The organism is Microlunatus flavus (genome assembly GCF_900110855.1).
GTDB classification, from domain to species: Bacteria; Actinomycetota; Actinomycetes; order Propionibacteriales; family Propionibacteriaceae; genus Microlunatus; species Microlunatus flavus.
The window spans coordinates 126,192-237,060 of sequence record NZ_FOFA01000008.1 but is presented as its reverse complement, the minus strand read 5'-3'; the positions used below and the strand labels follow the sequence as shown (position 1 = coordinate 237,060).

Annotated in this window: 113 protein-coding genes, 1 tRNA gene, 1 pseudogene and 1 riboswitch (1 of these 116 running past the window's edge); of the genes and pseudogenes, 60 read left to right on the top strand and 55 right to left on the bottom strand. The window is 71.6% G+C overall.

Going from position 1 to position 110,869, the window contains the following annotated elements:
* On the top strand, positions 1-731 hold the 3' portion of the coding sequence (locus BMY04_RS17720; protein ID WP_091184210.1) for a DNA-formamidopyrimidine glycosylase family protein. 91 nt of this gene lie to the left of the window's left edge; the window shows 731 of its 822 coding nt (coding positions 92-822); the start codon falls outside the window, past its left edge; the stop codon is at positions 729-731.
* Between the two features lie 119 nt (positions 732-850).
* On the opposite strand, the gene BMY04_RS17715 is transcribed toward BMY04_RS17720, so the two are convergent.
* Both BMY04_RS17715 and BMY04_RS17710 read right to left on the bottom strand, forming a co-directional pair.
* Entirely contained in the window at positions 851-1,165 is a 315-nt protein-coding gene (locus BMY04_RS17715; protein ID WP_091184207.1) for a DMT family transporter, read from the bottom strand.
* Positions 1,166-1,174: 9 nt separating this feature from the next.
* Positions 1,175-1,239: riboswitch (guanidine-III (ykkC-III) riboswitch) on the bottom strand.
* A gap of 57 nt (positions 1,240-1,296) precedes the next feature.
* Positions 1,297-3,213, bottom strand: coding sequence for a glycogen debranching N-terminal domain-containing protein (locus BMY04_RS17710; protein ID WP_091184203.1), 1,917 nt, complete (start codon positions 3,211-3,213; stop codon positions 1,297-1,299).
* Between the two features lie 309 nt (positions 3,214-3,522).
* On the opposite strand from BMY04_RS17710, the gene argS reads away from it, so the two are divergent.
* The 3 genes from argS to BMY04_RS17695 are packed head-to-tail and all read left to right on the top strand — an operon-like array spanning position 3,523 to position 6,466.
* Positions 3,523-5,163, top strand: coding sequence for an arginine--tRNA ligase (argS, locus tag BMY04_RS17705; protein WP_091184416.1), 1,641 nt, complete (start codon positions 3,523-3,525; stop codon positions 5,161-5,163).
* Between the two features lie 8 nt (positions 5,164-5,171).
* Positions 5,172-5,957, top strand: coding sequence for a YaaA family protein (locus tag BMY04_RS17700; protein ID WP_091184200.1), 786 nt, complete (start codon positions 5,172-5,174; stop codon positions 5,955-5,957).
* A complete protein-coding gene (locus tag BMY04_RS17695; RefSeq protein WP_091184196.1) occupies positions 5,954-6,466 on the top strand; it encodes a DinB family protein in 513 nt (170 codons plus the stop codon). Before BMY04_RS17700 ends, BMY04_RS17695 begins: the two co-directional genes overlap by 4 nt.
* A gap of 76 nt (positions 6,467-6,542) precedes the next feature.
* Here BMY04_RS17695 and ppgK read toward each other — a convergent pair whose 3' ends face one another.
* Entirely contained in the window at positions 6,543-7,367 is an 825-nt protein-coding gene (ppgK, locus tag BMY04_RS17690; RefSeq protein ID WP_091184193.1) for a polyphosphate--glucose phosphotransferase, read from the bottom strand.
* Between the two features lie 44 nt (positions 7,368-7,411).
* On the bottom strand, positions 7,412-8,374 hold the full coding sequence (locus BMY04_RS17685) for an SDR family NAD(P)-dependent oxidoreductase (protein ID WP_091184412.1): 963 nt from the start codon (positions 8,372-8,374) through the stop codon (positions 7,412-7,414).
* A 98-nt stretch (positions 8,375-8,472) separates the two neighbouring features.
* Here BMY04_RS17685 and BMY04_RS17680 point away from each other — a divergent pair, with 98 nt between their 5' ends.
* Positions 8,473-9,048 carry a TetR/AcrR family transcriptional regulator gene (locus BMY04_RS17680; protein ID WP_091184189.1) on the top strand — a complete coding sequence of 192 codons (576 nt, stop codon included), beginning with the start codon at positions 8,473-8,475 and terminating at the stop codon, positions 9,046-9,048.
* A 22-nt stretch (positions 9,049-9,070) separates the two neighbouring features.
* Here BMY04_RS17680 and BMY04_RS17675 read toward each other — a convergent pair whose 3' ends face one another.
* The 4 genes from BMY04_RS17675 to BMY04_RS17660 form a co-directional block, all read right to left on the bottom strand.
* Complete coding sequence (locus BMY04_RS17675) at positions 9,071-9,508, bottom strand: hypothetical protein (RefSeq protein ID WP_091184186.1); 438 nt, start codon at positions 9,506-9,508, stop codon at positions 9,071-9,073.
* Between the two features lie 55 nt (positions 9,509-9,563).
* Positions 9,564-12,011 carry a PH domain-containing protein gene (locus tag BMY04_RS17670; RefSeq protein ID WP_091184184.1) on the bottom strand — a complete coding sequence of 816 codons (2,448 nt, stop codon included), beginning with the start codon at positions 12,009-12,011 and terminating at the stop codon, positions 9,564-9,566.
* Complete coding sequence (locus BMY04_RS17665; RefSeq protein ID WP_091184181.1) at positions 12,008-12,499, bottom strand: PH domain-containing protein; 492 nt, start codon at positions 12,497-12,499, stop codon at positions 12,008-12,010. The genes BMY04_RS17670 and BMY04_RS17665 overlap by 4 nt, the downstream gene beginning before the upstream one ends.
* A gap of 62 nt (positions 12,500-12,561) precedes the next feature.
* The gene (locus BMY04_RS17660) at positions 12,562-13,425 is read right to left on the bottom strand and encodes a DUF1707 SHOCT-like domain-containing protein (protein WP_139209954.1); all 864 of its coding nucleotides are present in this window, start codon (positions 13,423-13,425) and stop codon (positions 12,562-12,564) included.
* Between the two features lie 164 nt (positions 13,426-13,589).
* Between BMY04_RS17660 and BMY04_RS17655 the strand changes: the two genes are divergently transcribed.
* Positions 13,590-13,663, top strand: a tRNA-Gly gene (locus tag BMY04_RS17655).
* Positions 13,664-13,877: 214 nt separating this feature from the next.
* Here the strand turns inward: BMY04_RS17655 and BMY04_RS23720 are convergent.
* The 3 genes and pseudogenes from BMY04_RS23720 to BMY04_RS17640 all read right to left on the bottom strand — a co-directional run.
* Positions 13,878-14,822 (bottom strand): annotated as a pseudogene (locus BMY04_RS23720) (tyrosine-type recombinase/integrase); the annotation flags it as partial.
* An 83-nt stretch (positions 14,823-14,905) separates the two neighbouring features.
* Positions 14,906-15,208 carry a helix-turn-helix domain-containing protein gene (locus tag BMY04_RS23565; protein WP_091184409.1) on the bottom strand — a complete coding sequence of 101 codons (303 nt, stop codon included), beginning with the start codon at positions 15,206-15,208 and terminating at the stop codon, positions 14,906-14,908.
* A 227-nt stretch (positions 15,209-15,435) separates the two neighbouring features.
* Positions 15,436-15,627, bottom strand: a complete 192-nt coding sequence (locus BMY04_RS17640) for a hypothetical protein (protein ID WP_091184175.1) — start codon at positions 15,625-15,627, stop codon at positions 15,436-15,438.
* A 659-nt stretch (positions 15,628-16,286) separates the two neighbouring features.
* Here BMY04_RS17640 and BMY04_RS17635 point away from each other — a divergent pair.
* Positions 16,287-17,327, top strand: a complete 1,041-nt coding sequence (locus BMY04_RS17635) for an IS110 family RNA-guided transposase (protein ID WP_091184172.1) — start codon at positions 16,287-16,289, stop codon at positions 17,325-17,327.
* A 436-nt stretch (positions 17,328-17,763) separates the two neighbouring features.
* On the opposite strand, the gene yczR is transcribed toward BMY04_RS17635, so the two are convergent.
* The 4 genes from yczR to BMY04_RS17610 form a co-directional block, all read right to left on the bottom strand.
* Positions 17,764-19,200 (bottom strand): MocR-like transcription factor YczR, encoded by a 1,437-nt coding sequence (gene yczR / locus BMY04_RS17630; RefSeq protein ID WP_091184168.1) that lies wholly within the window; start codon positions 19,198-19,200, stop codon positions 17,764-17,766.
* A gap of 778 nt (positions 19,201-19,978) precedes the next feature.
* Entirely contained in the window at positions 19,979-20,575 is a 597-nt protein-coding gene (gene yczE / locus BMY04_RS17625) for a membrane protein YczE (RefSeq protein ID WP_198410244.1), read from the bottom strand.
* A gap of 760 nt (positions 20,576-21,335) precedes the next feature.
* Positions 21,336-21,983, bottom strand: a complete 648-nt coding sequence (locus BMY04_RS17615) for a dihydrofolate reductase family protein (protein ID WP_091184163.1) — start codon at positions 21,981-21,983, stop codon at positions 21,336-21,338.
* A 1-nt stretch (position 21,984) separates the two neighbouring features.
* Positions 21,985-22,308, bottom strand: coding sequence for an ArsR/SmtB family transcription factor (locus BMY04_RS17610; protein WP_408630467.1), 324 nt, complete (start codon positions 22,306-22,308; stop codon positions 21,985-21,987).
* 114 nt (positions 22,309-22,422) lie between these two features.
* On the opposite strand from BMY04_RS17610, the gene BMY04_RS17605 reads away from it, so the two are divergent.
* On the top strand, positions 22,423-22,902 hold the full coding sequence (locus tag BMY04_RS17605; RefSeq protein WP_198410242.1) for a GNAT family N-acetyltransferase: 480 nt from the start codon (positions 22,423-22,425) through the stop codon (positions 22,900-22,902).
* Entirely contained in the window at positions 22,872-23,039 is a 168-nt protein-coding gene (locus tag BMY04_RS23140) for a hypothetical protein (RefSeq protein WP_198410241.1), read from the top strand. The genes BMY04_RS17605 and BMY04_RS23140 overlap by 31 nt, the downstream gene beginning before the upstream one ends.
* A gap of 30 nt (positions 23,040-23,069) precedes the next feature.
* Here the strand turns inward: BMY04_RS23140 and BMY04_RS17600 are convergent, their stop codons facing one another.
* Complete coding sequence (locus BMY04_RS17600; protein WP_091184159.1) at positions 23,070-24,047, bottom strand: RNA polymerase subunit sigma-70; 978 nt, start codon at positions 24,045-24,047, stop codon at positions 23,070-23,072.
* A 57-nt stretch (positions 24,048-24,104) separates the two neighbouring features.
* On the opposite strand from BMY04_RS17600, the gene BMY04_RS17595 reads away from it, so the two are divergent.
* A complete protein-coding gene (locus BMY04_RS17595; RefSeq protein WP_091184156.1) occupies positions 24,105-24,686 on the top strand; it encodes a dihydrofolate reductase family protein in 582 nt (193 codons plus the stop codon).
* A 312-nt stretch (positions 24,687-24,998) separates the two neighbouring features.
* On the opposite strand, the gene BMY04_RS17590 is transcribed toward BMY04_RS17595, so the two are convergent.
* Complete coding sequence (locus tag BMY04_RS17590; RefSeq protein WP_232506475.1) at positions 24,999-26,048, bottom strand: LysR family transcriptional regulator; 1,050 nt, start codon at positions 26,046-26,048, stop codon at positions 24,999-25,001.
* Between the two features lie 4 nt (positions 26,049-26,052).
* Here BMY04_RS17590 and BMY04_RS17585 point away from each other — a divergent pair, with 4 nt between their 5' ends.
* Entirely contained in the window at positions 26,053-26,940 is an 888-nt protein-coding gene (locus tag BMY04_RS17585) for a DMT family transporter (protein WP_232506474.1), read from the top strand.
* A gap of 364 nt (positions 26,941-27,304) precedes the next feature.
* Positions 27,305-27,904 carry a dihydrofolate reductase family protein gene (locus BMY04_RS17580; RefSeq protein ID WP_091184153.1) on the top strand — a complete coding sequence of 200 codons (600 nt, stop codon included), beginning with the start codon at positions 27,305-27,307 and terminating at the stop codon, positions 27,902-27,904.
* A gap of 84 nt (positions 27,905-27,988) precedes the next feature.
* Here the strand turns inward: BMY04_RS17580 and BMY04_RS17575 are convergent, their stop codons facing one another.
* The 7 genes from BMY04_RS17575 to BMY04_RS17545 all read right to left on the bottom strand — a co-directional run bounded on the left by BMY04_RS17575 (position 27,989) and on the right by BMY04_RS17545 (position 33,060).
* Positions 27,989-29,233, bottom strand: coding sequence for an RNA polymerase sigma factor (locus BMY04_RS17575; protein WP_091184149.1), 1,245 nt, complete (start codon positions 29,231-29,233; stop codon positions 27,989-27,991).
* Complete coding sequence (locus BMY04_RS17570) at positions 29,233-29,649, bottom strand: YciI family protein (protein WP_091184146.1); 417 nt, start codon at positions 29,647-29,649, stop codon at positions 29,233-29,235. The genes BMY04_RS17575 and BMY04_RS17570 overlap by 1 nt, the downstream gene beginning before the upstream one ends.
* 88 nt (positions 29,650-29,737) lie before the next feature.
* Positions 29,738-30,505 carry a dienelactone hydrolase family protein gene (locus tag BMY04_RS17565; protein ID WP_091184142.1) on the bottom strand — a complete coding sequence of 256 codons (768 nt, stop codon included), beginning with the start codon at positions 30,503-30,505 and terminating at the stop codon, positions 29,738-29,740.
* A 267-nt stretch (positions 30,506-30,772) separates the two neighbouring features.
* Positions 30,773-31,324 (bottom strand): dihydrofolate reductase family protein, encoded by a 552-nt coding sequence (locus tag BMY04_RS17560; protein ID WP_091184139.1) that lies wholly within the window; start codon positions 31,322-31,324, stop codon positions 30,773-30,775.
* Between the two features lie 130 nt (positions 31,325-31,454).
* Positions 31,455-31,949, bottom strand: a complete 495-nt coding sequence (locus BMY04_RS17555; protein ID WP_139209952.1) for an ATP-grasp domain-containing protein — start codon at positions 31,947-31,949, stop codon at positions 31,455-31,457.
* An 11-nt stretch (positions 31,950-31,960) separates the two neighbouring features.
* On the bottom strand, positions 31,961-32,356 hold the full coding sequence (locus BMY04_RS17550; RefSeq protein WP_139209950.1) for an ATP-grasp domain-containing protein: 396 nt from the start codon (positions 32,354-32,356) through the stop codon (positions 31,961-31,963).
* Positions 32,353-33,060: an NIPSNAP family protein gene (locus BMY04_RS17545; protein WP_198410239.1), complete on the bottom strand. Its 708-nt coding sequence runs from the start codon at positions 33,058-33,060 to the stop codon at positions 32,353-32,355. The genes BMY04_RS17550 and BMY04_RS17545 overlap by 4 nt, the downstream gene beginning before the upstream one ends.
* Positions 33,061-33,176: 116 nt before the next feature.
* On the opposite strand from BMY04_RS17545, the gene BMY04_RS22885 reads away from it, so the two are divergent.
* From BMY04_RS22885 to BMY04_RS17505, 8 genes are all read left to right on the top strand, one after another.
* Positions 33,177-33,737 (top strand): TetR/AcrR family transcriptional regulator, encoded by a 561-nt coding sequence (locus BMY04_RS22885; protein ID WP_170854204.1) that lies wholly within the window; start codon positions 33,177-33,179, stop codon positions 33,735-33,737.
* 352 nt (positions 33,738-34,089) lie between these two features.
* Entirely contained in the window at positions 34,090-35,322 is a 1,233-nt protein-coding gene (locus tag BMY04_RS17535; RefSeq protein WP_232506473.1) for an aminotransferase-like domain-containing protein, read from the top strand.
* Between the two features lie 238 nt (positions 35,323-35,560).
* Positions 35,561-35,983 carry a DUF3224 domain-containing protein gene (locus BMY04_RS17530; RefSeq protein WP_091184126.1) on the top strand — a complete coding sequence of 141 codons (423 nt, stop codon included), beginning with the start codon at positions 35,561-35,563 and terminating at the stop codon, positions 35,981-35,983.
* A 1,254-nt stretch (positions 35,984-37,237) separates the two neighbouring features.
* Entirely contained in the window at positions 37,238-38,287 is a 1,050-nt protein-coding gene (locus BMY04_RS17525; protein ID WP_091184124.1) for an aminotransferase class V-fold PLP-dependent enzyme, read from the top strand.
* 75 nt (positions 38,288-38,362) lie between these two features.
* The gene (locus BMY04_RS17520) at positions 38,363-38,728 is read left to right on the top strand and encodes a beta/alpha barrel domain-containing protein (protein ID WP_091184120.1); all 366 of its coding nucleotides are present in this window, start codon (positions 38,363-38,365) and stop codon (positions 38,726-38,728) included.
* Positions 38,725-39,135, top strand: coding sequence for a dihydrodipicolinate synthase family protein (locus tag BMY04_RS17515; protein ID WP_170854203.1), 411 nt, complete (start codon positions 38,725-38,727; stop codon positions 39,133-39,135). Before BMY04_RS17520 ends, BMY04_RS17515 begins: the two co-directional genes overlap by 4 nt.
* Positions 39,136-39,717: 582 nt before the next feature.
* Entirely contained in the window at positions 39,718-40,449 is a 732-nt protein-coding gene (locus BMY04_RS23630; RefSeq protein ID WP_332452337.1) for a GrpB family protein, read from the top strand.
* A 487-nt stretch (positions 40,450-40,936) separates the two neighbouring features.
* Complete coding sequence (locus BMY04_RS17505) at positions 40,937-41,527, top strand: isochorismatase family protein (protein WP_170854201.1); 591 nt, start codon at positions 40,937-40,939, stop codon at positions 41,525-41,527.
* A gap of 946 nt (positions 41,528-42,473) precedes the next feature.
* Here the strand turns inward: BMY04_RS17505 and BMY04_RS22455 are convergent.
* Positions 42,474-43,907: an FG-GAP-like repeat-containing protein gene (locus tag BMY04_RS22455; RefSeq protein ID WP_170854200.1), complete on the bottom strand. Its 1,434-nt coding sequence runs from the start codon at positions 43,905-43,907 to the stop codon at positions 42,474-42,476.
* Between the two features lie 256 nt (positions 43,908-44,163).
* Between BMY04_RS22455 and BMY04_RS17490 the strand changes: the two genes are divergently transcribed.
* Positions 44,164-45,951, top strand: coding sequence for an ABC transporter substrate-binding protein (locus tag BMY04_RS17490; protein WP_091184107.1), 1,788 nt, complete (start codon positions 44,164-44,166; stop codon positions 45,949-45,951).
* A 476-nt stretch (positions 45,952-46,427) separates the two neighbouring features.
* Here BMY04_RS17490 and BMY04_RS17485 read toward each other — a convergent pair whose 3' ends face one another.
* The 5 genes from BMY04_RS17485 to BMY04_RS17465 form a co-directional block, all read right to left on the bottom strand.
* Positions 46,428-47,423, bottom strand: a complete 996-nt coding sequence (locus BMY04_RS17485) for a GlxA family transcriptional regulator (RefSeq protein WP_091184103.1) — start codon at positions 47,421-47,423, stop codon at positions 46,428-46,430.
* 278 nt (positions 47,424-47,701) lie between these two features.
* A complete protein-coding gene (locus BMY04_RS17480) occupies positions 47,702-48,526 on the bottom strand; it encodes an SCO6745 family protein (protein ID WP_091184384.1) in 825 nt (274 codons plus the stop codon).
* 211 nt (positions 48,527-48,737) lie between these two features.
* Positions 48,738-49,991 carry an RNA polymerase sigma factor gene (locus BMY04_RS17475; protein ID WP_091184100.1) on the bottom strand — a complete coding sequence of 418 codons (1,254 nt, stop codon included), beginning with the start codon at positions 49,989-49,991 and terminating at the stop codon, positions 48,738-48,740.
* Positions 49,988-50,317 (bottom strand): YciI family protein, encoded by a 330-nt coding sequence (locus BMY04_RS17470; RefSeq protein ID WP_091184097.1) that lies wholly within the window; start codon positions 50,315-50,317, stop codon positions 49,988-49,990. The genes BMY04_RS17475 and BMY04_RS17470 overlap by 4 nt, the downstream gene beginning before the upstream one ends.
* Positions 50,318-50,366: 49 nt before the next feature.
* Positions 50,367-50,990, bottom strand: coding sequence for a dihydrofolate reductase family protein (locus tag BMY04_RS17465; RefSeq protein ID WP_091184380.1), 624 nt, complete (start codon positions 50,988-50,990; stop codon positions 50,367-50,369).
* Positions 50,991-51,398: 408 nt separating this feature from the next.
* On the opposite strand from BMY04_RS17465, the gene BMY04_RS17460 reads away from it, so the two are divergent.
* Positions 51,399-51,821, top strand: a complete 423-nt coding sequence (locus BMY04_RS17460) for a VOC family protein (RefSeq protein ID WP_139209942.1) — start codon at positions 51,399-51,401, stop codon at positions 51,819-51,821.
* 157 nt (positions 51,822-51,978) lie between these two features.
* Here BMY04_RS17460 and BMY04_RS17455 read toward each other — a convergent pair whose 3' ends face one another.
* Both BMY04_RS17455 and BMY04_RS23405 read right to left on the bottom strand, forming a co-directional pair.
* Positions 51,979-52,758, bottom strand: a complete 780-nt coding sequence (locus BMY04_RS17455) for a tyrosine-protein phosphatase (RefSeq protein WP_139209940.1) — start codon at positions 52,756-52,758, stop codon at positions 51,979-51,981.
* Complete coding sequence (locus tag BMY04_RS23405) at positions 52,758-53,822, bottom strand: GNAT family N-acetyltransferase (protein WP_232506472.1); 1,065 nt, start codon at positions 53,820-53,822, stop codon at positions 52,758-52,760. The genes BMY04_RS17455 and BMY04_RS23405 overlap by 1 nt, the downstream gene beginning before the upstream one ends.
* A gap of 102 nt (positions 53,823-53,924) precedes the next feature.
* Here BMY04_RS23405 and BMY04_RS17445 point away from each other — a divergent pair, with 102 nt between their 5' ends.
* The 4 genes from BMY04_RS17445 to BMY04_RS17430 all read left to right on the top strand — a co-directional run bounded on the left by BMY04_RS17445 (position 53,925) and on the right by BMY04_RS17430 (position 56,170).
* Positions 53,925-54,545, top strand: a complete 621-nt coding sequence (locus BMY04_RS17445) for a TetR family transcriptional regulator (RefSeq protein WP_091184081.1) — start codon at positions 53,925-53,927, stop codon at positions 54,543-54,545.
* 90 nt (positions 54,546-54,635) lie between these two features.
* Positions 54,636-55,076, top strand: a complete 441-nt coding sequence (locus BMY04_RS17440; RefSeq protein WP_139209937.1) for a MarR family winged helix-turn-helix transcriptional regulator — start codon at positions 54,636-54,638, stop codon at positions 55,074-55,076.
* A gap of 129 nt (positions 55,077-55,205) precedes the next feature.
* Complete coding sequence (locus tag BMY04_RS22880; RefSeq protein WP_091184074.1) at positions 55,206-55,685, top strand: hypothetical protein; 480 nt, start codon at positions 55,206-55,208, stop codon at positions 55,683-55,685.
* Entirely contained in the window at positions 55,682-56,170 is a 489-nt protein-coding gene (locus tag BMY04_RS17430) for an NUDIX hydrolase (protein WP_198410237.1), read from the top strand. The genes BMY04_RS22880 and BMY04_RS17430 overlap by 4 nt, the downstream gene beginning before the upstream one ends.
* A gap of 155 nt (positions 56,171-56,325) precedes the next feature.
* On the opposite strand, the gene BMY04_RS17425 is transcribed toward BMY04_RS17430, so the two are convergent.
* Entirely contained in the window at positions 56,326-56,850 is a 525-nt protein-coding gene (locus BMY04_RS17425; RefSeq protein WP_232506471.1) for a CGNR zinc finger domain-containing protein, read from the bottom strand.
* A gap of 60 nt (positions 56,851-56,910) precedes the next feature.
* On the opposite strand from BMY04_RS17425, the gene BMY04_RS17420 reads away from it, so the two are divergent.
* From BMY04_RS17420 to BMY04_RS17415, 3 genes are all read left to right on the top strand, one after another.
* Positions 56,911-57,336, top strand: a complete 426-nt coding sequence (locus BMY04_RS17420; RefSeq protein WP_091184062.1) for a GNAT family N-acetyltransferase — start codon at positions 56,911-56,913, stop codon at positions 57,334-57,336.
* A 996-nt stretch (positions 57,337-58,332) separates the two neighbouring features.
* Complete coding sequence (locus BMY04_RS22450; RefSeq protein ID WP_139209934.1) at positions 58,333-58,662, top strand: hypothetical protein; 330 nt, start codon at positions 58,333-58,335, stop codon at positions 58,660-58,662.
* 1,840 nt (positions 58,663-60,502) lie between these two features.
* A complete protein-coding gene (locus tag BMY04_RS17415; RefSeq protein WP_091184058.1) occupies positions 60,503-61,141 on the top strand; it encodes a hypothetical protein in 639 nt (212 codons plus the stop codon).
* A 455-nt stretch (positions 61,142-61,596) separates the two neighbouring features.
* On the opposite strand, the gene BMY04_RS17410 is transcribed toward BMY04_RS17415, so the two are convergent.
* The gene (locus tag BMY04_RS17410; RefSeq protein WP_091184053.1) at positions 61,597-62,361 is read right to left on the bottom strand and encodes an SDR family NAD(P)-dependent oxidoreductase; all 765 of its coding nucleotides are present in this window, start codon (positions 62,359-62,361) and stop codon (positions 61,597-61,599) included.
* Between the two features lie 134 nt (positions 62,362-62,495).
* Here BMY04_RS17410 and BMY04_RS17405 point away from each other — a divergent pair, with 134 nt between their 5' ends.
* On the top strand, positions 62,496-63,095 hold the full coding sequence (locus BMY04_RS17405; protein ID WP_091184051.1) for a TetR/AcrR family transcriptional regulator: 600 nt from the start codon (positions 62,496-62,498) through the stop codon (positions 63,093-63,095).
* A gap of 151 nt (positions 63,096-63,246) precedes the next feature.
* Here the strand turns inward: BMY04_RS17405 and BMY04_RS17400 are convergent, their stop codons facing one another.
* Both BMY04_RS17400 and BMY04_RS17395 read right to left on the bottom strand, forming a co-directional pair.
* Complete coding sequence (locus BMY04_RS17400; protein WP_091184048.1) at positions 63,247-63,984, bottom strand: Stf0 family sulfotransferase; 738 nt, start codon at positions 63,982-63,984, stop codon at positions 63,247-63,249.
* Positions 63,985-64,087: 103 nt separating this feature from the next.
* The gene (locus BMY04_RS17395; RefSeq protein ID WP_091184044.1) at positions 64,088-65,260 is read right to left on the bottom strand and encodes an FAD-dependent oxidoreductase; all 1,173 of its coding nucleotides are present in this window, start codon (positions 65,258-65,260) and stop codon (positions 64,088-64,090) included.
* A gap of 125 nt (positions 65,261-65,385) precedes the next feature.
* On the opposite strand from BMY04_RS17395, the gene BMY04_RS17390 reads away from it, so the two are divergent.
* Positions 65,386-65,961, top strand: coding sequence for a TetR/AcrR family transcriptional regulator (locus BMY04_RS17390; protein WP_198410236.1), 576 nt, complete (start codon positions 65,386-65,388; stop codon positions 65,959-65,961).
* A 118-nt stretch (positions 65,962-66,079) separates the two neighbouring features.
* On the opposite strand, the gene BMY04_RS17385 is transcribed toward BMY04_RS17390, so the two are convergent.
* Entirely contained in the window at positions 66,080-67,087 is a 1,008-nt protein-coding gene (locus BMY04_RS17385) for a helix-turn-helix transcriptional regulator (RefSeq protein WP_170854198.1), read from the bottom strand.
* 166 nt (positions 67,088-67,253) lie between these two features.
* Here BMY04_RS17385 and BMY04_RS17380 point away from each other — a divergent pair, with 166 nt between their 5' ends.
* The 5 genes from BMY04_RS17380 (at position 67,254) to BMY04_RS17360 (ending at position 71,386) form a co-directional block, all read left to right on the top strand.
* Positions 67,254-68,408 (top strand): glutathione-independent formaldehyde dehydrogenase, encoded by a 1,155-nt coding sequence (locus tag BMY04_RS17380; protein WP_091184038.1) that lies wholly within the window; start codon positions 67,254-67,256, stop codon positions 68,406-68,408.
* A gap of 37 nt (positions 68,409-68,445) precedes the next feature.
* The gene (locus BMY04_RS17375) at positions 68,446-69,015 is read left to right on the top strand and encodes a type 1 glutamine amidotransferase domain-containing protein (RefSeq protein WP_091184035.1); all 570 of its coding nucleotides are present in this window, start codon (positions 68,446-68,448) and stop codon (positions 69,013-69,015) included.
* Positions 69,012-69,500: an SRPBCC family protein gene (locus BMY04_RS17370; RefSeq protein WP_091184032.1), complete on the top strand. Its 489-nt coding sequence runs from the start codon at positions 69,012-69,014 to the stop codon at positions 69,498-69,500. The genes BMY04_RS17375 and BMY04_RS17370 overlap by 4 nt, the downstream gene beginning before the upstream one ends.
* Complete coding sequence (locus tag BMY04_RS17365) at positions 69,497-70,672, top strand: zinc-dependent alcohol dehydrogenase (RefSeq protein WP_091184028.1); 1,176 nt, start codon at positions 69,497-69,499, stop codon at positions 70,670-70,672. The genes BMY04_RS17370 and BMY04_RS17365 overlap by 4 nt, the downstream gene beginning before the upstream one ends.
* A 72-nt stretch (positions 70,673-70,744) precedes the next feature.
* Positions 70,745-71,386: a DUF1345 domain-containing protein gene (locus BMY04_RS17360; protein WP_091184026.1), complete on the top strand. Its 642-nt coding sequence runs from the start codon at positions 70,745-70,747 to the stop codon at positions 71,384-71,386.
* A gap of 307 nt (positions 71,387-71,693) precedes the next feature.
* Here BMY04_RS17360 and BMY04_RS17355 read toward each other — a convergent pair whose 3' ends face one another.
* Positions 71,694-72,434 (bottom strand): carbohydrate ABC transporter permease, encoded by a 741-nt coding sequence (locus BMY04_RS17355; RefSeq protein WP_091184023.1) that lies wholly within the window; start codon positions 72,432-72,434, stop codon positions 71,694-71,696.
* Between the two features lie 205 nt (positions 72,435-72,639).
* On the bottom strand, positions 72,640-73,002 hold the full coding sequence (locus BMY04_RS17350; RefSeq protein ID WP_332452336.1) for an ArsR/SmtB family transcription factor: 363 nt from the start codon (positions 73,000-73,002) through the stop codon (positions 72,640-72,642).
* A 90-nt stretch (positions 73,003-73,092) separates the two neighbouring features.
* Between BMY04_RS17350 and arsM the strand changes: the two genes are divergently transcribed.
* The 3 genes from arsM to BMY04_RS17335 are packed head-to-tail and all read left to right on the top strand — an operon-like array spanning position 73,093 to position 75,427.
* Complete coding sequence (gene arsM / locus BMY04_RS17345) at positions 73,093-73,860, top strand: arsenite methyltransferase (protein ID WP_091184020.1); 768 nt, start codon at positions 73,093-73,095, stop codon at positions 73,858-73,860.
* 32 nt (positions 73,861-73,892) lie between these two features.
* Positions 73,893-74,996 (top strand): ACR3 family arsenite efflux transporter, encoded by a 1,104-nt coding sequence (gene arsB, locus BMY04_RS17340; protein WP_091184011.1) that lies wholly within the window; start codon positions 73,893-73,895, stop codon positions 74,994-74,996.
* Entirely contained in the window at positions 74,993-75,427 is a 435-nt protein-coding gene (locus BMY04_RS17335; protein ID WP_091184007.1) for an arsenate-mycothiol transferase ArsC, read from the top strand. Before arsB ends, BMY04_RS17335 begins: the two co-directional genes overlap by 4 nt.
* A gap of 61 nt (positions 75,428-75,488) precedes the next feature.
* On the opposite strand, the gene BMY04_RS17330 is transcribed toward BMY04_RS17335, so the two are convergent.
* On the bottom strand, positions 75,489-76,058 hold the full coding sequence (locus tag BMY04_RS17330) for a DUF308 domain-containing protein (RefSeq protein ID WP_091184003.1): 570 nt from the start codon (positions 76,056-76,058) through the stop codon (positions 75,489-75,491).
* Positions 76,059-76,200: 142 nt separating this feature from the next.
* Here BMY04_RS17330 and BMY04_RS17325 point away from each other — a divergent pair, with 142 nt between their 5' ends.
* Together BMY04_RS17325 and BMY04_RS17320 are read left to right on the top strand one after the other, a co-directional pair.
* Positions 76,201-76,851: a TetR/AcrR family transcriptional regulator gene (locus BMY04_RS17325; RefSeq protein WP_091184001.1), complete on the top strand. Its 651-nt coding sequence runs from the start codon at positions 76,201-76,203 to the stop codon at positions 76,849-76,851.
* Positions 76,852-77,300: 449 nt separating this feature from the next.
* Positions 77,301-77,501, top strand: a complete 201-nt coding sequence (locus tag BMY04_RS17320) for a hypothetical protein (protein ID WP_091183997.1) — start codon at positions 77,301-77,303, stop codon at positions 77,499-77,501.
* A 16-nt stretch (positions 77,502-77,517) separates the two neighbouring features.
* Here the strand turns inward: BMY04_RS17320 and BMY04_RS17315 are convergent, their stop codons facing one another.
* Positions 77,518-77,988, bottom strand: a complete 471-nt coding sequence (locus BMY04_RS17315; RefSeq protein ID WP_139209932.1) for a hypothetical protein — start codon at positions 77,986-77,988, stop codon at positions 77,518-77,520.
* An 83-nt stretch (positions 77,989-78,071) separates the two neighbouring features.
* Between BMY04_RS17315 and BMY04_RS17310 the strand changes: the two genes are divergently transcribed.
* On the top strand, positions 78,072-78,614 hold the full coding sequence (locus BMY04_RS17310) for a hypothetical protein (protein ID WP_091183989.1): 543 nt from the start codon (positions 78,072-78,074) through the stop codon (positions 78,612-78,614).
* Here BMY04_RS17310 and BMY04_RS17305 read toward each other — a convergent pair.
* The gene (locus BMY04_RS17305; RefSeq protein WP_091183985.1) at positions 78,553-78,879 is read right to left on the bottom strand and encodes a putative quinol monooxygenase; all 327 of its coding nucleotides are present in this window, start codon (positions 78,877-78,879) and stop codon (positions 78,553-78,555) included. The two genes, BMY04_RS17310 and BMY04_RS17305, sit on opposite strands and share 62 nt — an antisense overlap.
* A gap of 148 nt (positions 78,880-79,027) precedes the next feature.
* Here BMY04_RS17305 and BMY04_RS17300 point away from each other — a divergent pair, with 148 nt between their 5' ends.
* From BMY04_RS17300 to BMY04_RS17290, 3 genes are read left to right on the top strand one after another with little or no spacing between them, the layout of a single operon-like run.
* Positions 79,028-80,449, top strand: coding sequence for an FAD-binding oxidoreductase (locus BMY04_RS17300; protein ID WP_198410235.1), 1,422 nt, complete (start codon positions 79,028-79,030; stop codon positions 80,447-80,449).
* On the top strand, positions 80,446-81,702 hold the full coding sequence (locus tag BMY04_RS17295; protein WP_091183982.1) for a (Fe-S)-binding protein: 1,257 nt from the start codon (positions 80,446-80,448) through the stop codon (positions 81,700-81,702). Before BMY04_RS17300 ends, BMY04_RS17295 begins: the two co-directional genes overlap by 4 nt.
* Positions 81,703-81,736: 34 nt before the next feature.
* On the top strand, positions 81,737-81,985 hold the full coding sequence (locus tag BMY04_RS17290) for a hypothetical protein (RefSeq protein WP_091183979.1): 249 nt from the start codon (positions 81,737-81,739) through the stop codon (positions 81,983-81,985).
* A 58-nt stretch (positions 81,986-82,043) separates the two neighbouring features.
* On the opposite strand, the gene BMY04_RS17285 is transcribed toward BMY04_RS17290, so the two are convergent.
* The gene (locus BMY04_RS17285) at positions 82,044-83,048 is read right to left on the bottom strand and encodes an NAD-dependent epimerase/dehydratase family protein (protein ID WP_139209929.1); all 1,005 of its coding nucleotides are present in this window, start codon (positions 83,046-83,048) and stop codon (positions 82,044-82,046) included.
* A gap of 98 nt (positions 83,049-83,146) precedes the next feature.
* On the opposite strand from BMY04_RS17285, the gene BMY04_RS17280 reads away from it, so the two are divergent.
* From BMY04_RS17280 to BMY04_RS17260, 5 genes are all read left to right on the top strand, one after another.
* Positions 83,147-83,629: a pyridoxamine 5'-phosphate oxidase family protein gene (locus BMY04_RS17280; RefSeq protein ID WP_091183974.1), complete on the top strand. Its 483-nt coding sequence runs from the start codon at positions 83,147-83,149 to the stop codon at positions 83,627-83,629.
* A gap of 191 nt (positions 83,630-83,820) precedes the next feature.
* Complete coding sequence (locus tag BMY04_RS17275) at positions 83,821-84,843, top strand: 1-aminocyclopropane-1-carboxylate deaminase (RefSeq protein WP_091183970.1); 1,023 nt, start codon at positions 83,821-83,823, stop codon at positions 84,841-84,843.
* Positions 84,844-85,046: 203 nt separating this feature from the next.
* A complete protein-coding gene (locus BMY04_RS17270) occupies positions 85,047-85,661 on the top strand; it encodes a TetR/AcrR family transcriptional regulator (protein ID WP_091183966.1) in 615 nt (204 codons plus the stop codon).
* The gene (locus BMY04_RS17265; RefSeq protein WP_170854197.1) at positions 85,658-86,419 is read left to right on the top strand and encodes an ATP-binding cassette domain-containing protein; all 762 of its coding nucleotides are present in this window, start codon (positions 85,658-85,660) and stop codon (positions 86,417-86,419) included. The genes BMY04_RS17270 and BMY04_RS17265 overlap by 4 nt, the downstream gene beginning before the upstream one ends.
* The gene (locus BMY04_RS17260; protein ID WP_198410234.1) at positions 86,419-88,581 is read left to right on the top strand and encodes a YhgE/Pip domain-containing protein; all 2,163 of its coding nucleotides are present in this window, start codon (positions 86,419-86,421) and stop codon (positions 88,579-88,581) included. Before BMY04_RS17265 ends, BMY04_RS17260 begins: the two co-directional genes overlap by 1 nt.
* A gap of 126 nt (positions 88,582-88,707) precedes the next feature.
* On the opposite strand, the gene BMY04_RS17255 is transcribed toward BMY04_RS17260, so the two are convergent.
* A complete protein-coding gene (locus BMY04_RS17255; protein ID WP_091183960.1) occupies positions 88,708-89,814 on the bottom strand; it encodes a class I SAM-dependent methyltransferase in 1,107 nt (368 codons plus the stop codon).
* 131 nt (positions 89,815-89,945) lie between these two features.
* On the opposite strand from BMY04_RS17255, the gene BMY04_RS17250 reads away from it, so the two are divergent.
* Positions 89,946-90,800 carry a siderophore-interacting protein gene (locus BMY04_RS17250; RefSeq protein ID WP_091183956.1) on the top strand — a complete coding sequence of 285 codons (855 nt, stop codon included), beginning with the start codon at positions 89,946-89,948 and terminating at the stop codon, positions 90,798-90,800.
* A gap of 31 nt (positions 90,801-90,831) precedes the next feature.
* Here the strand turns inward: BMY04_RS17250 and BMY04_RS17245 are convergent, their stop codons facing one another.
* Positions 90,832-91,593 (bottom strand): class I SAM-dependent methyltransferase, encoded by a 762-nt coding sequence (locus BMY04_RS17245; RefSeq protein ID WP_198410233.1) that lies wholly within the window; start codon positions 91,591-91,593, stop codon positions 90,832-90,834.
* Positions 91,594-91,676: 83 nt separating this feature from the next.
* Between BMY04_RS17245 and BMY04_RS17240 the strand changes: the two genes are divergently transcribed.
* The 3 genes from BMY04_RS17240 to dcd all read left to right on the top strand — a co-directional run bounded on the left by BMY04_RS17240 (position 91,677) and on the right by dcd (position 94,689).
* Entirely contained in the window at positions 91,677-92,924 is a 1,248-nt protein-coding gene (locus BMY04_RS17240) for an FHA domain-containing protein (protein ID WP_091183950.1), read from the top strand.
* Between the two features lie 93 nt (positions 92,925-93,017).
* A complete protein-coding gene (locus BMY04_RS17235) occupies positions 93,018-94,061 on the top strand; it encodes an RDD family protein (RefSeq protein WP_091183943.1) in 1,044 nt (347 codons plus the stop codon).
* A gap of 52 nt (positions 94,062-94,113) precedes the next feature.
* Positions 94,114-94,689: a dCTP deaminase gene (gene dcd, locus BMY04_RS17230; protein WP_091183939.1), complete on the top strand. Its 576-nt coding sequence runs from the start codon at positions 94,114-94,116 to the stop codon at positions 94,687-94,689.
* Positions 94,690-94,730: 41 nt separating this feature from the next.
* Here dcd and BMY04_RS17225 read toward each other — a convergent pair whose 3' ends face one another.
* The 6 genes from BMY04_RS17225 to BMY04_RS17195 form a co-directional block, all read right to left on the bottom strand.
* The gene (locus tag BMY04_RS17225; protein WP_091183936.1) at positions 94,731-95,159 is read right to left on the bottom strand and encodes a Fur family transcriptional regulator; all 429 of its coding nucleotides are present in this window, start codon (positions 95,157-95,159) and stop codon (positions 94,731-94,733) included.
* Positions 95,159-96,043 carry a metal ABC transporter permease gene (locus BMY04_RS17220; RefSeq protein ID WP_170854196.1) on the bottom strand — a complete coding sequence of 295 codons (885 nt, stop codon included), beginning with the start codon at positions 96,041-96,043 and terminating at the stop codon, positions 95,159-95,161. Before BMY04_RS17220 ends, BMY04_RS17225 begins: the two co-directional genes overlap by 1 nt.
* Positions 96,043-96,897, bottom strand: coding sequence for a metal ABC transporter ATP-binding protein (locus BMY04_RS17215; protein ID WP_198410232.1), 855 nt, complete (start codon positions 96,895-96,897; stop codon positions 96,043-96,045). The genes BMY04_RS17220 and BMY04_RS17215 overlap by 1 nt, the downstream gene beginning before the upstream one ends.
* A 44-nt stretch (positions 96,898-96,941) precedes the next feature.
* A complete protein-coding gene (locus BMY04_RS17210) occupies positions 96,942-97,859 on the bottom strand; it encodes a metal ABC transporter solute-binding protein, Zn/Mn family (protein WP_091183933.1) in 918 nt (305 codons plus the stop codon).
* A gap of 308 nt (positions 97,860-98,167) precedes the next feature.
* The gene (locus BMY04_RS17200) at positions 98,168-98,338 is read right to left on the bottom strand and encodes a zinc transporter permease (RefSeq protein WP_091183925.1); all 171 of its coding nucleotides are present in this window, start codon (positions 98,336-98,338) and stop codon (positions 98,168-98,170) included.
* A gap of 179 nt (positions 98,339-98,517) precedes the next feature.
* Positions 98,518-100,773 (bottom strand): heterodisulfide reductase-related iron-sulfur binding cluster, encoded by a 2,256-nt coding sequence (locus tag BMY04_RS17195; RefSeq protein WP_091183920.1) that lies wholly within the window; start codon positions 100,771-100,773, stop codon positions 98,518-98,520.
* An 81-nt stretch (positions 100,774-100,854) separates the two neighbouring features.
* On the opposite strand from BMY04_RS17195, the gene BMY04_RS17190 reads away from it, so the two are divergent.
* On the top strand, positions 100,855-101,268 hold the full coding sequence (locus BMY04_RS17190) for an HIT family protein (protein ID WP_091183917.1): 414 nt from the start codon (positions 100,855-100,857) through the stop codon (positions 101,266-101,268).
* A 20-nt stretch (positions 101,269-101,288) separates the two neighbouring features.
* Here BMY04_RS17190 and BMY04_RS22875 read toward each other — a convergent pair whose 3' ends face one another.
* Complete coding sequence (locus BMY04_RS22875) at positions 101,289-102,455, bottom strand: hypothetical protein (RefSeq protein WP_091183913.1); 1,167 nt, start codon at positions 102,453-102,455, stop codon at positions 101,289-101,291.
* 322 nt (positions 102,456-102,777) lie between these two features.
* On the opposite strand from BMY04_RS22875, the gene BMY04_RS17180 reads away from it, so the two are divergent.
* From BMY04_RS17180 to BMY04_RS17165, 4 genes are read left to right on the top strand one after another with little or no spacing between them, the layout of a single operon-like run.
* Positions 102,778-104,334 carry an ABC transporter ATP-binding protein gene (locus tag BMY04_RS17180; RefSeq protein ID WP_198410231.1) on the top strand — a complete coding sequence of 519 codons (1,557 nt, stop codon included), beginning with the start codon at positions 102,778-102,780 and terminating at the stop codon, positions 104,332-104,334.
* A complete protein-coding gene (locus BMY04_RS17175; protein ID WP_091183909.1) occupies positions 104,331-104,987 on the top strand; it encodes an ABC transporter permease in 657 nt (218 codons plus the stop codon). The genes BMY04_RS17180 and BMY04_RS17175 overlap by 4 nt, the downstream gene beginning before the upstream one ends.
* The gene (locus BMY04_RS17170) at positions 104,984-105,682 is read left to right on the top strand and encodes an ABC transporter permease (RefSeq protein ID WP_091183906.1); all 699 of its coding nucleotides are present in this window, start codon (positions 104,984-104,986) and stop codon (positions 105,680-105,682) included. The genes BMY04_RS17175 and BMY04_RS17170 overlap by 4 nt, the downstream gene beginning before the upstream one ends.
* Before the next feature lie 52 nt (positions 105,683-105,734).
* Positions 105,735-106,673: an ABC transporter substrate-binding protein gene (locus BMY04_RS17165; protein WP_091183903.1), complete on the top strand. Its 939-nt coding sequence runs from the start codon at positions 105,735-105,737 to the stop codon at positions 106,671-106,673.
* Between the two features lie 166 nt (positions 106,674-106,839).
* On the opposite strand, the gene BMY04_RS17160 is transcribed toward BMY04_RS17165, so the two are convergent.
* Together BMY04_RS17160 and BMY04_RS17155 are read right to left on the bottom strand one after the other, a co-directional pair.
* Positions 106,840-107,364 carry a 2'-5' RNA ligase family protein gene (locus BMY04_RS17160; protein ID WP_091183900.1) on the bottom strand — a complete coding sequence of 175 codons (525 nt, stop codon included), beginning with the start codon at positions 107,362-107,364 and terminating at the stop codon, positions 106,840-106,842.
* A gap of 14 nt (positions 107,365-107,378) precedes the next feature.
* Positions 107,379-109,049, bottom strand: a complete 1,671-nt coding sequence (locus BMY04_RS17155) for an HAD family acid phosphatase (protein WP_198410230.1) — start codon at positions 109,047-109,049, stop codon at positions 107,379-107,381.
* 119 nt (positions 109,050-109,168) lie between these two features.
* On the opposite strand from BMY04_RS17155, the gene BMY04_RS17150 reads away from it, so the two are divergent.
* Complete coding sequence (locus BMY04_RS17150) at positions 109,169-109,750, top strand: DUF6197 family protein (RefSeq protein ID WP_139209927.1); 582 nt, start codon at positions 109,169-109,171, stop codon at positions 109,748-109,750.
* 170 nt (positions 109,751-109,920) lie between these two features.
* Here BMY04_RS17150 and BMY04_RS17145 read toward each other — a convergent pair whose 3' ends face one another.
* On the bottom strand, positions 109,921-110,862 hold the full coding sequence (locus tag BMY04_RS17145) for a LysR family transcriptional regulator (protein WP_091183890.1): 942 nt from the start codon (positions 110,860-110,862) through the stop codon (positions 109,921-109,923).
* Positions 110,863-110,869 lie beyond the last annotated feature (7 nt).

The window sequence follows — 110,869 nt, the reverse complement described above, 5'->3', positions numbered from 1 at the left end:
CGCAGCTGGCGACGACCGACTTCACCGGCGTCGAGGTGCGGGAGGTGGTCTCCCGCGGCAAGCACCAGCTGACCCGGTTCGCCAACGGCTGGACGCTGCACACGCACCTCCGCATGGACGGCGGCTGGCGCGTCTACCCGACCGGGCGCAAGTGGACGGGTGGGCCGGCCTGGCAGATCCGCGTGCTGATGGTGAACGCCGAGGCCGCGGCCGTCGGCTACCGGCTGCCCGTGACCGAGATGGTCCGCACCGACGCCGAGGACTCGGTCGTCGGGCACATCGGCCCCGACCTCCTCGGCCCCGACTGGGACGCCGACGAGGCGCTGCGGCGGATCCGCGCCGACCCGGAACGCAGCGTGGGCGAGGCCCTGCTCGACCAGCGCAACCTCGCCGGCATCGGCACGCTCTACCGGGCCGAGACGCTCTTCCTGCAGGGCGTGCACCCCCGCACGCCGGTGGGCCAGGTGAAGGACCTGCCGCGCGTCGTCGCGCGCGCCAAGATGCTGCTCGAGGCCAACAAGAACACCCACGACCAGATCACCACGGGCAACCGCCGGCTCGGCTCCCACTGGGTCTTCGAGCGACCCGGCCAGGACTGCCGTCGCTGCGGGACCCGCATCGAGACCGAGGAGTTCGGCCCGGCCGGCGTCGAGCGGCGCAGCTACTGGTGCCCGCACTGCCAGCCTGAGCCTGATGGTCCTCGCTCCGCTCGGACGCGTCCCGCGCTCTGATCCGGCGCTTTCGTCGTCGCCGGTGACGACGAGAAGCGTGTCGCCAACGGCTCCTCCTCAACGCGCCGGCGCGCGGACCGGCTGTGGTTGGCCTGCAGGCCTCGTAGGGTGCCGTTCTGTCAGTGCGCGAGCTTGAGGCCCACCACCCCGGCCACGATCATGAGCAGGAAGACGATCTTGGCGACCGACACCGGCTCCGCGCCGGTGACGATCGCGTAGAGGACGGTCAGGACCGCGCCGATGCCGACCCACACGGCGTACGCGGTCCCGACGGGCAGGTCGCGCATCGCGAACGCGAGCCCGCTCATGCTGGCCAGCAGCGCGACGACGAAGACGACGCTCGGCCCGAGCCGGTGGAACCCCTCCGACTTGCCGAGGGCGGTGGCCCACACGGCCTCGAGGACGCCGGAGAGGACGAGGACGAACCAGGACACGACAGCTCCCACGGGCCGTCTTGTCGTCTGCCGGGTACAGCACCCCTCGTCCGGGAGGCCGCGGTGACCGCGCCTCCCGTCCAGGGTCGCACGCACCACGGGCCCGGCCAAGCCGGCCGGACCAGCCTGGCTCAGGCCGGCTCGGCCCCGAACACCCCGGCCCGCCGCGCGACGACCACCGCGGCCGCGGCGCTCCAGGCCTGGGGCCGGCAGGCGGCGGGGTAGGGGACCGGCGCGCCCTCGCCGCTCCACAGCTCGGGCAGGCGCTGGTCGAAGGCCACGGAGGCCGCGAGCAGCCCCTGCACGAGGGGCTCGGCGGCCTCGCCGAGGCCCGCCCGGACCAGGCCGTCGACGACGATCGCCGTGTCGTGCGGCCACACCGACCCGCAGTGGTAGCTCAGCGGCGCGTACGGGACGTCGGTCGTGGCCATCGTCCGCAGCCCGAGGCCCGAGTCCAGGGCCGGCGAGGTGACCAGACGCGCGACCTGCCACTCCTCCTCGAGGTTGAGCAGGCCGGTGCCGACGAGGTGGCCGACGTTGCTGGTCAGTGAGTCGACGCGGCGTCCCTGCCCGTCGAGGGCGAGGGCGGGGTAGGCCTCCTCCGCCGAGCCGGACGGGTCGCACCAGAACGTCCGCCGGAACCGTTCCGCCAGCTCCTCGGCCCACGCCCGGAGCGCCTCGGCACCGGGGCGGTCGAACCCCTCGAGCAGGGCGGCGCCGGACAGTGCGGCCTCGTACGCGTAGCCCTGCACCTCGCACAGGGCGATCGCGCCCGCCGCGTAGGCGCCGTCGGTGCTCCGGACCGCGTCGCCGCTGTCCTTCCAGCCCTGGTTGGCCAGCCCCTGGCTGCCGGCGCTGACGTAGCGCAGGAACCCCTCGGCACCGGGGGCCTCCGTCTGCGCCGTGAGCCAGCCGAGCGCGGCCTCGAGAGCGGGCAGCAGCTCGGCCACGTCGGCCTCGTCGATCCCGGCGCGCCAGGCGTCGTGGAGGAGGCAGACCCACAGCGGGGTGGCGTCGACCGTGCCGTAGTAGAGCGGCGGCAGGGTCATGCCGCCGAGCTGCAGGTCCTCGCGGCGCAGCTCGTGCGGGATCTTGCCCGGCTGCTCGCCGGTCCGCGGGTCGTCGCGCCGGCCCTGCAGGCGCGCGAGCGTCCGGAGCGTCCCGCGCGCGACGTCCAGCCCGAGCGGCAGGGTCAGCCGCGCCGCCCAGAGGCTGTCGCGGCCGAAGAGCGTGAAGTACCAAGGGGCGCCGGCCGCGTAGAAGACGTCGCCGGGTGCGCTGGGCAGCGCCAGCCGGAGGCTCGCGAGGTCGGCGACCGAGCGGGCCAGCCAGGGGGCGAGCCGCGGGTCCAGGTCGGGACCGGTGAGGGCGACCTCCGCGTACGCCTCCGGCGGTGCGGCGACCACGAACGGTTCCGGCTCGTCGAGGTCGACCGACCAGCCGACGCCCACCGCGCCGCGGGCGGGCAGGTCCAGCTCCCAGCGCAGGACGACGCGGGCGCCGCGCTCGACGATCGTCGCGCCGAGCGCGGCGAGGGCGACCTCGATGCCCTCGGCGCTCCAGGTGACGGTTCCCTCGGCTGTCCCGGCGATCTCCACCGGAGCCACGGGGCCGCTCTGGCGGACTGCACCCATCGCCGTCCCCGACGGCACCAGGGCCACCTCCACGGCCACGCGGAGCCCGACGTCGAGGGTCGAGGACACCACCAGCTCCTCGGCCACGCGTCCCGGCTGCACGTCCCGGGTCCGGTCGAGCCGGACCCGCGGGTCCCCGGTGTCGGCGTGCTCCGCGTCGAGCCGGCGCAGCAGGGCGGTGAACACCTCGCGCCCGTCGGGCAGCGAACGGTGGGCGACCGGGACGCCCGCGTCGCCCTCGACGCTCACCTCGATGCCGCTGAGCAGGACGACGTCCGCGTGCACGAGCCCGCTGACGTCGGCCGCCCCGTCCGGCCGCGGCACCACCTGCCCGTCGGTGCGCGACCACACCTGCGTGGGCGCGGCCACCTGGCCGACGAGGTCGTGCAGGAACGGCTGGAGCGGCTGGGGCACGCGTCCATGCTGCCGGGGCCGTCGCCGGACCTCGGCCCCGGGCATCGCGCCTGTGCTCGCTCGCCGTGCTCGTTCGCTGCTCGCACGCTCGCGCCGACGGTGCTCCCCCCAGATGGTCGCCCGTGCTCGCGCCGACGCTCGCCCAGCCGCCCGGGTACTTGTCCGAGCTTCCTCGTGCTTGTCCTGCCCTGCAGGTGTGCCTGACCACGTGCATCTCACGTTGTCGTGAAATGCACGACCCCGCCGCCACCACCGCCGCGGGGGAAACGTGGTCAGCGCCGTCCCCAGGGGGTGGAAGAATTGCTGATCGTGTCTTCCCTCCCCTCGCAGCTGAGCGCCCGTGTCCGGGCCGCCGCCGGTGTCGACCCGGAGCTGAGGGCGGCGACGCGTCCGGAGTTCGGCCACTTCCAGTCGAACGTGGCGCTCCGGCTCGCCAAGACCGAGGGCAAGCCGCCGCGCCAGGTCGCGGCCGAGGTGCTCGCGCGCCTCGAGGTCGACGACCTCTGCGAGCCGGTCGAGATCGCCGGCCCCGGCTTCCTGAACTTCCGGCTGCGCTCGTCGGTCCTCGCCGCGTACGTGGGCGAGCAGCTCGCCGACCCGCGGCTCGGGGTCGAGCAGGCCGAGCACCCGCAGAAGGTCGTGATCGACTACCCGTCGCCCAACGTGGCCAAGCAGATGCACGTCGGCCACCTGCGGACCTCGATCATCGGCGACTGCTTCAACCGGGTGCTGACCGCGGTCGGGCACGACGTGCTGCCGCAGAACCACCTCGGCGACTGGGGCACGCAGTTCGGCCAGCTGGTCGAGCAGATCCTCGTCGAGCGGGTCGACGCCTCGGCGCTGACGCTGGACGAGGTCGAGGACCTCTACAAGCGGGCGGCCGGGCACTTCAAGACCGATCCCGACTTCGCCGACCGCGCCCGGCTCCGGGTCGTGTCGCTGCAGTCCGGCGACGAGGAGACGCTGCGCATCTGGCGCCAGCTCGTCGAGGTGTCGCTGGCCGGCCACAACGTCACGTACGCCCGGCTGGGCCTCAAGATCAACGACGAGCACCTGGCCGGCGAGTCGATCTACAACGCCGAGCTCGCCACGGTGGCCACGGAGCTCAAGGACCGCGGCGTGGCGATCATGGACGCGGGCGCGCTGTGCGTCTTCGTGCCCGGCTTCAACGCCCCCATGATCATCCGCAAGCGCGACGGCGGGTTCGGCTACGACGCGACCGACCTCGCCGCGCTGCGGCACCGGGTCCGCGACCTGCACGCCGACCGGCTGATCTACGTCGTCGACGTGCGCCAGGGCGACCACTTCGCCCAGGTCTTCGCGGTCAGCCGCATGGCCGGCTGGCTGCCCGACGACGTCGAGGCGCAGCACGTCGGCTACGGCATGGTCCTCGGCTCCGACGGCAAGCCGTACAAGACCCGCGACGGCAAGGCCATGCACCTCTCGACCCTGCTCGACATGGCGGAGGAGGTCGCCGCGCCGCCGATCGCGCTCGCGGCGATCAAGTACGCCGACCTGTCCAACGGGCTCAACAAGGACTACGTCTTCGACGTCGACCGGATGGTGCAGACCACCGGCAACACCGGGCCCTACCTCCAGTACGCGCACGCCCGGATGAGCCAGGTGCTCGCCCGGGCCGCGGCCGAAGGGGTCATGCCGGCGAGCGCCGAGGTCACGGTCCTCGACGCCCCCGAGGAGCAGGCGCTGGCGCTCGCGCTGTCCGGCTACGGCGAGGTGGTCGCCGACGTCGCGGCGACCCTCCAGCCGCACCGCCTCTGCACCTACCTCTACGACCTCGCCGGGACGCTGTCCGTCTTCTACGAGCGCTGCCCGGTGCTGCGGTCCGAGGGCGCGGTGCGCGACTCGCGGCTCGTGCTCTGCCGCGCCGCCCGCAGCGTGCTCGCCGCCGGGCTCGACCTGCTCGGCATCGAGGCGCTCGACCGGATGTGACCTGACCCGTGCTGGTTCTCCTGCCGCCGTCGGAGGGCAAGGCGGCCCCGGCCCGTCGCGGCCGCCCGGTCGACCTGGCCGCGCTGCCGCACCCGTCGCTGACGCCGCTCCGCGAGGAGCTGCTGAACGCTCTGGCCGCGGTCAGCGCCGAGCCGGGGGCGGCCGAGCGGCTCGGGCTGAGCCCCGGGCTGGCCGACGAGGTGGCGCGCAACGTCAGCCTCCGCACGACGCCGGCGCGGCGGGCGGTCGACGTCTACACCGGCGTCCTCTACGCCGCGCTGGACCACGCGAGCCTGGGCACGGGGGCCGCGCGCCGGGCGAACCGGACGATCCGCGTGCAGAGCGCGCTGTGGGGCCCGGTCGCCCCGACCGACCTCGTGGCGCCCTACCGGCTGCCCATGACCGCGAACCTGCCCGCCCTCGGCACCGTCGCCTCCCGCTGGCGCGCGGTGCTGGGGCCCGTCATGACGGAGCTCGCCGGCGACGGGGTGGTCGTGGACGGCCGCTCGTCGTCGTACGCCTCGGTCTGGCGCCCGGCCGGCCGAGCGGCGAGGGCGTACGTCGCCGTCCGCGTCTTCTCCGAGGTGGCCGGGCGGCGCACCGTCGTCTCGCACGCGGCCAAGCACACCCGGGGTCTCGTCGCCCGCTGGCTCTGCGAGGCCGACCGGCTGCCGCGCACGCCGCAGCACGTGGCGGGCGTCGTCGCAGAGCACCGGCCGTGCGCGCTGGTGCCGGACGGCAGGGGCGGGTGGTTCCTGGACGTCGACGCTCCTGCGGCAGCATCGGTCGGATGAGCGTCCCCTTCCCTGCCGCCACCGAACCCGTTGGTTCGCGGACCGAGGTCTTCCTGCGCTACCTGGCCTACTTCCGCGACGGCGTCGGGCGTCGCGTCGAGGCGATGAGCGAGGAGGAGGTCCGCCGCAGCCGCGTCCCGTCCGGCTGGACCCCGCTCGAGCTCGTGCGGCACCTGACGTTCATGGAGCGGCGCTGGTTCGTCTGGGGCTTCGAGGGCGAGCCGGTGGCGGACCCGCACGGCGACGAGGTCGACGGGCGGTGGTTCGTGCCCGAGGACCTCACGGCCGCCGAGGTCCTCGCGGACTGGCGCCGCCAGTCCGCCGTCACCGACGCGGTGCTGCGGCGTCACGACCTCGACGAGGTCGGCCGGCCGGGCCCGCGCTGGGAGGGCGCGCCGCCGGCCACGCTCGAGCGGGTGGTGCTGCACGTCGTGCAGGAGTACGCCCGCCACCTCGGGCACCTCGACATCGTGGCCGAGCTCGGCGGCGGGGTGACCGGCGAGGTCTGAACGCCGCGTGCGGAACGTCCCGGCGGCCGCCGAGGGAGCGAGCCCGGACCAGCGCGCGACGAGCGCGGGCGGGCGCCTACTCGACGCGCTGGTCGCTCGTGGGGTGGCGCGAGAGGCCGGGCTGGGTGTCCTTGTTGGCGGCGAGCCATGCGGCGCCGACGATGCCGGCCGTGTTCCGCAGCTTGGCCGGAACCATCTCGGCGCTGACCTTGATCAGCGGCAGGAACTTGTCGGAGTCCTTGCTGACGCCGCCACCGACGACGATGAGGTCGGGCCACAGCAGCGCCTCGACCACCTCGTAGTAGCGCTGGAGGCGCTTGGCCCACTTCTCGTAGGACAGGCCCTCCTTGTCCTTGACGCTCGACGCGGCGCGCTTCTCGGCGTCGTACCCGTCGATCTCGAGGTGCCCGAGCTCGGAGTTGGGCACCAGCACGCCGCGGTAGAGGATCGCCGAGCCGATGCCGGTCCCGAGGGTGGTCAGCAGGACCAGGCCGGGGTGGCCGGCGGCAGCGCCGTACTTGACCTCCGCGACCCCCGCCGCGTCGGCGTCGTTGACGAGCACGATGTCGCGGCCGAGCCGGTCCTCGAAGACCTTCTCGGCCTCGCAGTCGATCCAGGACTTGTCGATGTTCGCGGCCGACCGGGTGATGCCGTGGGTCACGACCGCCGGGATCGTGACGCCGATCGGACCGTCGGGGGCGATCTGGGAGGAGAAGTGGTCGACGATCTGCGCGACGACGTCGGCCACGTTCTGGGGCGTCGACTTCTCCGGGGTGTCGATCCGCAGGCGCTTGTCCGCGAACTCACCCGTCGTCAGGTCGACGGGCGCGCCCTTGATGCCGCTGCCGCCGATGTCGATGCCCAGGACCGGACGCGCGCTCGCCGTCGAAACCTCGCTCATGCTCCGCACCCTAGCGAGGCCCCGACGGTCGACCGAGAGCGACCTCAGCGGGTGGGCGCCCCGAGCCCGAGCCGTACGGCCTCGGCGTCGACCAGCGCCGTGGAGACGTCCCAGAGCCGGGCCGCCGCCTCGGGGTCCACCGCCCACGGGAGCACCCCGTAGACGACGTCGTAGATCTCGTCGACGACCTGCGCCTCCCGGTTGTCCTCGAAGTAGCGCCCGCCGTAGCCCTCGAGCTCGGGCGCGGTCGCCAGCAGGACCGAGGTCGAGGCACCCTGCTCCGTGGTCTTGACCACGTCGACGGCGTCGCGCTTGAGCGTCGCAAGGACCTCGGGGTCCCAGTGCTTCTGCAGCCCGGTCCAGATGCCGCCCGGCATCAGGGCGTTGGTGGTGATGCCTTCGGCGCCCCAGCGGCGCTGGGCCTCGACCGCGAAGAGCACGTTCGCGGTCTTGGACTGCCCGTAGCCGAGGTTCGGCGTGTAGTCCCGGCGCAGGAAGAACGGGTCCTCGAAGTGGAACGGCGAGCTGCCGTGGCCGCTCGAGGCGACCGACACGACGCGCGCCGACCCCGCCGCCACCAGGGCGTCGTGCAGACCCGTGGCGAGCGCGAAGTGGCCGAGGTGGTTCGTCGCGAGCTGCGACTCCCAGCCCGCCGTCGTGTACGCGAGCGGCGTGTCCATGATCCCGGCGTTGTTCACCAGGATGTGCAGGGGACCCGACCACGCCCCCACGAAGGCGTGCACCGACGCGATGTCGTCGAGCCGCAGCTCCGCGACGTCGACCGACCGACCGGTCGTCGCCTCGATGTCGTCGGCGACCGCCGCGCCCTTGGCCGTGTCCCGCACCGCGAGCGTGACGTCGGCACCGGCCCGCGCGAAGGACCGCGCGGTCTCGACGCCGATCCCGCTGGAGGCGCCGGTGACGACCGCGCGTCGGCCGGTCAGGTCGATGCCCGCCAGCACGTCGTCGGCGGTGGAGGCCTTGGTCAGGCCTCGGATGCTGCTCATCGTCATGTCGAACCTCTTCTGCTAACCAACTGGATGGTTAGGAGAGTAGGCGACACCTGAGGGCGAATCAACCGACTGGTTGGAAGTAACCTCGACCCATGCCAGTCCGCGACGCCGAGGCCACCCGCGCCCGCATCGTCGCCGCGGCCACCGAGGAGTTCGCCGAGCACGGGCTCGCCGGGGGGCGGGTAGACCGGATCGCCGCGGCGGCCCGGACGAACAAGGCGCAGCTGTACCACTACTTCGGCAACAAGGAGACGCTGTTCGACCTGGTCTTCGACCGGTACGTGCAGACCCACCTGGTGGGCGGCTGGTTCGACCCGGAGCGCCTGCCGGAGTACGCGGCGAGCGCCTACGACTACTACCGGAACGACCCGGTGCTCGTCCGGCTCGCGACCTGGGCCCGTCTGGAGCGCACGCCGACCGGGGACCTGTACGCCCGGGCCGGCGGCATCGACGTCCAGGTCGTCGCCCGGATCGAGAAGGCGCAGGTCGAGGGGGTCCTGGTCGACACCGTCGCGCCGCTCGACCTGTTCTGCCTGGTCATCGGCATGGCCAGCGCGTGGGCGCAGTCGTCGCTGACGATCACGGCGACCGGGGACGAGCCCGAGGAGGTCCACGCGGGCCGCCGGGCCGCACTGGCCCACGCGGTCCGCGCGGCCTTCTGCCGCTGAGACGGGCGGCGGCGGGCGGCGGTCAGGCCGCGTCGACCGTGCCCCGCGAGGACGGCGACCAGTCGAGCAGCTGCGCGACCAGGAGCAGCCGCCCGAGGTCCTCGCTGCTGATCGAGCGTCCGTACGGGCCGCGCGCCCGGGCCACGGCGCCACCGACGCGGACCAGGGCCTGCCGGTAGCCCTCGACGCGCTCGTCGGGCCCCAGGACCGTGACGACGTCGCGCAGCCCCGACACCACCGACCGGTCGTCGAGCTCGAGGTCGAGGAGCAGCCCGGCCCGGTCCGTGGTGAGCGTGGCGAGCAGGTCACGGGTGGCGCGCGGGGCCCGCAGCCCCTCGCTCACGACGGCGTCCCAGAACACGGCGAGATCGGGTTCGGCGAAGCGGGTGTGGGTGCCGACCAGGGCGCTCAGCACCCACAGGGGCGCGAGCTGGAGCGTGCGGACGTCCTCGGATCGCACGGGCGCCCCCTCTCGGTGTCGTCCCCAGTGTGCGCCGGTCCGCCCGGTGGCGCGGTCAGACGCGGTCGAGCTGGCGCAGGCACCAGGCGTACGTCCGGGGCTCGACCTCCGCGGTGTCGGAGAAGTAGAAGGCGAAGTAGCGGCGGTAGACCCCGATCCAGCGCGCGACCTCCGGGCCGTGGCGCGAGACCGCGACGCCGAGCAGCCACTCGCTGTCGGCCACCGCCCCCTCGTACGGCTCCAGCTCGAGGAACGCGACGGCCCCGGTGAGGTCCATCAGCGGGTCGGCCTGCAGGGTGTGCGGGCTGAAGTCGCCGACGCCGGTGACCCGCGGCGCCCCACCCTCCGGGTTGTCCTCGGGGCCCGGGGAGACGTACACGTTCGGCGCGCAGAAGTCGCCGTGCACGAGCGCCGGCGCGACCACGCGCTGCCCGAGGTCACGGAACAGGCCGTCCCAGACGCGCCCGACGTCGGGGACGTCGCGCGCCAGGTGGTCGCGGCTGCGGCTGGTCGGACCCTCGAGCATCGCGTGCAGGAGCTCGACGAGCGTGGGGTACGACCGCGGCGCGTCCTCGCCCACCAGCCGGGCGAAGCCGGGGACCGGGAGGGGCAGGCGCGCCACGGCCTCGGCGGCGTCGAGGAGGCTGGTGAGCGCCGCGCGGCGGCCGGCCAGCGGCGCGGTGGCCAGCCAGGACGACAGCGACCCGCCCACGAAGCGGCGGTCGACCGTCCACACGCGGCCGTGCGACGTGCCCGCGTCGAGGACCAGGGGGAGCTCGACCCCGTAGCCGTCCGCCGGCCGGGCCCGCTCCCAGAAGCCGTAGAGCTCCCGGACCTGACCGACCACGGGCGACCCCGGCGCGGCGCCGCCGCGGTAGAGGCGCAGCACCCGCTCGTCGTCGAGGGCGAAGACCTGGCTCTCGCCGCCCTCGCCCAGGAACCGGTCGCGGTCCGTGCCGAGCTCGGCCAGCACCGCGTCGGCCGACGCCCGCTCCTCGGGCGACTCCGGCCGCGTCTCGGCCGCCGGGTCCGCGGTGACCGCAGCGGCGTCGCGGGCCGCTCGGGCCCGGTCCAGCTGGGTGAGGGCGAGCTCCCGCGCGGCGCCGGCGTCGAGCTGGCGGGCCACCGCGTGCACCGGCCCCTTGGGGGTGTCGACGTGCACGTCGGCGAGGCCCAGCCGGCGCTGGAGCGGGCCCTGCTCGATGCGGACGGACTGCGTCTTGGCGTGCGGCACGATGTGGCGCTCGTGGACCAGCAGGCCGTGCTCGGTGACGATGGCGCGGTCGTCCCAGCCGTAGCGCAGCGTCCACCAGTCGAACCACCGGAACCATCGCGCCCGCCGCGGCACCCCCTGCAGGGGGATCTGGTCGACGGTGAAGCCGGGCAGCACCCGGCTGAGCGCCACCCGCACCTGGGCCGGGCTGGCGACGGGGAGCAGCACGCTCGTCGCCTCGCCGCTGTTGTTCTCCCGGTCGCGCGCGCCGTAACCGACGATGTCGACGTCCACGCGCCACCAGCCGAACGGCTTCCACAGCACGGGCTGGCACAGCCGGACGCCCTGGATCCGGTCGACGGGGACGGACTGGCTGGTCAGGTTCGTCAGGCCGCGGGTGACCCGCAGGCCGCGCGAGGACTCGGCCAGCGTGAAGTGGAACATCGCGATGACGCGCCGGCTGACCAGGGAGAACACGCCGAAGACCATCGGCACGATGCCGCCCAGGGCGACCACACCGATGCCGGTCACACCGGCCAGGACGGCGAAGAAGACCGTGACCAGCAACGGGACGAGGAACTCGGTCGAGGTGAGGAAGCTGCCGACCAGGGCCTGCGGCGAGACGGTGACCAGGGTGGTGTCGGCGACACCGGCGTCGAAGAGGACGTCCGGGGCGAGGGCGTCCTCGGAGTCGGCCAGCCGTGCGCTCGACCCGTGGGCCCGGGCCAGGAGGTAGTCGCGCAGCCGGGCCGCCTTGGTCCGCGAGAGGTAGCGCAGCCGCAGGCCGCTGTCCCCGGCGCCGGCCTCGATGCGCAGCTCCCCGAGGCCGAAGAGGCGCGCGGCGAAGGGCTGGATGATGTCGACCGACTGGATCCGCTCGAAGGCGACCTTGCGGGAGGTCTTGAAGAGCACGCCGGTCTCGATGCGCAGCTCCTCGTCGTCGATGACGAAGCGGGTGAAGCGCCACGAGACGTAGCCGGCGGCCGCGGCGGCGAGGCAGAGGACGAGGACGCCGAGCAGGATCCAGCCCAGGCCGAGCCGCGCGAGGCTCGCACGCTCGTCGGGGTTGTCGACGAGCCGGGGCGCGAAGCCCACGACGACGGCGACGAGCACGAGCCAGCCCCGGATGAACGGGGTCAGCGGGTGCGGGCGCTCGGTCTGCTTGACGGGAGGCGCGTCGGCCGGGGCCGGGACGACGGGCGCGTCGGAGGATGCCGGGGTCGCGGGCGCCACGCCGGCGGGGGCCTCGGTCGTCGAGGCCTGGGTCGTGGGTACGGGCGGCTGGCTCACAGCCCGGAGGCCTGGGCCTCGCCCAGCTCGGTCAGCCGGTCGCGCAGCCGCGCCGCCTCCGCGGGGTCGAGCCCCGGGATCGAGGCGTCGGTCTCCGCGCTCGCGGTCTTGAGGGTGACGGTCGCCAGCCCGAACGCCCGCTCGAGCGGGCCGGAGGCGACCTCGACGAGCTGCATGCGCCCGTACGGGACGGCGATCAGGCTGCGGAACAGCACGCCGCTGGTGATGTAGAGGTCGTCCTCGCGCTCGACGTACCCCCAGGACCGGTAGGTGCGCCGGACGAGGAACCAGCGGACGACGACGATGACCGCCGCCAGGCCCCACAGGATCCCGGCCAGCCACCACAGGTCGAAGGCCAGCCCGACGACCAGCGCGGGCACGCTCAGCACCAGCGGCGCCACCAGCAGGGTGGTGAGCCGGCGCAGCGACACCCACCGCGGCGAGAGCCGCTGCCAGGCGTACGTCGGAGGGGCGAACAGGTCGTCCATGGTGCTGCCAGCGTACGCAGCGACCGGTCCCGGGGCGCCGTCGGACGGGCGCCCCGGCCCGGTCAGCGGCCGGACCGCTCGATCCGGTCGTGCAGGCGCTGGTGCAGAGTGTGCGGCCGCGGGTCGAGCGCCGCGAGCCCGGGACGGGCGGTGCCGCGGCCCCAGCGCTTGGGACGCGGGCCCTTGACGTCGACGCCGCCGAAGAAGACCGTCCCCTTGATCACCAGCGTCGGCGCGCCCTCGATCGGCTCGCCGAGGTTCTTGACGTCGGTGCCGCCGAAGATGTTCACCGTCTCGTTGCGGACGTTGATGCCGGCCGGGACCTTGATGTCGACCCCGCCGAAGCAGGTCGAGACGTTCAGCTCCACGACGGGGGCGTCGAAGTCCGCCTCGCGCAGGTCGAGGTCGACCCCGCCGAAGATCGCCATCACCTGGCTCCTGGCCCGCACCCGCCAGCGGCCCTTGCGCTCCACGCCGCCGAACACCGCGACCATCCGGTCGACCTCGGTGTGGCTGCCGTTGCCGACGACGAACGTCGACGCGGTCGAGGAGACGGTGGCCGGGGTCGGGTCGAGGGGCACGAGGTCGGCGGTCAGGGGGATGAGGTCGTCGAACGTGCGCGCGACCAGCACCCGCTCCAGCCGCTCGTCGTGCTCCTCGTGGGTCAGCCGGCCCTCCGCGTACGCGGCGTCGAGCAGGACGGCGACCTGATCGCGGTCGGAGTCGGACGCCCGGAGGGACCCGCCGGCGGCCGGACCGACCCCCGTCGGCTCGGTGCGGTTCGGCTCGGTGCGGTTCGGCTCGGTGCGGCTCGGCTCGGACCCCGGGGCGGCCGACGTGGGGGAGGAGGACGCGCCGGGCGCGTCGTGGTCCTGCGTACGGCCCGGCTCGACGGCCGGGACGTTCATCGGGGTCCAGGTGGTCACACGTGCACGCTAGGACGGCGCCGAGGTGCTTGGCGAGGGGTATGACGCGGCTTCAGGGTCGCGTCGGGGACCACCCCGTACGCCGGCGGGCGGGACCCCGGCCAGGTTCCGCTAGACTTCTGCGCTGCCGCCCCTCGAAGGGCTCACGCTCGAACCGGCGGCCTGCGGACGTAGTTCAATGGCAGAACATCAGCTTCCCAAGCTGAATATGCGGGTTCGATTCCCGTCGTCCGCTCCAGACCGTCTGCCCTAGTCAGGGCAGTCTCGAGGTCCTTTTTAGGGCCCAGATCAGTATCTTCCCGCCTCCGCGGGCCCCCCACGGGCCCCAGCGCAGCATCAGCCTTCGGCGAATCCGACCTCTGAGACCGGTCCTGAACACGGCGCCGGTGGGTCTCGACACGCCGGTCGAGCGCCTCGGCGATGGCTCGATCGGCCACCTGGCTGCTGTGCTGGTAGATCAGGGCGGCCGCGGGGGAGTCGTGACCCATCCGCGCCATCAGGTCGCGCAGGCTCGCCCCCGACTGGGCCGCGAAGGTGTTGCCGGTGTGGCGCAGGTCGTGCAGGTGGAGCTGGGGAACGCCGACCTCCGCGCACGCCTCGCGCCACCGGGCGGCGGTGTTGAAGTTGCTGCGGCGCCACGGCTGCCCGTGCTCGGTGGGGAAGATGAGCCCGTCGGCACCGGGGGAGGAGTAGGCGTCCAGGTGGCGACGGAGCTCGGGGAGGATCGCCGCGGGGAACGACACGGTGCGCAACCCGGCTCGTGACTTCGGCGGACCGACCTGCAAGCCTCCGGGCACCTGGAGGAACTGGCGACGCACCCGGACAGTCCGCTGCTCGAGGTCGAGGTCGGCGCGGGTGAGTGCGGTGATCTCACCCCAGCGCAGCGACGCGAAGGTCTTCAGCAGGACGAACGCCCGCCACCGGTCGGGCACCAGGCCGGCGAGCGCCTCGAGCTGCTCCAGCGACAGGACCGGACGCTCGGGGGAACGTTCCTCCCCCGCCCCGCGGATCCTGCACGGGTTGACGGTGATGAGCTCGTCCTCGGTCATGGCGCTGTTGAGGATCGCGCGCAGCAACCGGTAGGCCTTGGCCACCATCGTCGATGACGTACCCCCCTTGAGCGCGGCGCTGCGCCACTGCCGGACGACGGCGGTGTCCAGCTGACCGAGGGGTACGCCCGCCAGGCGCGGGGCGAGGTGGCGGCGGTAGAGCGACCGGTAGACGTCGGCGGTCCGCGGGCGCAGCCGCGGGTTGTCGAGCAGCCACTCCTCGGCGTACGTCCCGAAGAGGACCTTGCTGCCGTCGAGCCACTTCCCGCCGACCTGGGCCTGCCGCTCGAGCTCGGCCAGGACCCTGGCGGCGTCGGCGCGTCGGGCGTAGGTCTCGGGCCACGCCACCCGCCCCCCGTCCTTCGTGCGGTAACGGATCTGCCAGCGCCCTGACTCGCGCTGCCTCAGCGACCCGAACAACCGACGTGCCGTCACGGCGCCACCGCCCGTCCGCGTCGCCAGACCTCGGACACGACGGCCTCGTCGGGTCCGGGAGCCGGCTCCCGGACCGTGGCGAACGCGTCGAGGTCGTCGGGGTGGAACCGGACGAACTTGCCCACTCTCACGTGCCGCAGCCGGCGCTCCGAAGCCGCGCGGCGGATGAAGCGCACCGACACGTTGAGGTAGGTGGCGGCCTCTTCCGCGGACAGGTACCGCGCTCGCGCGACGCTCTCGCTCGGCTGCGGATTGGCTCCGCAGTCGGCGGGTGACGTTCCCTCTGCTTGTTCCCCCATGGCTTGGTGCTCCTTCATGGCTGGTCTCGACGCAGGTCGCTGACGGACGTGCGGCCAGGCTGATGGCCTGTCGATCACCAGAAGCGCAGAAGAGACGTCACGCGGTCGCGAAACGACCAGAAGTGTGGGAGCGCGCTAGCGGGAGGTGCGTTCTCAAGAGTAGGTCCCGGGGCTGACAGTCCTCCCAGCGACGAGAGGCAGGTGCTAGCGGCTCGACGTTCCCCTGCCTACGGCGTTCCGGTCACGCGAATCTGGGCTGGGGTGTGGCTGTCGACGAGCTCGTCGCGCATCTCCTCGAGAGCGCCGGCAACTACGGTCCGATCAAGTTGCACATGAGCGAGTTCGACCGACAAAGCGCGGAGCAGGTCGAGCCAGCCGGACGTGTCGGTGGGGACGTCGAAGAACGGCCGGCCGGGCATCGGATTCCCGTCGCGGAGCGCTCGGAGTGCCCGGGTGCGTTCCCAGTCGCGGTGGCGGCAGGTCGGCGAGCACCAGCGCGGTAGCGGACCACGTGACCTGAGCGGGATCTCCGCGCCGCACCACTCACAGACCAGCGCCAGCGTCGCTCGACGACTCCGCAAGACGCTCGGCCACGCCGACAGCCCTGGACTCGCTCGGTCGTCGTCGCTAGGGGGAGCGGACGGAACGTCTGCGCTGCCGTCAACCGCGCCTTGCCGCCGCTCGACCCCCCGAGCTCGCTCTGTCAGGAGCCGCCGTCTGATGCGTTCTCGCTCCAGCCCTGATCGGCTCCCGCGCTTGCGCCCCATGACATCACCTCGACTCCACAGGCGGGTCGCTGAGGCCGGACGATCAAACCCGTCACAACAAGTTCACACACCTCTTGCATCTCGGTCGAGGATGGCTGGTGCCCCGGCGTGGTCGGGGTCCGCGCTGCCGTCGGGGTGGCTCGACCTCTTGCTGCCCGGCTGGTCCGTGGCTTTCAACAGTGGGCGCCCTCCGACGGTGGTCGGTCTCGGCGCTGACGCTCGATAGGGGCGTGGGACACGCCCTTTGGGTGTTTCTCGAGATGCCTGCGCTCGCCGGGCTGCGGACAAAGCACGAGGGACGGGGAACGACGGTGTTCGCTGGGGTCGACAGCCACAAGGACACGCTCGCGGCGGCGGTGATCGACTCGACTGGTCGAGTCCTCGACCGGGTCCAGGTAGCCAACCGCGAGGACGGCTTCGCCCGGCTCCTCGACCTGGTGAGTGCTCATCGAGTGGAGCGGGTCGGGATCGAGGGTTCGGGCGGCTACGGCTGGCCGGCTGCGTTGTGGCTGCTCGAGCACGGCGTCGCAGTCGTCGAGGTGCCACCGGCGTTGACGGCGAGGGAACGTTCCTCCCGGCCCGGGCAGGGCAAGACCGACCCGGGTGACGCGGTCGCGATCGCCCGGATCACCGCCCGCGAGGACAGCCTGCCTGCGGTGCGGGCGATGAGCGGGGTCGCAGCGGACCTGCGCATCTTGACCGACTACCGCGACCAGCTCGTCGCCGAACGGACCGCGACCGCGAACCGGGTCCACGTCGACCTGCTCTGGCTGCACCCGGGCTACCAGGACCGCCTGCAGCACCTGACCACCCGCACGGACCTACGCGCCGCCGAGGCGCTGCTGGGCGACGACACCAGCGTCCGCGCCACCATCACCCGCGGCCGGCTGCGGCGGATGGTCGAGCTGAACGACCAGATCGAGGAGCTGAAGACCCAGATCGACGCACTGGTTGCTGCGTCGGGCAGCAGCCTGACCCAGATCTACGGCGTGGGTCCGCTCGTCGCGGCCACCATCTTGGGCCGGGTCGGCGACGCACGCCGCTACCCGACCCGGCACCACTTCGCCACCGCCAACGGCACCGCCCCGATCCCCGCCTCCTCCGGCCGCACCGTAAGGCACCGGCTCAACCGGTGCGGGGACCGCCAGCTGAACCGCGTCCTCTACGTCATGGCGATCACCCAGCTCCGCGGTGACACCGAGGGCCGCGCCTACTACCAGCGCAAACGAGCCGAGGGAAAGACCAGCCGAGAAGCGTTGCGCTGCCTGAAACGACGACTCTCCGACCTGATCTACCGCACCCTGCGCGCCGACCAGGCCCACGCCGACCAGACCGAGGCCGCCGCCGCGTAAGGGTCAGGCGGTGGATGCGGAGACGCAGAGAGGCACGACAAACGGCCCATGGGCAAGCGGCGTGGCAGGGCTTCCAGCCTCGACCCTGCTCTTCGCTGAAGCGATAACCGCACCCACCGCCCACGACGATATCGCCAGCACCAGACCGCTACCCAGACCCAAGGACGCCATTGACATAGGGGCCCACCCCGGCTAGCGATGTATCGGTAGCAGTCGCTCAGACCTCAAGCGCGTCGAGGTTCGCGCGAGCAACTGGCCCGGGTGCGTGGCCCTTGGGGTCGCGCCAGAGATGGCCCACCAACTCCTCCAGCGTGGCGGGACGACGTGCGGTCCGGGCGTCGACCGACGGGTGGGCACCGCAGCCGCGGGGAGGGTCAACCTGCGCGGCGCCGCCGGCGACGGCTGGGCGGTGGCCCTCCATTGATCCGGACCCAGCTCAGACGCTCAGGTCCCACGGTCGCCTAGTGCCCGGCCTCGGGCTGCTGACGCCGACGTCGGCCCAGGCGCGTGCAAGGCGCTCCACGGCCTCCTCCAGGTGCTGCCGGGGGGCTGTGAAGGGCAGACGCAGGTGCCGTTCGCCGCCGCCGTCGGGGAAGAACCGCGGTCCTGCGCTCAGCAGCAGGTCGTGACGTTCAGCGGCGGCCGCGAGTCGGCTGGAAGTCTCACCGGGAAGCCCGACCCAGAGCGTGAAACCTCCGCCCGGCGTCGGGACGCGCCAGTCAGGGAGCCGTCGCGTCAGCAGGCCGACGAGGTGGTCCCGCTGCATCCGCGCCCGGCTGCGCTGCTCCTCCACGTCTACCCCGGATCCTGCGAGGAGGCGGGCGACGACGAGCTGCTCGAGCGCCGGAGAGCCGAGGTCGAGCAAGGCACGTGTCTGGACCAGGGAGCGAATAAGGACGCGAGGCGCACGGATCCAGCCGATGCGCAGCCCGCCCCAGAACGCCTTACTCGCTGACCCGAGCGTCAGCGCGTCGGGCAGCCATGCGGCGAGAGGTCTTCGAGGGTGCTGCCCGTCGAGGCGCAGCTCGACCAGGGTCTCGTCCACGACTGCCGTGGTCCGTGTGCGGCGCAGGGCGGCGGCGAGCTCGGGTCGCGCCTCCTCGTCGAGCCAGTGACCGGTGGGGTTGTGGAACTCGGGGATGAGGTGGGCCAGGCGGGGAGCGGTCTGGCGCACGGTCGTGGCGTAGCCGCTGACCTGCCAGCCGTCCTCCGGCAGCGGGTAGGCCACGAGGCGGGCGCCGCTACGGCGCAGGGCGTCGAGCGCGTTCGGATAGCTGGGTGCCTCGACCAGTACCCGGTCGCCGGTTCTGAGCAAGGTCCCCGCGACGACGTTCAGCGCTGACTGGGCGCCGTTGGTGACCACGATCTGGTCGGGCGCGGTGGGCAGCCCCCGCTCGCCGTACCAGGCGGCAACCTGCTCACGCAGGGACACCAGGCCCTGGGGCCCGTAGCCGTGACCGCCCAGGACGGCGGGAAGCTCGTCCAACGCCGAGCGGTAGACCTCGTCGAGACCTGCTGGCGCGGGCGGGCTCGCGAAGGCGAGGTTCACCAGGTCCGTGAAGTCGGGGTACGGCCCGACCAGGCCGTTGCCTCTGGTGGTTGGGCCCGCCCGCACAAAGTTCCCTGCGCCCCGTCGAGGGACGAGGAAGCCCAGGTCCGCCAGGCGGGCGTAGGCACCGGCCACGGTCGCCCGGCTGATGCCGAGCGTCGACGCCAGCTCGCGCTCGCTCGGCAGGCGCACATCGTGAACCAGACGCCCGTCGACCACCAGGTACCGGATCCGGTCCGCGAGGTCCTGGTAGGCAGGGAACTGGAGGGGCAGGGTCCCGAGCAGCCCGTGCAGGTCCTGTCCGGACAACCAACGGGTGGCCATGTCTGCCTGCTTGCGGAGGTCCGTCGTGCCTGGTCCATCTCACGATATCCAAAGCCCGCAGCAAGCCGACTCGTCTCGCGCCGAATCGGGCCAGCGAGAGCGGACTGGCCCTACCTGGCGCCACCGCACGGCGGCAGGCTCGATGCGTGCCAGGCCGCTGCGCATCCTCATCGTGCGGCGGTTGGCGGGAACCGTCCGCCTCCGCTGCTGTCGCGGGCTGGGCGCGGGTCCTACCCGGTGGGGACCGGTGCTTGAACCCCGGTCCCCGCCCCCGTCCCTCAGCCAACCCGCGGCAGGCGCACCGGTCGTGAACCTGCCTCCGTCATCTGGGTGGTGACAGCTCTGACGCGGGCGGCGCTCGGTAGCTGGCCCGTCGCGTCGGTCGACGCGTGAACGCGGGCGACGTGGAGGCTTCCTGGCGCTCGTTCGCGGCGGGCTGCGTCTTCACCTCGCCGTCCGCCATGTCCGCCGTGCCAGTGACGGGCGGCGTGGCGCGCGGCGAGGCGGCGCTTCGCCGTGGTTCGTCGCTCGCGCTCGAGGACAGCCCAGACCTGCGTCCCACGCTGATCGGGGTGTACGCGCGGGTCGATCTGGTGGTCCTGCACTGTCGCGACCAGAACGACGCAGTCGTCGTAGAGGCGCTAGTCCTCCGCGGCGGGCTGGTTGTCGCCGGCGACGCCGCTCACCTGCACCCTCGATCGCCGACGCCTGCGGCTCGAGCCGGACCTCCGAACGCCGCGACCTCTCCGGTTGAGCAACGTCGCTCCTCCGGACGTTGTCACTGCGGACGGCGTGCAGGAGGAGCATGGTCCGGAAGACGGACGGCCAGGCGGGGGAGGAAGACGCTCACCAGCGGGCCCATCACCAGGGCCAGCAGCACGGTCCCAACGCCGACCTGTCCGCCGAGCACCCAGCCCAGCGTCGCCACGCAGACCTCGATGGCGGTCCGCACGACGGCGACGGGCAGTCTGGTGAGCCGGACCAGACCAGTCATGAGGCCGTCGCGGGGGCCTGAGCCGAACTGCGCGCCCAGGTAGAGCGCATCGAAGAAGGCGATGGCGACGACAGCGACCACCAGGTAGACGTACCGCAGGCCGAGGGTGGCCGGCACGGGAACCACGAGAGCGGTGAGGTCGGCTGCCCATCCGACAACAAGGACGTTCAGCACGGTGCCGACGCCGGAAAGCTCGCGCATCGGGATCCAGGTCAGCAGGACGGCGACGGCGACGGCGTTGGTGGCCGTGCCGAACGACACACCCAGCGTCTTGGCCACCCCCTCGCTGAGCACGCTCCAACTCGCGGCGCCCAGTCCTGAGAGCACCATCACCATGACTGCGGCGCCGTAGCCCAGCAGACCGACGACCAGCTGCAGCACCCGCCGGGGCCTGCGGGGTGCCCGCAGCTGTTCGCGGGCTCCAAGGCGGTAGAGGCCGAGCCGACTTCGTCCGTGCATCGAGGGGGTCGCGGGGGCGGGACGGCTCACGCGCCCAGCCTGGCGCGGCTCCTGCAGTCGGGCCTAGAGCCACCTGCGCGGTGCTGGCCCGATGTGGCGAGTCGGCTGCCAGATGTCGGTACGCGGTGCCTGCCTTGGGGCTGGGTACGTCCTGCCGCGCAATCCGGAACCACCGTCTCATCGCGCAGATCGCGTCCCTGCCGTGGTGAGAAGGCTCGCTCCTCCCGCTCCTCCCGCTCCTCCCGCTCCTCCCGCTCTCCCCGCCCTCGCACCCGGCACCGGCCGCCTCACCACGGTGGTCATGGCCGAGGTCCCCGTGCTCGGTGTGCGTGAATCGTGTGACGTTCTCGACGGGCTCGAGCTCCAGCGACGACAACGACATCGACATGTGCACCCCGTCGAGCCACATGTCGTACGTGGTGACGATGCGGACGTGCTCGACGATGTCGGTGCAGGTGGCCTCCTACCGCGAGACCGGACCGTCGTGGAAGGTTCCCTCGGCGACGTCACGCCCGCCGATGCGGAAGTCGAACGCCCACTCACCGGGCTCGATGTCGTCGCCGGCGCAGCCTCTGGTCCTCCGTGGCGAAGGCGTCATAGCTGCGCTCGACGCCGGCCAGTGGTCGCGGGTGAGGGTGAACTCCGCGCGGGCGAACCCTCGTTCGATCGTCAACCGTGGGTCCTATCGCGTGAAGGTGACGTGGATGGTGCCGCTCTCGGCCACTTCCGTCGTCACGGTGTGCGTGCGGTCGAGGCCGGACAGGTCGTCCCACAGCCGAGTTCCTCGGCCGAGGACGATGGGAGCGACGGTGAGGTGCAGCTGGTCGACCAGCCCGGCGCGCAGGAAGTCGCGCGCCGTGCCCACGCCCCCGCCGACACGCACGTCCAGCCCTCCCGCGGCCTCGGTCGCCTCCGCGAGCACGTCCTCGATCGGGCCGGTGCGGAAGTGGAACGTCGTCCCGCCCTCCATCGTGATCGGCGGTCGGGGCGCGGTGTGGGTGAGCACGTACACGGGGGTGCCGAAGGGCGGTCGGTCGCCCCACCAGCCCTTCCAGTCGGGGTCGTCGGGAAACGCGTGCAGGCCGAACATGCCCGCGCCCATGATCTCGGCACCGGCGCCCTCGAAGAACGAGGCGACGTAGGTGTCGTCGACGCCGGTCGTCCCCGCGCCGCTCGTGTCGCCGAAGACGCGCTCGCGGAAGGTGCGAGTCCCGGTGTGGGCCTTCGTGAGGCGCCCCCAGTCCACCCCCATCGGGTTGCTGGGGGTGTTGTCGGTCGTGGAGGTGTAGCCGTCCAGCGAAACGAACAGGTCGGTGCGGACGCGGGTCACGTCAGGTCTCCTTCGAGGTGGTGCGGGTGAGGTGCATGCCGAGCCGGTCGGCCTGGTGCGCTGCGGGTGTTCGTCGCTCGCCCAGCCACAGGTGCAGGACGTCGAGGGCGCCCGGCCGAAGGCTCACGGTGCGGCCGCGTCCGTGGTTCTGCGACGAGATCACCCCCGCGTCCTCGAGGACGTGCAGGTGATGCATGAGCGTGGGCAGCGCCATCGAGAACGGCGCCGCGAGCTCGGACACGACGGCTGGGGACTTCACCAACCGTTCCGCCAGAGCTCGACGCGTCGGGTTCGCAAGCGCGAAGCACGACGTCGAGCTAGACATCATGCTTAGGCACGCGCCTAACTATTCATGACCGGCCATGGCTCGTCGATCGTCGCGTAGGAGACGGTCGCACTCCGGAACCGCCGGCGACGCGCGCTGGATAGCCTTCGTCGCATGCCCTCGTCGCCGCGGTTCCCGGTGGACCACGAGCCGGCGGTCGACGTGCGGCCGGCGCTCGGGCGCTTCGACGACTTCGCCGCCGTGGTCGGCACGCAGCGACCGGGGGCACGCGGCTGCTGGTGCATGGCCTACCGGGACAGCCGGGTGGCCACCGAGGACCGGCCGGAGCACATGCGGGCCGAGTGCGCGACGGAGCCGGGGCCCGGCGTGCTGGTGTACGTCGACGACGTCGTCGCGGGCTGGTGCTCGATCGCGCCGCGGTCGCGTTACCGCCGGCTGCTCGGCTCCCGCACCATCCCGGTCCTGGACGAGCGGGACGCCTGGGCCGCCGTGTGCTTCGTCGTCCGCGCGGGATACCGCAAGCACGGCCTGATGCACGTGCTGCTGGCCGGTGCCGTCGACCACGCGGCTACCTGTGGCGCGGAGGTCGTCGAGGGGTACCCGTGGAGCTCGACGGAGGCCGGGTCGACATGATCTCGGGCTACGTGGGCACCGTCGGGCTGTTCGAGCGCGCGGGCTTCGTCCGCGCTGCACCCACGACCGGCCGCAGTGGTGGCCGGCCGCGCTGGGTCATGCGCAAGGAGCTCGCGCCGTCGCCTCCGGCATGCTGATCGTCCGAGGACACGCCTCGCTCGACGTCCTCAGCGGACGAGGACGGGAGCCAGGCCGAAGGCCTCGAGCATGGTGGGGTCCGCAAACACGACGTTGCGGGACACCTCGTACCTGGTCACGGTCAGCACCTGCAGCGTGTGCAGCGCCAGCCGGTCCCCGCCGTCCGGGCAGTACGCGGCGAGCGCGGGCTGGCCGTTGGCCGACGTCGCCACCATGCGCCAGCCGTCGCCCCGCATGGCGAACACCCGGTTCATGAACCGGCCGTAGTCCGCGCGTCCTCGGTACCAGAGCGGCACGGGGGGCATCTCGAGCTCGACGTCGGCGGAGAGCAGCGCGACGAGGGCCGCGACGTCGGCAGCCTCGAACGCCTCGACGTAGCGCTGCACGACGCTCCGTTCGGTCGGGTCGTCCGGTTCGACCACCATCTCCGGCTCGGGGCGGAGGTGGGCGATCGTCGCGCGCGCCCGCTGCAGCGCACTGTTCACACCCGCCACCGTGCTGCTCAGCTGGTGCGCCACCTCGACGGCGCTGAACTGCAGCACGTCGCGCAGCACGAGCACCGCCCGCTGGCGTGGAGGCAGCACCTGCAGGGCCGCGACCAGCGCGAGCCGTACGCCGTTGAGCTCGGCCGAGCGCTCCTGCGGGTCAGCGCTGCTGCCGAGCAGGTGCCGCGCGGGCAGCGGTTGCAGCCAGGGGACCTCGAGGTCGGGGACCAGCGGCGTCTCGGGATCCTCGCTCGCGGCGTACAGCTGGGACGGCAGCGCCCGCCGGGCACGCCCTTCGAGGGCGGTCAGGCAGGCGTTGGTGGCGATGCGGTAGAGCCAGGTGCGCAGCGAGGCGCGCGCAGGGTCGAAGCGCTCGCGGGCGCGCCAGGCGCGCAGCATCGTCTCCTGGACCAGGTCCTCGGCCTCGTCGAACGATCCCAGCATCCGGTAGCAGTGGACGAGGAGCTCACGACGGAAGCTGTCCGCCGCCGCGTCGAAGTCGTCCTCGCCGGGAAGGCTCACGAACGTCCTCGGCTTCGTCGGCGATCAGTCGGGCGCTGGCCCCCGGTATGTACGGGTGTGCACACCATAAGCGTCATCGAATTCATCACCCTCGACGGAGTCGTGGAGGACCCCGACGGGACCGGAGGGAGTCCGCACGGTGGCTGGGCGTTCCGCTTCGGGCCGGAGTCCGTGGCCGGGGACAAGTTCAGGCTGGGCGCCCGCCTGGAGGAGGCAGGGCTCCTGCTCGGCCGCGGGACCTGGCAGCTGTTCTCCATGATCTGGCCGGGCCGCACCGACGAGTTCTCCTCGCGGATGAACGCCGCGACCAAGTGGGTGGTCTCGCGGACCCTCACCGACGTGAGCGCCTGGGGCGGCTCGGTCCTTGTCGCGGGTGACCTGGTCGCCGAGGTGCAGCGGCTGCGCCAGGAACGTGAGGTCGTCGTCGTCGGGTCCACCTCCATCGCCCGGCAGCTGATGGAGCACGACCTGGTCGACGAGTACCGCCTCCTAGTCTTCCCGACCGTGGTCGGCGCCGGAGGCCGCCTCTTCGAGGGCGCGCGCTGCTCCGCGGACCTCCGGCTGACCTCGGTCGAGCGCACCGGAGCTGCGGCGTTGCTGTGCTTCGAGCGGGTGGGCGGGCGAGCCGAACCGGGCTAGTAGCGTGCGGACGTCCGACGTAGTCGCAGGGGCGACCTGCGGAGGTGGGCTCGCCTGCGGGTGCCGCGCGCGAGGCTGTGGCCACGGCCAGGCTCCGGGTGGTCGAGGCGCGCGGCCTGCGTCTGCAGGTAGCGCTGCTCCGCCGGCTCGTGGTCTGGCGGGCCGCCTCCTCGTACATCGGGCGCGAGCCGCTCGAGCACTCGGGCAGAGCCGCCACGTGGACCCAGTCCCTGACCTCGCCGCGAGCCGCCTTCGCGCACGCGGCGATCGCGGCCTGCGCCTGGTGCCGTCAGCTCAGGTGGAGGGGTTGCGTCAGCCTGTTCGCTCGACGTCGCTCAGCACGCCGGCCTGCTCCTCGAGCAGCTCGACCAGCCGGACCGCTGCCGGGTTGCGTGCGACCGTCTTGCGGACCCGCACGCCGATCCTCCTGGTGGGAGTCGGGTCGGTGATGGGGATCGCCCGGGTCGTCTGGGGCAAGCCCTGTGCGCCGAGTCGTGGCAGCACGGTGATCCCGAGGTCCTCGGCGACGAACTGGACGGCACTGGCGTAGTCGTGCGTCTCCACCCGGAACGTCGGGGTGAATCCGGCAGCGGCGCAGGCCTTGAGGACGACCTGGCGACAGGGGCCGTGGGCGACGTCGTTGTCGATCCACGCCTCGTCGGCCAGCAGGCTCAGCGGGATGCGGTCGTGGACAGCGAGGTCGCTGTCGCGGCGGATCACCACGTAGTAGGGCTCCTCGATGAGGTGGCGTTCCCGGAACTCGGGTGTCGTGCTCTGCGAGACGCCTTCGACGAAGATCTCGATGTCCGGCTGGTAGGTGTTGCCGCCCTCGACGAGACGGAGGTCGAGGCGCAGCCGCGGGTACTCCCTCGTCACCATGGCGAAGACCGGAGGGACCCAGGTCGACCCGGCGGACGCGAAGTAGCCGACGGTCAGGGTGCCGTCGCGTCCAGCGCGCAGGTCGGCGACCAGCAGGTCGAGCCCCGTCAAGGCATCGAAGACGCGCCCAGCCTCCTCGGCGAGCTGCCGGGCGGCGGCGGTCGGGACGACCCGACGCCCGTCGCGCTCCGTCAGCGCCAGGCCGGTCGCCCTCTGCAGGGCGCTCACCTGCTGGCTGATGGCGGACGGGGTGTAGCCGAGGGCGGCGGCAGCACCGTGCATGGTGCCTTCGGCGATGACGGCGCGGAGCACCCGAAGTGATCGTAGGTCGAGCACCCGCGTCACGATACAGGACTGCTTAACGATCGACCAGAACTGTGCGCTTGTGCTTAGCAGTGAGTCGAGCGATGGTGTGGCCGTGGAAGACGGAGGTGTAGCCCGCAGAGCACGAATTTCCCCCGAGCACCTGGTCGCGTTGGCCACCGCGGTGTCCCTGCTCCTGTGGGCCTCCGCGTTCGTCGTGATCCGGTGGGTCGGCCAGTCGTTCGGTCCCGGTGCGCTGGCGTTCGGCCGGCTGCTCGTCGGTTCGGTGGTCCTCACCGTCCTCGTCCTCGTGCGGCATCGCCAACAGCCACCCGCCGGTCGGACCCTGGCGCTCGTGGTCGCGTACGGCCTGCTGTGGTTCGCGGGGTACGCCGTCGTCCTCAACTGGGCCGAGCGGCACCTGGACGCCGGGACGGCATCGATGCTGGTGCAGCTCGCGCCGCTGATCGTCGCCGTCGTCGCGGGGCTCGCGCTCGGCGAGGGCTTCTCGAGGCCCTTGGCTCTCGGACTGGTGGTCGCGCTGTCCGGGGTCGCTCTGATCGCCGTCGGCAGCCACAGGCCTGGTGTCACCGACCGGACTGGTGTCGCCCTTGGGTTGCTCGCAGCCGTGCTCTACGCCGGCGGCGTACTCGTCCAGAAGCTGGCGCTGCCCCGCGTCGACGCCTTGACGGCCACCTGGCTGGGTTGTCTCGTCGGCGCCCTCGCGACGTCACCCTTCGCCCACCAGGCCTGGACGCAAGCGACGTCAGCGTCGTGGCGGGACCTGGTCGCCGTCGTCTTCCTCGGTGTCGGACCCACCGCCGTCGCCTTCACCACCTGGGCGTACGCCCTGTCCCGGTCCGGTGCCGGAAAGCTCTCGGCCACGACCCTGAGCGTCCCCGCCGTCGCCATCGCGCTGTCGTGGCTTGTGCTGGGCGAGGTGCCGGTCCTGCTGTCCGTCGTCGGGGGAGTCCTCTGCGTCGTCGGTGTCCTTGTCACCCGGCGCTCTGGCAAGGCTCCGACGTCGGTCGCCCCGTCGCCACCTGTCACCGTCGAACGTTCGGGTTCGTGATGGTCCAGCGAGCGGCACGCCTGGCCCGAGCGCGTGCGGCAGGTCGCGGCCGCAGCGGTCAGCGCGTGCGAGGGGCCTTCCGACACCCGGGACCGGCCCTGCGGTCGGCAGGTCTGACCACAGCCCGGTGAGGAGATGGTTGCGCTTCGTCGAAGCCGGCGAGTGAAGGCCGACCTGGCCAGAGGCCCCCGACGTCACCGCGATCCGGTCGGCTGACCCTGGTCGTTCCGGGAGCGGGGGCTGTCGCGACCGTCGAACCCGGCCCAGCCGCTGAACTCGGTCTCGCAGGGTGTCGATCGCGGCCCGCCCTGATCGACGTACTGGTGACGAGCAACACGACTCGCACTTCGCCGAAGGAGCCTCCATGTCCCAGACCGACTACGACCGCAGCGAAGGCCAGTCCGAGCCGCCCACCCGCAAGGTGGTCGGGGGCTACTTCCTCTCGCTCGACGGGGTGGCGGAAGCGCCTGACCAGTTCATCACCGCCTGGGACGATGAGGTGGATGCCAGCGGCGCGGCCCTCATCGCCAACCAGGACACCGTGATCCTGGGTCGCCGCACCTACGACGAGTGGGTGACGTTCTGGCCGGGCAGCGACATCGAGCCCTTCGCGTCCTTCATCAACGCCGTGCCGAAGTACGTCGCGACCTCCACGCCCCTCGAACCCGCCTGGGCCGAGTCGCAGGTGATCGAGGGCAACGTGGTGGAGCTCGTGCGGCACCTCAAGTCCCAGCCGGGCGGCGAGATCGGCGTGCACGGGAGCATTTCGGTCGCCCGGACGCTCCTCGGCGCCGGTCTCCTCGACGAGTTGAGGCTCGTGATCGCCCCGACTGTCGCCGCAGCCGGCAAGCGCCTGCTCACCGACCTGTCGGCCATGCAGCTCGAGGTGCTCCGTGGCACCACCTCGCCGAGTGGCTACCTGCTGGTCGACTACCGGGTGCTCCCGCCCGCGGCGGCTGCGTAAGCACCGGCTGGCACCCCGCGGACCGCGGCCGGGCGCGGCGCAGGCGCGCTGCGCCCGACCCGCGCCCTGCGGCCCTCGAGCCGGTCAGGTGGAGCGGGCACGCGCGAGGAGGTGGCTCCGCTCGACCTCGTTCGCGGTGAGCCCGGCGGCACGCTCGAACTCCGCCCGGGCGTCGGCGGGACGGCCGAGCTTGGACAGCAGGTCGGCCCGCACGCTCGGCAGCAGGTGGTACCCGCGGAGCACCGCCACGTCGAGCAGCGTGTCGGTCACGGCGAGCCCGGCCGCCGGGCCGTCGGCCATCGACACCGCGACCGCGCGGTTCAGCTCGACGATCGGCGAGCGGGTGATCGCGACGAGATCGGCGTACAGCTCGGCGATGCGCGCCCAGTCCGTGTCCGCGACACGTGCCGCCCGAGCATGGCACGCCGCGATCTGGGCCTGGACCAGGTACGGGCCGGGACTCCTGACGGTGCGCTCCGCCCGGTCGAGTGCGCTGAGACCGTGGGTGATCAGCAGGCGGTCCCACCGGGACCGGTCCTGCTGGTCCAAGGTGATGATCGTCCCGTCGGGACGGGAGCGGGTGCGGAGGCGGGATGCCTGGATCTCCATCAGTGCGACGAGCGCGTGCGTCTCGGATTCATCCGGCACCAGGGCGGCGAGCATGCGGCCGAGGCGCGTCGCCTCCTGGCACAGCTCGACGCGTGCCAGCCGCGTCCCGGCCGTGGCGGTGTACCCCTCGTTGAAGACCAGGTAGACGACCTCGAGCACCGACGCCAGACGGTCGGCGAGCTCGTCACCGACCGGGACCTGGAACGGCACCTGGGCGTCGGCCAGCGCCTTCTTGGCCCGCGTGATGCGGGCCGCCATCGTCGTGCCCTGCACCAGGAACGCGCGGGCGATCTCCTCCGTGGAGAGGCCCGCGACGACCTTCAGGGTGAGAGCGACGCGGGCGTCGACGGACAGCACCGGGTGGCACGCGGTGAACATCAGCCGCAGCACGTCGTCGTCGACGTGCAGATCGAGCTCGAGATCCTCCATCGGCGTCAGGTCAGGGGAGACGTCGCGACCGAGCAGCTCGAGCTTGCCGCCCAAGGTCGCTGCGCGACGGAGGGCGTCGACGCCCCGACGGCGAGCCACGGTCATCAGCCACGCGCCGGGTCTCGCGGGCACGCCCGACCTGGGCCACTGCTCGAGCGCGGCGACGAGGGCGTCCTGCGCGAGGTCCTCGGCCAGCCCGACATCGTGCACGATCCGGACCAGACGCGCGACCAGTCGGGCCGACTCGATCCGCCAGACCGCGTCGATCGCCTCGTGGGTCGCGAGGACCATCAGCGCGTCGAGCCGGGCTCTGCAGGCGCGTCGAGCCCGGACGGGCTCGCCTCGGCGTGGAAGTCGCTGAAGTCCTCGGCGTCGAGGACCTTCCGGATCTCGACCTCGCCGCCGCGCAGCGGTGAACGCCGGACCCACTCGACGGCTTCTTCCATCGAGGCGACCTCCCAGACGGAGAAGCCTGCGATCAGCTCCTTCGTCTCGGCGAACGGACCGTCCCTCACCCAGGTCGTGCCGTCGACGTCGAAAGCGACGCGCTTGCCCTTCGCACTGGGCTGGAGCCCGTCACCGGCGAGGACGATGCCCGCCTCGACCAGCTTCGCGGTGTACTGGTCCATGGCCTCGAACTCCTCCGGAGAACCGAGGTCGCCGGACTCCGACCGTTCTGTCGCCTTGACCATCACCAGAACCTTCACCAACGACTCCTTCGTGTCTGTTCCGACATGGCGAATCCCCGTCGGGCTCCACCTCGGCGCTGCCTGGCCGACGCCGGGGGTGCGCTGCTCATGACCCGACCGAGCCTGCGTGGTGCTCGCCCTGGCTCGGGCGGAGCCCCAGGTGCCGGGCGAAGAAGGCGGCCGCGTCGTCGGCCGCGTGGCGAGGGACTCCGGTGTGCCCCCCCATGCTGGCGTAGAGCGTCTTCTCCTTGGAGCCGAAGGCGTCGAACAGGTCCAGCGCCAGGCTCCGGTCGTTGCCTTCGTCGTCCCACTGCAGCAGGACGTGCAGCGGGATCGTGACGCGACGGGCCTCGTCGGACGTCGAGCGAGGGACGTGGCTGCCGGCGAAGAGACCGGCGGCCGCGATGCGGGGTTCGGTGGCGGCCAGGCGGACACCGATCGCGAGCACCCCGCCCGAGTAGCCGACCGGGCCGCTGACGTCCGGCAGCGCAAGGAGCTCGTCGAGAGTGGACTGCCACTCCGGCGCCGCCCGTTCCACGAGCGGCAGGATCAGCCGGTCGACGATCCGCTCGACCGGGTCGCCCGCGGCCAGGGCTCGGCGCAGGTCGGCGCGGGCCTGCTCGACGTCGGTCAATCGAGGTCGTTCCCCGCTGCCGGCAAGCTCGATCGTGGCTGTGGCGAAGCCGATCGCGGCGAGCTGTTCCGCTCGACCGACGAGCCGCGGGTACATGGCGGGCAGCCCGCCGGGGTGACCGAGCAGGATCAGCGGAGCCGGCGAGGAGGCCGGTGTCCACAGCAGACCTGGGATGTCGCCGAGGACGAAGGCACGTTCGAGGACGGTGCCGCCGAGCGATGTCTCGGACGTGAAGTACATGGGCGTGCCTTTCGGGCGAGATGAACGGCCCCCGCGACGCCCTGCCGCCCGGACGCCGGGCCGTGATTCTCCTCGGAGGCATCCATCGTGATCCTTCGTTCACGGGCACCACCTCCTCGGACTCCGTCATGGTCGCGGGGGAGGCAGCGTCGTCGGACTCTCGCGGACGACAGTCGTCGAGGGGCGGGTGCCTGCCGGGCGAACGAGGCATGGCATGGGGAATTCGCGATCAGGTGGTTGCGGAGGGAGAGGACAGCTCGTCGAGGATCAGGAACGCCTCGCGATCTCGAACCACCGACCTGTCGGGCCGGTGATCTCGGGCCGGTCGACGGGCTCGAGCCGAACCGTCCTGCCGCCGGGGCGGTCGAACAGGCGGACGCCGTCGCCGAGCAGGAAGGGAGCGATAAATACCATGACCTCGTCGAGGAGATCTGCCTCGATCAAGCTCCGTGCGACGCCGGCACCGAGGACGTTGACGTACCTCCCCGCGGCAGCGTCCTTCGCCGCCGCGACGGCCTCGCGAACGTCCCCCGAGAACATCAGCCCCGGCGTGTCAGCGAACCGTTCGGGGGAGCGTGACAGCACGACGACCGGACCCACCCACCGGCCGCCGAAAGCGCCCTCGTCCTCCGTGCCGGCGTTCGGGTCGTCGCCGGTGTGGGTACGGCGTCCAACCAGGAGAGACCCGATCTCGTCCATCAGGAGGTCGGCGCCCGGGTTCGGTGTGGCGAGGTAGTCGCTCAACCACGACATGTCGCCGTCGGGTCCTGCGATGAAACCATCGAGCGACATCGTCGCGGAGTAGAGCAGCTTGCTCATCGTCGACCTTTCACATGTCCGGCTGTGTCCTGCTTCGTCGTCGGAGCCCGGCGCCGGATGTCCCCAGCCGCGTCACGATCGCCCGCGACCCGGGCAGGGACGGGCTGGGCTTCCGCCCCCACCGCCCTGGTCATGATCCGCCTGGGCAGTCGGACGCGAGGAGGTGACGGGCGAGGCGGTCGCGCGACCCGGCGGAGGCGAAGGAGAGGAAGAGGAAGCAGTCGGTGACTTCCAGCTCGAGGAGCAGGGGACCCTGAGCGCCGGGGACCAGGTCGACGCGGGCGTACGTGAGCCCTCGCCGGCCGCCTGGCACCGTCGCCAGCGCCGCCGCCGCCAGTGCGTGCTCGGCTTCGCTCGGTCGGACCGAGGAGACGGTGTGCAGCACGTCGGCCACGACGACCGGGTGACGCACTCCGTGTTCGACGAGCAGCGGGTCCCGTCGGACGGCGTGCGAGAACTCTCCACCCAGGAACACCATGCTGGTCTCGCCGTCCGCCTCGATGGCGTCGACGTACGGCTGCACCATGATCGTCCGGCCCTGACGATGGAGTTCCGCGACGAGCGCGGTCGCCCGCGGGTCGCCCAGGTCCGCGAACCGCCCGGTGTCTGCGGCGCTACCGCTCACGGCCGGCTTGATCACGGTGTCGCCCTCGGGGTCCCAGTCGCCCGCAGCGGCTGGCCGGGGTCGAGGAAGATCGTGGGGATCGTCGCCACTCCTGCAGCAGCCAGGTCGTCGAGATAGCGCTTGTCCGTGTTCCAGGCCAGGACGTCTCGCGGGTTGGCCGTGCGCCGGCACCGGCGCGTCCAGTCGAGGAACTCGGCGCGCCTGAGCGGGTAGTCCCAGGTGCTGCGCACGAGCACGACGGGGAACTCCGGCCACGACACCGCCTCGGAGTCCCACACGCCCACGCGGACGTCGGCGCCCGCATCCGTCAGGGCCGACACCAGCAGCGGTCCGTCCTCGTCGAGGTCGGGTGCTGCAGCGCAGGTGGCGACGCCGATCAGAGGACGTCGGCCCGGGTGGTCGGTCAACGGAGGGCGGACCCTTCGGTGGGTGCCAGCCGTCGTTCGTCAGGCTCGCCCTGCAGGCACGTGGTGAAGGCGTGCCAGCCCGGTGCGTGCCGGAGTGCTCGTCGAAGACGGCGGTGCACCGCTACATCCGGGTAGCGCGCGACGCGGACCAGCACCGTCTCGCCCTCCCGGACGGGAAGTGCGGGGAAGTTGTTCTGCCGCGGTTCGGTCTCGAGCAGAGCGACGGTCGTCACCCCGGCAGCAGCCTCAAGCGGCTCGACCACCTCCGTCAGGAACCGCAGGCATCTCGAGGCCGAGGCCGACCCCGCGATGTTGAAGATCGACGCCACAAGGAGTGGAGGAGCGCACGGCTCACCCGCCTGCGAGAACGTGCTGGCCGGGGGCCCGCACCAGCCCGACGACCCGCGGACCGGACGGAGCAGCAGGACGTCGTCGGAGTCGACCATGGTGGCGTTCGCCTTGTCGCGGTGACTCCGCCACACGGGACCGCCATAGAAGGCCGCGAGTGCAGGCCCCCTGCTCGCCATGCCCTCGAAACCCCGGAACCAGACGAAGCGGTCGTCGTCGTCGAGGTCGCGGAACTGCCCAAGCACCCGGATGCCGGCAGCCTCCTGCGGCTCGACGAACTCACTGTCGAACAGCTCGACGAGGACGTCCCGCTGCCCACGGTGCAGCGTGTACTGCCGCAGCTCGATCACGTCCACGATGTCCCGCCTTAAGTAGAGCGCTCACCATAGTGACAGGCGGTAGGGTCGTCAACGTGGCTGCTACGAGGCTCCGACCCGGCACGACGGGGGGCAGCGGTAGTCGCCAGCGCCTGGTGGAGGCCGCGGTCGAGCTGTTCAGCAGGCAGGGCTACGAGGCGACCGGGGTGAAGGACATCGCGGTCGCCGCGTCGGCCCCGATGGGCTCCTTCTACTTCCACTTCCCGGGCGGGAAGCAGGAGCTGTGCGTCGCCGCACTCGGTCTCGGCGCGGATGCCTTTGCCGCGACGCTTCGGCGAACTCTCGAGATCGAGCCCGTCGAGGACGCACTGGCAGCGTGTCCGCTGCTGCTCGCGGAGGCGCTTCCCAAGTCCGACTGGGCGGACGGCTGCCCCGTGGCCACCACGGCGCTCGAGTCCGTCACCCGGGCACCGGCACTGCGCGCGGCGGCCGCCGAGGCGTTCTCCCGCTGGAAGGACGTCGTGGGGCAGCGTCTGGTCGAGGCGGGCATGACGACAGAGCGTGCCGAGGAGCTGGCGAGCAGCGCGATAGCGCTGATCGAGGGCGCGGAGATGCTCGCTCGGGTCGAGGCCGACCCGGCTCCGCTGCTGCACGCAGCCAGCACCCTTCGGACGCTCACGCGGGTCGCCATGCTCGAGTCCGCAGCTCAGGCCTAGGGCGCAGGAACACGCTGCTCATGGCGCAGGACTGGGCCCAGGAGCTGCCGGAGGCGGATGTCCACTCCTGGCCTCTCGTGTCGCGACGCCCTGTCGGGATCGCAGGACGCTTCGGTCCGGTGATCAGGAGCGTCGCGATCGACGAGGAGACGGCGGCGACGACCGGGGCGTCTCCACCCCGACGAGGTCGTCGCCGGCGTCGGCCACCGCATGGTGTCGACGGGCTCGAACACGTTCGCGCGGTTCCTCGAGCAGGTGGAGGACTGGCGCGCCGACGCCCATGCAGCGTCATCTCAGGGGTGACGTCGCCGTTGCGGCATAGGGTGCCCGTCACGGACCTCCAGGAGCAGCAGTGAGCATCACCACGACGCCAACCGCAGCAGCCACCACGGCGAGGACGGGGCGGGTACCTGCCCTGTCGGCACGGATCGGTGCGGTCCGCTCCTCGGTCATCCGCGACCTGCTCGCCCTGACAGAACGCCCACAGGTGATCTCCTTCGCGGGCGGGCTGCCGGCCCCCGAGCTGTTCGACCTGGAGGGGGCGCGGGCATCCTTCGACGCCGTGCTGCGAGCCGGCGGCCGCCGGTCGCTGCAGTACTCCACGACGGAGGGCGATCGGCGGTTGCGAGCTGGCATCGCGCAGCGGTACACCGCCCGGGGGCTGGCGACCGAAGCCGACGACATCCTCGTGACCACGGGCTCCCAGCAAGGCCTGAGCCTGCTCTCCACCGTGCTGGTCGACCCCGGCGACGTGGTGCTCGTCGAGAGCCCGAGCTACCTGGCGGCCCTGCAGTGCTTCGCGCTCGCCGGCGCCCGTCTGGTGGCCGTGCCCTCGGACGAGCGTGGCATCGACACCGACGCCCTGGCCGCCCTCGCCGAGCGGCTTCGACCGAAGCTGCTCTACGTCGTGCCGACGTTCCAGAACCCGACCGGTCGTAGCCTGAGCGCGCAGAACCGCCGGGCCGTCGCTGCCGCTGCCGAGCAGCACGGGTTCCGGGTGCTGGAGGACGACCCCTATACCGAGCTGCGCTACTCGGGCGAGCCGCTGCCGACGATCGCCTCGCTCGCGGCGCCTGGCCAGGTGGTCAGCACGGGCAGCTTCTCCAAGATCCTGGCTCCCGGGCTGCGGCTGGGCTGGGTCCGCAGCGACCCTGCGCTGCGGGCTGGTCTCGTCGTGGCGAAGCAGGCGGCGGACCTGCACACGTCCACGGTCGACCAGGCCGCTGCGGCGCACTACCTCGAGGCGGGGCGGCTCGACGCAGCGATCGCGCGCTCGCGCGGGGCGTACCGCCTGCGCCGGGACGCACTCATGGCCGGCCTCGCGTCCGCGCTCCCGCCAGGCAGCACCTGGAACGCGCCCGACGGCGGCATGTTCGTGTGGGCGAGCCTGCCGCACGGTTGGGACACCACGCGGCTGCTCGCGGTCGCGCTGCAGCACGACGTGGCCTTCGTGCCGGGCGCCTCGTTCTTCCCCAGCGATCCGCCGCCGAACGCGATGCGGCTCTCCTTCACCACTTACGAGCCCGACCGCATCCTCGAGGGAACGGACCGGCTGGCCGCGGCTGTGGCGGCGGCCGCCGGCTGAACGGCAGGGTCGTCGGCGCTGCGGGAACGGAGGCCGACGCTCCCCGCGCCTGCACCGCTGCCCCGCGAGCTCCGGGAGACCAGTTGCGCCGCCGGTCGGACGCGTGGAGTGAGTACCTCCCGTGGGCAAAGAGGTGGGCGCGGACGCTGTGCTGCCGCCCGCCGAGCACCTCAGCCCAGCGCTGCGTGTGCGAGAGCAGCGGGAGCGTGGCGAGGTCTCATGTAGTTAGGTGGGCCTCATGACAGCCAACGCCTTGGCCACCGGCAGCTTCACCATCGACATGACCTCGGCGGACACCGACCTGCCCGGAGCTGCGCGCTTCGACTTCACCAAGCAGTGGGTAGGAGACTTGGAGGGAACAGGCCGGGGTTTCATGCTCTCGGCTGGCAGCCCTGCCGCCGGTAGTGCCGGGTACGTGGCACAGGAGGTGTTCGAAGGAAGAATTAATGGTCGACAGGGTGCCCTCGTCTTCCATCAGTTCGGACGAATGGTCGCCGGGTCGGCGTCGCAGTGGTACGAGATAGCACCTGGCTCAGGCACTGGTGAGCTCGAGGGGATCGGCGGCACCTTGAGCATCGAGGTGGTCGACGGACAACATCGCGTCACCCTTTCGTACGCGATCGATGACGGGCTTTCCGCCGCTCACGGCGAGAGGCCCTGAGAAGCCGGCGTGTCCAGACCTACAGCTTGGCCGGACGGATCGCATCACCTTGACTCGCCGGCGTGCGCCCCCCGATGCAGTGTCGGCGCAGGATGCCGTGCGGCTCGTCAGGGTCGAGCAGCGGCGGAAGCAGGCCTATTGGCTACCGCACGGCCGGTCGTGCACCGGCGTCTTGAATGACGGTCGATGCTCCTACATTCTGCAAGGGGCCGGCGGGATGGATTGCCGCTGATCATGGTCGGCAGTATTGGCATCTATCGTGGCCGACCTAGCGTTTGAGGAGCGGACGATCGCGGGGTTGATCAGGCCTTCTTGGGTCCGCCGTTTCACCTAGGCGGGGGTCGTAGCGGAGCCAGCCAAGGACGACGACGTAGAGAGCGCGGTTTGGCGTTGCGGTCGCCGCCGCGGTGGCCGTCGGGCGGCTTCGGTGTGGTGGAGGCGGCCCCAGACATGACTCCCGCGCCGCAGGGCCTGCTTCGCGCGCGGCGGAGAGGGCCGTCCAGGCGGGGGCCCTGGTGGGACAAAGGGTGATCTAGGAATGTTGCTGAGCAGAAGTGAGTAGATGCTGTCCGTGTCACAGGCCGTGAGCCGCGTCATCCATGACAGGACGTGAGCGAGCCGGCCTGGTCGGGCATCTACCAAGGGCCGTTCGATAATCGAGCTTGGCCACCTGCTCGGTGCGGCCCGATCACGAGCTGCGGGCAACCTGGTTGGCGACTGCTGCGCCATGGTCCTGGCCGAGGAGGTGCAGGCACAGATCGTGTCGCCCAAGGTAGCCGGCCGAGGTGAGCCGTCGTCGACGTGCAGGACGGCCGCGTCGACTTCGACAGCGGGGTGACGGCTCAGCCAGGGTGTTGGCGTATCGCCAGTGAGTGGCTACCCGCCGACCACGAATAAGCCCGGCGTCGGCGAGCGCGAGGCGCCGTACACAGCGGCACGATGCGGCTCCCGCGCACGTGCGCCTTCTGCAGGACGCGGCATTGCGCTAGTTCAGGTGCGATCAGCCAGTCGCCACCCAGCGACGATGACAGTGTCCGCATCGCGAAGACCCTCGACCGCTACCTGGGCTCAAGCAGCCACCCGGTGTCGGTCGGTAGGGGACCCGGCCTTGCCGGCGACCAGGGTGACCGCGAATCGCCATGCACCGCGCTGCGGTCGTGGCCCACGACCAGGCCCCTCCCTTCGGCCCGATTCTTTCGATAGCAGGCCCGAGCGCCACTGGCCCTCATCCTGCCGCGAGGGTGGGATGGCGGCATGACAACCGCACCGCCAGCCGCACCGACGGCCACTCTGGGGGGCTGGATCCGCCGCCCTGGCTATCTCGACACTGCGGCGTACGGACTCCCTCATCCGGCGGCGCACGCAGCTATGTCGTTGTGGCTGAGCGAATGGGCCGACGGCGCAGTGCCCTACAGCCATTGGTTGGAGGGCGTCGATGCGGCCCGCGCGCTGTTCGCCGGCCTCATCGGGATGCCCGAGTCAAGCGTGGCTACCGGGGTCAGTACCTCGCAACTTGCCGGCCAGCTCGCCCAGTCCCTGCGCGACGGCGCGCGTGTGCTCGCACCGCTCGGGGAATTCGCGTCCCTGGTGTATCCGTTCCTGGCTCAGCGAGACCGGGGTGTCATTGTCGACGAAGTGCCGCTAAGCGAACTCGCTCACAGGATCGACCACCGGAGCGACATCGTGCTGGTCAGCCCAGTGAGCGCTGCTACAGGTGACGTCGCACCACTCGACGAGATCGCTGCGGCCGTCCGGGGTAGCGACACCCGCGTGATCGTTGACGGGGCGCAGGCGTGCGGGTGGCTGAATGTTGACTGGTCAGCCTTCGATGCCGTCATAGTTCCCGCGTTCAAGTGGCTCTGCGCACCTCGTGGCATTGCCTTCCTTAGCCTCTCGCGGCGGCAGTTGGCTGACCAGCGGCCGTCCTCTGCGGGCTGGTTCTCCCACCGCGACGGCTCACGCCCGGGGCTGCACGCCGCGGACCAACCAGACGCCCGAGCGCTCGACATCTCTCCGGTGTGGTCGAGTTGGACGGCCGCTGCCGCCTCATTGCGTGTCCTGGCCGACGTCGGCATCGATGCCGTCAACCAGCACAGCGTGTCGCTCGCGAACCACTTTCGCGCGGGTCTCGGTCGACCGCCCGCCGACACCCCCATCGTCGTCGTTCCGGACGCTCCCCGCCCCGTCGTGCTGCGCGAAGCTGGCCTCACTGTGACCTCGCGAGCCAACCACGTGCGAATCGCTTTCCACCTCGGGAACACCAAGGACGATGCCGACCTCGCGCTCGAGGCCCTGGCCCGATGAATACGCCGGCACCTGGCGACTTCAGCCACGCTCGCTTCGAATCGGTATCCGTTGTCACGGTCATGCCATTCGACGATGGCCAACACCTGCGCCAGAACGAGTTGTAAGCACCTCGCTCGTCTCAAGGACGCTGCTCTTGGCACGATCACCCTGCACGGGAGCGTTGGTGAGTTCGGCAGTCTGTCCTCGAAGGAGCGCCTGGCAGCAACAGCGGCAGCGGCCGAGGTCGCAGCAGACCGGCTGATCGTTGCCGTGGGTGGTGACCTGGTGACCGCGCTGCTCGACGCCCACGAAGCGGCCCGACATGATGTGCGCTTTGTCATGGTTCACCAGCCAAACCAGCCGCTGCGCGCCACTCGAGGCTGGATTGAATACCACCGGCGCATCGCCTGCGCCGTCCCCGAGACCGGCGTGCTTGTCTACCTTCGGACGCAGCGGTGAGCCCCGAGCATGTGTTGGCCCTGCTGGACGTCAGCCCCAATCTCGTCGCCATCAAGTGCGCTCTCCCCAGCATCGACAAGTTGCGCGTGCTCGCCGAGCTGACGCGCGGTCGAGTCGCCCTGATCGGCGGACTCGGTGAGGTGCCGGTGGTGGAGCAGTGGTCGGCTGGAGTACGTGGCTTTACCTCCGGCGTAGCAAACGTGATGCCGGAGCTGCCGCTCGCGCTGTTCGACGCGTTACGGCTCGATGACGCCAGGCAGGCCGCAGCGATCGTCGACCGGCTCCGGTCGTTCGAAGAGCTCCGTGCCCGCGATGCCGGCGCCGCTAGCGTCGCCACGATCAAGGAGACCCTGCGTCGACAGGGTCGCTTGCGCTCCGCTGCTGTTAGGCCCCCGCTGCGGGGCTGACGCCCGACGCCGTTCGCGCGCTCGCCGGCACCCTCGAGGCCATGGGGTGGGAAGGCTGACGAGCTCGAAACCGGACGCGAGCGTGTGACGAGACCCGGGAGGCCGCTCTCGGATCGTCTTGGACGAATTGAAACCGACGTTACGCCGGATGAACACAGACTCGACCACCGCTAGGAGCCCGGTCCTGTGGGCGTCGCAGCTGGCCAACTTCTGCAACGGTGAGCCGTCGGAGACGGTCCGAATTGATAGCTCTGGTGAGGTCGCCCACGCGTTCCCGCGATCGACCGCGACGGCAGGTTCGAATTCGAGGTCGACCGCAGATCGTGGAGCAGCCGCACCGGAACTCGGCTCGGCCATGTTGGGGGGATCGAGGGCTCGTACCAATCCTCATCGCGTGCGCTTAGCACTGGATTACTTCAGTCGTCGAGTACGTCTTGCGCCGGCGCCCGGTGAGAGGCGCTGCGCTCCTCAGGTCTGGCGAGGACCCCGCGAGAAGTGGCATGAAATTGCTCAGCTCAAGCGGCGGACAACGCCTACCGTCTCAGAGGTGCTAAACGCATCACCTGCGAACCTCCTCCGCAGGTGGACGGGGTCGTCTCGCCAAGGCTGGGGCGGCTCCGTCCTTCCACGCGCGCTCCCCGTTGGGAGCCGGGGAAAGCGTGCCTTCTCTTGCATGGGATCGCACGACGTAGGGCGGACCCGAGTGTTCGGAGCGGGTGCCGGGCTCTTTGGGGTTTGATCACAGTAGGAGTTGGGACTTGCGCCGTGCATCGGTCTGATGTGGACGAAGCTATCGAGGTTGTGGCCTATCGACCGGAGTGGGCCGACCAAGGACTCGCGCTCACGCGGCAGATTTGGCGATCTCTCGGCACCGGAGTGGCAGATGTACAGCACATCGGCAGCACGGCCGTGCCTGGGCTTGCTGCGAAGCCGGTCCTTGACGTGGGTGTGGCCCTGGCCAAAGCCCGGTGGCCCTCCGCCGCCCGGTTGCTCGAAGGCCTGGGATTCACCGATCTGGGTGCGGCTGGCGTCGAGGGGAGGCGGTACCTCCGCCGGCGGGACAGACTGCCTTCCGCAAACGTGCACCTGCTCGAGCCCGACCAGTCCCTTTGGTCGGACAACCTGCTTCTGCGTGACTACCTTCGAGCGAACCCATCAGCGGCCCTGCGGTACGAGACGCGCAAGCGCGACGCAGCGCGGTGTTACCCGACTCTGTTGAGCTACTCGGCGGCGAAAGACGAGGTTGTTCGCGAGCTGGTAGCTGAAGCGCGAGCCTCCTTCGAGGGGCCCCGCGACGTGCCTCGTCGTTGCTGAGCAGGGTCCAAGCCGGGCTGTAGGCGGGTGGAGGGTCACGCCGAGCAGCGGTGCCAGGAGTAGCGCCTGCGGATGCCGACGACATCGCCCAAGGGCGCGGCTCGGATCGGCCAGCGCCGACGTGCTTCTTCGGAGCCCGGGTGTGGTCAGATGCGGGTCCGTTTGCTTGCGGCGGACGAGCGGACGGAAGAAGCGCGCGGCGGGGCACCGGCGGCGAGCACGCGGTCCGACCGCGGTCGACGAGCTCGGCGCACTTGCACGGTGCGTCACGTCGGTGCGCGAGGCGCGTGCGTGGTCGCGCTCCCGCGAGACCGTTTCTGCTGTCCGAATTGTCAGACTCGGACTCCGTCGAGCGGCTCGCCATCACGGATCGATCGCCTCAGGAGCAGTCCAAAACGTCCCGGTCTGCCGCATCTTGTCCGGAACCGTGCGGTTCCTGACGGTCCAGGACCTCCTCGTGACGACGCGTGGCGTCCAGGCTGGAGTTATGAACAGCGCTCTGCTCGTGGTTGACGCTCAGGAGTCCTTCCGGCAACGGGAGGACTGGTCGGCGGTCAGCAACCCCTCCATCGTCGACGAGATCCTCGCCCTGGTGGAGCCGGCTCGAGCCCGCGGGGATCTGGTGGTGTGGGTGCTGCACGCCGAACCAGGTTCGGGCGGGGTCTTCGACCCGGCTCGGGGCTTCGTGCAGCTCTTGCCGGGGCTCTCTGTGACGGAGGGGGAGCCCGTGCTCACGAAGACCGCGCACAACGCCTTCACCACCACCAACCTGCAGCAGCAGCTGACGCAGCACGGCGTGAAGGAGGTGGTGGTGAGTGGCATCCGGACCGAGCAGTGCTGCGAGACCACCGCCCGCATCGCGTCCGACCTCGGCTTCGACGTCACCTTCGTGAGTGACGCAACAGCGACCATGCCGCTGGCCGATCCTCGCGCGCCCGCCGGACGTCCCTACCGCGAAATCCTCGCCGACCCTCGGACGCTCAGCACCGCTCAGGTGGTGCAGAGGACCGAGTACGCGCTGGCCGGACGCTTTGCGCGGGTCTGCATGGTGCGCGACCTCGTCGGGACATCTGCGTGAGCGCCGTTCGCGCGAGCAGCGAACGCTTCGCTCGCTTGAGCTGACGGTGGTACGGCTCTCGACCTCTGTGGCTGGTGCGGGGGCGGGACCACCCTCGTACAGCTCGGACGGGCCGAAGGCGGCTCCGACGCTGGCGCCCGGCACCCGCGCCAGCTGCCGCCCTCCCGGCCGTCGGCAGGCTGAAGGCTCCTGGGCTGCATCCTGGTGGGAGAGCCGGAGTGGCCTCGCCCTGTGGTAGCACGAACGGTTGTCCTGAGCTCCGGAGCGACCTGCTCGGAGGCGTCCGGGGCGGCATCTTCTCGCACGGCCCACGCTTCATGAGGTGGGCCGAGAGGTTGGGGTGGTGCTCGCGTGGAAGACTCCTCAGTTCCCCGTCCGGAGCTGCGTAGCGGATCGAGACGGTGCGACGAAACCATCAAGAAGGCGCCCATCGGGCAGATCATCGCCTCTCTCGCAAGCTCGATCCCTGAAAGAACCCCGATCACGTAGCACCTTCTTCACGAGGTCCTGATCAGGCTGAGTCCGCGACCAGTCCCTTCGCCATCGCTTCGGCTATCTCAGCGAGAACTCCCAACCGCGTCCGTGCTGCCGACCTCCGTGAATTTGCGCGTTTGCCCGCCACCGACCAATGGCGTGCATCGAACAATCGCGGTACGCACGGTCCGGCTGCTGCGCACGCTCTCCAGGCCAGGTCGACCTCCGCAACGATGACCCGGCCCAGATTCCCGAACTACCACAACCGCATCAGATTCGGTCCAGACAATGCGGCAGGCCAGGTCTCTCGAAGCCTAAACGTGCGAATTGCTGAAGGTTCTCCGGACTGAGCCAGAGTCCTCCTGGTAAGGAAAACGGCCAGGAGGCTCAGAGCGGCGGCCCGGCCGGCGCTGCCGGAGAATCGTCGTGTTCAAGATGAGCTTGTCCGGGCCGTGAGCTCGCGGTCGAGCGGTCAGCGAGCGCCGAAGGTCTCACCGAAGCGTGCGTGGTGAGGGTGGGGGTAACCGAGGCCCTTCAGGCTGAAGCCTTTCGAACCGCTGGTGGCGAACTTGTCGCCCGACCCAGGCACGACTGTGGCGGCGCCCGCGTTGCTGTTCTCGCCAGGCTGACCGACGACCAGGTCGAGGGCGCCGTCGCGGTTGTGGTCGACCAGGCTCACTGCGGCACCGAAGGCGTCGCCTTTCTCCGACTTTCCGGCGACCCCCTTGCTGTCCTGGTCGATGATGTAGTTGCCGGACGTCGCGTACCCACCTGGGGCGCCACGCACGATGGTGACGCGACCCTCGTCGCCGTCTTCTCGCGGAGCGCCGACCGCCATGTCGAGGTAGCCGTCGTGGTCGATGTCACCGAGCGCGAGCCCCGCGCCGAAGGCGTCGATCTCATCCTTTCCCGGCACACCCTTGCTGGCCTGGGTGATCTCCAGCGGTGCGGCGATCCTGGTCGGGTCGCTCACCGAGACCTGGAACAGCAGGACCCGCCCGGTGTCCTCCTCCGAGTACAACGGCGACCCGACGACGATGTCCGGTGATGTGGCCCCGGTGACTCCGCCGACGGTGAGTGCGGTCATGTTCGCGAGCTTGGCGTTCTGGTACGCCTGCTTGCAGCCTTCGGAACCCAAGGTGCGGCCTGGGCAGATGCTGACGGAACCCGGGTAGCCGTCGTCGACGAAGCGTGCCCCCTCGGATCCGACGACCAGGTCGGATCTGTCGTCCGCGTCCAGCGCGCCCGCTGCCAGCAGGGCCCCGAAGCCGACGTCGAACCCCGACGTGGCTCGTGACCCGTGCTCGCTCAGCGCCCCGGCCGTGGTGAGGCCGACTGGTCCGCCGCGGTAGACGTGCACGGCCCCGCTCGGTCCGTAGTCGCCGCCACGATCCTGGTAGTCCTCGCGTGGCGAGCCCATCGCGAGATCGGGATAGCCATCGCCGGTCAGATCGGCGGCGACCAGCGACGTACCCAGGGCGCCCGAGCCGTCGACGGTGAACCTGGTCGAGCGGGTCGCGGGGGAGAGGCCGTCCTTCGACCCGTACACCACCGTCACTGCTCCGGCACCCGCGTGGTCGTCAACCTCTTCACCGGGCGCCCCGACCGCGAGGTCGGCGTAGCCGTCGGCGTCGAAGTCGGCACTCGCCACCGCGGACCCGAACGCGTCGCCGCGTTCCGAGGCACCCGGAACCCCCCGCGTGGACTGAGTGATGATCTTCTCGCTCGACGAAAGCCCTTTCTTCGACGCGGGCAGCACGACGACTCCGCCGGCCTCCTTGACCGAGCCGACCTGCATGCTCGGCACTCCAACAGCCAGCTCGGGGTAGCCGTCGCCGTTGAAGTCGTACGGCAAGGCCGGCTTCACCGCGGCGGCGTGTGCCGGCACCGCCAACCCGGTCGCCACCAGACTCAGCGCGACCAGTGCACCCCAACGACCTCGTGCCACGACGACCTCCGGAACACCTTTATCAATAGATCCGTGTTCAGCGTGCCGTACGAGCTCCGCGGGCAGGCTGCGCTGGTTTCGGGCTGGCGGGATATCCGCCGATTGTGGCAGTGAACTTGGCGCCACAAGGAGTCGGTGACGCCTACGTTCGCCCCGTGCGATCTGCCTTCGCACTGCTTTTGTCGATAATGCGTGAGTTTTCAGGAGGACGTGGATGCGAGCCAAGACTCGTTTGCTGGTCGGTGCTGCGGCGGTCTCGCTCACGCTGATGGCCAGCGCATGCGGCGGTGGCACGAACACGCCGGCGTCTGTCCGTGGCAGCGGGGGAACGCCCATGAAGGGCGGCACGCTCAACATGCTGGGCGTCGGCGACGTCGACTACATGGACCCGCAAGCCGTCTACTACACGGCTGGGGCGATGATCTTGCGCCTTTGGAACCGGGGTCTCTACTCCTATCCCGCCGACCCGGCCAGGAACACGACTTCGCAACCAGACCTCGCCGACGGTGCGCCCTCGACCAGCACCGACGGCCTCACCGTCACGGTGAAGCTGAAGGGCGACGCGATGTGGAACACGAGCCCCGCGCGCGCTGTGACTGCCGGCGACGCCGTGATCGGCCTCAAGCGGACCTGCAACCCGGTCCAACCCTATGGAGGCCTACCGGACTACCAAGACCTGATCGTGGGCTTCAGAAACTTCTGCGACGGCTTCGCCAAGATCAAAGGTGACCCCGCCGCCATCAGGGACTACGTCCAGCGCAACAACATCGAAGGCGTGCAGGCTCTCGACGACAAGACCGTGGTCTACAAGCTGGTTCACCCAGCGTCCTACTTCCAGGACATGCTGACGATGAACTCCTTCAACCCAGCGCCCGTGGAGTATCTCGACGCGACGCCGGGCACCGACTTCGGCAACAACCTCAAGAACCTCGTCTCCGACGGGCCCTACTACGTCACCGAGTACACCGCGACCAAGACGATGTCGCTCTCACGCAACCCTGTCTGGTCCGAGGCGAGCGACCCGATCCGCAAGGCATACGTCGACTCGATCAAGGTCACCGAGACGGGCACGCAAGAAAGCATCCAGCAGCAGCTCCAGACCGGCACCGAAGCAGCCGACCTCGAGTTCGACACCTTCCCGCCGCCCACCGCAGTCCCCGGCCTCGTCGCACGCAAGGATCCGAACCTCAACATCGGCCAGGGCTCCTCCTCGAACCCCTACCTGATCTACAACATCCTGTCCCCGGGCAACGGCAGCGCGATGAAAGACGCAGCGTTCCGCAAGGCGATCTCGACCGGCATCAACCGGGCGAACCTCACCCAGGTCCTCGGCGGCAACCTCCTGAACACCACCCTCACGAAGGTGCTGCCGGCCAACGTCGTCGGCGGCGAGCAGAACTTCGACCTCTATCCCTACGATCGCGCCAAGGCCATGCAGATGCTCGCAGCGTCGGGCAAGGACGGCGCCACGGTCAAGATCCTGTACCGCAACGCGTCGCAGGGCTCGACCAAGGTGTTCCAGAGCGTGCAGCAACAGCTCGACGAACTCGGTCTCAAGGCCGAGGGCGTGCCGGCGCCCAACGCCGACTTCTTCACCAAGTACCTGAACGAGGAGTCCGTCGCGCGACGCGGGGTGTGGGACATCGCCGTCGGTGGCTGGAGCGCGGACTGGTACGGGAATGCAGCGGTCTCGTTCTTCGGCCCACTCTTCAGCGGCCAACCCTCCTTCCCGCCGATCGGCAGCAACTACGGCTTCTACGACAACCCCGACACCAACAAGCTGATCCACTCAGCCACGGTCGCCAAGACGCAAGACGAGGCCGCAGCGCTCTGGGCCCAGGCGGATCGGGCGGTCATGGCCGACGCGCCGTTCTACCCGATCACCAACGAGAACACGGCGAACTACAAGGCCACACAGGTCAACAACGCGGTCTTCCTACCGTCCCTGCAGGGGTTCGACCCGGCAAACGTCTGGCTGTCCGCTGGCAAGCAGGGCGGCTGAGCGCTGGCAAGGGTGCGCTGTCCGCTTACGGCCGTTCCATCGGGGCAGCGGTCCTGCGCCGATGGCGGCTGACCGGAGCTGTGGTGCCGAGAGGTACTGCTGGACGGAGCGGGCGGCCGCAGCTGTCGGTGTCGCAGGAGCAGCTGCACGCTCCTGCCTCCCGGCGCGAGTCGAGGCGTCTTGACCCGTCCTCGGCGGGGAGACCGCGCGACCTCGCGGCACTCTTCGGCTGGACGCGAAGCTGGCCCACCTGCGTGGGATCGTCGGCGCGGAGGCCACGCCCTTCGATGTCGGACGCCGGCCGTGCGCTCGTTTGCTTGCTCCGCGCTCGGACCAGACGTGACCACATCAATAACTTGTCTTGTGGCATCAGGGCCGCAGAACCCACCGCCGGCGGAGCTTTCCCAGCACGTCGTCAACCAAGCCGTTCAGCACCTGCCAACGCGCTCGACTCCCAGATCCGGCACCGCGGCAGTCTAGGAGACCAGCCTCGCGGCATCGTCGGCCACGAGTGTCGCGAAGCGTCGTCGGTAAGCCTTGGGAGCAAGTCCGACGACACGGCGGAGGTTCTCGCGCAGCACCACCGCGGAGTTGAAGCCGACCCGCGACGAGATCTGATCCACGCTCAGGTCGCTCTCCTCGAGCAGGCGCCTCGCCGCGAGGACGCGCTGCTGCGTCACCCACTTGTGCGGAGTCGTACCCGTCTCGGCGATGAACCGACGGGCGAACGTTCGCTCGCTCATGACCGCGCGCCGCGCCAGGGACACGGCAGTGTGCTCCTCCTCCAGGTGGGTGATGACCCAGGTCAACAAGGGAGCCAGGCTCTCCGAGCTCGCGCCAGGAATTGGCGCCTCGACGAACTGGAGCTGTCCCCCGTCTCGCTGAGGTGGCACGACCATGCGGCGGGCGATCGTGTTGGCGACCGCCGCTCCCCACTCCCGTCGCACCAGGTGGAGCGATGCGTCGATCGATCCTGCGGTGCCGGCGCTGGTCACGATCCGCTCATCCTCCACGAACAGCCCCTTGGCCCGAACGTCGGTCAGCGGGTAGCTCTCCTGGAGCTCGTCGGCATGCATCCAGTGGGTCGTGGACCGACGTCCGTCCAAGAGCCCGGCGGCCCCGAGCGCGAAAGCGCCGGCGCACATGCTGAGCAAGATGCTCCCGCTCTCGTACGCCGCAGCAAGCGTCGCGAGCACGTCCTGCGGATAGTCCGAGGCAGGACGAGGCGGAGTGCCGCAGACGATGACAAGGTCGGCATCGGGTACGCCGTCGAGGCTGTGATCCGCTGTCACGCTCGTCGTGCCTACGTCCTTCACGCGGAGTGGCACGCCAGGGGTCGGCGAGCACACGCGGAAGTCGACTGGCGGCACCCCATCAGCGGTGCGATCGATGCCGAAAACCTCCACGGCAACTCCGAGCTCGAACATCGAGACGGGCTCAAGCACGATGATGCTGACGCGGTCGAGGCTCACCGTACGACGATATGGCAGGAAAGTTCCGAGCGACGGTTTCCGGCCATTTTCCGGTTGCTCCGTGTCTGCCCACCACAGGCGATAGGGGCGCGCTCATCCGGCTGCAAGCGGCTGCCTGGAGGGATCTCGGATGGACCCGACCGCGACCACGTCGCCCCTAGTCTCCCCTCGACGCTGCCTCAGCGACTCGACGAGCCACGCACTGCGACTTCGTCAAGAAGCGAGCCCGCAGGCAGACCCACCTCTGCCAGGGCACGTGGAACGTGTCCTGCGTGGCGTCAGTTCAGGTCTTGAGCGGCGATCAGGAGCGTGGCGAGCGGCTGAAGAGTGGTCTCGAGCTCATCGAGCTCGTCCGCGTCAAGACTTTCGTAGGGCCTCGCCGCCAGATCGTCGGTGAGCGCTTCGACGCGACGTCTGACCGCACGACCGGCCTCGCTGAGCCAGCCATCTTCTCCGATGAGCCCCCGGCCGCGCAGCCCGTCGAGGACGGCGGCGATGTGGCGCGCTGGGAGGTGGTGAAGTCGCCCGAACTTCTCGGCCGGCAGGTTCATGTCCAGGGCGAGCAGCGCGTGGGCCTCCAGGCCGCCGACCCCCTCGAGCATCAAGGCCACGATGTGCCCGTCGCCGCGGTGTTCACGCAGCAAGGAAGCGGCGTGGAAGAGGCGATCCTCCGCCTCGACGGGAACCGGTAGCGCGCGCAGGGCGGCGTACATCGGTCGCCCCTCGACCGGGGCACTGGTCGCAGCCTTGGCCAACAGCAGCGCCGCGCGGCCGAAGGCGGGCGAGCTGACCTCGTCGCCCAGTATTCGCCGCAGCGCCTTGGCGCAGCCCGATCGACGAGCGGCAGTCGCTGCTTCGGGGGTCGTGGTCCGCCACACCTTCGGGATGTGGCGAGCGACTTCGCCCGGGGCGAAGTTGTAGAAGAGTGCGTGCACGACATCGGCGGTGGCGAGGCCCAGCGGTGCAGCCCGTCCGGCGACGTATGTGTCCCAGTAGTTGGTGAAACCAAGAGCGAACAGCGCGTCCGTAGGCTCCTGGGACGAGTAGGGGATCATGCCGATCGGCTCGACCAGTTCGAACATCCGCCGTGCCACTGAACTCACGTCCTGCTCCTCCTGCTCCAGGTACGGCGCCCCATCGTGACGCCGCAACACTTGGACGACTACGCCTGGCCGAACTCATCCGCAGCAGCGCCACGGCATCGAGGCGCGCGGGTAACAGGTCACCCGCGGCGTGGGTCCCTCCGACAGCGTCAGGCCTGGCCTTCGCCGCACGATCGATCTCGAGGGCGCCCGCGCTGCCGTTAGCCCAACGTCAGACGACCGACTCAAGCTGGTCCCTGCGCTGCTCCAGGAGGGCGATCTCAGCTGTGTTGCCAGCCACCTTGATGGCTGCTTCATATGCGTCACGTGCCTCTTCATCGCGTCCTAGTCGGCGGAGCAGATCCGCGCGAGTGGCGTGGAACGCGTGATATCCGGTCAAGGTGCCCTGCAGGCGATCTGCAGCCGCCAACGCAACCCTCGGCCCCTCGACCTCCGCAAGAGCGACGGTGCGATTGAGGGCGACCACCGGCGAGGCGTCGACGTTGACGAGCTGGTTGTATAGGGCAAGGATCTGCGACCAGTCGGTTTGACGGATATCGCGGGCGGATGTGTGGACGGCGTTGATCGCCGCCAGGATCTGATAGCGACCAGGAGTCGCCCCAGCCGCCGCGGCCTTCAAGCACAGTCGCACCAACTGGTGCCCCTCGGCCACCAGATCTTTGTCCCAGGCGCCGCGGTCCTGCTCACCGAGCGCGACGAGCACCCCCGCGCTCGAAACGCGGGCCGGGCGACGCGCCTCCGACAGCAACATCAGCGCGAGCAGTCCGGCCACCTCGTCATCACAGGGCAGAAGTGCACGCGTCAGGCGCGTGAGCCGGATCGCCTCTTCGCTCAGGTCGGGGCGAACTGCGTCGTTGTCGGCCGAGGTGGGCAGGTACCCCTCGTTGAACACGAGGAACAGCACGGCGAGCACGCCAGAGACCCGTGCGGGAAGGTCTCTCGCTACAGGCACGCGGTAAGGGATGCGAGCGGTTTTGATCTTGGTCTTGGCACGGGTGATCCGCTGCGCCATGGCAGCTTCGCTGACCAGGAAGGCTCGCGCGATCTCGGCCACGGTCAGCCCACTGACGAGGCGCAACGTCAGCGCCACGCGCGCGTCCATCGGTAGCGCCGGGTGGCAGCAGGTGAAGATCAGCCGGAGCCGGTCATCCCGTATGACGTCCCAACCCTGGGCGGGGTCGGTGTGGCCGCTGGTCATCTGAGCCGCCCTGTGCTTCTGCTCGCGGTTGCGTTCCCGCCGTATGTGGTCGATCGCCTTCCGAGTGGCTGTGGTGGCCAACCAGGCGCCGGGGTTGGGCGGCAGCCCGGTGGAGGGCCACCGCTCGACGGCGATCGCGAATGCTTCGGCGGCCGCCTCTTCAGCAACGTTCAGATCGCCGAAGCGTGCGGCCAGCGAGGCGACCAAGCGGCCCCACTCGCCTCGGTGGACGCGCGCGATCGCGTCTTGGGTGTCGGACGCGTTCACTCGAGAACGAAGGGCCGGATCTCGACCCTCCGAGCGCAGGCTCTCGACCCGGCGGCGGCCAGCCTGAGAGCGACGTCGAAGCCTGCGGCCTCCACCACCCAGAACCCAGCGAGGTACTCCTTCGACTCCACGAAAGGCCCATCGGTGACCAACATTTCGCCATGGCGGTCGTCGACGACCGTGGCCACCTCAGGAAGCGCGAGGCCGCCGGCGAAGACCCAGTAACCGTCGGCCTGCAACTGCTCATTGAACACGTCGACGGACTTCCGGGTGTCCTCCTTTCCGACGCTATTCTGGTCGTCGATCACAGAGAGTAGGAATTCCACGGAACCAGCTCCTCAGTCGTCCGTGCGGCGGGTTGAAGTAGTTTGAAACTCAGCTGGGGTCGAAGTAGCGGGGGCGGCCACCGAAACGGAAGACTTGGATGGTGACACCTTCAGAATCGACGTGCGACTCGATCAGATCGAGCGCACGGTCCGGCCCTGCTTCCGGGAACACGCGATTGCCCTGGCCCAGAACGACAGGCACCGTGATCAACGTCATCTCGTCAACCAGGTCTGCCTGCAGCAACCACTGAACCAACACGCCGCTGCCGTGTACCTGCAGCTCACCGGTCGACCGATCCTTCAGAAGGCGCACCGCATCGGCGAGATGGCCGGACAAGACAGTGGTGCCGTGCCAAGCCGGATCTACGAGCGTGGTCGACGCGACATACTTGGGCCGATCCTGCAGCGCCTGCCGAACGGGCTCCCAACCCGGCACATCCTCGGGCGTCATGGCACCCCACGAGTTGGCGAACATCTCGTAGGTCCGCCGTCCGAACAGGAAGGCGTCAGCGCGTTGGTAGGTCGCCTTGATGAACTCATTCGTCTCGCTCGCTCCTACTCCTCGCGCCCATCCACCGCGCTCAAAACCCGCTGTCCGGTCATGCTCGGTCGTTCCGCCGTTCCCCTGCATCACCCCGTCGACGGTGACTTGGGTCGTGGTCGTCAACTTCACAGTCATGCCCCTCGGCTCGGTGCCGTCTCCTCGACGACTCACCTCATCTACGAACGGCAAGGACTCGATCCGACACTTGCGCCAGATTCGTCGGAGCCTCCCCTGCTCCTCTCGGCGCCGCGGGTCATCTGACCTTTCGTTTGACGAGCTCCGCGCACCTTGGTGACGAGGACGGCCCCGGCCATCACAACGATCGTGGTGCCTGCGGTTCCTGCTGGCGCCGCGGTCCTGAGCCTTGCCGAGCAGCGCCGCCGTGGCTCCAGAGCCGGTCGGGTGGCCTACCAGCTTGATCGCGTATTCGCACGAGGGTCGAGATGTAGCGAGCGATGCGAGGTGGTGACAGTCGCGGAAGGGTCTGACGAGGGGCGGAATCACTCTGGCGCTCCTGGGAGCGAGGCAAGATGCACTATGAGTATTCCTCCCGTTCTTCGGTCGGTCGACGCAGTCACGGTGCCGGTACCCAACCTCGACCGGGGTCTTGAGTTCTACGCTGACCAACTCGGTCACCAGCTGCTGTGGCGCAACGACGACCTTGGTCAAGCAGGTTTACGGCTGCCGGACAGCGAGACCGAGCTCGTCCTTACAACCAGCCAGAAATACGCGCCCAATTGGCTGGTCTCCTCTGTCGACGAGGCGATCGTCGCCGTTCAGGCGGCGGGTGGCGCAGTCCTTCACCCGCCAACGGACATCGCGGTGGGCCGGCTCGCCGTGGTGAGCGACCCCTTCGACAACGCTCTGGTGCTGCTCGACCTTTCCAAGGGCCGCTATCAGACCGACGAGAAGGGCAGCGTCATTGGCGTAGATGCTGCCGAACCAGGCCGGGGAGATTGACAGAGCTCATGCATCGCAACCGAATCTCTTGCCCTCTTCTCGACGTACTGGCGAATCAGGCGACGGACCAAAGCGTCTGGATCGGCTGAGCTCGCCGAGGAACGCACTCGTAGAGCGAGTGCCGGCACTTGTGCAACTCCGGGCGCAGCCGAGTCCTTCACCCCGCCTCCCCCAGCAGCTGATGCCGGAGGAGGGCAGGGACGTTGGGCGTCAGGCCGTTCTGATGGAGCAGCTCGGCAACAGTCCCGTGTGCGGCCTCCACCCACTCGAGCAGTGCGCGCATCACCCACGGATCTGCGGTCATCAGGGCCGCAGGCACGAAGGACCAGCTCGTCTGCGTGTCGTCCTCGAGGCCCGCGGCGACGGAGCCCTCCCAGCGGGCAGTGGCCTGCTCGCTCAGCGCGTAGTCCTCGGCCACGTCCGCGATGCTGACACCGAGGAGCCGGAGCAAGAACGCCGCCACGATTCCCGTTCGATCCTTGCCTGCGGCGCAGTGGAAGACGGCTGGCAATGCCCGCGGGTCGGCCAGCTCGGCCACGACGTCGGCCAAGATCCGGGCTCCGGCGAGAACGGTCTCTTGATAGTGCTCGACCGCGAGCGCGGGGTCAGCCGCGCGCGAGGGCGAGATGCTCGTCCAGTCCGGGACCGCGGTACGCAAGGGGCGATGGAGCCAGCGGCCAGCCCAGTGCGCGGAGGGCGCCCACCGCTGCCTGTTCACCTCGTCGGCGGTGCGGAGGTCGATGACAGTGACGATCCGTAGCCGTTCGTATGCGGTTCTTCCCGCCGGGGTGAGGCGGTGGAGAGCGTCGGCTCGGTACAGACGCCCGTGGACTACCTCCCGGCCGTCCTCGGTCCGGTGACCACCAAGGTCGCGGAAGTTGAAGCACCCGTCGAGGTCGAGGAAGGGCGTGACGTCACCCACAGGTGCCGGGTCCATCAGCCCCACCTCGGCAGGCCCGCCGCGGCACCGCGGACCGACAGGTCGTCGCGCTCGTCGTCCCAGGCGGCGGCGCTGATCCGCCAACCCGCTCCCGTACGGACGAGCTGAAGGCTCTTCATCCCCGCCCCGTCCACCCGCGCGCCTGCCTGGATCCCCACCTTTGTGTAGCTGCCGAACCAGTGCGCGACATCGCCGAAGATCTCGAGGCGACCTTGAACCGGCCACTCCTGGAAGTCGACGAGGCTGCCGTCGCTCAGCAGCCGTTCCCGTGGTGCCAGGAACTGGTCAACTCCGAGCACGGCGGGCTCCTCGCCGCAGGTCCTCACCACGACGGCCTGCGGGAGGAAGCGCTCGTGCAACTGCGCGATCCGCCCGTGCGCCCCGTCACCCGAGGTGAAGGCACGGAAGAAGGTGCCGACAAGTTCTACGATCTCGGCCCGGTCCGCCGTGCTCGAGGGGGAAGTCGTGGCCGGAGCCTCCCCGGCCCGCCACTCCTCCTCGAGCAGGCCGAAGAGGAGCTGATCGGCCCACCGGCCCTTGAAGAACGCGCTCTCGCGCAAGTGGGCCTCCTGCAGGAAGCCGAGCCGGTAGAGCAGCCGCGCCGACGCCGTGTTCTCCGCGACGCAGACGGCGGTGATCCGGTGCAGGTCGAGGTCCTGGAACCCGACCCTGAGGACCGCCTGCGCCGCCTCGGCTGCGAGCCCTTGACCCTGGTGCTCGCGGGCCAGAGCGAAGCCCAACTCGCCCTGACGGTTGCCCTCGTCGGCCCACCGCAGCAGAACCTCTCCGATCACGGACCCTGTCTCACGCAGCTCGATGGCAAGCATCAACCACTCGCCCGGTCGTGCCTCGGTCCCACGAGCGATCTTCACCTGCAAGGCGGCGCGTGTCTGTTCGAGGTCCCGCACCGGCCAAGGGATGTAGCGCACGACCTCCGGGTCGGAGTGGAACCGCAGCAGGTCGTCGAGGTCGTCCTCCCGGTGCGGACGCAGATCGAGGCGTGCCGTCCTTACGGGGAACTTGACGGAGATCGCACCTCGAACCGGCGGTTCCTCGGGCATCCGCGCTCCTCACCACGTTCGTCTAATAGGGTTAGACGAACGTAGCACCAGCAGAGGAGGAAGGTGGCAGGACAAGCGCGCACCGGCTCCTCGCATGCGTCTGTGGGCATCTCCGTCGCCGACGTCGTGGCGCAGGCGCTGGAGGTCGTCGCCGAGCGCGGAGTGGCTGGTCTGACGATGGCTGCTGTGGCCGAGCGGCTCGGAGTACGCACCCCGACGCTCTACCATCACGTACGCGACAAGGCCGCCTTGCTGCGACTCCTTGCCCGCGACGCGTTCACGTCGTTCGCGGCCGATCAGGCCGCCTACGAGGACGTGACCTCGGTCGAGGCCTGGATCGAGCTCACGCGCTCAGGAAGCCTGCGGCTTCGCGACTTCTACGCAGCACACCCCGGGCTGGCTGGTCTGGTCCAGGCGACCGCGGGCCAGGACCGCTATCAGGACGACCTGTCGCGCGGGCGGCTGGCTCGTTCGCAGATCGAGGCCCTGGCCCGGCTGGGGGTGTCGGCCGGCGAGGCTAAGGAGGTCTTCGAGGCATGCGCGCGGTGGACCCTGGCCGCGGTAGCGGCCCGCACGGCACCCGGCGACCCGGCCCCGGACGAGGAGCGCCTGTTCCTCCGCGGCCTCGACTGGCTGCTGTCGGGGCTCAGGGCCGACCTCGCTCGTGTCGTGGGTCGTTCCGCTGACGGGTCCTCGCGCGCGCAGCCGAACACCGAGGGGTAGCGGGCGCGGCTCGCAGGGCGGCATCTTGAGTCGCACAGCGACCGGGCCGGCGACAGGACGCGGATCGGTAGGGTGCGGGAGGTGGCGCCCGTGAGAACAGCCGATCCGCCGCTCGCCGACCACACCGTCTACCTCTTGTCGCAGCTCGGCCGACACGGGCGACGACGGCTCACGGCGCGGCTCGCGGACCAGGGCCTCACGATGCTCGATATGGCTGCGCTGGCGGTGCTCGAGCAGTCGGGCCCGCTTCCGCACACCGAGCTGGCGCGTCGCCTCGGACTGGACCCCAGCGACGTCACGGCGCAGGTGGAGGAGATGCTCGAGCGGCGCCGCGTCACCCGGTCGGTTGACCCGCAGGACCGGCGACGTCGCTTGGTGCAGATGTCGCCGCTTGGCAAGGACGCGTTGGAGCGGGCACGGCAGATCACGCAAGGAGTCGACGACGAGCTTCTGGCCATGCTGCCGGAGGAGACCCGCCTGCAGCTCCATGCGACCCTCCGCGCCCTTCTGGTCCATGCGCGCACCCTCTGAGCGGGTCCCAGCTCTCCATCCATCATTTAGCCCAGCGTCCTTCTCGGCCTTCGCGTTCGCCAGAGGGAAGGGTGCGGCACGAGACCAGTGGTAGCGTCTCTCGATAGTTGGTATGTACCAAGGAGTCTGATGCCTACGTCGACCGCCGATCGCCTCGCCTTCCTGCTGGGATCCTTCACCGGGGTCGAACGCATGCATCCGAGCGTCTGGGCGAGCGGTGGAACTGCTGCGAGCACGGTCAAGGCGGTGCCGGAGGTGGGAGGGGAACTCGTCGTCCAGCGCTACACCCAGTGGCGCGACGCAGCAGTGTCCTTCGAGCTGGTCGTCGTGTGGATGGTCGATCCGGCGACGGACGAGGTGCTCTACTACGGCTTCGACACCGCCGGCTTCCCCGCCGATCCCCCCGCCCGCGGCACCTGGCAGCCGTCCGGTCTCGTCCTGGAGCGCACGACGACCCGGGGGAGCAGCAGACTCACCGTCCGACCCACGTCCACCGGATGGACCTGGTCCCGCGACTTCCGCCGGCCGGACGGCCAGACCTGGGAATCCGTGCTGGATGCGACCTTCGTCGCGATCCCTGCCGAGCCCGCGCCGGGCTCGGGCGGGTGAGCGGTCGCGAGGACCACGTCAAGTACGGCAGCACGCCTATCCATCTGGGTCGCGCGCCGGACCCCCTGGCCGTCGCGGACTCCGTGGTCCTGGATGTGGTGGCGGCGGCGATCCTGGTGGACCGGCGGCTGCTGACGGTCAGCAAGGCCGTCGCAGCCCACGTCTTCTACCTGCCGGGCGGCAAGCCTGAGGCTGGCGAGTCCCATCAGCAGACCCTGGCTCGTGAGCTGGACGAAGAGCTTTCCGCAGCGCCTGTCGACGCGCAGCCCTACCTCGTGCTCAGCGCGCCTGCAGCCCTGGAGGCAATACCGATGCGCCTCACGGTCTACCGCTGCGATCTCACCAGCCCGCCCCGACTGGGCGCCGAGCTGGCCGACCTGCGTTGGATCAGTGCCGTGGGGCTCCGGGCTCCTGACGTCCTGGCTCCAGCTCTGCGCGACCTCCTTGTGCCCCGCCTGGTGCAGGACGGGTTGCTCGCGGACTAGTCGCATCGCTCGGGACACCAGCCAGGTAGCTGTGCCCGATGGTGCATCGCGCGTCGAGCGTGCGCGTCACTGCTCGGCGGGCTGCCGCCCGTCACCACTCCGTCGACCGTCGAGGTTGGCTGCCGCGCGATGGCCCGCCACCTGATGCGTACGGTCTACGGCTCGGACGCCGCTCGTCGACGATGCAGCGCGGCGTTCACGCGGTTCGCGCAGACCCTGCTGCAGTAGCGTCGGATCAGGTTGCGGGACTGGTCCAGGAAGAGGTCGTCGCAGCGCTCGGCGCCGCAGGCCCGGATCGTGCCCCAGCGCCCCTCGTCGACAAGGACAGCGAGACCAGTCGCGGCCTTGACCAGGTCCAGCGCAGCCGCACTCGCGCCCCTCGGGTGCAGGTGGAGGCGCCACCGCCCGTCCTGGTCAGGCGCGAGCTCGGGTCGCGCCTGCTGGGCCACCAGCAAGCGGTTGATCAGCTCCGCCGCACGGCCAGGGGTCGGCGCGGCGAGGATCTCGCGGACCTGCGCTGCGGCGAGAGCGAGCTCCTCGGCCCCCTCGGTGCGGACGACGACGCCATTGATCGGCAGGCCGGGCTGCGCGACGTCGCCCCGTCGGCAGGCGCTGCCGGCGTTGGCGAGCGCCACAGCAAGCAGCAGCCCCTCGTCGCTGTACTCGGACAACACACCCACGTGGGTGATGCTAGCGTCAGCGCCGAAGACCCTAATGGTGCTGACGAGGTGGCAACGCAGATGGAGATCGTCGACCTGCCGGCGGGAGACGCCCGATGGGGCTCGGCACTACCGGTGCTGCAGGAGCTCCGGCCGCACCTGACGGCCGCGAGCCTGCAGCAGGTGCTGCGCGACGGCGCACCGCAAGGCCTTCGGTTCACCGCAGTCTTCGACGCCGACCGGTGCCTCGGAGTCGCCGGATGGCGAGTCGTCGTCAACACGAGCGCCCTGCGCAAGCTCTACGTCGACGACCTGTGCACCACGACAGCCGCCCGGTCGAACGGCGTGGGTGCGGTCCTCCTCGGTGAGCTGCGGGCGCGCGCGCTCAGCGAGGGCTGCCACGTCCTCGACCTCGACTCGGGCGTGCAGCGGCACGCCGCCCATCGCTTCTACCTGCGTGAGCGGCTGGACATCACGTCCTTCCACTTCGCTCAGCGCCTGGGCTGAGCGGCACCGGAGCGCCGCGACGATCAACCCGCCTGCTGTGGCGGATCTACGAGCTCGACCCGAGCTGGGTGCCACCGAGAAGTCGTTGGATCGGCCTAAGCACCAGCAAGCGTTGCGGGCGCGGCTGGAGGCGGTGGTGAACTTGACGGTCGGGCCGTGGTGGCTTCGGTCCTTGCCCACCGGTTGAGCGGCGCGTTCGCCCTGATGAACTCGTCGAGCATGTCGCGGGCGTCCTGCAACCGTCGACCGCTTAGCTGCCGCACGACCGGGCGTTGGTGCATTAGTAGGAGGGTTCGCGGACCAACGGCCCGCGGCGTCCTCTTAAGGGTCGCTCGAAGCGGTGTCGTTACTATTTGTCGAACCCGTAGGGCTCGATGAGGGCGGCAGGTGCTGCTGTCATCGTCATCAGAGACTGCCGATACTTGGTAGGTAATCTCAGCCTGACTTGTTGAGTGCTTACCTAGTCTAGGCTTTGCAGCACGCAATAATATCTTCAGATGGTAAAAGAGCAGAAGGGTTCACGATGAATCAACGGGTTGTAGCGCTTGGTTCCTTAATCATAGGTTTAGTCAGCGGGGCTGGTACTCTACTTGCGGTCGCGAGGGACTATCCCAAAATCACAGCGATACTTCTTGCAGCCCTTGCGGTCGCCGGGCTCGCCGTAGGTGTCGCCCTTCTCCGTGGGAAGGGAGGCGCCGAGCCGGATGCGGCCGAGCCGGCTCGGCCAGCGACGTGGACGTTTGGTTCCGACGCCCAGGGCAACGCTATAGGCGAGATAGACACGACGGCTGACCATGCCTTCGAAGACGGCGCAGTGGACAACACTATTGGCAGACTCAGGCACAAGCCGCGCGAGCGACGGTCCGACCAGTGAGCGACCCAGAGTGGACTTGCCCTCGCTGCGGCGCGCCGAGCGACACGTCTACTGAGGACGCCGACGGTCGTGCCTACCTGGGGGGGAATTGTCGGTGTCGGCAGGAACTCCGACGCGAGTACGTGAACCAACAGTACGGCGGGGCTCCTGCTGCGATCGTTCTTCAGGACTGCTACATGGGAACAGTAGAACTGACTGTGGAGGACGGCGCGATGCCCGCTGATTCCATCGGGCTCCTCAATATCGACAGTAGCGGTACGGAGCTGGTGGGCGAAACAGCGTTATACGGCATCAACTACGGCGTTTACTCCACCAACCCGATGAGCGTCAATAAGATCATTCATCGCCCTCCGCCTCTCCCGCTCGTGCCAGCTCCTAAGCCGATGGCTGAAGGCAATCGCGTCGCACGTCGAGGTAACAAGCAGAAACGCAAGCGAGGCAAGAAGAGGTGACTTCTCCGCGGCAGCGCTGAGTTTGGAAGGCAGTACAGGGCTCTGCCTAGGGCGCGCTGCCTGCCGGCCGTTAGCCAAAGTGACATCGCTCTATTGCTGATCGGGCTGACAGACTGGTTCTAACTCTCGATCTGCGCCCTTCGAGACGGGCCTCTACTGCGACTTGGTCGTGGGTATTGAATCTCGGATCTGGTCCCGCTTCAAGAGCCGCGCTTGAGGGTGACGCCTGCTTCAGGGTCGCGTTTACTTTCGGGGCGGCATTGAGGCTCAGCAAGGCGACGATGCATACGGGCACGCTCCCTCGATCTTGGGCGACGTGAAGAAGCTGCGGGCAACGGGGCTCGATGCCTATGGCCCCGAAGCCTGCGCCGCCGGGCTTAATCGGCGATGGGAGTCGGTCGTCCAGCGCGAGCCAAGGCTTCACGCGGGGGAGCTCTTGGAGCGGAGAAGTCCCATTGAGTCGCCGAGATGGAGTGCTTGCGCGCTCGAGTTAGTGGGCCATGAGCCTACCGAGTTGGCGTCAATGTGGCCCGTTCGCCGATCACGGCTTGTGAGTTGCTCTCGACAGTCATGCCAAGAGACTCTCCGCCGGTCGAAGCTGAGCACCTTGAGGCGAACTGCGGGGGACTGTGGCCGGCTGGTCACGATGGACCAGGCGGAACTCAACTCAAGGGTGGGAGCGTGCGGTACGAGTGCCTCGATTGCTCGGAGCCGTTGTTGAAGATCTTCCCGGGTCACCCGAAGGGGTTCTGGATGATCAAGACATCCCGTCCCGCACAGGCGTGGCCTCAGGTGCGGCTCGGTGCCGGCAGGGCAGACCGGCGCACCTGGTGGTCTGAGCAACTCACTGCGGCCGTAACAGCGCGATGCCGGTATCCAGCCGTCCAGCGGCCCAGACGACACTCAGCGGAAGTTTGCTGGTCATGGGCCGGTAAGCGGCAGGAGATGTGACGTGCGGCTGCAACGCATCCGGGGGTCGCTAGCGCAGCAGCGGCATTGGCCTGAGTCGTGGGATGACGGCCGCGAGGCTCGTCGGCCCGGCGTGCCACTTGGTCTTCTACGGGCTCAATTCCGGTTCCCGCGGACCGAGTTGGGTTATGCCCCTCGCCGTTAACGGCGTTGTGGTGGCGACGTTGCCCTTGATCTTGGTGCTTGCCCGCGTTCGCCGAAGGAACGCCTGTCGGTCGATCGACACGCGTTCGCGTTCGGCCCGCACTGCGACCCTGGCGTGAGAGGACACTCAGGCGGACCCGTACATACAAGACTCGCCGCGAACAGCCCCACCTGATACAGCTCGAGGCTTAGGGCCCGGCCCGGCTGTTCGATTCCGCCGGGCGAACAGGCCGTCCGGGCCCCCACGGGCCCAGCACCGCCGCTGAGAGGGGTCCTGAAGGGGTACGAAACGCCCTGATTCACGCTCAGCCGCGCTACTCCCAGTCCTCCTCGGTGTCTTCCCAAGCTGAATATGCGGGTTCGATTCCCGTCGTCCGCTCCACAGCGTCTGACCTATCTCCTCGTCGGCCCACCCGGGCGTGCGCAGGCCAGGTCCCTGCCACCGATCGGTTCTGCAGGCGAGTCCTGCCCGGGACAGGGCGCGCGAAGTCCCTTGCGAGGAGCCCCAGAGGCCAGCAGAGCGGCGTTCCAGAGCCTTCCTTGAGGCGCCGACAGTTGATGGTTCAATCTTGCGGTTGTCCTTGGACACCGTTGTCACTTGTCGGTGGCCGGTCTTGAGGCGGTCTCGGCAGAGTTCTTCTCACCGGGCCACCAGGGTTCGGGGAGCAAGCGGGGGCTGGCTCGAACGACACCACTCGAGCACCACCACCACTCCGAGGAGCCCCCGATGTCCGCAGTCGCCACCACCGCCGCCCGCCGCCCGTCGCGCAAGGTCGCCACGATCGTGTCCCTGGTCGCGGTGCCGACCGCGCTGGCCGTGTCCGGCCTCGTCGTGGCCCAGTCGTCCTACTCGGCCTACTCGGCGACCACGGTCAACCCGACGAGCAACTGGGCCACCGGCACCGTCGCCCTGACCGACGACGACGCGAACACCGCCGCCTTCACCGCCGCGAACCTGAAGCCCGGCTCGACCGGCAGCCGCTGCATCGTGGTCTCCTCCACCGGTACCCTGCCCGCCAACGTCAAGCTGTACGGCACCGGCGCGGCGTCGACGAAGGCGCTGGCCGACAACATCGACCTGACCGTCACCCAGGGCACCGGCGGCTCCACCGCGGGTGGCTGCGCGAACTTCACCGCCCTCCCGTCGGGGTCGAGCGTCTACTCCGGCACCCTCGCCGATTTCGGCAGCAGCGCGACCGGCTACTCCACCGGGGTGGGCAGCTGGGCCACCGCCGGTGTTGCGACCGGTGCTGCGGCCGAGACGCGGACCTACCAGCTGACGTACACGGTCAAGACCGACGCGCCGAACACCACCCAGGGCGGCACCGCCGCGATCGGCTTCACCTGGGAGGCCCAGAACAGCTGAGCCGGACCTGCCCTGTCGGCGCCGCTCCTCGGGGGACGGCGAGTCGCAGGTCCCGGCCAGCCGAGAGGACCGGTCGAGCGTGCGCGTCGGGGGACGCGCCGACCGGGCACCACCTCGGACCCGCTGCTCCTCGGGGGACAGCGGGTCCGAGGCCGTCCTCACGCAGCAGCGGTGAGCCGGCGGAGCCCAGCACGGCTCAATTCGCCGAATCCCCCCAGCAACCGGCCGAAGAGTCTTTCGTTCCTCGAGGTCCGCCCTCGGTGGCCGTCTCCTCCTGGCTCCGTAGCTCGAAGCGAGGGGTACCGGGCGTCCGACGGCGTCGACGACCGAGCGGCCTCGGCGCCGCCGACAAGGGGATGCCACCGTCGAAGCCGCCGGCGGAGCGGTACGCCCGCACTGCTCAGCCTCGTCATCGGCCGAGGGTCGCCGCCGGACCCCGGTCGTCCGCGCTGGGGTCAGGCGGTGCGGGTCTCGACCTGTCCTCCGTCGACCAGGAACTCCGCGCCGGTGACGAAGCTGGCCCGCTCGGAGGCAAGGAACAGCACGACGTCGGCGATCTCGCGCGGGTCTCCGACCCGGCCCAGAGCAGTGTCCGCCCCCATGCTGACGAGCAGCGCCTTCTCCTGCTCGGGGTCGCCCTTGGCGATGCCGCGCAGGCCAGGTGTGTCGGTGGGGCCGGGAACGACGGTGTTGACGCGGATCCCCCGGGGTGCGAGCTCGGCCGCCCAGACCCGCGCGTACTGACGGATGGCCGCCTTGCTGGCCGAGTAGGTCCCGAAACCGGCGTGACCGACCGCGGCGCTGGTCGAGCCCGTGATCACGATGGAACCTGACGTGGTCATCAGGGGCAGCGCCTCCTGCACGGTCAGCGCGGCGCCCTTGACGTTGCGCCCGAACGTCGCGTCGAAGCCGTCAGGATCGAACTGCTCGATCGTGGCCAGACCGTCGCCACCGCCGGCGTTGACGAAGAGGACGTCCAGCGAGCCGCTCTGCCGTCGCACCACGTCGAAGGTCTCGTCGAGGTCGACGGGGTTGGAGACGTCCCCCTGGAGCCCCGTCGCGCGTGGTCCGAGCTGAGCCACGGCCGCGGCCAGCTCCGCCTCTCGACGTCCCGTGAGGTAGACCGTTCCGCCTTCCTCGACGAAGCGTTGCGCGGTGGCGAACCCGATCCCGGTGGCGCCACCGGTGATGAGGATCGTCTTGGAGTCGAACTGACCCATGGGGGTCTCCTTGAGCTCGAGGAGGTGTGCGGTGTTTCGTCCGTCTAGCGCGGCCTGACCAGACGCGTTCTGAACGTACGTTCCACAATAGGCCAGTTCTGGAACGATCGTCCAGTACCACGTAGGATCGAGGCATGGCTCGACCACGGAAGTTCGACGAGGACGAGGTCGTCGGCACCGCCCTCCGGCAGTTCAGCGAGACCGGGTACCACGGCACCTCGGTGGAGGATCTCTCGCGGGTGACGGGGCTGAGCAAGGGCAGCCTCTACGGCGCGTTCGGTGACAAGGAGGCGCTGTTCCACCGGGTGTTCGACGCGTACTGCTCAGCAGCGGGCGCCCACGTGGCAGCCCGGGTCGAGGGTCCCGAGGACGAGGCGCTGCAGCGGCTTCGCGACTGGCTCCGGTCGTCGGAGGACAGGCCCGGGCAGCTCGCGTGCCTGCTGGCCAAGGGCACGGCCGAGCTGGCGTCGGAGGACGAGGTCGTCGCGGCCCGGTCGCTCGCGACCTTCGAGATGTTGTTCGACAGCTGTCGCCGGCTGGTCGAGCAGGCTCAACGCGCCGGGCACGTCGACCCGGACGCCGACCCCGCGGTGCTCGGCCAGCTCGTCGTCACCACCCATCGCGGCCTCGAGGCGCTTGCTCGGGGAGGGGTCGACACATCGACGCTGAACCGCATCGCCGACGCCGCGATCGACGCCATCGCGACGCCGGTACGGCCGCGCTCGAGCTCGTAGGGCTCCTCGGGACCGGCCAGCCGCCGAGGCGACCGTCCGGATCGAGCGGCCTCGAGCGCGCCGTGCGAGGACGCAGCCATCGGTCCGCCGCTGACCGCGAGCCGGTCGACCGGCGAAGTCCGCACGAGGGCCCGCAGCGCGACGCGCGACCTCAGGAGCGGGACTTGAAGGTCTCGATCCACCGGGCGTTGACGTGGTCGGCCTGCTGCCGGTCCCTGACGACGAGCCGGCGTCCCTCGTCGAGCTCCAGGTCGAGGAAGTCGAGCACCTCGTGCGCCACGAAGAGCGGGTCGGCGGCGAGCTGCTCGTAGGTCACCTCGAACGGGGTGATCCGCTGCTCGGTGAACCACCGGTTCCAGCCGGCCTCGAACTGCTCGACCGTCTCGACCAGACGCCCGAGCAGCTCCTCGTCGTAGTGCGGAGCCTCCGCGCCGGGCTCGACCTGCTCGCCGGGATGCCAGAAGTGCGTCTGGAGCGACTTCGCCCAGGAGACGGCCTGAGCCACCACGTCGAGGCGGCGCAGGTGGACGAAGCGGATCCGACCGAAGTGCAGGCGCAACAGCTCCAGGTCGCTCGGTGCGGGCCGGTCGTCCTCGGTGGTGAGGTCGGCGATCAGCTCAGGTCGCGACTCGGCCATCAGCCGGCCCCCGAAGACGCCGTTCGGGGTGCTGCCGGCCGTCCGGGCTGCCCGCACGTACGCCGCACTGATCCGCCCACCGGCGCCCTCGGAGACCTGCCAGCTGGTGGAGTAGTCGTGCAGCCCGCGCCGGTTGAAGTACGACGCGGGACGACCCGCCACCCCCGACGACTCCAGCAGCCCGCAGAGCAACGTGCTGCCCGAGCGCGGAGTCGCGCACAAGAGCCAGGAGTCGAGCTGCGGCCGGGCCATGCAGGTCACGGTAGGACGCTCACGATGCTTTGGGTTCTGACGGTCGCGCTCTTGTGCGACGGCGGTCGAGCGCTGCTCGGGAGGACGCAGCCTCGCCGCGCGGTCAGGCGTGCTGGGTGACCTCGACCGGCGGCGCAGCGCCGTCGAGGAGGTCGGTGGCCATGCCACCGACGAGTGCGGACATCTCGGCGGAGCGTGGCCACATGGTCGCTTCGTACGCACGGACGGCGGCGTCGAGGGTGTCGTGGTCGGCGAGGGCCTGGGCGAGCTCGCAGGCGTCGAGCATGGCCAGGTTGACGCCGACCCCGACCGGCGGCATCAGGTGGGCGGCGTCGCCGAGGAGGGTGAGCGAGCCGGAGTGCGTCCAGCGGTGGTCGACCGGAAGCGCGTAGACGGGCCGCGGGACGAAGGGTCCGTCGTTGTCGGTGAGCATCCGGGTCAGGCTCTCGTGCCACCCGGCGAAATGGTTCAGCAGCGCGGCGCGCACCCCGTCGGTGTCGCCGGCGGTGAGCCCGTGGCGGGTGAGCCAGTCCTCGGGCTCGCCGAGCATGACGTAGGTGCGGACGTGGCCCCCGGAGCTGCGTTGGGCGAACATGCCTCGTCGGCCGTCGCCGCTGCTGGCCGCACCGCCTCCGACGAGCTCGTCGAGCCACGGGTGGCGCCGGGTGACGTCGTCGAACCAGGCCTCCAGGAACAGCACGCCGGTGTAGTGCGGCTCAGCCTCCGACACCGCTCGGCGGACGCGGGAGAACGCGCCGTCGGCCCCGACGACGAGGTCGCACTCGGCCGTCGACCCGTTCGTGAAGCGCAGGGTGCGGGTCCTGGCGCCGGGGCTGGTCGTGCTGACCGCGTCGAGGCGGTGGCCCCAGCGCACGGTGCCGTCCTCGACCGAGTCCAGCAGCAGCGTCCGGAGCTGGGCCCGGTCGATCTCGGGCTTCTCCCGCTCATCCGGCTCGGGCACGAGATCCACGACGACGTGACCGTCGAACGGGTCGAGCTGGCGCATCTGCTGGCCCTCGGGTCGGGCGAGCTCGAAGAACCGGTCGAGGAGCCCCGCCTCGGCGAGCGCCCGCTGCCCGTCCTCGACCCGCAGGTCGAGGCTGCCGCCCTGGTCCCGGCTGTCGGGCCCGGGGTCGCTGTCGTAGACGGTGACCTCGAGGCCGCGGCGCTGCAGGATGCGGGCGGCGACGAGACCGCCGGGCCCTGCACCGACGACGGCGATCCGGGCTGCGTGCGGTGCGGGTGAGTGGTCGGGTCGGGTCGTGCTGCGGATCATGGCGGACGTCCTCGCTCTCGAGCACCGACGCCGTAGCGAGATGCGCAGGCCGTTCGGTGTACTTGCTCCTAAACTGTAGTCACACCAGTCTCGGTGTCAACCAGGAGAATGGCTATCGTTCCGGCATGAGCGCGGAAGGGCTGACCGGGCGGCGGGAACGCAAGAAGGCGCGGACGCGCACGTCGATCTCCGATGCCGCGACCCGCCTCTTCCTCGAGCGCGGGTTCGAGCAGGTGACGGTCAAGGAGATCGCCGACGCCGCCGACGTCTCGCCCACGACCGTCTTCGCCCACTTCCCGACCAAGGAGTCGCTGGTCTTCGACGAGGACCCGCAGCAGCAGGCCGACCTCGTCGCGGCGGTACGCGAACGGCCCCCGGGGCAGAGCGTCCTGGACGCCTTGGAGACGCACCTCGTGAACGAGCTGACGCACCGCGGCTACGACGACCACGAGCTCGAGGTGTTCGTCGACATGGTCAACCGCACGCCGGCGTTGCGTGAGCACCAACGCCGGCTGCTGCGGCTCCGCGAGGTCGCCCTGACCGACGCGATCATGGCCGGTTCAGAGGCTGGTCGGACCTCGGCGGCCACACTGGCGCGCTTCGTCCTCGACGCGGTCGACCTCGCCCGTGACTACCCCGACCACCAGCAGGTCCTCCACCAGGCGTTCGAGATCCTCCGCGCCGGATGGTCCGCCGACTGACCACGCCACGCGGCCACCGTCTCCCAGCGCTCGGTGATGGCGACGGGGTGGCCGCGAGCAGCGACCAAGGCGTGCCGGTCGGTCCAGATTCAGAGAGCCCGGCGAGACGTACGGACGCTCACGGCACGAGGCCAGGAGGTACGTACAGCCCTCGTCGCTCGGCGCGGAGGGCGGCGAGCGCCCGGCTGTCGGCGTCGAGCTTGAGCAGGATGTGCTCGACGTGGGTGGCGACGGTGCGCTGAGTGACGTTGAGGAGGTGCGCGATCGCGTTGTTGTGACCGCCCGTGACCAGCAGCCCGAGCACCTCGAGCTCTCGGCGCGTGAGGCCGTGCAGGTCACCGCAGGGCGAGAGCACCACGACGGCGGTGAGGTGGAAGGGCACGTCGTCGGGCACGTCGAGCACGGTGACGGTCAGGTAGCCGCCGGGTTCGAGCGGCGCGGGGAGCAGGAACGACGTCTGCGGTCCCTCGAGCAGCGCTCGGGCCACCGCCAGCACGGGTGATCCCTCACGCAGGGCCGGGTGGTCGTCCAGCCCCGGCACCGCCAGCACGCGTCCGGCGCGGGTGAGGGCCACGGCCGCGGTCGCCGACCGCACCAGCCAGGCTGCCGCCACCGCGGAGCGCAACGGGTCGAACGCGTGGCCCAGCGTCGGTCCGAGAGCGGCCAGCAGGTCCCGGGCGGCGTCCGACGGGACGGCCGGGCTGGCCGTGAACAGGCCCAGGAACCCGAGGTGGCGCCCGTCCGGGGCGAACAGGCACATGCCCAGGCCCTCCTGCAGGCCGGCGGGCAGCAGGCACTCCGCCCAGGACCGCAGCTCGTTCGCCGGCACGGGGAAGTCGGCGACCCGGAGCGGGGTGGGGGACCGGGTCATGCCGAGCTGCTCGATCTCCTCGACCAGCACCGGCCCGTCCAGGTAGGTGGCCGTGCGGTGGTCCCACCCGCTGCTCACCAGCGACTCGTGCCCGGCGCGCTTGTCGTCCCGCAACGCCAGCCAGGCCGCGTCGAAGGGCAGGAACCGCTGAAGGGCCTCGAGGAGCGCAGCGGCGCGCTGCGTCGGCTCGTCGGGCGTCGCGGCGATCCGCGCCACCTCGGTCGCGACGGCGGCTGCTTCTGCTGGTCCTGGCACGTCCTGCGCCTCCTCCACCGGCGGCGCCGGCTGACCCGGTGTCGGTCGTTCTGCCGATGTGCTGCGGTGCCGTTCGGGAGTTGGCTGGCCCCTGGTGAAGCCGCAGCGCTTCGGACGCACTGCCAGTACCCGAGGCCACCAGAACCACGCATGGACAGGAGAAGCGATGAAGGCAGTGGTGTACGACGGACCGCGGCAGGTGAGCGTCAAGGACGTCCCGGACGCGAAGATCGAGCGCCCGACGGACGTGCTGGTGCGCATCACGGCCGCGAACATCTGCGGGTCCGACCTGCACATGTACGAGGGTCGGACCGATTTCGAGACCGGCCGCTGGTTCGGCCACGAGAACCTCGGCGAGGTGGTCGAGGTCGGGTCGGGGGTGGACAAGGTGCGCGTCGGCGACCGGGTGGTGATCCCGTTCAACGTCGCCTGCGGCCACTGCAAGAACTGCGAGCGCGGGCTGACGAACTACTGCCTCACCGCGCAGCCCGACCCGGCCATGGCGGGCGCCGCGTACGGGTTCGCGGACATGGGTCCGTGGGCGGGCGGCCAGGCGGAGCTGCTGCGCGTCCCGTGGGGCGACTTCAACTGCCTGCGCCTCGGCGAGGACTCGGTCGAGCGGGAGAACGACTACGTGATGCTGGCCGACATCTTCCCGACCGGCTACCACGCCACCGAGATGGCCGGCGTCTCGCCCGGCGACCAGACCGTCATCTACGGCGCCGGACCGGTGGGGCTGATGGCCGCGCTGTCGGCCACGATCCGCGGGGCCAGCAAGGTGATGGTCGTCGACCGGCACCCCGACCGGCTGCGGCTGGCCGAGTCGATCGGCGCCATCGCGATCGACGACTCCAAGGTCGACCCGGTCGAGGCGGTCCTGGAGCAGACCATGGGGCTCGGCGCGGACAACGGCTGCGAGTGCGTGGGCTACCAGGCGCACGACCCCTCGGGCAACGAGCACGCGAACGACACCCTCAACAAGCTGGTGAGGTCGGTGCGGTTCACCGGCACGATCGGTATGGTCGGCGTCTTCGTGCCGCAGGACCCCGGAGCCGCCGACGCCCTCGCCAAGAAGGGCCAGGTGGCCTTCGACTTCGGGCTGTTCTGGTTCAAGGGCCAGCACATGGGCAGCGGCCAGGCGCCGATCAAGAGGTACAACCGGGCGCTGCGCGACCTGATCGCGGCCGGCAAGGCCGAGCCGTCCTTCATCGTCAGCCACCAGCTGCCGCTGGACGGCGCACCCGACGCGTACACCCATTTCGACGCCCGCGACGACGGCTGGACGAAGGTCGTGCTGAAGCCGGCGATGGCTTCCGTATGACGACTCGCGAACACGGACGAAGCACGGAGGAGGACTGATGGCAGGCGAGCTGAAGGGCGCGCGGGTGGCGATCCTCGCCGCCGACGGCGTCGAGCGGGTGGAGCTGGAGCAGCCCCGGCAGGCGCTGGACCAGGCGGGGGCGAGCACCGAGCTCCTGTCGCTGCACGACGGGCAGATCCAGGCCCGCAACAACGACCTCGACGACGCCGGGACGTTCGACGTCGACGGCCTGGTGCGGTCGGCCTCGGTGGCCGACTACGACGCGCTGCTGCTCCCCGGCGGCACGGTCAACCCCGACAAGCTGCGGGTGGACCAGAGCGCGGTCGGCTTCGTGCGCGACTTCGTCGAGAGCGGCAAGCCGGTGGCGTCGATCTGCCACGGCCCGTGGACGCTGCTCGAGGCCGGAGTGGTGAGCGGTCGGACCCTGACGTCGTTCCCGAGCATCCGGACCGACCTGCGCAACGCCGGGGCCACCGTGGTCGACGAGGAGGTCGCGACCGACGGCAACCTCGTCACGAGCCGGTCGCCCGACGACCTGCCGGCCTTCTGCCGGGCAATCGTGGAGACGTTCGCGCGGACGGGTGCCGGGGCCGGTGGTGCCCGGTGACGCCCCGTGGCCTCGGCGTGGCGCTGGCGGTCGGCGGCGGGGCCGTCGTGCTCGTCCGGCGGCTGCAGCGCCAGGGCGCGGGAGGGGGCGGTTCCGGGGGCGAGGCGCGCTCACGGTGGCGCGCGGTCACCGTGAACCGCAGCCCCGAGGAGGTCATGCCCGACAACCGGGTGCCCGGCCCGCTCGCCGACCTCGGCGAGCTCGTCGAGGTGGAGGTGCGCCCGGCCCCGGGCGACAAGGGCAGCGAGCTGCGGGCCCGGCTGAAGACCCCCGAACCCACCGGGGTCGCCTCGGCGGCCGCGCGGATCTCGGGCCACGACCCGCGTCAGCGCGTCCGGTCCGCGCTGCGGGAGGCCAAGCAGCTGATCGAGGTCGGCGAGGTGCTGCGCGTCGACCCGACGCCGCACGGGCGCCGCTCGCCCACGCCGACCGGAGCCATCGTCGAGGCGGCCACCAAGCGGGCCGCGGGGGAGGGACTGCTGTGAAGGCACTGACCTGGCGGGGGGTCAACGAGACCGCGGTCGAGACGGTCGACGACCCGACGATCCTCAACGACCGCGACGTCATCCTCAAGGTGCGGCTGACCACCACCTGCGGCTCCGACCTGCACCTGCTCGGCGGCTACATCCCGGCCATGCGGGCGGGCGACGTGCTCGGCCACGAGTTCATGGGCGAGGTGGTCGAGGTCGGCAAGGCCGTGCAGAAGCACAAGGTGGGCGACCGCGTCACCGTCTGCTCGTTCATCGCCTGCGGGGAGTGCTGGTACTGCCGCCACGAGCAGTACTCGCTCTGCGACAACGGCAACCCCAACCCGGCCCTGACCGAGACCCTGTGGGGCTCGGCGATCGGCGGGTGCTTCGCCTACAGCCACGCGCTCGGCGGCTTCGCCGGGAGCCACGCCGAGTACGTCCGGGTCCCGTACGCCGACCACGGCGCGTTCACCGTCCCGGACGGCGTGTCGGACACCGCGGCGCTCTTCGCCTCCGACGCGGCGCCCACCGGCTGGACGGGCGCCGACCTGGCCGGCATCACCCCTGGCGACACGGTCGCGGTCTGGGGCGCCGGCGGGGTCGGGCAGATGGCCGCGCGCGCGGCCATGCTGCTCGGGGCCGAGCAGGTCGTGGTCATCGACCGGCTGCCCGAGCGCCTGGAGCAGGTGCGCCAGCACATCGGCGCGGAGACGCTTGACTACACCTCCGACAGCGTGATCGCCGAGCTGAAGGAGCGCACCGGCGGCCGGGGGCCGGACGTCTGCATCGAGGCCGTGGGGATGGAGGCCCACAGCACCGGACCCGCGTACCTCTACGACCAGCTCAAGCAGCAGCTGCGGCTGCAGTCGGACCGCCCGACCGCGCTCCGGGAGGCGATCTACGCCTGCCGCAAGGGCGGCAGCCTGTTCGCGCTCGGGGTGTTCGGCGGGGTCGTCGACAAGTTCCCCTTCGGGGCGATCATGAACAAGGGCATGACCGTCCGCGGCGCCCAGCAGCACGGGCACCGCTACATCCCACGGATCCTGCAGCACATCGCCGACGGCGAGCTCACCACCGAGCACCTCGCCACCCACGTGATGCCGCTGGACGAGGGGCCCAAGGGCTACCGGATGTTCAAGGAGAAGCAGGACGGCTGCGTACGCGCCGTCTTCCAGCCCGGTTCATAGCCGTCGACGGGCCCGGCCGCGTCTTGGGACGGGGCCGGGCCCTCGCGGTGACGCCGCACCCGAGGAGGCCCCTTGTCCGGTCGGATCCTGTCAGCACGCCGCGCCCTCGTCTGCGTGGCGGTCGGGACAGTGGTGGGTCTCGTCGCCGGCCTCGTCGCTGACGCGCGCCTCGGGCCGCTGGCGGGCTGGTGCGCGGCGGGCACCCTCGCGCTGGTGTGGGTCTGGCGCCTGTGCTGGCCCATGGACCGGGACGGGACCGAGCGCGTGGCCCGGGAGGAGTCGTCCTCCCGCGTGACCGACGACGCCGTCGTCGTCGCGTGCCTCGCCAGCGTCGTGGCGGTGGTCGTCGCGCTGACGCAGTCGAGCAGCCAGGACCCGGACGCGGCCTCGGTCGCGCTGATCATCCTCGGCGTCCTCGCCACGATGGTCGCCTGGGCGCTGGTGAACACGGTCTACGCGCTCAAGTACGCCCGGCTGTACTTCGTCGACCAGTCCGAGGACGGCCTGGACTTCCAGCAGGCGACCTCGCCGCGCTACAGCGACTTCGCCTTCCTCGCGTTCACCGTGGGCATGTCCTTCGCCGTCGCCGACATCGAGCCGACGAGCAGCGACATGCGCCGCAGCGCGCTGCCGCACGCGCTCCTCTCCTACTTCTTCGGCACCGTCCTCATCGCCGTCGCCATCAACCTCGTCACCAACCTCGCCCAGGGCTGAACCGGAGCCATCCGGGCGCCGGGCGCGTCGTGGCGACGTCCTGCGAACGGGGCGATCACCATTCGACGGCGCTGGTCCGGCAGCCCGAGCGTCTCGGCGCCGGTGAGACGCGCGCGGAAGCCTGCAGGTCGGACAGCAACGAGGAGAGCAGCCCAGCCGGGCCCCGGTTCGTCCACCGCCGTCCGGTCGGACGCAGGATGCGTCCTGGCTCGCCAGGTCGTGGCCGGGCTGGCTCTCAGACCGATCGGCCCAGGCCGCGGCCGGGGCCGGCCGGCCCGGTGGCTCGAGAGACCCGGCCAGGACGTCCTCACTTGACCGCGCCCAGGGACAAGCCCTGGACCAGCTTGTCCTGTGCCGCGAAGCCGGCAGCCAGCACGGGGAGAGAGATCACCAGCGAGGCGGCGCACAGCTGCGCGATGAACAGTCCCTGGCTGGTGATGAAGCTGGTCAGGAACACCGGGGCGGTGCCCGCGACGGTGGCGGTGAGGGTTCGCGCCAGCATCAACTCGTTCCAGCTGAAGATGAAGCAGATCAGGCTGGTCGCCGCGACCCCGGGAAGGGCGATGGGCGCGATCACCCGGGTCAGGGTGTTGATCAGACCGGCCCCGTCGAGGGCGGCGGCCTCCAGCATCTCGCGGGGCACCTCGGCGAGGAAGGACTGCATCATCCACACGGCGATCGGCAGGTTCATCGAGGTGTAGAGCACGATGAGCAGCCCGATGTCGTCCAGGGTGCCGGTCCTGATCGCGAACAGGTAGAGCGGCAGCAGGCCGGCGACGATCGGCAGGAACTTGGTGGAGAGGAAGAAGAACAAGACGTCCGTCCACTTCTCGACCGGCTTGATCGACAGGGCGTACGCGGCCGGGATCGACAGGACGAGGACGAGGAGGGTCGAGACCACCGAGGCCGTCAACGAGTTGATCAGCGCCGGCCACGGGTGCGCGTCGCTGCTGAAGAAGTTGCGGTAGCCCTCGAGCGTGAGGCGCGCCGCGACCAAGGGCGGGTTGGTGGCGGCGGAGGTCTCGGTGTGCAGCGAGGTCAAGATCATCCACGCGATGGGGATGACGGCGACGATCCCCGCGGCCCAGGCCAGCAGGCCCCAGACGCGACCCGAGGTCCGTCGCGAGCGGGGGCGCGCGGTGTGCTTCGGTGCGGAGTGTCGGCCGGCGGCAGCGGTGGTGACGGCCGAGGTCAGCGACGCACTGCGCGGGATGCGGTCCCGCTGGGACGCAGGTGGGGCGGGGGGCTGGTCGTCAGCGGGGACGGAACGAGTCGAGGAACGCGGCGGCCACGGTCTCGCTCGCACCGGGGACGAGGCGGTAGTAGGCCCACCGGCCGCGCTGCTCGCGCGCCAGCAGGCCGGCCTCGACGAGGACGCGCATGTGGTGCGAGACCGTGGGCTGGGACAGGCCGACCGGCGCGGTCAGGTCGCAGATGCAGGCCTCGCCGTCGGCGCTGCGGGCGACGAGGGAGAGCAGCCGCAGGCGGGCCGGGTCGGCCACCGCCTTGAGCAGTCCCGCGAGACGCTCGGCCTCGGCCAGCTCCATGGGCCGGGCAGCACCGTCGCCGCAGCACGCCGCGTCGAGGACCGTCAGCTCGCGGGCGGTGGTCGGCACCCGTCGAGTCTGGCACACGGATTGACAGGCGTCGATGGATCGTCGATGCTCGGTCGCATCGACGGACGTCGATCGAAAGGGTGGTCGGTGATGGCTTCGGTCGAGGAGATCCAGGAACAGGTGCGGACCCGGTACGCCGCAGCCGCGGTCGCGGTGCGCTCGGAGGCCTCCGGTTCCTGCTGCGGTCCGGCGGCCGAGGCGTTCGACGGCAACGGCGAGGTCTTCGGCGCCGCCCGCTACGGCCGCGACGACACCGGCGGGCTCCCCGAGGAGGCCGTGCTGGCCAGCCTGGGCTGCGGCAACCCCGTGGCCGTGGCCGAGCTGCGCGAGGGGGAGCGCGTGCTCGACCTGGGCTCGGGCGGCGGCATCGACGTGCTGCTGTCGGCGCGTCGGGTCGGCCCGACCGGCTACGCGTACGGCGTCGACATGACCCCGGAGATGCTCGAGCTGGCCCGCGCCAACGCCGCGAGGGCCGGCGCGACGAACGTCGAGTTCCTCCAAGGCGAGATCGAGGACCTGCCCCTGCCCGATGCGTCGGTCGACGTCGTCATCTCCAACTGCGTGGTGAACCTGTCGGGCGACAAGCCCCGCGTGCTGGCCGAGATGTTCCGCGTGCTCGCACCGGGCGGACGCATCGGCATCAGCGACGTCGTGGCCGAGGACCACCTGAGCACGGCGGACCGCGCGGCCCGGGGCTCGTTCTCCGGCTGCATCGCCGGCGCCCTGTCACGGCAGGAGTACCTCGACGGGCTCGCCGCCGCCGGCTTCGTCGACGCGTCGGTCCGCTTCACCCACCAGGCCGAGCCCCAGATGCACGCCGCCGTCGTCCAGGCCACCAAGCCCGCTGCGTCGCGCTGACCACGACCTCCGTCCCCGAAGGGCCTGCACGCGTGAGTGACCTCGTCCACGACATCCCGGCGACCGACAGCGGTCCGGTGCTGCGGCGTCTGTCGGTGCTGGACCGGTGGCTGCCGGCCTGGATCCTCGCCGCGATGGCCCTCGGGCTGCTGCTGGGCCGTCTCGTCCCGGGCCTCGCCGCCGCGCTCGACGCCGTGAAGGTCGGGTCGGTGTCGCTGCCCATCGCGATCGGGCTCCTCGTGATGATGTACCCGGTGCTGGCCAAGGTCCGCTACACCGACACCGGCACGGTGCTGCGCGACCGGCGCCTGATGGTGGCCTCGCTCGCCCTCAACTGGCTGGTGCCGCCAGCGTTCATGTTCGCCCTGGCCTGGCTGTTCCTGCCCGACCTGCCCGAGTACCGCACCGGGCTGATCGTCGTCGGCCTGGCCCGCTGCATCGCCATGGTGCTGATCTGGAACGACCTCGCCTGCGGCGACCGCGAGGCCGCAGCCGTGCTCGTCGCGATCAACTCGGTGTTCCAGGTGCTCGCGTTCGGCGCGCTCGGCTGGTTCTACCTCCAGGTGCTCCCGGCCTGGCTCGGGCTGCCGACCACGACGGCGGGGTTCTCGGCCGGCGCGATCACGGCCAGCGTGCTGGTCTTCCTCGGCATCCCGCTCGTGGCGGGGTTCCTCACCCGCACGGTCGGCGAGCGCACGCGGGGGCGCGACTGGTACGAGTCGACGGTGCTGCCGCGGATCGGCCCCTGGGCCCTCTACGGCCTGCTGCTCACCGTCGTCGTGCTCTTCGCCCTGCAAGGCCGCACCATCACGGAGCGCCCGCTCGACGTCGTCCGGATCGCGCTGCCGCTGCTCGTCTACTTCGCGGTCGTCTTCAGCGCGGGCATGGTCCTCGGCCGAGCCCTGCACCTCGGCTACCCGCGCACCACCACGCTCGCCTTCACCGCCGCCGGCAACAACTTCGAGCTCGCGATCGCCGTCGCCATCGCGACCTTCGGCGTCACCTCCGGCCAGGCCCTCGCCGGCGTCGTCGGACCGCTCATCGAGGTGCCGGCCCTGGTCGGGCTGGTGCACGTGGCCCTGTGGGCACGACGCCACTTCCCGGGCGACACCAACCACCAGGAGATCCACCCATGACCAGCGTCCTGTTCGTCTGCGTGAAGAACGGCGGCAAGTCCCAGATGGCCGCCGGCCTGTTCCGCGCCCTCGCCGACCAGGACCCCGAGCCCGCCCGGTGGCAGGTCGCCTCGGCGGGAACGAAGGCCGGCACGACCCTGAACGCGCTGTCGGTCGCGTCCTTGGCCGACGTCGGCGTCGACATCGGCGACCAGCGGCCCCGCCAGCTCACCCCCGCGCTGCAGCAGGCCGCCGACCTGGTCGTCACGGTTGGCGAAGCCGAGGTCCAGCCGCTCGACGGACCCCGCTACGAGGTCTGGGAGATCGACGAACCGTCGCTGCGCGGCATCGACGGGCCAGAACGCATGGCCCTCGTCCGCGACGACATCGCCCGGCACGTCGACGACCTCCACCGGCGGCTCGTCGCGGCGGACGAGGACCCGCACCGGTGAGCCCGTCCTCGCTCGACGGGACGGGGCGCGGGGCGGACGGTGGGCCGGCGGCCGCGCGCGGTCAGCGGGAACCGTTGCCCCGGACCCGGTGCAGGCGCAGCGCGGAGACGAGGAAGAAGATCCCGCCGAGGGTGGCGTAGCCGGCGAGGCTCGTCAGCGACGCGGCCGAGGTGCCGGACTGCGCGACGAAGGCGGCACCGGCGAGCACGGAGATGCCCCCGCTCAGGATCATCGGCCACTGCCCGCCCAGGGACGTGCGTCGGCCCAGGGCGACGACCAGCTGCACCACTCCCGCCGTGATCGCCCAGGCACCCCAGACGACGAGCACGGCCCGCAGGCCCGAGGTGACGGCGTACGCCAGGGCGAGGACCGCGAGCAGGCTCAGCGCCATGTTCACGACCAGCGCCCGGGTGGGCCTGGTCGCTCGCGAGGCGCGGTGGTCCACGACCGCGGCCACGAGGTCGACCAGCGGGTAGAGCAGCAGCAGGGCCCCGGCCCACGGGCCGAGGCGTGACGCGGTCAGGGCCAGCACCAGCGCCCACACGACCGCGAACGCGAACCGCGCGAGGTAGAGCGAGCGCAGGGACGCCTCGACCGGACGGGTCGGTCGAGGGGTGTCGACGGTCGTCATGGAACGTCCTCCGTGGGGGTCGGGTCGTCGACGCGGCGTCGCCGACCGAGGAGGGAGAACGGTCGTTCTCCCTGTCGGTCTGAGCATGGCACCGGGAGGGCGGTTCCGCAAGAACGACCGTTCTTTCTAGTAAGCTGGTCCCATGCCGAGCCTGGTCAGTGCAGTCGCCACGCCGGCCTCTGGGGACGCGGACACCGGCAGCCAGGTGTCCGGCGGCGAGCGGCGGTCCGAGGCCAGAGAGCGGCTCCTGCGTACGGCCAGCCGGTTGTTCTACGACGAGGGGATCCGGGCCGTCGGGGTCGAGCGGATCCTCGCCGAGGCGCCCGCGACCCGGGCCACGTTCTACCGCCACTTCCCCTCGAAGGAGGACCTCGTGCTGGCGTACCTGCGCGGGGTGGACGCCCAGACCGTTGCCGCCGTGCACGCGGCCGTCGCGGGATCGTCGTCACCGGCCGACGCGGTCCGCCTGATCGGCGCCGCAGTCGCCGACGACCTCGTTCGGCCCGAGTTCCGGGGGTGCGCCTTCCTCAAGGCCGCCGCCGAGTACGCCGACCCGCGGGACCCGGTCCGGCAGCTCGTGCTCGCGCACCGGGACTGGTACCGCACCGCGCTCACCGGGCTGTTCTCCGAGGTCTTCGCCGACTCACCACGACGGGGCCGCCCGGAGGACGCCGCGCAGCACTTCGTGATGATGCGCGACGGCGTCATGAGCGGCGCGCACCTCGACGGCGTCGACCAGGCCCGCGAGGCGTTCCGGCGCGGGGTCGAGGGCCTGCTGACCCTGCTCCACTGAGCCGGAGGGCAGGCCGGCTCCGCCCCCTGACCTCGTACGGCTCGCCCGGGGCTCTTCGGCCGACCGCCCGGGCCGCATCCGCCTGGACGGACCCGCAGGAATGCACGGACAAGAGCTCCAGCGGCGGGTACCAGCCCGGGACTCCAGGTCTCGCGTTGTCCGAAGAGCACAGCGGAGGCCGACCGTTCCGTCTCGCGCGTGCACGGCCGACGGCACGCCGGCCCGACGAGCCCAACCTCGTACGGGTAGCTGCCCGACCCCCCGGCAGGCTGGCGCACCGCGAGACGGAACGGCTTGCACCTCGCTGACCCACCCGGGGTGACGAGCGCGGCCAGGCCGCCCAGCGTCCTGACTCGGGCGCGCCGAAGGGCTGGCGGCTAGTAGGTTCGCGGGTCCCGGCTCCGCCGCCCCGACGCGGCCGGTCCACCGAACCCGAGCAGGAGCCCGACATGTGGGTGTTCTTCACCGCGCGGCTGCGCCAGTGGCTGATCCTCGCCGTCGCCGTCCCGCTCGCCACCGTGCTGGTGCGGACCATCCGGCGCTCGATCGAGAAGCGCACCGGCCAGACCCGGCTGACCAGGGGGCTCGGCCAGGTCGAGAACCTCGGTCGCCGCGCGCGCCGCAAGGAGCGCAAGCAGCGCAAGCGCTGACCGCGCGCGGCGTCGCTCAGGGCGTCCGCGACCGCAGCCGGCGCAGCCCGCGCGCGAGCGCCACGACGACGCGCCTGCGGCGGGCCCAGGCGAGGACGCGACGGACCCGCGAGCGGCGGAACGGCTCGTCCTCGGTCCCGCCCAGCAGGTCGACGGCCAGCCGGCGGACCCGGCCGGCCAGGTCGTCCTGCTCGACGTCCCACTCCTCGTACGTGCGCCCCGCCACCCGCGCGACGTCGAGGTGGGTGCCGAGGACGACGACGTGGTCGGCGACATTGAGGGCCTGAGCGCTGAGGCGCTCCTCGCTCGCCGGGTTGAGGCCCATCTGCACGAGGATGTCGTCGCCGCGGCCACCGGGGTCGGGCCGCTGGGCGCCGGCCGTGCGGATCTCGACGCGGTCCCCGACCAGCCGGCGCAGCATGCTCGCCGCGATGTCGGGCGAGCTGGCGTCGTCGCCCACGAAGAGCACCCGCGGTCGTTCCTGCACACCGACACTCTGCCGGGCCGGGGCTCCCGCCACCACCGCCCGCGCGGCTTGCCACGCTCCGCGGGCCGGACGACCATGGCCGGGTGCGTGCGTTCCGTCGGGACCGGCCCGAGCCGGACGGCTTCCTACGGCCGTACCGGATCGGTGCGGTCGTGCTCGCGGTGTTCGGCGTGCTGTGCCTGCTCGTCGTCGTGCAGTCGCCCTCGGTCGTCTACTGGACCGGTCAGCGGGTGCGGGGCACCGACGAGGGCGGCATCGTCTACTACACGGTCGCCGGTGAGGAGCGCTCACTCGACAGCCACCGGCCGGCACCGCCGCGGCCGGTCGCCCGGACGGTGTACGCCGATCCCGCCGACTCCAGCCGCGACCGCCTGCTGACGCCCGTGAAGTGGCTCGACGCCGCGTTCGTCGTGCTGCCGTTCGGCGGAGCCGGGACGACGCTCGCCGTCGGGATCGCGCGGCACCGCCGCTGGCGCGGGCGGATGGCCGCGGACGAGCAGGGCCGCCGGCAGCGGGCCACCGAGGCCTGGCACGCCGACGGCCGACCGGGCCCGAGCCCGGGGGTCACCCCCGGGGACGGATCTCGGCCATCTCGTTCCACCCGGTCGCGTCGATGGTCTCGCTGATGATCTTGGGCGTGGCGCTGACGTAGTCGGGCAGCATGTCGACCGCCTTCTTGAAGTGGTCGCTCTTCACGTGCTCCCCGCCGGCCTCGCCGTCGCGGAACCCCTCGACGAGCACCCACTCGTTCGGGTCGTCGGCGCTGCGCGACCAGTCGAAGAAGAGGTTCCCGGGCTCGCCCCGGGTGCCCTCGGTGAAGTCGTCGACGATCGAGCGCCAGTCGTCGGCGAACTCGGGACGGACGGGCCACTTGACGACGATGAAGATCACGGGTGCTCCTTCGCAGGTTCCGACTCCGACGCCGGACACTCTGCCGCGTGCCCGTGGACCGCTGCCGCCCGGGGGCGGGTGCGTACGCTGCCGAGGTCGGCGCGGACGCCGCGGCCGGCGCCGAGGCCGTCAGACGGAGGTGGTCGGTGTGGCGAGGGCGAGGCAGCTGCTGGACGCGGTGCGCCCGGGTGGGCCGCCGCGCGGGCTGGTCGCGGACCTCGCGGCCGTCGTCGGCCGCGACCACGTGCGCTGGACCGCCGGCGACGTCGCGCCCTTCGGCCACGACGCCACGCCGCTCTTCTCCGGGCGGCCGGACGTCGTGGTCTTCCCGGGCAGCACGGCCGAGGTCGCCGAGGTGCTGCGGATCGCGTCGGCGGCGGGCGTGCCCGTCGTGCCGCGCGGCGCCGGGTCGAACCTCTCCGCCGGCACCGTTCCGCTCCGCGGGGGTGTCGTGCTGGTGCTGACCCGCCTCGACCGGGTGCTCGAGGTCAGCCGCGACGAGCTCCTCGTCGTGGCCCAGGCGGGCGCGACGACGGCGGAGGTCGCTGCCGCGGCGGGGGAGCAGGGCCTGCTCTTCGCGCCGGACCCCGGCAGCCGGACGGTCTCGACCGTCGGCGGCAACGTCGCGACCTGCGCGGGCGGGCTGCGGGGGCTGAAGTACGGCGTCACCCGCAACTACGTCCTCGGCCTGGAGGTCGTGCTGCCGACCGGAGAGATCATCCGGACCGGCGGCCGGCTGTGGAAGGACGTGGCCGGCTACGACCTGACCCGGCTGCTCACGGGCTCGGAAGGCACGCTCGGCGTGATCACCGAGGTGACCCTGGCGCTGCTGCCGATGCCGGCGACCGCGAGCACCGGCGTCGCGTACTTCGACGACCTCGCCACCGCGAGCCGGGCCGTGTCGGCCGTCCTCGGGGCGGGCGTGGTGCCCGCGACGCTGGAGTTCCTGGACGCGACCTGCATCGCGGCGGTCGAGGACTTCGCGCACCTCGGGCTGCGGACGGACGCGGGGGCGCTGCTGCTGTTCGGCGACGACGGCGAGCCCGACGTCGTCGCCCGGAACCTCGCCCGCATGGGTGAGCTCTGCACCGCCGAGGGGGCGCTCGACGTCACCCTGGCCCGCGAGGTCGCCGAGTCGGAGGCCCTGCTCAGCGCGCGGCGCTGCACCCTGCCCGCGCTCTCGCGGGTGGACTCGCTGCTGGTGCTCGAGGACGTGACGGTTCCACGGCCCCGGCTGCCGGAGATGGTCGACCGGATCGCCGACGTCGCCCGGCGCCACGACCTGACCGTCGGGACGTTCGGTCACGCCGGCGACGGGAACCTGCACCCCACGGCCGTGCTCGACGTCCACGACGAGGCGGCGGTCGGGCGGACGCACGCGGCGTTCGCCGAGATCTTCGCCGCGGCGATCGACCTCGACGGGACCATCACGGGCGAGCACGGCGTCGGGGCGGCCAAGCTGCCCTACCTGCGGGCCCGCCTCGGAGACGACCAGCTCGCCCTGCTGCGCCGCATCAAGACCGCCTTCGACCCGGCCGGGATCCTCAACCCGGGCAAGCTCGGCTCGTGACCCCCGCGCTCCCTGAGCCTGTCGAAGGGCCCGAGCCCGAGGGTCGCGGGATCTTCCCCGCCGAGCTGCTCGACCGCTGCATCTCGTGCGGCTTCTGCCTGCCGGCGTGCCCGACGTACGCGCTGACCAAGGAGGAGAAGTCCTCCCCGCGCGGGCGGATCGGGCTGATGCGGATGCTGGAGACCGGCGAGCTCGACGAGGACGACCCCACGCTGCAGCACGAGGCGTCCTTCTGCCTCGGCTGCCGCGCCTGCGAGCCCGTCTGCCCCGCCGGCGTTCAGTACGGCCAGCTGCTCGAGCACTGGCGCGACCACCAGTGGCGCGGGGTGCACGTGCCGCCCGTGGCCGCCGCGCTGCGGGAGGCCGTCGAGCACCCGAAGCTCATCGAGACCGCGGGGAGGCTCGTGCCGCACGGGCGCACCGAGGCGTCGCCCGTGGGCGCTGCGGAGGACCGGACGGAGCGCGCGAGCCTCATGCTCGGGTGCTTCGAGCGCGGGCTGTTCCCGCGGGTGAGCCGGGCCGCGCTGGCGCTGCGCCCCGAGCTGGAGTGCCCGTCCGACCAGGGCTGCTGCGGCGCGCTGCACGCCCACAACGGCGACAGCGCGACCGGCGTGGCGCTCGCCGAGGCGCTGGGGGAGCGGCTGCCCGGCACGATCGTCACGACGGCCGGCGGCTGCGCGGGCCACCTGGCCCACGTGCTCGGCGACCGCGTGCAGGAGCTGTCGGTCTACCTCGCGGCCCACCCGCGGGACGAGCCGCTCGGCGAGGTCCTCGTCGACGGCCGCCGAGCCCGCGTCGGGCTGCAGGACTCCTGCCACCTGCGCAACGGGCTCGGGGTGTGGGAGGAGCCGCGGGCGCTCGTCGCCGAGGTGGCCGACTACGTCGAGGTGCCGGGGGCGGCGTCGTGCTGCGGGTCGGCGGGGTCGTACTCGCTGCTGCGCCCGCGCGACAGCCGCCGCGTCCTCGCGCCCAAGCTCGACGCGATCGAGGCGCTCGACCTCGACCTGCTCGTCACCGTGAACCCGGGCTGCCAGCGCCAGCTCGTCACCGGTCTGCGGCGGCGTCGGTCGCGGACGAGGGTGCTGTCGCTCGCCGAGCTCCTCGTCCTGGCCCGCGGGGGCCCACCGCCGCGGCGGCGGTCGTGGCGCCTCCGTCGCGGCGGCGCGAACGACGAGCCCGGCGAGCTCGCCGCGCACCTGAACGACCGCCCGGCCCCGGACGACCCTGGTGCCGCCGGAGCCGGACCGGCCTGACGCGGCGCTCAGGCACGGGCGGCAGGATGGGCGCGTGCCGAGCAACGGGATGCTGATCGTCGGGTTCGACCTGGACCGCCACGTGTGGACGGCCAAGGTGCCCGACCACGAGCCGCTGGAGGGCTGGTCGGCGGTGTTCGCGTACCTCGACCGCCAGGGCTACCGGATCGTCTCCTCCTGCGTCGACTACTACGACGCGCGGGTCGCGACCGACATCACGCCGACGTCGCCCACGTCGCTGGACGCCCGGATCTACCGGCTGTTCATCGTCCGCGAGGACTGAGCCCACCCGTCGGAGGAGATCGGGCCGGGTGGACGCGGTCGGATCGCCTCCGATCTCCTCAGTGCCGGCCGACGAGGTCGACCAGCGCGGGTTCCAGGCGGGCGAAGGTTCCGTCGGTGAGCGCCGCCTCGTCGGCGTCGCGCGCCCAGGCCAGCGTGTCGGTGGCGAGCTCGAGCGGCGTCGAGAACGTCAGCCCCGCCGCGAGGGCCTTGGACGAGTCGATCGCGAGCTGCGGGATCTGGTCCTCCGGGAACCAGAGCGGCCGCTCCTCCTCGTCGATCCCGAGGAGCTTGCGCCGCATCAGGTCCTCCGGTGCGACGACCGTGTCGAGGTCGTCGAGCGAGCCCGCGCCCGCCGCGACCGCGCACGCGTCGAGCACCGCGCGCAGCGTGTCCGGACGGCCCGGGCCGACCGTGTTGTAGGTGCCGCCCCGACCCTCGGCGAGCATCCGTACGCACCAGGCGGCGATGCTGCGGGCGTCGGAGTACTGCACCGGCCGGTCCAGGTCGCCGGCGACGAGGACGGTCTGCCCCAGGGAGCCGTTGACCGCGCCGGCGATCCGGACGGGCCAGTAGGTGTAGCGCGTCGAGCGCGGGCCGACCATGATCCCGACCCGGGGGAAGAACGACTGCTCCCCGAACCGCTCGCGCACGGCGGCCTCGCCCGCGAGCTTGGCCAGCGAACGTTCCTGGAGGCGGTCGGTCTCGAGCCCGGCCGTCCGCACAGGCGCGGTCTCGTCCGGCACGTCCGGACCGGTGGGGGCGTACACGCTCATGCCGGAGACGTAGCCGTACGTGCCGACCGAGCCCGCCAGCAGACCCGCCGTCGCGGCGATCGCGGGGGCGCCGTCGTCGGTGTCGTTGAACGTGTCGAACGCCGCGTCCCACTCCCGGCCGCGCAGGCCCGACAGGTCCCCCTGCCGGTCGCCCGTGACCACGTCGACGCCCTCGACCGGGGCCGTGCCCGAGCGGCTGAGCACGGTCACCTCGTGCCCGGCGGCCAGCGCCGCCGTCACGACGTGGTAGCCGAGGAAACCGCCGCCGCCCAGCACCAGGAGTCGCACGCCGCGAGGCTAGGCGGCACCTGGGCGACCGGTGGCGCCGGGGCGGTGGGTAGCGTCGATGACGAACTTCCCGCAGGACCGACGAGAGGAATGCCGCCATGGCCACCCCGGACGAGATCGCCAAGCTGGTCGACCTGACCAAGGACATCAAGATCGCCATGCTCACCACGGTCGAGGAGGACGGCGCCTTCGCCGCCCGGCCGATGGCGCAGCAGGCCGTCGAGGCCGACGGCTCGCTCTACTTCTTCACCGAGCGCGACTCCAACATCGTGCGCAACGTCGCCGCCAACCCGCACGTCGGCGTCGCGCTGAGCTCGGCCGACACCTGGGTCTCGATCAGCGGCACCGCCACGGTCGTCGACGACGTCGCCAAGAAGAAGCAGCTCTGGAACGCCGGCGTCGAGGCCTGGCTCCCGCAGGGCCCCGAGGACGCGAACGTGGCCCTGCTGCACGTCGACAGCGAGTCCGCGGAGTACTGGGACACCCCCGGCGGCCGCGTGGCGACGATCTTCAGCTTCGTGAAGGCCAAGGCCACCGGCGAGCCGTACGAGGGCACCGAGGTCAAGAAGCTCGACCTCTAGGTCGCGGTTCCTGCCGGGGGTGCAGCCCCGGTCACGGTGGCCTCAGGTTCTTCACGTTCACGTGAAGCTCCGCGGAGACCGTACGAACCTCGTACTGACCGCAGCAGATCTGCTGCGGTCAGTGCTGGTTTTTCACGTGAACGTGAAAAACCTGTGACAGACGTGACCAGCCAGTGGGGCAGAGTGCGGCCATGAGCCTCGCCGACTTCGCGCGCTACCCGCTGACCTTCGGGCCGAGCCCCGTCCACCCGCTGCGGCGGCTGACGGAGCACCTCGGCGGCGCGCAGGTCTGGGCCAAGCGCGAGGACGTCAGCAGCGGGCTCGCGTACGGGGGCAACAAGACCCGCAAGCTCGAGTACATCGTCCCCGACGTGCTCGCCTCGGGCGCCGACACGCTCGTCTCCATCGGCGGATACCAGTCGAACCACACCCGCCAGGTCGCCGCCGTCGCCGCGCACCTCGGCCTCGGGTGCCGCCTCGTGCAGGAGCACTGGGTCAACTGGGACGAGCCCGGCTACACCGACGTCGGCAACCTCCTGCTCTCCCGCGTCATGGGCGCCGACTCCCGCCTCGACGCCGCGGGCTTCGACATCGGCCTCCGCCAGTCCTGGACCGACGCGCTCCGCGAGGTCGAGGAGGCCGGCGGCACCCCGTACGGCATCCCGGCCGGCGCCTCGGAGCACCCGCTCGGCGGGCTCGGGTTCGCGGGCTGGGCGTACGAGGTCGAGCAGCAGGAACGTGAGCTCGACGTCTTCTTCGACACGATCGTCGTCTGCACGGTCACCGGCTCGACGCACGCCGGGATGATCGCCGGGTTCGCGGCGCTCGAGGACGCCGGCGGCCGGCCGCGCCGCGTGCTCGGCATCGACGCCAGCGCGACGATCGACAAGACCCGCGACCAGGTCGGGCGCATCGCGCGCCACACCGCCGACCTGATCGGGCTCGAGCGGGTGCTGCGCGACGACGAGATCACCGTGCTCGAGGGCTGGGCCGGCGACGAGTACGGCGTCCCCGTCGACTCGACGATCGAGGCCATGAAGCTCAGCGGCCGCCTCGAGGCCATGATCATCGACCCCGTCTACGAGGGGAAGTCCATGGCCGGCCTGATCGACCTCGTCTCCTCCGGCGAGATCGGCCGCGACTCGACCGTCCTCTACGCCCACCTCGGCGGCCAGCCGGCGCTCAACGCGTACGCGAGCCTCTTCCCGGGCTGAACCGCTCCACCCCGCCCGGCAGCGCCGCACCCCGACCGCCGCTCCGCACCCCTCGACCTGCCGTCGAACGGTAGGTTGCGGCGCCTTTTCGGGCGCGGGAGACGCGGCAACCTACCGCTCGGCGTCGGGGGTGCGCGAGATCACTCGATACCAGTGGTACTGAAACGGATCCTCTCGATACTCTGGGTATCGGAAGGAGCGCCATGACCGTCACACCCCGGGTCCGCCCGCTGCGCGCCGACGTCCGCGAGCAGATCGTCAGCGCGGCCGGCGTCGAGTTCGCCGAGCACGGGTACGCCGGCACCTCGGTCGCCCAGGTGGCCGCCCGTGCGGGCTACACCAAGGGCGCCGTCTACTCGAACTTCGGCGGCAAGCCGGAGCTCTTCGTCGCCGCCGTGCAGGACTACTTCGCCGAGACGGTGGTCGCGGCCGTGGCCGAGACGCTCGGCGCCGCCTCCTCGGCGCCCGCGGCGACCCGCACCCGCGCGATGGCCCACGCCCTGGCCGACAGCGTGCTGCGCGGCGAACGGTGGCCGGTGCTGCTCGCCGAGTTCCGGACCGTCGCGACGCAGCAGCCCGAGCTCGCCGACGTGTACGGCGCGCTGCGGACGACCCAGCGCGCCCAGCTGGCCGAGGCGTTGCGCAGCGCCGCCGAACAGCTGCCGTTCCGCGAGGGCCTCGACCTCGAGGTCGCCGCGGCCCTGCTGCTCACCTGCGTGCAGTCGCTCAGCGTCGAGGGCGCCGCGGCGCCCGAGGCGATGCCCCGACCGCTCGCCGAGGCGCTCTTCGCCCACGTCCTCGAGGGGATGCTCGCGTGACCGCCGCCGTCCCGCAGCCCGAGACCGAGACCGAGCCCGCATCCGTACCCGCGCCCGAGCCCGAGCCCGGACCCACCCCGCCCCCGCTGCTCGAGGCCGAGGGCCTCTCGCTCGTCGGGCCCGAGGGCCCGGTGTTCACCGACGTCTCGTTCGCCGTCGAGCCCGGTCGGGTCACGCTGCTCGTGGGCCCCGCGGGAACCGGCCGCTCGAGCCTGCTCCTCGCGCTCAGCGGCCGCATGCAGGGGACGACGGGCCTCCTGCGTCACCACGGCCGTCCCGTCCGCAGCCGGCGCGACCTGCGGAACCTCCGCCGCGCCAGCGCGGTCGCCCGGGCGGCCGAGCTCGTGGTCCCGGAGGCGCGCCTCAGCGTCGCGGAGTCCGTGGCCGAGCGCGCCCTGCTCGACGGCGTCCGGCCCGCCGCCGCCGAGCGCGCATTCGTCGCGGCCGAGGAGCTCCTCGACGTGCGCCTCGACCGCACCCTCCTCGTCGAGCAGCTCCCCGCGTACGAGGTGACCGCCCTGTGCGTCGCGCTCGCCCTCGTCCGCCCCGCCGAGCTGGTCGTGCTCGACGACCTCGACGCCGACCTCGACCTGACCGACCAGCGGCGCCTGCTCGACGCGCTCGTCCGGCTCGCCGGCGGCTCGACCGGCACCGGCGGCACCGCCGGCCCCGCGGTGGTCGCCACCTCCACCGAAGCCCGCGCCACGCACCCCGACGCCCTGCTCGTCCCCCTCGCTCCACCCCAGGAAGACCGCTGATGTCCCCGCAGAACCCGCTGTCCCACCTGCCTGTGCTCGGCCGCTTCGAGCTGCAGCGCTTCAAGGGCCGCCTCCCGCGGCTGGCGCTGGTGTTCGTGCTGATCGTGCCGCTGCTCTACGGCGCCATCTACCTCGCCGCGAACTGGGACCCCTACGGCAAGCTCGGCCGCCTGCCCGTCGCCGTGGTGAACGAGGACGCGGGCACGACGTACGGCAAGACCGACGTGCACGCCGGCGACGACTTCGTGGAGAACCTGCACGACCAGCGCACCTTCGACTACGTCGACGTGACGGCGGCCGAGGCCGACCGCGGGCTCCGCGAGGGCGACTACTACCTGGCGATCACGGTGCCGCCGGACTTCTCGCGCGACCTCGTCAGCGGCCAGGGCGACGACCCGGAGCGGGCGAAGATCATGCTGCGGCGCAACGACGCCAACGGCTTCGTCATCGGCAGCATCACCAACAGCGCGCAGAACGCCATCGCCCGCTCGGTCGACGAGTCGGCCTCCGCCAGCTACTTCGACGCGGTGTTCGCGAACCTCGCCAAGATCAGGAGCGGGCTCGCCGACGCCGCCGACGGGGCCGACCGGCTGCACGACGGCGCTTCCTCCGCGAACCAGGGCGCCGGTCGGCTGGCCGACGGCACCCGTACCGCGGCGGGCGGTGCCGACGACCTGCACGCGGGCGCCGGTCGGCTGGCGAGCGGCCTGCAGACCGCCCAGGCGGGGTCCGGGGACCTCGTCACCGGGATCGACCGGCTGCACACCGGCGCGGGTGACCTGGCCGACGGCTCGGCGCAGGTCGCCGACGGCACGCAGCAGCTGAACGACAAGGTGCAGCCCGTGCTGAAGGTCGCCGCCCGCGACCTGCCGAAGGTGGAGCAGCAGACCAAGGACACCGCGAACGCGCTCGACGACCTCGCGCAGACCGCGGCCGGGCGTACGGGGTCCATCAGCAGCGACCTCTCGACCGTCGACGCCGCGCTCGACTCGCTCGCGAAGGACAACCCGGAGCTCGCCGACGACCCGGCGTTCCAGCGGGCCCGGCAGCGCGTCGAGGACGCCTCCGGCAAGGCCGACGTCATCGCCGGCGACGTCAAGGAGGGGGCCGCGCAGGTGCACCGTGCCAACCGGCTGGTGCAGTCCGCGGGCGACCTGGCCGCTCAGGCGAGGAAGGCCAGCCGCGACCTCGACCGGCTGAACGACGGCGCCCACGACGTGGCCTCCGGCGCGAAGACGCTCGACCGCGGCTTGGGCAGCGCCGAGTCCGGCGCGCGGCGGCTCGACACCGGCATCGGGACGGCCGCGACCGGCGCGGTCCAGCTCCGCGACGGTTCCGGGTCGCTGGCCTCCGGGCTGCACGACCTCTCCGACGGGGCGGCCAGCCTCCACACCGGCCTGGGCAAGCTCGACAGCGGCTCCAAGACGCTGGCGACCCAGCTGCAGAAGGGCGAGGACCGGATCCCGTCCCCGAGCGCCGACGAGCAGAGCCGTGCGGTGCAGGTCCTGTCGTCCCCGGCCGACGTCTCGATGACCGTCGACAACGCGGCCGGCGTCTACGGCCGCGGCCTCGCGCCGCTGTTCTTCTCGATCGCGCTGTGGGTGTTCGGCATCTCCGCGTTCCTGGTCGTGCGCCCGATCTCAGGTCGTGCGCTCGCCGGGCGGGCCAGCGCCGTACGCCTCGGCCTGGCCGGCTGGGCCCCCGTCGGGGCGATCGCCGTCGCCGCGGGCTGGCTGATGCTCGGCGTGGTCTGGCTGGCCCTCGGCCTCGACCCGCAGCACCCGGCCCTGGCCATCGGGGTCGTGACGCTCGGCTCGATCGCCTTCTCCGCCTTCGCGCACCTGATGCGGACGGCCCTCGGGACGGTGGGCGCGAGCCTGCTGCTCGTCGCGCTGATCCTGCAGCTGGCCGCGGCCGGCGGGACCTACCCGGCGGCGATCCTGCCCGGCTTCTTCGCCACGATCCACCCGTTCCTGCCGATGAGCTACCTCATCGACGCCTTCCGGGTGGTGGTGTCGGGCGGCCTCGCCGCGCACCTGGCCCGCGACGTCGCGGTCCTCGTCGGCATGGCCCTCGCGGCGCTCACCCTGACCGTCGTGACGGTCGGCCGGCGGCAACGGTTCCGGGTCAAGGACCTGCACCCGCCGCTCGTCGCCCCCTGACGCGCAGCTCCTCCGCCCCTCACCTCTCCCGGAAAGTGGTCGGTCCCGGGCCCGTCTACGGCGTGTCGCAGCGCCGGAGCGACCACTTTCCGGAGAAGGGGTGGGAGGGAGTCCAGCAGGACAGGGTCAGGCGCCGCCGGCGGCCCAGGTCGCGCCGCTCTGCGGGACCCGCGACCGCGTCACCGTGAACCGCGGCGTCTGCGTGACCACCGACGTCGACCCGACCCGGGCGCGCAGCATCGGCAGGTAGGGGAGGTGGCTGTTCCAGACGGTCCACAGCTCCCCGCCGGGCCGGAGCGCGGCGCCCGCCTGGGCGAACAGCCGCGGCGTGGTCGTCCGGTCCAGCGCGGTCCCGCGGTGGAACGGCGGGTTGCACACCACGAGGTCGAGCGAGCGCGGCTCGACCGGCCCCAGCCCGTCGGCCCGCAGCGCCGTCACCCGGTCCGCGAGCCCGTTGGCCTCAGCCGTGGCCCGCGTCGAGGCGACGGCGGCGGCCGACACGTCGAACCCCTGGACCTCGGCCCGCGGCAGCGCCCGGGCGACGGCGGCGGCGAGCACGCCGTTGCCGCTGCCCAGGTCGGCCACCCGCACCGCACCCTGCGGGAGCCGGTCGAGCACCCCGAGCAGCACGCGGGTGCCCACGTCGATCCCCGTCCCCGCGAACACGCCGCCGTGCGCGCGCACCGTCAGGTCCTCGGCCGCGTGGTGCTCCTCCTGCGGCCACGCGGACGCGGTCGAGGGGCGCGACCCCGAGGCCACCAGCGCGCGCGCCTTGAACCGTCCGAGGCTGGCCCGCACCTCGCCGAAGTGCTGCCCCAGGACCTCGTTCATGCTCCGGTTGAGGTGGCGCACGAGCCCGCCCGCCAGCAGCACGACGTCCGGCTCGGCGTACGCGGCGACCGCCCCGGCCAGCTCGTCGAGCGCGGCCAGGCTCTTGGGGAGCCGTGCGACCACCAGCCGCGCTCCACGGAACACCTCCGGCTCGAGCCACCCGCCGGCCTCCAGGGCGGGCGCCGCGGCAGCGGCGACCCGCTCGTCGACGAGCGAGTCGCAGCAGAACGTGCGCACCTCGGCCAGACCCGCCACCAGCGCACCGCTGACGTCGTCGACGACCGCGGTGGGCCGGTCGGCGTACGCCTCCGCCTCGGCGAGCAGCAGGCGGTCCACGCCGTCCGGACCGCCCTCGGCGGCGTCGGCACCCTCGTCGTCGGGGTCGGGCGGCGTCGTGGTCATCCGCCCAGTGTCCCGGCTCCGAACACCCCTCGTCGGCGACCGGTCCTCCCGCAGGACGGCGCCTCTCCCCGGGGAGGGCGTGTGCGCCAGGTCATGGTGCAGGCACGAGCGAGTTAGGTTAGCCTTACAGAATGCAGACAGCCACGAGCACGCCGCGTGCGGACGCAGCGCGTCCGCAGCGCAAGCGTGTGGTGCGCCGCGCGACCGTCGTCTCGTCGGAGTGGCTGAGCCCCTCCATGGTGCGGGTCTTCTTCACGGGCCCCGACCTCGCGTGCATGCGAGAGCTGCCCTTCACCGACCACTACGTCAAGCTGCTCTTCCCGCCGGCCGGGGCGCCGTACGCCTGGCCCTTCGACCCCGAGCGGGTCCGGGCCGAGCGGGCCCCCGAGCACTGGCCGGTCACCCGGACGTACACGGTCCGCAGCTACGACGCCGCCACCAACGTGATGGCGATCGACTTCGTCGTCCACGGCGACGAGGGCCTCGCCGGTCCGTGGGCGCGCCGCGTGCGGCCGGGGGCCGAGATCGGCTTCTACGGTCCCGGCGGTGCCTTCGCACCCGACCCCGAGGCCGACGCGCACCTGCTGATCGGCGACGAGGCGGCCCTGCCCGCGATCGCGGCGAGCCTCGAGCGGCTCGACGCCCGGGCCCGGGCGCACGTGTTCATCGAGATCGAGTGCGACGACTGCTACCAGCCGGTCCCCGGCCCGGTCGGCACGACGGTCACCTGGGTCGTGCGCGGCGAGCGGCCGCACGGCGAGGCCCTGGCCGAGGCGGTCCGCGCCGCCGAGATCCCCGACGGCTGCCTGAGCATCTTCGTGCACGGCAACGCCTACATGGTCCGCGACCTGCGCCGCTTCCTGTGCCAGGAGCAGGCGCTGCAGCGCTCGGTCACGTCGATGTCGGGCTACTGGCGCCCGGGTGCGACCGAGGACCTGTGGCAGGCGACCAAGCGCGAGTTCGCGGCGACGGAGGCCGCGGCCTGACGGCTGGCCGTCCCCCGTCTGGTCGCGACCCTCAGCGGCGTCGCGCCAGGTGGAGCCGCACGGCCGCGTCCACCTCGACCTCGTCGGGCAGCTCCTCACCGATCCGCGCCAGCAGCGGCTGCCGCACGTCGGCGGGCAGCTGGAGGTAGGTCGAGAGCGTGCCCAGCAGCGCGAGGTGCTCGGCCCTCGAACGGCGCAGGCGGCGCGGCAGGTCGTGCTGCTCGACGTCGGTGAAGCGGTCGTCGGCCTCCAGCTCCGAGCCGGGCCACCACATCCCCGTCGCCGACCGGCCCTCGGTCCACAGCGACTCGTCCGGCAGCACAGTGCGGCGCACGCGCTCCACGGCCTCCTCCAGCGCCGGGTCGGCGATCTCGGTGCCCGTGCTGCCGAACAGCGCCACCGTCCCGCCCGGCCGCACCAGCGCGGCGGTCCGGTCCCAGCGGGTCGCCGGCTTCGTCCAGTGCCAGGCCGACGCCGCGTACAGCAGGTCGAAGGGCGGCCCCTCGAGCGCGAACCCCTCGAACGTGGACGTCACGACGACCACCGGCAGCCCCCGCGTCGTGCGCGCGAGCACCGCCCCCATGGCCGGGTCCGGCTCGCAGGCGGTGACGGCCGGACCGCGCCCGGCGAAGAGGCGCGTGGCCTTGCCGGTCCCCGCCCCCACCTCGAGGGCCCGTGCGACGGTCGGTCGCGCGTAGCCGAGCACGAGGTCGGCGACCGCGTCCGGGTAGCCGAGCCGGTGCTCCTCGTACGCGTCCGCCACGGTGCCGAAGACCAGTGCGCGCTCCCTCACGGGGCCCGACGCTACGCAGGCGGCGGTTACGATGCGCATCGGCCGCGCCCGGGTGGACGCGGCGCACGCGCAGGAGGACGGCCATGACGCAGCTCGGACGCTGGCGCGCCACCTACACGCCCGGCCCCTGGTTGCTCCTCTGCGGTCCCGCGGCCGCCGTCGTCCTCGAGCCGGCCGACGCGAGCTGGTCCGACCTCGTCGAGACGCTGTGGGGCGAGGTCGTGGCCGCGGACTCCATCGGCGACCTCGCCGCCCGGCTCGCCTGGTACCGCATCGACACCATGCCGAGCTTCGCCGCCTTCTTCTGGGGCCCGGACGGCATGCGCTCGCTCGTCCGCGGCGCGGTGTCGGTCGTCGACGCCGAGAGCGGCGACGTGGTCGCGACGGGGGAGGGCGTGCAGACCTGGGTCGAGACCGGCCTGGGCACGCTCCGGCAGGTCCAGGTGCAGCTGCCCACGCAGCGGCCCGAGGGCTCCTTCCCGCTGCCGCTCGTCGTCGGCGCCGTGGGCGTCTCGTCCGTGTTCCTCGACGCGACCGACGAGGCCGCGCTCACCTCGCCGCAGAGCGAGCCCGGGCCGGACGCGCAGCGCGGTGAGGAGACCGACGAGACCGAGCCCGAGACCGAGCCCGAGAGCGAGACCGACGCGACGGGTGGCGACGCGACCGAGGGCGGCGGGGCCGGCTTCGTGGCCGGCGCCGGGGACGAGGCGCCGACCGCGGCGTACGTCCCGGACCTCGTCCCGGACGACGCTCCGGAGCAGGCCGCCGACCAGCCCGACCTCACCTCCCGCACCGAGCACGAGCTCGCCGACACCCGCTGGGTGGCGGTCGCGGAGCTCCCCCTGGACGACGTCCCGGAGGCCCCGGCGTCCGAGCCGACCGTGGAGGCCGTCTTCTGCCCCTGGGGCCACCCGAACCCTCCCGGCTCGGGCCGCTGCCGCGTCTGCACCGCCCTCGTCGCCACCCAGCCGCCGCGGCGCGTGCCGGTGCCCGTCCTCGCCGTGCTGCGGGCGAGCAACGGCGAGACGGCGGAGGTGGTCGGTTCCGTGCTCATCGGCCGGGCGCCCGCACGCGACCGGGCCCGCGTGCCCGACCCGGGGCTGCTCACCGTGACGAGCCCGAGCCACGACATCAGCCGTACGCACCTCGAGGTCTTCGCCTCCGGCTGGGACGTCGGCGTGACCGACCTCCACTCGACGAACGGCACCCTCCTCGTCCTGCCGGACTCCTCGACGCGGGCGATGGGCTCGGGGGAGACCGCCGTGGTCGAGCTGGGCACCTCCGTCGAGCTGGCGGACGGCGTTTCGGTGTTGATCGACTTCCCGCAGTAGCGTGGTGCTCACCCCCCGACCAGGTCGCACCGAGAAGTACGGTGCGGCCCACGACCTGTGCGGTCCCGCGACGGACCTGCCGGAGGGAGCTCCATGGAAGCCGCACGACCACCAGCGCCGGCCCGGGACACCGGTCTGCCTCCTGGCGTCCGCGTCGGCCCGCTCGGCCAGCGGTTCCTGGCCTACGTCCTCGACTCGCTGATCCCCGCCGTCGCCGGCGTCCTCGTCGGGCTGGGGCAGGGCCGGGGCGGCGCCGGCGTCGCCCTCGTCGTCATCGGGGCGCTGGTCGCGCTCGCCTGGGCCGGCGTGTGCTGGCAGCAGCTCGCGACGCGGGCCGCGACGCCGGGCATGCGGCTGGTCAAGCTGCAGCTCGTCGGCTTCTTCGACGGCCGCCCGGTCGGCTGGGGTCGCGTGTTCGTGCGCTGGCTCGTCTTCGCCGCGCTCAGCGCGACGGGGATCGGCCTGCTGCTCCTGCTCGTCTCGCTGCTGACCAGCCCGCGCCACCAGGGCTGGCACGACCGGGCCGCCACGTCCGTCGTCATCCGCGAGCGCCCCCTCGCGCCGCGCAAGCCGGCGGGCACCCGGCGTCCTGCGGCCGCGCAGCCGTCCGGCTCGGCCGGGGGGTCCCGCCCGGAGCCGGCGGGCCAGGTCGCGCCGTCGCCCGCTCCCGTGGCGTCGCCGGTGGCCGGTGATCCCGCCGTCGGCCCCGAGCTCGCGCCGCTCGCGGCCGACCCCGCCCTCGTCGGGGGCGACCAGCAGACCCGGGCCGCCGGCACGGAGGGCGCGCGTCGCACGATCCTGCAGGGCTGGGTCGCCGAGCTCGACGACGGGCGGGAGATCCCGGTCCGCGGCCTGGTGCTGCTGGGGCGCAACCCGCAGCCGGAGGAGGGGGAGACCGACGCGGAGCTGGTCAAGCTGTCCGACGAGTCGCGCACGGTCTCCAAGACCCACCTGGCCCTCGGCGTCGACGACGCCGGGCTGTTCGTGGTCGACCGCGGGTCGACGAACGGTTCGACGATCACCGCGCCCGGGCAGACCGCCGTGCGGGCCGGTGCGTTCCACGCCGTGCCGGTGAGCGAGGGTTCCGTGGTCTCCATCGGCGACCACTGGGTGCGCATCCGCCGCGACGGCCGCTGAACCCTCCCGCCTTGGAGGGGACCGGGCCGCGCCGACGGATAGGGTCGCGCCCATGCTGCTCAGCGACCGCGACATCCGCGCCCAGGTCGAGGCCGGACGGATCGGGCTCGAGCCGTACGACGAGGGCCTGGTCCAGCCGTCGAGCATCGACGTGCGGCTCGACCGCTACTTCCGCGTCTTCGAGAACCACCGCTACCCGCACATCGACCCGGCGGAGGAACAGGCCGAGCTGACCCGGGCGGTCGAGGTCGAGGGCGACGAGCCGTTCATCCTCCACCCCGGCGAGTTCGCGCTCGGTTCGATCTACGAGGTCGTGACCCTGCCCGACGACGTCGCGGCGCGGGTGGAGGGCAAGTCGTCGCTGGGCCGGCTCGGGCTCCTCACGCACGCCACGGCCGGGTTCATCGACCCGGGCTTCTCCGGCCACGTGACGCTCGAGCTCTCCAACGTCGCCACCCTGCCGATCAAGCTCTGGCCGGGGATGAAGATCGGTCAGCTCTGCTTCTTCCGGCTCACCTCACCGGCCGAGCACCCGTACGGCTCGGCCGTCTACGGCTCCCGCTACCAGGGCCAGCGCGGCCCGACGCCGAGCCGCTCGCACCTCGGCTTCGTGCGGGGGAACCTGTAGGGAGCGCTGAACCGTCCCCCGACCCGACCACGGCGGAGGGTTCAAGCAGGATCCGCGTCCGAGCGGAGCGAGGACTGAGGACGCGCGCAATCTCCGCAGAGCCCGAAGATCTCCAGCTGGTGCTCCACCTCGGTGAAGCCGTGCTCGGCCGCGACCTGGTCGGTCCAGGTCTCGATGGCCGGGCCCTCGACCTCGACCGTCCGGCCGCAGCCGCGGCAGACGAGGTGGTGGTGGTGGCCGGTGGAGCAGCGCCGGTACGCGGTCTCGCCGTCGTCGGTCCGGATCGCGTCGAGCTGCTCGGCCTCGACCATCAGCTGCAGGGTCCGGTAGACGGTCGTCAGGCCGATGTCCTCGCCCGCGTGGCGCAGGTCGTCGTGGATCTGCGCGGCCGTGCGGAACTCCGACGTCCGGCGCAGCAGCTCGCCGACCGCGGTCCGCTGCCGGGTGGTGCGTTGCGGCGTACGAGCCATCAGGACGCCACCTCCGTGGCCAGCCGGGGTGCCCGCGGGAGTCGTCGGTCCCGTACGCCGCCCACGATCCGGCAGACCACGTAGATCAGGAAGGACAGCGTCGTCACGTACGGGCTGATCGGGATCGAGCTGCCCAGCGCCAGCAGGATGCCGCCGACCATCGACACGACGGCGAAGACGGTGGACAGCACGGGGACGAGCACGGGCGAGGCCGACAGGCGCAGGGCCGCGGCCGCCGGCGTCACGAGCACGGAGAGGACCAGCAGGGACCCGACGATCTGCACCGACACCGCGACCGCCATCCCGAGCAGCACCATGAACACGATCGACAGCGCGACCGCGGGCACCCCGCGCGCCTCGGCGACCTGCGGGTCGATGCTGACGAACATCAGCGGGCGCCAGACCAGCAGCAGCGCGACGACGACGATGCCGCAGATGACGAGCAGCGCGGTGAGCCGCGGGTTGTCCACGGCGACGATCTGGCCGGTGAGCAGGCCGAACTTGTTCGCCGCGCGGCCGGAGTAGAGCGACAGGCAGAGGATGCCGAGCCCCAGCCCGAAGGGCATGAGGACGGCGATGATCGAGTTCCGGTTGCGGGCGCGGCTGCCCAGGACGCCGATGAGCAGCGCCGCGGCCAGCGAACCCGCCAGCGAGCCCTGCACGACGCCGATGCCGAGCAGCAGCCCGGCCGCGGCGCCGGCGAAGGACAGCTCGCTGATCGCGTGCACCGCGAAGGCCAGGTCGCGCGCCATGACGAACACCCCGACCAGGCCGCCGGTCAGCCCGAGGACCGCGCCGGCGAGGACGGAGTTCCGGACGAGCGCGAGCAGCTCGCCGTACCCCTGGAAGGAGAACAGCTGCGACCAGACGTCGGCGAGGTGCATCAGTGCTCGGTCCCGTCGTGGTGGGGCGCGTGCTCGTGCCCCTCGTGGGCGTGGTCGGGCAGGCCGACCACGATGATCCGTCCGCGTGCGCGAACCACCTCGACCGGCGTCCGGTAGAGGTCGCTGAGCACCTCGGAGGTGAAGACGTCGTCCACGGAACCGACGAGCGCCTGCCCGTTGGCGAGGTAGACGACGCGGTCGACCATGTCGAGCACCGGGTTCACGTCGTGGGTGATCATCAGCACCGCGCGCCCCTGGTCGCGGCGGCTGGCGTCGATGAGGTCGCTGACCGCGCGTTGCTGGTTGAGGTCGAGCGAGATGAGCGGCTCGTCGCACAGCAGCAGCCGCGAGTCGCCGATGAGCGCCTGCCCGATCCGCAGCCGCTGCTGCTCTCCGCCCGACAGGCTGCCGATGCGCGTACGGGCGAAGGCGCGGGCGTGGACTGTGTCGAGCATCGCGTCGACGCGGCGGCGCCGGTCGGCGCTGGGCAGCGGCAGGCCGAAACGGTCGCCGTCGATGCCCAGGGCCAGGAAGTCCCGCGCGCGCAGCGGGGTGCCGCGGTCGGCGAGGTGCTGCTGGGGCACGTAGCCCACCGAGCGGTGCCCGCGCCGGACGGGTTCGCCGAGGATCTCGATCGAACCGCTGGTCAGCGGCTGCGTGCCGAGGACCGCGCGCAGCAGGCTGGTCTTGCCCGAACCGTTGGGCCCGAGGATCGCCACGAACTCGCCCGCCGGCACGTCGAGGGTCAGCCCCGACCACAGCAGGCGGTCGCCGTAGCCCAGCGCCGCGTCCCTGATCGACAGCACCGGCCGCGGCGCGGACACGTCGGCCCGCCCCGGTGCCGACGACGTCATGGCGCCCATCATCACCTGCCCGTCCCCCGCTGCCCCGGCCCCGTTCATCCCTGCAGCGCGCTCCCGACCGCGTCGAGGTTGCCCTGCATCCACCCGACGTAGTCCTTGCCCGCGGGCAGCGTCTCGGTCATCCCGACCACGGGGACGCCGTTGGCCTTGGCGGCCGCGAGCACCGCCTCGGTCTGCGGCCCGGTGGTCTGCTCGTTGTACGCGAGCAGGCCCACCTTCTTGCCGCTGAACAACGCCAGCGTCTCCTGCAGCACCCCCGCCGGCACGTCGCTGCCCTCCTCGACCGCCTCGCTGAACTGCTCCGGCGTGCGGTCCACGAGCCCGGAGGCGTCGAGCAGGTACAGGGGGACGGGCTCGGTGATGGCGACGCCGACGCCGCGGTGCGCCTCGGCGAGCGTGGCCTCGGTCTTCTCCAGCCCGTCCAGCTTGGCGGTGAAGGCCGCCGCGTTGGCGCTGAACGTCTGCGCCCGGTCCGGCGCGAGCGTCGAGAGGTCCCGGCTCAGCTGGTCGGTGAGCTTGACCATGGTCGGGAAGTCGTACCACAGGTGCTCGTTGAACTCGCCCTGCGCAGGCTTCTGGTCGTAGCCGGACACGTCGGCGACGTTCACGACGCGCGGCGTGGCGGTGGTCGCCGACAGCATCGTGCCGACGAAGTCGTCGTAGCCCCCGCCGTTCTCGACGACCAGCTGCGCCTTGGTCAGCGCGAGCTGCGTGCGCGCGTTCGCCGTGTACTCGTGCGGGTCCTGGCTCGGGTCGTCGATGATCGACGTCACCTCGACCGCGTCGCCGCCGACCGCCTTGACGATGTCGCCGTACACGTTCGTGGACGCGACGACCGCGACGGTTCCGCCGGCCGCGGAGGTTCCGGGGGCGGGGGCCGCCGCACCCGAGCAGGCCGTCAGCCCGAGGAGCAGGGCGGCGGCGGGCAGGGCGGGGACGAGCAGGCGGCGCATGGCGGTGGTGGACCTTCCGGCGGAGCAGGACGACGCGGTGGACGCTAGTGAAATTGAAAACGATTGTCAAAAGCGTACGCGGTCGGTCCAGGAGGACGCTCCTGAGCTCGTCGGAGGGCCGCGCTCCCGGAGCTCGTCGAGGGAGGAACGCTCCCTGAGCTCGTCGAAGGAGGAACGCTCCCTGAGCTCGTCGAAGGGCCACGGAGTGGTCAGTGTCTCCCCGCGGCGGCCGGCTCGCGGCTCCAGGAACAGCAGCGCCGCCACGCTCCGGAGGGCGTGGCGGCGCGGGCGTGCGGTCGAGCGAGCGCTCAGTGCTCGTCGTAGTGGTCGTCGTGCGCGGAGTGGCGGTGCCCGTCGTGGACGTAGTCGACGTGGTCGTCGTGCTGCACGGTCTCGTGGCCGCAGCCGTCGCCGTGGGCGTGGGTGTGCTCCTCGACGTGGCGGTCGTGCTCGGTGGTCTGCTGGGTCTGCTCGCTCATGGTTCTCCTCGCTCGGTCTTCGCCGCCCGTGGGGCGGGCGACCCTCCTCAGTAGACGGCGTCGTCCCCGCAGACGCAACGCGACGCTGACACCCGTTGCCGCGATGCGTCCGGCGCGAACTCCTCGCCATCTGACCACCGCTGAGGTCGTCAGATGGCGAGACGTCTCAGCGAGCGCGCTCAGCGTCCCCGACGGACCGACTCCAGCAGGAGCTGCGCCACGTCGAGGACCTCGACCGCCGGCTTGTCCGCGCCGTCGGTGCCGCCGAGCGCGTCCACCCCGTCGGTGAGCATCGTGCGGCAGAAGGGGCAGCCCGTGGCGATGGCGCCGGGGGCGGCCTCTCCTGACGGGCCCCTCGCGCCGGCGGCGGCGAGCGTCGCCACCGCCTCCGCGGAACGGTTCGCGTTGATCCGGGTGCCGAGGTCCTCCTCCATCCACATCCGCGCCCCGCCGGCGCCGCAGCAGAAGGAGTCCTTGCCGCTGCGCGGCATCTCCGCGACCGTCGTGCCCGGCAGCGCGCCGAGCAGCTCGCGCGGGGGCTCGTAGACTTGGTTGTGCCGACCCAGGTAGCAGGGGTCGTGGTAGGTGATCGTCCGCTCGCTCTCGCCCTCCGCGGGCGCCACCGGGGTGAGCCGGCCCTCGCGGACCAGCCGGTTCAGCAGCTGCGTGTGGTGCACGACCTCCATCGACAGGCCGAGCTGCGGGTACTCGTTCTTGAGCGAGTTCAGGCAGTGCGCGCAGGTGGCCACGACCTTGGTCGCCTTCGCCTCCCGCAGCGTCTCGGTGTTCTCGGCGGCGAGCTGCTGGAAGACCAGCTCGTTGCCGGCGCGCCGGGCCGGGTCGCCGGTGCAGGTCTCGCCCTTGCCGAGGACCGCGTACGAGACCCCGGCCGTCTGGAGGAGCTCGGCCACGGCCCGGGTGGTCTTCTTGGCGCGGTCGTCGTACGCCCCGGCGCAGCCCACCCAGAACAGGTAGTCGACTCCGGTCAGGTCCTCGACGTCGTCGGCGTGCGGGCCACCGACGAGCGGCACGTGGAACGGCAGCTCCTTGGCCCAGTCCATCCGCGTGCGTGGGCTCGCGTTCCAGGGGTTGCCCTTGGACTCCAGCCCCTTGAACATCCCGTTCAGCTGGCTCGGGAACTCCGACTCCATGAGCACCTGGTTGCGCCGCAGGTCGACGATGTGGTCGACGTGCTCGATGTCGACGGGGCAGGCCTGGACGCAGGCGCCGCAGCTGGTGCACGACCACAGGACGTCGGGGTCGATCACCGCGGCTGCCAGCCCGACGGACCCGTCCTGCACGCTGATCGGGTCGGGCTCGCCGTACCCCGTGGGTCCGGCCGGTCCGACCAGCGGCCGCGCGGCCTCCCGTTTGAGCGCCTCGGGCAGCGCGTCGCGCTCGGCCTCGGGCGTCAGCAGGAAGGGCGCCTTGGCGTACGCGTGGTCGCGCAGCCCCATCACGAACAGCTTGGGGGAGAGCGGCTTGTCGGTCGCCCAGGCCGGGCAGGCGTCCTGGCAGCGGCCGCACTCGGTGCACGAGGTGAGGTCGAGCAGGCCCTTCCAGGTGAAGTCCTCGATCGCCGCCGTGCCCAGGCTCGCGTCCTCGTCGAGCGCGTCGAGGTCGTCGAAGTCGACCGGCTCGCCGCCCGCGCGCACCGGCAGCAGCGCACCCAGGGCCGGGGCGCCGTCCGCGTTGCGCTTGAACCAGACGTTCGGCCACACGGTGAAGCGGTGCCACGCGACGCCCATCGTCGTGTCGAGCCCCAGCACCACGAACCAGGCCATGGAGATGACGATCTTGAGCGCGGCGAGCAGGACGACGGCGCTCTCGGCCGTGCCCGTCGCGATCCCCGCGGGCAGCAGGAACCAGGTCAGCGGGAAGTCCCAGCGGGTCGTGCCGGCCAGCAGCTGCGCCTCGAGCGCGCGCAGCAGCAGGACGCAGACGACGATCCCGAGGATGGTCAGCTCGACGTAGAGGCCCTTGCCCCCGTGCGAGCCGAAGAAGCGCGACGCCCGCCCCCGGCCGCGCTGCGAGGCCCGCACCCAGATCAGGTACGCGATCGCCGCCAGTCCGGCCCAGGCGATGAGCTCGGCGGCCCACTCGTACGCCTTCCAGTGCCCGATGACGGGCAGCACGAAGCGCGGGTCGAACAGCTGCCCGTACGCGGTGACGAGGGTGAAGAACAGCGCCCCGAAGGCGACGAAGACGAGCCAGTGCGCCGCGCCGACCCACGGCCGCTGCAGCATCCGCGTGTGCCCGAGGGTCTCGACCAGCATGGTGCGCCAGCGCCGGGCGGGGGAGTCGCTGCGGTGCGCCGGCCCTCCGAGGGACACGACCCGCACGATCGTGCGCACCGCCCGGACGAAGAGCGCCACCCCGACCACCGAGATGGCCAGCGCGAGGACGCGCGCCACCTGGACCGCCACGTCAGCCATGCCGGGATGTTACTCGCGAGTAACTTCCCGGGCGGGCTCCGTGCCCGCAACGGTCGTCGCGTCGCCTGCGAGCATCGACCGGTGACGCCCGAGCCCTGCCCGATCTGCGCCAAGCACCGCGGCGACGGGCCGCTGGTCGGCCCGGTCCTCCACGAGGACCGCCTGGTGGTGGCCTCGCTGCGCGCCGACGGCCCGCCCGGGTACGCCTTCGTCGAGACGCGGCGCCACGTGGGCGGGCTCGAGGACCTCACCCCCGACGAAGCCGCGGCCCTCGGGCGCACGACGAGCGGGCTGGCGCGCGCCCTCGCCGCCGTGCTCCCCGTCGAGCGGGTGCACACCTTCGTCGCCGGCCTCGGTGTGGACCACCTCCACCAGCACGTCTACGTGCGCCCCCGCGGCACGCCGGCCGACGTCCCCTGGTGGCCGCCGGCGCCGAGCGCGCTCGCGCTCGACGCCAGCACGCTCGCCGTCCGGCTCCGGGCCCAGCTGTCCTGAGCGCGTCCCGCCGATCCTGCTCAGCGGGTGACGCGGACCCGCAGCTCGTCGCTGGACGCACCCGTCGCCGACTCCGAGCCGGTCGCGCGCAGGCGGTAGACCGAGGTGCCGCGCTTCTTCTCGCGGGGGAACCGGACGGTCGCGTCGCCGTCCGCGTCGGGGGTCACGGTGGAGACCGTGCTCCAGCCACCGGCGGCGGTGCGCTTCTGCAGCACCACCGGGTCGGCCCCGGCCTGGTCGACCGTCACCGCGTCGGCCTTGGCCGAACGGCCCACCTGCACGGTCGTCTGCGTGCGCCAGCCGTCGATGCTGGTGACCCCGACGGGAGCGCCGACGTCGCCGACGACGCAGTCGACGTCGCCGCGCCAGTGGTAGTTCGTGCCGCCGACCTGCACCCACTCGACGGTCCAGGTCCGCGCGTCGACCGGCCACTGCGGGTGCTGGGCGAAGACGAAGCCGACGGTGCCCGTCCAGGTGCCGTCGTTGCGGTGGAAGTTCAGGGTGCGCGTCCCGGCGTCGGTCGCGATGCGGACGTTGACGTCGTTCGCCTGGTCCGCGGGGATGTCGCCCGGGTAGGGCACCGTTAGGCCGGAGCACGACGGGTCCGGGTAGGTCCAGTCCCAGTCGAAGCCGCGAGGCCCGCCGACGGGCGGGTTCGCGGGCGTGCTCGGGATCTCCGGCTCGTCCGGCGTCTCGGGCTGGGTGGTCGGGGTCTTCGTGGGAGTCGTCGTCGGGGTCGTGGGAGTCGTGGGCTGGGTCGTGGGGGTGGTCGGCTGCGTGGTCGGCTGCTGCGTGGGCTGGCTGGTCGGCTGCTGGGTGGTCGGCTGGGTCGCGACCGCGCCGTACACGAGCGAGTAGTGCGTGAGGTTGCCGCCGTCGCGGTGCTTCAGCACGACGCTGGTGACGGGCGCGTCGAGGGCGACCTGGTACGGGGCGCCGGTGGTGCCGCGCAGGCCGGCCGACTTGAGGCAGTAGCCGACGATCGTCCTGCCCGCCGGTGCGGTCACGGTGATCTGGTCCTGGTGGCCGGGCACGACCACGCGGCCGCTGTCCAGGACGGGGCAGTCGCCGACCGACGCGGCCTGGGCCGGGACGGTGAGCCCGGCGAACGTGGGCAGGAGGGCGAGGGCGCCGGCCGCGAGCGCGAGGGCGGTGGTGCGGACGCGGGGGGTTCGGGGGCTGGTCATGGGCACGAGCATCGGGCGCGAGCGGGGGCCTGGGCCGGCGCTTGCGCGTCTCCTGGGGTCTGCGCTGCTGATTCTTGAGGATCACCTGAGGATTGATGCCTCAATCACCAGAATTCCGGCCCCCCTCGGGGCTGGCCATCGGGTGAGCCTCCTCCGCCGGCTTCGGAGGGCGGCCCTCGCGGGAGCCGCCGCTCGAGCGCCGGGAAGCAGGGGCGTGGGAGCGGGGCCACGCCGAGGAAGGCAGTCGGAAATGTCGGTGGCCCCCGTTACTGTCGTGGGCGACATGTACGGGTAGGGCGAGTCGACGTTCGGTGGGGTCAGCGTGATCGAGTTCGAGTCCGTGAGCAAGACGTTCCCCGGGGGCACGCACGCCGTCCAGGACCTGAGCCTGACCATCCCGTCGGACCAGATCACGGTCATCGTGGGTCCCTCGGGCTGCGGCAAGACGACGACGCTGCGGATGATCAACCGCATGCTCGAGCCGTCCAGCGGGCGCATCGTCTGGGACGGCAAGCCGCTCAAGAGCCAGCGCAAGACCACGCTGCGTCGCCAGATGGGCTACGTCATCCAGAGCGGCGGGCTGTTCCCGCACCGCACTGTGGTGGAGAACATCGGCACCGTCCCGGGCCTGCTCGGCTGGGACAAGACCAAGACCCGCAAGCGGTCGATGGAGCTGCTCGCCAGCGTCGGTCTCGACCGCGGCATGGCCGAGCGCTTCCCCGCGCAGCTCTCGGGCGGGCAGCAGCAGCGCGTCGGGGTCGCCCGCGCGCTCGCCGCCGACCCGCTGGTCATGCTGATGGACGAGCCCTTCTCGGCCGTCGACCCCGTGGTGCGGACCGACCTGCACGAGTTCTTCCTGTCGCTCCAGCGCCAGATCAGCAAGACGATCGTGCTGATCACCCACGACATCGACGAGGCGATCAAGCTCGGCGACCAGGTGGCGATCCTGCGCGTGGGCGGTCGCCTCGCCCAGGCCGGGCCGCCGCAGCAGCTCCTCGACGAGCCGGCCGACGCGTTCGTCGAGGGGTTCGTCGGACGGGACCGCGGCTACCGCTCCCTGTCCTTCCTGCCGGCGGCCGGCCTGCACCTCGGCGAGGTCACCGTCATCCGCGAGGCGGCGTCGGGCGGCGGCGACGGGCCGACGCTCGTCCTCGACGGCGACGCCCGTCCCGTCGGCTGGGTCGACGAGAGCCGCGCCGGCCTCGTGCACCCGATCGGCGCGACCTTCGTGCGCGAGGAGGACACGCTGCGGGCAGCCCTCGACTCCGCGCTCACCTCGCCGTACGCGATCGCGGTCGCCGTCGAGCCGGAGACGGGCCGCTACGCCGGCGTCGTCACCGCTGACGAGATCCTCGACCAGGTCCGCGACCGCCGCAGCGGGAGCCCGGAGTCGATCACGGTCCAGGCCGCCGAGGCCCGCGAGGAGCAGTCCCTGGAGGCGCAGTCCGCGGTCTCCACCGCGTACGCCCAGCTCGACGACCAGGACCCTTCCGGCTCCGGGAGCCCGCAGGACCAGCCGACCCGCGACGACGAGGGCGACGCGGACGACGAGGCGGCCGTGGCCGACGACGCGCCGGGCGAGCCGTCCGACGCGGCCGGGGCGGACGCGGACGTCGAGCGGGAGCTCGGGCCGGGCGGCGCGAGCGTCGTGGAGCCGGACGTCAGGGACGGCCGGGTCGACGCCGGCGAGGAGGACCAGCCCACGCAGGTCCGGGAGGCGGTCCGGGACGAGACGCCCCCTGCCGACGCACCTCCGGCCGACGACCAGCCGACGACGGTCCGCGGACCGGCCGCTGAGCAGGGCGCGCCCGAGGAGCGGCGGTCCGGGCTCTACCGGACGCCGCGCTCGCTGCCGCACGACCCGGAGCCGCGCGGATGAACCTCGACTGGGCCTGGATCACCCGCAACGCCGGGATGATCGGCAACCTCACGGCGCAGCACGCAGTCCTCGCGGTGCTGCCCGTCGTCGCCGCGCTCGTTCTGTCGATCCCGCTCGGCTTCCTCGTCTACCGGACCGGCCGGGCCGCGAACGCGATTCTCGCCGTGCTCGGGATCGTCTACTCCATCCCCTCGCTGGCGCTGTTCGTCGCGCTGCCGGTCGTGCTCGGCACCTCGATCCTCAGCCCGGTGAACATCGCCGTCGCCCTGACCATCTACTCCGTCGCCCTGCTGGTGCGCAGCGTGGTCGACGGGTTGCGCTCGGTGCCGTCGGCGGTCAAGCAGTCGGCGTCGGCGGTCGGCTTCGGGTGGTTCGCGCGCCTGGTGAAGGTGGAACTGCCGCTCGCCATGCCCGTGGTGTTCGCGGGCCTGCGGGTCGTCACCGTCTCCAACATCGCCCTGGTCAGCGTGGCCGTCGTCGTCGGCGGCGGGGCGCTCGGCCAGCTCTTCGACACCGGCTTCAACCGGAACTTCTTCACGCCGATCATCGTGGCGCTCGTGCTCACGCTGCTGCTGGCGCTCATCGCCGACGCGATCATCCTGCTCGTCCAACGGGGCACGCTGCCCTGGGCCCGGAGGCGGCGCACCGCATGAACTACTTCTCCTACCTCCTCGACGCCAGCAAGTGGAGCGGCGACGGCGGCACGGGCACGCTGCTCCTGCAGCACCTGGCCTACACCGCGGCCGCGGTCGTCATCGGTGCCGTGATCGCCATCCCGCTCGGCATCCTCATCGGCCACACCGGTCGCGGGGGCTTCCTCGTCATCGGCATCAGCAACGCGGCGCGGGCGATCCCGTCGATCGGCCTCCTCGTGCTCGTCGTGCTCCTGACCAGCACCGGCTTCGGACCGACGGTCCTGGTGCTCGCCGTCCTCGCCCTGCCGGCCATCCTGACGGCCACCGCCGCCGGGGTGGCGGGGGCCGACCCCGACGCCGTGTACGCGGCCCGCGCGCTCGGCATGACGGGCGGGCAGATCGTGGGCCGCGTGGAGTGGCCGCTCGCCGTGCCGCTGGTCATCTCGGGCATCCGCAGCGCGACGCTGCAGGTGGTCGCGACCGCGACCGTCGCCGCCTTCGCCGCCGGGGGAGGCCTCGGTCAGCTGCTGATCAGCGGGCAGCGCAGCCGCGACTACCCGCAGATGTTCGCCGGGGCGGTGCTCGTCGCCGCCCTCGCGATCCTGCTCGACCTGCTCATCGGCGGGATCGGGCTCGTGGCCGCCCGGCGGGCCCGGCCCCGCCGCTCACCCCGGAACAAGACCGCGGCGTCCGCGGTTGCCGCGCGTGCGTGACCCAGCCCGTCGGTGGGGAACTCACCCTGCCCCGAGACACGGAGACCAGTCCATGACCGTCAAGCGATCGTTGGCCGCCCTCGGCCTGACCATCACGACGCTCGTCCTCGCCGCGTGCGGCGGCGGCAGCGCCAACCCCCTCGGCAGCTCAGCACCTCCCTCGGGCGGTGCGAGCAGCGGCGGCGGTGCCCCCATCGTCGTCGGCTCGGCGAACTTCACCGAGTCCCAGGTCCTCGGCGAGGTCTACGCCCAGGCGCTCAAGGCCAAGGGCCTGGACGCGTCGACGAAGCCGAACATCGGCTCCCGCGAGGTCTACATCAAGGCCCTCGAGGACAACTCGATCCAGGTCGTGCCCGAGTACACCGGCAACCTGCTGCTCTACATCGACAAGAGCTCGACCGCCACCACGCAGGACGAGCTCGCGTCGGCCCTGCCGAAGGCGCTGCAGGCGAACAACCTCAAGATCGGCGAGATCTCCAAGGCCGCCGACCAGGACGTCTACGTGGTGACCAAGGACTTCTCGGCCAAGAACAACCTCACCTCGCTGGCCGACCTCAAGAACGTCTCGGCGAACATGGTGCTCGGCGGCCCGTCCGAGCTGGCCCAGCGCCCGTACGGCCCCGAGGGTCTCAAGGGCGTCTACGGCGCGACGCTCAAGCAGTTCAAGCCGTACGACTCGCCCGCGGTCAAGACCAAGGACATGCTCGACGGCAAGATCCAGCTCGGCGAGTACTTCACCACCGACAGCGCCATCGCCGACAACGGCTTCGTCCCGCTGGCCGACCCGCAGTCGATGATCCTGCCGCAGAACGTCGTGCCCCTCATGCGCGGCGACGTCGCCGACAACCCGCAGGTCAAGGCCGCGCTCGACCCGGTCCAGGCCGCGCTCACGACCGAGGAGCTGACCGCGCTCAACAAGCAGGTCGACGTCGGCCGCGAGGACCCCGACCAGGTCGCGGCCGCGTGGCTGAAGAGCAAGGGCCTCGCCTGACCTGACCCTGCTCGACCCCGCTCCACCTCGACGCCCTCGGTGCCCCTGGCACCGGGGGCGTCGTCGTCCGCGGGCCCCTCCACCTGCGCCGAGCGGTAGGTTGCCGCGCCTGATCGGGCGCAAAGAGCGCCGCAACCTACCGCTCGGCGGGAGTTCGGGAGGGTCCTCAGGACCGCTGGTCGACGGTGAACCGCTCCAGGTGCGTCCACGGACCGCCGTCGTAGCGCCACAGGTCGAAGCCCTCCGCCTCGACGTCGGACGGGCGGAACGTCGCCCGCAGCGTCTCGACCGTCTCCCGCGCGACGCTCGCGTCGACCTTGTTCTGCACGGTCACGTGCGCGCGCAGCGCCTGGGAGTCCTGCCGCGTGAGCCACGGCGCCCACGCCTCCTGCAGGGCCCGGTGCCGGCGGGCGAGCTCCGGGCTGTCCACCGCGTACGCCGCCCCGCGGCCGAGGCTCATGACGCCGCTGACGCGCAACGGCAGCGGGCCACGACCGGCCGCGTCGGCCAGGTCGGCCCGGACCCGCCCCTCGTGCTCACCAGGCACGGCGTGGAAGAGGGTCAGGTGCGCCCCGACCGCGGTCCGGCCAGCCGGGAACCACCGCCGCCGCAGCGCGTCGAGCTCGGCCTGCACGTCGTCCGGCAGCGCGAGCGTGACGACGAGGGGCGCGACGGGCCCCTCGCCGCCCACGCGGCGTGGACCGGTCAGGGGAGGTAGTAGGTCGGGTTGGGCAGCTTGACCGCCCGGTCGGCGTAGCCGCCGAGCAGGTCGGAGTACTGGTCGCCGTAGTTCGCGACGACCGTGTAGCCGAGGTCGTCCTCGATGTGCGCGCGCGTCTTGGACTTGTACTCGATCGTCGTGCAGGTCGAGCCGGCCGCGCAGCCGGAGACCCACGCCGGGTACGGCGACCCGCTCACCGGCTTGGTGAAGAAGCGGTCGGCCACGAAGGCGTCGGCCGGGTAGCCCACCTTGACCAGGTTCTTGATCGTCGCAGCCTTCTGGCCGTCGTTGCGACCGGTCAGACCGAAGATCGTGAAGCCCGCCTTCTCGGCCGCCTTCACGTAGGACACCATCGCCGGCGTCGCCGGGAACCGCTCGTCCTGCACCCACTCGTCCTGGAGCTTGGGGTCGAACGTGAAGTGCATGTCGTGCACCTCCATGTCGTACGTGAACAGCGTCGTGTCGTCGGTGTCGAAGACCAGAGCCGGCTTCTCGCCCCGGGCCACCGCGGCGCGGTAGCGGGCCTTCAGGGCCTTGCGCTGCTTCTTCGCGATCTTCTTGAGCTCGCTGATGTAGGGCGAGCGGGTCTTGCTGGCGATGCCCGTGCCGGGGTCGCCGTAGTAGACCGCGATCGTCTTCTTGACCGAGTCGATGTTCGGGATGCCCTCGCCGCCGACGTACTGGCCGCTGGAGCCGTCGGGCGCCATGGTGAAGTGCGTGCGGGGGCTGAGCTTCTTCTGCGTCTTCCCGGGCAGGTCGGGCGACGGCAGGTAGTAGGTCGGGTTGGGCAGCTTGACCGTGTGGTCGGCGTACCCGCCCTGCAGGTCGCTCCACTGGTCGCCGTAGTTGGCGACGATGGTCAGGCCCCGCTTGCGCTCCAGGTAGCGACGGGTGCCGGCCTTGTACTCGACGGTCGTGCACGCCTTCACGTCGACGCAGCGGATGTACGAGGGCTTGGTGCCCTGCCACTTGGTGTAGAAGTTCTTCGCCGTGAACGCGGTGTAGCCGACCTTGCGGAGGTTGGCCAGGGTCAGGTCCTCCTGGCCGGCCGACCGGCCGGTCAACCCGATGATCGTGTAGCCGATCTTGGCCGCACGGTTGACGTAGGCGACCATCGCCGGCGTCGCGGCGAAGCGCTGGTCGTCGATCCACTGCTGCTGGATCTTGGGGTCGAAGGTGAAGTGCATGGCACTCGCCTCCATGTCGTAGGTGAAGAGCGTGGTGTCGTCGGTGTCGAAGACGAGCGTCGGCTTCTGGTGGTGCTTCCTGGCCTGGTCGTAGCGCTTCTGCAGCGTCGCGTCCTGGCGGCGCACGATGGCGCGCATCTCGGAGATGTAGGGCGACGTGGTCTTGCTGGCGATGCCCGTGCCCGGGTCGCCGTAGTAGGTGGCGATCGTCTTCTTGACCGAGTCGATGTTCGGGATGCCCTCGCCGCCCTGCGTACGACCGCTCGACCCGTCCGGCTTCATGGTGAAGTGCGTCCGCGGGGCGAGCACCGCCCGGGCGGACGAGGCCGAGCGGGCGGCGACGTCGACCGCCGCGCTGGCCGGCGCGGCCGGGGTGACAGGCTGTGCGCCGGCCGGCGGGGCCACCAGCGCGGCGAGCACCGCGGTGGCGAGACCGGCGGCGAGCACCGAGGGACGGATCTGCGGCACGAGGGACCTCCGAGGTACGGGGTGGGCGAGCAGACCGTACGCCCGGCTATGGACCCGGCGCCAGCGGCACATCCGCAGGGGTCTTGTGGATGGGCTGGTCCGGGCGCATGCTCTCGACCATGACGACCAGCGAGCGGGCCCGACCGGCCGAGGCGCTCCGTGCGGCCTGGTCGCGGTTCCGGGCCACGCTGCCGGTCCCGCCCGCGCCGCCCTACGTCGTGCCGCAGGACGACCCGGGCGTCGCCTGGTCGCGCCGGCTCGACCGGGTGCGTGCCGCCCTGGAGCAGGCCCGGACCGACCTCGTCGAGCACGGCTGGGCGCAGCGGGCGTGGTTCAGCGTGGGCGCCGACGGCGGGACCGTCCGGCTCGCGACGTCGGCGGAGGCCTTCGCGCTGGTCCGCCCGACCGGCACCGTGGCCGGGGCCTGCCTGGTCGGCGCGATGCTGCGGCGCGCCGAGGACCCCGACCGCGCCACGACCCACGACGACGTGTGGGGTGCGGTCGACGAGCTCTACGAGGCGCTGCACGAGCGGATGGGGCACGGTTCGCTCCCGCCCGGCCGCGTCGACGCCCACCACCGCCGCCAGGCCAAGCTCCGCGTCCTCACGGCCTGGAACGACGCCCCGACCACCACCCGCGCCGACGTCCTCGACCTCCTCGACCGCGCCGTCAGCCGTACGGTCGTCGGCGCCTGCCGCTGACGTTCCGCTGAGCTCGTCGAAGGGCAGGAACGCTCCCTGAGCCTGTCGAAGGGCCCGAGAACGCTCCCTGAGCCTGTCGAAGGGCCCGGAACGGGTTGGCGTACTCCCAGCGAGCAGAGCCCACCTCGTCGAGGCCCTTCGACGAGCTCAGGGAGCGTTCTGCCGAGCCCTCAGCCCGTACGCCCCGCGTCGGCCTTGGCCTGGAGCGCCCGGATGTGCTGCTCGGCGAGGTCCATGAACGCGCGCGTCGCCGGGCTCAGCGACCCGCCCGGTCGCGTGACGAAGGCGAAGTGCTCCTCGAACACGGGCTCGAGGCGGACCCAGCGCAGGTTCGCGGGGAAGCCGGACCACTGCGTGACGAGGTAGGACACCAGCGAGTCGCCGACCCCGTAGGCGGCCAGCTCGACGGCCGCGGTCTGGAACTCGACCTCGACGGAGGGGTGCAGCGCGACGCCGGCGCGCTGGGCGCGCTCGGTGAGGCTGCGGCGCAGCGGGTCGTCGCGCGTCCACCGTGCCTCGGACAGGATCAGCCGACGGGTGCTGAGCTGCTCGACGTCGACCGGGGCCGCGGTCCGCGAGGGTTCCGCGCTCACGTACACGACGGTGTCGGTGAGGACCGGCCGGCTGACCCACAGGCCGCGGTCGTCGATGGGCAGCTGCACGAGCCCGGCCTCGAGGTCGCCGGAGCGGACGGCGTCGGCGACCTCGGAGGAGTTGAGGCCCTGGACGCGGATGGACACGTCGGGGTGCCGCCGGCCGAACTCGGCGGTCAGGGCGGGCAGCAGGTAGAGGTGGGCGCTGCTGAACGTGCCGAACGACACCGTCCCGCCGGCCAGCTCGCGGACGTCCCGCACGGCCGCGGTGAGGTCCTCGACGTCGCGCAGCACCTTCTCGGCCCAGGGCACGAGCATCCGGCCGGCGTCGGTCAGCTGGAGCTGGCGGTTGGTGCGGATGAACAGGGTGACGCCGAGGGTCGTCTCCAGGCGCCGCACCTGGTCCGACAGGCTCGGCTGGGCGATGTAGAGCGTGTGCGCGGCGGCGGCGAAGGAGCGGTGCTCGACCGCCGCGAGGAAGTAGACGAGCTGCTGCAGGCTCGGCCTGCCCGCCGCCACCGTCCTC

What these genes read in the sequence shown, in the direction of transcription:
- BMY04_RS17575 (WP_091184149.1), bottom strand. Translation starts at nt 29,233, where the DNA reads ATGGTCCTCGCGACCCACGAGGCGATCGACGCGGTCTGGCGGATCGAG.
- BMY04_RS17490 (WP_091184107.1), top strand. Translation starts at nt 44,164, where the DNA reads ATGCGAGCCAAGACTCGTTTGCTGGTCGGTGCTGCGGCGGTCTCGCTC.
- BMY04_RS17415 (WP_091184058.1), top strand. Translation starts at nt 60,503, where the DNA reads ATGTCCGCAGTCGCCACCACCGCCGCCCGCCGCCCGTCGCGCAAGGTC.
- BMY04_RS17175 (WP_091183909.1), top strand. Translation starts at nt 104,331, where the DNA reads ATGAACCTCGACTGGGCCTGGATCACCCGCAACGCCGGGATGATCGGC.
- BMY04_RS17255 (WP_091183960.1), bottom strand. Translation starts at nt 89,814, where the DNA reads ATGACCACGACGCCGCCCGACCCCGACGACGAGGGTGCCGACGCCGCC.
- BMY04_RS17605 (WP_198410242.1), top strand. Translation starts at nt 22,423, where the DNA reads ATGCCCTCGTCGCCGCGGTTCCCGGTGGACCACGAGCCGGCGGTCGAC.
- BMY04_RS17460 (WP_139209942.1), top strand. Translation starts at nt 51,399, where the DNA reads ATGAGTATTCCTCCCGTTCTTCGGTCGGTCGACGCAGTCACGGTGCCG.
- ppgK (WP_091184193.1), bottom strand. Translation starts at nt 7,367, where the DNA reads ATGAGCGAGGTTTCGACGGCGAGCGCGCGTCCGGTCCTGGGCATCGAC.
- BMY04_RS17275 (WP_091183970.1), top strand. Translation starts at nt 83,821, where the DNA reads ATGAGCCTCGCCGACTTCGCGCGCTACCCGCTGACCTTCGGGCCGAGC.
- BMY04_RS17520 (WP_091184120.1), top strand. Translation starts at nt 38,363, where the DNA reads ATGGCCAACACCTGCGCCAGAACGAGTTGTAAGCACCTCGCTCGTCTC.
- BMY04_RS17400 (WP_091184048.1), bottom strand. Translation starts at nt 63,984, where the DNA reads ATGGCCCGGCCGCAGCTCGACTCCTGGCTCTTGTGCGCGACTCCGCGC.
- BMY04_RS17665 (WP_091184181.1), bottom strand. Translation starts at nt 12,499, where the DNA reads ATGGACGACCTGTTCGCCCCTCCGACGTACGCCTGGCAGCGGCTCTCG.
- BMY04_RS17375 (WP_091184035.1), top strand. Translation starts at nt 68,446, where the DNA reads ATGGCAGGCGAGCTGAAGGGCGCGCGGGTGGCGATCCTCGCCGCCGAC.
- BMY04_RS17170 (WP_091183906.1), top strand. Translation starts at nt 104,984, where the DNA reads ATGAACTACTTCTCCTACCTCCTCGACGCCAGCAAGTGGAGCGGCGAC.
- BMY04_RS17580 (WP_091184153.1), top strand. Translation starts at nt 27,305, where the DNA reads ATGTCCCAGACCGACTACGACCGCAGCGAAGGCCAGTCCGAGCCGCCC.
- BMY04_RS17560 (WP_091184139.1), bottom strand. Translation starts at nt 31,324, where the DNA reads ATGAGCAAGCTGCTCTACTCCGCGACGATGTCGCTCGATGGTTTCATC.
- BMY04_RS17280 (WP_091183974.1), top strand. Translation starts at nt 83,147, where the DNA reads ATGGCCACCCCGGACGAGATCGCCAAGCTGGTCGACCTGACCAAGGAC.
- BMY04_RS17260 (WP_198410234.1), top strand. Translation starts at nt 86,419, where the DNA reads ATGTCCCCGCAGAACCCGCTGTCCCACCTGCCTGTGCTCGGCCGCTTC.
- BMY04_RS17525 (WP_091184124.1), top strand. Translation starts at nt 37,238, where the DNA reads ATGACAACCGCACCGCCAGCCGCACCGACGGCCACTCTGGGGGGCTGG.
- dcd (WP_091183939.1), top strand. Translation starts at nt 94,114, where the DNA reads ATGCTGCTCAGCGACCGCGACATCCGCGCCCAGGTCGAGGCCGGACGG.
- BMY04_RS17220 (WP_170854196.1), bottom strand. Translation starts at nt 96,043, where the DNA reads ATGCACCTCGCCGACGTCTGGTCGCAGCTGTTCTCCTTCCAGGGGTAC.
- BMY04_RS17320 (WP_091183997.1), top strand. Translation starts at nt 77,301, where the DNA reads ATGTGGGTGTTCTTCACCGCGCGGCTGCGCCAGTGGCTGATCCTCGCC.
- BMY04_RS17640 (WP_091184175.1), bottom strand. Translation starts at nt 15,627, where the DNA reads ATGCCCGGCCGGCCGTTCTTCGACGTCCCCACCGACACGTCCGGCTGG.
- BMY04_RS17405 (WP_091184051.1), top strand. Translation starts at nt 62,496, where the DNA reads ATGGCTCGACCACGGAAGTTCGACGAGGACGAGGTCGTCGGCACCGCC.
- BMY04_RS17455 (WP_139209940.1), bottom strand. Translation starts at nt 52,758, where the DNA reads ATGGACCCGGCACCTGTGGGTGACGTCACGCCCTTCCTCGACCTCGAC.
- arsM (WP_091184020.1), top strand. Translation starts at nt 73,093, where the DNA reads ATGGCTTCGGTCGAGGAGATCCAGGAACAGGTGCGGACCCGGTACGCC.
- BMY04_RS23405 (WP_232506472.1), bottom strand. Translation starts at nt 53,822, where the DNA reads ATGCCCGAGGAACCGCCGGTTCGAGGTGCGATCTCCGTCAAGTTCCCC.
- BMY04_RS17330 (WP_091184003.1), bottom strand. Translation starts at nt 76,058, where the DNA reads ATGACGACCGTCGACACCCCTCGACCGACCCGTCCGGTCGAGGCGTCC.
- BMY04_RS17390 (WP_198410236.1), top strand. Translation starts at nt 65,386, where the DNA reads ATGAGCGCGGAAGGGCTGACCGGGCGGCGGGAACGCAAGAAGGCGCGG.
- BMY04_RS17695 (WP_091184196.1), top strand. Translation starts at nt 5,954, where the DNA reads ATGAGCGTCCCCTTCCCTGCCGCCACCGAACCCGTTGGTTCGCGGACC.
- BMY04_RS17380 (WP_091184038.1), top strand. Translation starts at nt 67,254, where the DNA reads ATGAAGGCAGTGGTGTACGACGGACCGCGGCAGGTGAGCGTCAAGGAC.
- BMY04_RS17420 (WP_091184062.1), top strand. Translation starts at nt 56,911, where the DNA reads ATGGAGATCGTCGACCTGCCGGCGGGAGACGCCCGATGGGGCTCGGCA.
- BMY04_RS17610 (WP_408630467.1), bottom strand. Translation starts at nt 22,308, where the DNA reads ATGTCTAGCTCGACGTCGTGCTTCGCGCTTGCGAACCCGACGCGTCGA.
- BMY04_RS17680 (WP_091184189.1), top strand. Translation starts at nt 8,473, where the DNA reads ATGCCAGTCCGCGACGCCGAGGCCACCCGCGCCCGCATCGTCGCCGCG.
- BMY04_RS17150 (WP_139209927.1), top strand. Translation starts at nt 109,169, where the DNA reads ATGACGACCAGCGAGCGGGCCCGACCGGCCGAGGCGCTCCGTGCGGCC.
- BMY04_RS17195 (WP_091183920.1), bottom strand. Translation starts at nt 100,773, where the DNA reads ATGGCTGACGTGGCGGTCCAGGTGGCGCGCGTCCTCGCGCTGGCCATC.
- BMY04_RS22880 (WP_091184074.1), top strand. Translation starts at nt 55,206, where the DNA reads ATGCCTACGTCGACCGCCGATCGCCTCGCCTTCCTGCTGGGATCCTTC.
- BMY04_RS17325 (WP_091184001.1), top strand. Translation starts at nt 76,201, where the DNA reads ATGCCGAGCCTGGTCAGTGCAGTCGCCACGCCGGCCTCTGGGGACGCG.
- BMY04_RS17200 (WP_091183925.1), bottom strand. Translation starts at nt 98,338, where the DNA reads ATGAGCGAGCAGACCCAGCAGACCACCGAGCACGACCGCCACGTCGAG.
- BMY04_RS17395 (WP_091184044.1), bottom strand. Translation starts at nt 65,260, where the DNA reads ATGATCCGCAGCACGACCCGACCCGACCACTCACCCGCACCGCACGCA.
- BMY04_RS17505 (WP_170854201.1), top strand. Translation starts at nt 40,937, where the DNA reads ATGAACAGCGCTCTGCTCGTGGTTGACGCTCAGGAGTCCTTCCGGCAA.
- BMY04_RS22875 (WP_091183913.1), bottom strand. Translation starts at nt 102,455, where the DNA reads ATGACCAGCCCCCGAACCCCCCGCGTCCGCACCACCGCCCTCGCGCTC.
- BMY04_RS17250 (WP_091183956.1), top strand. Translation starts at nt 89,946, where the DNA reads ATGCAGACAGCCACGAGCACGCCGCGTGCGGACGCAGCGCGTCCGCAG.
- BMY04_RS17240 (WP_091183950.1), top strand. Translation starts at nt 91,677, where the DNA reads ATGACGCAGCTCGGACGCTGGCGCGCCACCTACACGCCCGGCCCCTGG.
- BMY04_RS17565 (WP_091184142.1), bottom strand. Translation starts at nt 30,505, where the DNA reads ATGTACTTCACGTCCGAGACATCGCTCGGCGGCACCGTCCTCGAACGT.
- BMY04_RS17235 (WP_091183943.1), top strand. Translation starts at nt 93,018, where the DNA reads ATGGAAGCCGCACGACCACCAGCGCCGGCCCGGGACACCGGTCTGCCT.
- BMY04_RS17215 (WP_198410232.1), bottom strand. Translation starts at nt 96,897, where the DNA reads ATGACGTCGTCGGCACCGGGGCGGGCCGACGTGTCCGCGCCGCGGCCG.
- BMY04_RS17410 (WP_091184053.1), bottom strand. Translation starts at nt 62,361, where the DNA reads ATGGGTCAGTTCGACTCCAAGACGATCCTCATCACCGGTGGCGCCACC.
- BMY04_RS17210 (WP_091183933.1), bottom strand. Translation starts at nt 97,859, where the DNA reads ATGCGCCGCCTGCTCGTCCCCGCCCTGCCCGCCGCCGCCCTGCTCCTC.
- BMY04_RS17685 (WP_091184412.1), bottom strand. Translation starts at nt 8,374, where the DNA reads ATGAGCAGCATCCGAGGCCTGACCAAGGCCTCCACCGCCGACGACGTG.
- BMY04_RS17355 (WP_091184023.1), bottom strand. Translation starts at nt 72,434, where the DNA reads ATGATCTTGACCTCGCTGCACACCGAGACCTCCGCCGCCACCAACCCG.
- BMY04_RS23565 (WP_091184409.1), bottom strand. Translation starts at nt 15,208, where the DNA reads ATGGGGGAACAAGCAGAGGGAACGTCACCCGCCGACTGCGGAGCCAAT.
- BMY04_RS17335 (WP_091184007.1), top strand. Translation starts at nt 74,993, where the DNA reads ATGACCAGCGTCCTGTTCGTCTGCGTGAAGAACGGCGGCAAGTCCCAG.
- BMY04_RS17270 (WP_091183966.1), top strand. Translation starts at nt 85,047, where the DNA reads ATGACCGTCACACCCCGGGTCCGCCCGCTGCGCGCCGACGTCCGCGAG.
- yczR (WP_091184168.1), bottom strand. Translation starts at nt 19,200, where the DNA reads ATGGCCACCCGTTGGTTGTCCGGACAGGACCTGCACGGGCTGCTCGGG.
- BMY04_RS17530 (WP_091184126.1), top strand. Translation starts at nt 35,561, where the DNA reads ATGACAGCCAACGCCTTGGCCACCGGCAGCTTCACCATCGACATGACC.
- BMY04_RS17165 (WP_091183903.1), top strand. Translation starts at nt 105,735, where the DNA reads ATGACCGTCAAGCGATCGTTGGCCGCCCTCGGCCTGACCATCACGACG.
- BMY04_RS17225 (WP_091183936.1), bottom strand. Translation starts at nt 95,159, where the DNA reads ATGGCTCGTACGCCGCAACGCACCACCCGGCAGCGGACCGCGGTCGGC.